The sequence below is a fragment of the Bradyrhizobium sp. USDA 4341 genome (genome assembly GCF_054063755.1).
Genome location: NZ_JBSSGO010000002.1, coordinates 2,128,616 through 2,240,111, shown reverse-complemented (window position 1 = coordinate 2,240,111; position 111,496 = coordinate 2,128,616). Strand labels below are relative to the sequence as shown.

Genomic DNA, 111,496 nt, shown 5'->3' with positions numbered 1-111,496 from the left:
CGAATTTCTCAACGCCGGGAAAACCTCGCTGGTATTGCCGGACGATCCGGGCGCGGCGCGCGCGTCGATCGAAATGCTTCTGAGCAAGCGGATCGACGCCGTCCTGCTGGAGGATGGCGATGATGCGCGTGCAGCCGTCGTTGAACGCGGCATCGCCGTGGTCGAGGTCGCGCGATGGCCGGATACCATGCCTGTCCCCGGTCCACGGCTGTCGGAATTCACTGCTCTCGCGCTCGGCGGTCTCCTGGATATGGTGGGTGATCCCGATCGCGAACCGCTGCGGCTCGGTGGCCATCAGGCGTCCTATTCCGCTGGCCTGTCCGCGTTCACCGCATTGATGGCGCTGTTCGCGGAGCGCGATGCCGGCCGCCCGCTGCTACCCGCCCGCATCTCCCTAATCGAGAGCGTGATGTGGGTGAACTGGAAGGCCGTTGCCGGTGTCGATGGCGACGGCAACGCGCCGACCCGCCAGGGCGCCAGTTCGGAATTTCAGGTGGTGCGCTGCCTCGACGGTTGGATCGCGGTGGTCTTTACGGTGACGCAATTTGAGAATCTGCGCGACCTTGTCGATAACCCGGCCCTGCATGACGCGAAATTCTCCACGCGCCAGGGTCGCCTTCGACACATTCGTGAGCTCTATGAGCATTTGTCGCCCTGGTTCGCAGCACGGACACGGACGCAGGTCTATGCCGAGGCGCAAGCGCGGAGTGTCCCGCTCGGACCGGTGTGCCGACCGGTCGACCTGCTCGACGATCCGCAATGCGGGGCGCGCGACTTCATCGTTGCCACGGGCGATCCTTCGTTTGGTGCGTTGCGTTCGCCGCGGCTGCCGGTGCTGTGGAACGGCCGCAGTTTTGCACCGTCCGAAGCCGCTGAGCCGTCAACGCTGGAGGCGGTGCTCCGATGAAACCGCTCGCCGGCGTTCGCGTCGTTGATTTCGGTCAGCTCACCGCAGGCGCCAACACCTCGGCGATGCTGGCCGACCTCGGGGCCGATGTTATCAAGGTTGAATCGGCGAGCTTCCTGGATCTGTTCCGTTCCATCGGCAGCAGCCACGAGACGGCGCCGGGATGGTGGAACCGGTCGCCGCAGTTTCGCTTCACCAATCGTAACAAGCGCGGGGTGGCGCTCGACGCCAAAATTCCGGAAGGCCGGCGCGTGGTGCAGGATCTGATCGCCAAGGCGGATGTGGTCGTGGAAAATTTCCGCCGTGGCGTCCTCGAACGGCTGGGGCTCGACTATGCGACCCTCGCAAGTCGCAATCCGCGCATCGTCTTTGCCTCGATATCGAGCCAGGGCGAGACCGGGCCGTATCGACTGCACGGCTCGTTCGGCTCGACGCTCGATGCGATGGGCGGCATTGCGGCGCTGACCGGCTATGACGGCGACAAGCCCGTGATCAGCGGGCCGCACGTCAACTATCCGGATCAGGTGGTGTCGCTGTTTGTCACCGGGATGATCATTGCGGCGCTGCGCGAAGCACGGCGCACCGGCAAGGGCGCGCTGCTCGACATCTCGCAACGCGAGGTGACGAGCTTTCTGATTGGGGAAGAGATTCTCGCCAGTTCAGTCGACCCTGGACGCGCGGAGCCGCGCCGGCGCGGCAACGCGGAGGAGGGCGTTGTCCTGCAAGATTGTTTCCTGGCATCGGACCGCCGTTGGGTTGCCGTGACACTGGAGGATGATACCGACGTCGCACGCTGCCGCGCGATTGTCGGCGACGCACTGAACATGCGAACGGCGTTGGTTGGATGGTGCGCGGCGCGCCCGGCGGCCGATGCGGCTGCGGCGCTTGCTGCGGCCGCGTTGGCTGCTGCGCCGGTGCATGATGGCGCCGCTCTGAAGCGCGAGCGACGACTCGCCGGTCACACGCTGGTCTGGCACCGCAACGGCGAAGTGGTCAAGGGCATGCCCTATTGCTTTGGCGGCAACGGACTCACCGTTACACGCGACGCGCCCGATCTCGGCGAACACACCGAAGACGTTTTGCGAAGCATTGTCGGGCTTGATGAGGGAGCGATCCGGCGCCTTGCAGAACTCGGCGTCACGCGTGCCGAGCCCGGCGCGTGAAAACGAACACTGGAGATGGCAATGAACGTCCAAGAGATCGCCGGCAAGCTCGAAATCCCCGTCATCCTGGCGCCGATGTTCCTGGTCTCGACCCCGGCGATGACGCTCGCGGCCTGCTCAGAGGGCTTGATGGGCAGCTTCCCTGCCCATGGCACCCGGACACGCGAGATGTTTGAGGAATGGCTGATCGAAACCACCAACGGCCTGAAACGCCTGCATGACCAGCCCGCCGGCAACACGATTGCGCCGTTCGCGGTCAACCTCGTGGTGCATCCGTCGAACACCCGGATGGAAGGCGATCTGGAACTGTGCATCAAGTATCGGGTGCCTGTGGTGCTGACCTCCAAAGGCGCGCCTACCGATGTAATCGCCCGCATTCACGACTATGGCGGCGTGGTGCTGCACGACATCGCCAACCGCCGTCATGCTGAGAAGGCGCTGGAGGCGGGAGTCGACGGCGTGATCGCGGTGGCGGGCGGCGCCGGTGGGCATACCGGGACGATCAATCCGTTCGCGCTGATGAATGAGGTGCGCCGCATCCATGACGGTCCCGTGGTGCTGGCCGGCGGTATGACCACCGGCCGCGACGTGCTGGCGGCGCAGGCGATGGGCGCGGATTTCGCCTACATCGGCACCCGCTTCATCGCCACCATGGAGTCGTCGGCGCCAGCGGGCCAAAAGCACATGATTGTCGAGTCCAATGCAACTGACGTGTTCTTCAGTGCGTCGATCGACGGCGCCCCCGCAAACTGGCTGACCAAGAGTTTGCTTACGGCGGGCATTGATCTGGACGTGCTGCGCACCACGCTGCCGGGCAAGGTGGTCGCGGCGGCCGAAACGCGCAAGCGCTGGAAGGACATCTGGACCGCGGGCCATGGCGTCGGCAACATCGACGACATCCCCTCTACCGCGGAATTGTGCCGGCGGCTGAAGGCCGAGTATCGGGCCGCCGCGGCGGCGTTGCGCCCGGTTCTTGCGACTATACCTAGCGAGAATTCGGTGAAGGTGGGGCGCGACGCGCGGGCGACCGCCTGATCGAACTGCTGATGGTTCGCCGAGTTTAGAACGAGCATTCAAGGATCGACCGATGACGCACCTGCTCCGCAGCGTTCTGTTTATGCCGGGCTCGAATGCGTGCGCCCTCGGACAGCCTCATTCTCGATCTCGACGATACACTGGCGCCAGATGCCAACGCCGTTGCGTGCGCAAATCGCACAAGCCGTGACGGCGGTCGGCTTCTGGCGGGGGCACTGAGTGCATGCTTTCACCATACGACCCCCGTCTGCGATTAGGGAAAACACGAGAATGAAAATGACAGACCTGACGTTGAAGCTGGCGCGTCATAGTGTCGGTTATCGGGACGCCGATCTCGATGCGCGCGCGGTTACGGTCGCCAAGCAGTGCATGCTGGACTGGTTCGGCGTCACCCTTGCCGGATTGAATGAGGCTGTCGCCCGGATTTTGCGCGATGAAGTCGCGGAGAATTCGCGTGGACGATCGTCGATTGTCGGATCGACATTCGCATGCGCGCCTGCCGATGCAGCGCTGGTCAATGGCACAACCTCGCATGCTCTCGACTATGACGACGTTCATCCTCTGGTCGGGCACCCGACCGCTGCTATTCTGCCGGCCGCTTTGGCCGTCGGAGAATCGGAAGGCCGCAGCGGGATGGACGTCCTTCGGGCGTTTATCGCTGGCTACGAGGCGGCGGCTTTCGTGGGGGCGCTGGTGATGCCCTCACATTACGCGCGCGGCTTTCATTCCACGGCGACGCTGGGGTCGTTCGGTGCCGCGGCTGCAGCCGGCATTCTGATGAACCTTGACGATGCGCAGATGGCGATCGCGTTTGGTCTTGCTGGAACCCAGGCAGCGGGATTGAAATCGATGTTCGGAACCATGGCGAAGCCATTTCACGCCGGCCGGGCTGCAGCCAACGGTGTTCTTGCGGCCCGGCTTGCTGCGCGCGGATTAACCGCCAACCCGGGGGTGCTCGAGGTCGAGCAAGGGTTCGTCGCTACGCAAAGCGATGGCCTTGCGGCGGATGAACCGCGGTTGCCACGTCCCGGAAGCACGATTGTCAAGACGCTCTTCAAGTATCACGCCGCATGCTATCTCACTCATTCAACTATCGAAGCTGTCAGCGCTTTGCGTCACCAACTCTCCCTGAACGGGGAGGACGTTGCCGCGATCGACGTGCATGTCCCGTCCGGGCATCTATCGGTTTGCAATATTCCCGCACCGAGGACCGGACTGGAAAGCAAGTTCAGTCTGCGCCACGCGGCCGCCCTTGCCGCATGCGGCAAGGACACGGCCGCGACCGAAACATATTCGGATGAAAATGCTACCGATTCAGTGCTGACGGACCTCAGAGACCGCGTCACCGTCCGCGGCGACCGGCCGCCGGGCCACGATGCGCGTGTCGTCATCAAAAGCCGTGCTGGCCAGGTTGCCGAAACCCACCTTGATGTAGGTATTCCCGACACGGATATGAACCGTCAGAGTAAACGTCTCGCGGCAAAGTTTCGCAGCCTTGCGGCTCCTGTGATCGGTGTCGAGCCGGCAGACAAGCTTCAGTGCAACATCGCCACTTTGGATACATTGCATGATATCCGCGCTTTGATGGACTGATACGTGAAGCTTCATGTAGAAGTCGAGGCAGGGGGCAGGGGTCCCCACCTGCTTCTCGTTCACGGCTTTCTGTCGAGCCGCGTGCAGTGGCGGCCGAATCTTGCGGCTCTGAAGGAATACGTCCGGCCGGTGATCATCGAGTTGTGGGGGCATGGTCGCTCGCCTGTGCCGGAAGATCCAGCAGAGTATGGTGTGACCAGCTACATCGACGCCTTCGAGGCGATCCGGCGCGACCTCGGCGTCGATCGCTGGCTAGTGTGCGGACAATCCTTCGGAGCCGGTCTGACGATCCGATATGCGCACAGCCACCCGACGCACGTGTTCGGCCAGATATTCACCAATTCGATGTCTGCGTTGTCCGCACCTGGCGAGCGGGCTGGCGGCGCGGAATTGATGGCGCGGGCCGATGCCCTGGAGAGAGGCGGCCGCGCTGCCATAGAAGCGCTGCGCTTTCACCCCCGCTTTTCGACCCGCTTTCCGAGCGAAGTGAAGCAGGAGATGTTGGAGGATGCAGCGCTAATTCAGCCGGGCGCCATCGCCAATGCCATTCGCTACACCACCCCGCTGCTCTCTGTGGTCGATTGCCTCGGTGAACTGAAGGCTCCAAGCTTGCTGGTTAACGGTGTTTGGGAGCGGCTATTCCAGCCGCTGCGCGACCGCGCCGCAAGACTGCTGCCGTCGCTTGCTATCGTGGACCTCGAGGGCGGGCATTCCATCAATGTCGAGGCACCTGCTTCGTTCAACGACGCGGTCGCGGGTTTTGCAGCCAAGTGTACGCCAGCTGCGTGAGCTCGTTGTGCCACCTCATCGCAGGCAATCTAGCAATCACATATATGATTATGCGCGTGGCGCGGCTCATTGAGGTGGACGAACAGTAACGAGGTTGCCACTGTCGGCCTACAGCAACGCTGCACGTTTCCGATGTCTTGGAATCGCAAACGCGAAAGAGATCAAGCTGAGGAGAGACCGAGATGGCCACCGACCCTGTCGCGGAGCTGAAAGCAAAAGCGAAGCCGTGGCCGCGCGGCAACCGGTTCGAGGACTTCACCGTGGGGCGTGTTTTCCGGCATCACTGGGGCCGCACGCTGACTGCAGGCGACAACACGCTGTTTACGACCCTGACGCTGCATTACAACCCGCTTTACACCAACGCCGACTATGCGCGGGCACACGGCTACGCAGATCTGGTCGTGTGCCCGCTGCTTCTGTTCAACACAGTGTTCGGACTGACGGTTGAAGATCTTAGCGAAGGCGGCGGTCCGTTCCTGGGTGTCGATAAGCTCACCTATCATCGGCCGGTCATCGTCGGCGAGACCGTCTACGCGGAAAGCGTGGTCTTGGCTTGCCGTCAGACCGAGAGCCGCCCGAACTATGGGATCGTTACTTGGCATACCAAAGGCTTCGATGCGCAGGGTGTCCTGTTGGTTGACTATCAGCGCAGCAATCTTGTGAGGAAGCGCCCATGACGACATCATCCGACGATGCTACCGCCGCAGGCGACGGCAAGGGTTATTTGACCGATGAGCGCAAGTTGATCCGCAACGCTGCGCGTGAATTTACTATGAAAGAGGTTTTGCCGGTCGCAAACCGGCTGGACCCGCAGCAGGGCATGATCCCCATGGAGTTGCGCCAGAAGATGGCGGACATGGGCTATTTCGGAATCAGGATACCGGAAGAGTACGGCGGTCTCGGCCTCGGTACATTCGAATACTGCCTGGTTACCGAGCAATTGGCGCGCGGATGGATGTCGGTCGCCTCGATCATGGCGCGGGGCCAGGCGGGTTGGCTGCGGCTCGGCGGCGCGTTGTCGCCGAAGAATGCAGACCGGATGCGGCGCGCGGCGCGGGGTGAGTTTCTGCAGGCTGCGGCATTGTCAGAGCCCGGTACCGGCTCGGATCTGGCGTCCATTTCGTGCCGGGCAGTTCGTGACGGCGACGAGTGGGTGATCACTGGGAATAAGTACTGGTGCACTTTTGCCGATGGTGCCGACTACATCACGGTGTTCGCTCGGACCTCGCCGTCACCTTCGGCTGACAAGCGTCACCTCGGAATATCCGCTTTCTTGATCGAGAAGCCGCGTGGCACATTGCCGCCGAACTGCGAAGGAAATCCGATCCCGAAGATCGGCTACTTCGGCTGGAACACCTACGAGCTGTCGTTTCAGGGCACCCGGGTGCCGGCCGACTCGCTGATCGGTGAAGAAGGCAAGGCGTTCTATCTGATGGCCTACGGCCTCGAGGCGGCGCGGGCCCACACCGCGGCACGTTCGATCGGGCTGGCGCAAGGGGCGCTCGAAGATTCCATCGCCTACGCTCAGGAACGAAAGCAGTTCGGCATGCCGATCAGCGAATTCCAGGCAATCCGCTTCAAGATAGCGACCATGGCAACTAAGATCGAGGCGGCCCGCCAGTTGCTTTACTACGTCTGCAATGAGATCGACCAAAAACGGCGCTGCGACTCGGAGGCGTCGATGGTGAAATACTTCGCCTCCGAGATGGCGGAGGAAGTGACCTCGGAGGCCCTCCAGATTCACGGCGGCGCCGGATATACCAAGCTGCATGCCGTCGAACGCTATTGGCGCGATGCGCGGCTCACCAAGATCTTCGAAGGCACCTCGGAAATACAGCAGCGCATCATCTCCGACAACCTGCTCGGCCGTTCGGCGATGGACCGCCGCATGATCGAGCAGGCCTTTGCCGCGCATTTGGCGTGAGAAGACAATGAGCAATATCAGCAGCCGAACATCGTCGAGCAACTACTTCGAGAATTTTGAAGTCGGCCAGACCATTGCCCATGCCCGCGGCAAGACCGTCACTGAGATGGATAATGTTCTGCTCACAAACATGGTGATGAATACCGCGCAAGGTCACTTTAACGAGCACTTGATGCAGCAATCATCGGACGTTCCCGGTTTCGACACCCGTGTCGTCTATGGCGGCATCAACTTTTCCATGGTGATTGGGCTCGCCGCGCAGGACACCGGTGAGCAGGTGCTCCAGGAAGTCGGGATGGACAAGATCCGCCTGAAAGCGCCGGTCCACCATGGCGATACGCTCTACGCCTTTACCGAGGTGCTCGAGAAGACGGATGCCGATCGCGCGGACGCAGGCATCGTTCGGTTCAAGCACTTCGGAATCAACCAGCACGACAAGCTTGTTTACGAGGGCGAGCGCACGGTGCTGATGAAGCGGCGCAGTGCCTGGGCGAATCGGTAGAGGCGCCGCATTTTCGTCCCCACATCGACGCGCCGGCTCAGACAACTCAGTTCAGCACCTGGAGATCATATCCATGACCAAGCATATCCGGCCTAAGCGCCTGCGCCGCTGCCAGCTCTCGGTGCCGGGCAGTTCGGAAAAGATGATGGCAAAGGCGGCTGCACTGGATCTCGACTACGTGTTCTTTGACCTCGAGGACGCCGTCGCGCCCGACCACAAGAAGGCGGCGCGCAGCAACATCGTCAAGGCCCTCAACACGCTGGAATTTGGCCGCACCGTCCGCTGTGTCCGCATCAACGATACGGCGACTCGATTCTGCTATGGCGACATTATTGATGTGGTGCAAGGAGCTGGAGAGAAGCTCGATCTTATCATGATCCCGAAGGTGCTCGATGCCGACGATGTCCTGTTCGTCGACAAGCTTCTCACCCAACTGGAAAAGGATCTCGGAATCAAGAACCGGATTGGCCTCGAATGCCTGATCGAGGAGGTCGAGGGCATGATGAACATCGAGCGCATCGCCGCCTCGACGCCGCGGCTTGAAGCGTTGATCTTCGGCATGGGCGATTATTCCGCGAGCCAGGGCGTAGCGGTGGCGGCGATCGGCGGCTCCGGCGGGTATCCGGGCGACATCTGGCACTACCAGCGGCATCGCCTGGCGATTGCTTGCAAGTCGTTCGGGATCGATCCTGTCGACGGTCCCTATGGCGACATCCGGAATCCGGAAGGTTACCGGGAAGAATGCCGGCGGGCGATGACCCTGGGGTTGGTCGGAAAATGGGCGATCCATCCCTCACAGGTCGATATCTCCCAGGAGGTATTCTCCCCGACGCGAAATGAAGTCGATCGTGCCCGTGCCATGAAAGCTGCGTTCGACGACGCGCTTTCGAAAGGATTGGGAGCGGTGATGTATGAGGGCAAGATGATCGACATCGCATCGGTCCGGATCGTCAACAATGTGGTCGAGCGCGCAAATCTGATTGGGATGTGAAGATCGCCAGCATGTTTCCTGATGAAGGCTGCTCTTACCGGGTGAAACAATGATCGGCACTGCACCGACCGGCGCGCTGGAGGGCGTCCGCATCATCGACCTGACCCAGATGCTGGCCGGACCGTACTGCACGATGATGCTCGCCGACCAGGGGGCTGAGGTAATTAAGGTCGAGCCGCTCGAAGGCGATGGCACCCGGGCGGCGGGCCCTTTCCGGGTCGATGACACACAGCAATCGTTCGGCGGGTATTTTGCGAGCGTCAATCGCAACAAGAAAAGCATCGCACTTGACCTGAAGAGCGCGGAAGGTAAGGCAATCCTCATTCGTCTGTGCAAGAGCGCCGACGCGGTCGTAGAGAATTTTCGAGCCGGCGTGATGGAGCGGCTTGGCTTGTCTTACGAAAGCCTGCTTCGCGAAAATCCGCGGCTGGTCTACGCTTCGATCCGGGGCTTCGGCGATCCACGGACCGGACGCAGCCCTTATGCCGACTGGCCGGCCTATGACCCGGTAGCTCAGGCCATGGGCGGCATCATCGGGATCACCGGCGCAGATGCGGATACGCCGATCAAGGTGGGACCGGGGGTAGGCGATTTGGTGCCGGCCACTATGGCGGCCTTTGGAGTGGTTTGCGCCATTCTGCGCGCGGGAAAGACCGGTGCGGGGCAATATGTCGATGTGTCGATGGTCGATGTCGTGCTGTCGCTCTGCGAGCGGATCGTGCATCAGCGTGCCTTCCAGGGCCTCAATCCTCATCCGGAAGGCAACCGGCATCCGCTGCTGGCGCCGTTCGGCATGTTAAAGGCGCGCGATGGCTGGGTAACCGTCGCCGCGCACACCGACGAATTCTGGAAGAAGCTCTGTGGACTGATGGGACGCGAGGAACTGATCGACGATCCGCGCACGGCGACTGGTAAGGCCCGGATCGCTAACAAGGATCTGGTCTATGGGGCGGTCCAACAGTACGTCGGCGATCACACCAAGGAGCAGCTCATCGAGCGCCTGGGTGGCAGGATTCCGTTCGGGCCGGTCTATCACATCGACGAAATCGTCAAAGATCCGCATTTCGCCATCCGCGAGATGATCGTCGAGGTCGAACAACCCGGTTGTGACACGCCGGTGACCATCGCGGGGATCCCCATTCGCCTGACCGAAACGCCCGGATCGATCCGTCGCCGCGCGCCGATGCTGGGTGAAGACACTGAAGAGATACTCCGGACGATCGGCTGCGTGCCCGGCGAGATAGTGAGCTGGCGACAAGCAAACATCCTGAGATAGAGGCTCTATTTTCCGCGTAGATGCCGCCTCATCACCTTGATGATTTCGTCGCGCCGTTCTTCGATGCGCATCATAGGGCCACCGACGCCGATTGCCAGTGTCGTGGTGTCGGGCTGCTCCGGAACCAGCATTGCGATAACGTTGGCCCCCGGTGTCATTTTGCCTCTGCTCTCGGCAAAACCCTGACTTCGGATCGATTCGATTTCCGCCATGAATTGCTGCTCTTGAACGCGGTGGGCGCTGTCCTCAGCGTCGGCGTTGTTGCGACGGACGATCGCCCTGATTTCATCATTGGTCTTTCGGATCAGCAGCATGCGGCCAAGCGCCGAGCAGGTCATTGGCCGAAGTATGCCGACTTGCGTCGCGAGCAAGACGCCCTGGCTCGGAACGACGATATGGACGTACTGCATGTGCGGGCCGTTCTGGAGGCCCAGTAGCACGGTTTCGCCGATCGCATTTCCTATCGCATCCATGGTGTCGGTGAGCGGGCCACTCTCGAACAGGCTGTGCTGGATCCAGCTTCCAAGTACGGCAACGCGATAGGTCGGCCGAAACTTCCTGGTTTCAGGCGTGTAATCCAGATAACCGAGCTTCAGCAGGCTTTTGAGCAGCATTGTGGTACTGGACTGCGGGAGAATGAGTGCGCCAGCGATCTCGCCGACTGTCGCAGCGCGCTTAGTCTCCCGGAAGTATTCCAGAATCGCCAGAACGCGTTCTGCGGATTTAACCGCTGCGCCCGCCGCTAGTTTCGATTTTGCCGACATGCCTAAATCGCGTAGATTTCTCGCGCTGATCATGCTCGTCTGCGGTCCGGAAGTCTACGACCGGCGAGGGCGATTTCTTACGACCGCCTAGGTCGCGAGGTCTCTACTGCGATTGTCCGCTCCCGATCTCGCCTACAATCACCGATCCAAACGGGTGCCAGCTCTCGCCTTCAAAGCGCATCGTCTGCATCTGCTCGATCGGAAAGAAATCGGTGGCGGTGGTGTTGATTCGGATGCCCGGCAGCAGCATCTCCAGTTCGACTTCCTTCAAATTTGCTGCCTGCTTCATGATGTTCGCGTGTGTGAGATCATCGCCACACTGCGTCAGGACCTGCACGAGAGTCTGGGCGGCGAGGTAACCGTAGACGCTCAAGCTGTTGGTTTTGTCGCCATCCGGATAGTACTTGTCCATAAAGGCGAGCCAAACCTTTGTGGCGGGATCGTCCTTCCAGGCCAAGTCGGTCGGATCTTTCGTGTAGGTGCTGGAGATGATGCCCTGCGCGTGCTCGAAGCCGGCAGGTCTTACGACCGAGCCCACGGAGCTGGAGATGCTTGCGAGGAAGTGGACCGGGGTCCAGCCGATCTCGGCGATTTTTTTGATGGCCTGGGAAGCGGCCTTCGGCGTCGCGAAGGTCATCATGATGTCGGCGCCAGAAGCCTTCAACGCGACGACCTGTGAATCGATCGTCGGGTCGGTCGCCTCGTAGGTCTTCTCGGCAACAATCATGGACTGGGCCTTTTCACCAAGACCGTCCTTGAGCCCCTTCACATAGTCTTTGCCGAAATCCTCGTTCTGCCAAAGAATGGCAATCTTGCCGTTCGGATGGTGTTCAAGAATGTATTTGGCGAAGATGCGTCCTTCGCTCTGGTAGGTAGGCTGCCAGCCGATCGTCCAGGGGAAGCCCTTGGGGTTTCCCCATTTGGTCGCTCCGGTTCCGACGAAGAGCTGCGGCACCTGCTTTGCGTTCAGATACTTCTGGACAGCGGTATTCGGGCCGGTGCCGACGGCATTGAAGACGAACAGCACCTCATCATTTTCCACCAGCTTACGTGTTTGCTCGACGGTTTTTGGGGGGCTGTTGGCATCGTCGTAAGAAATGAAGTTGATCTTGCGGCCGTTGATGCCTCCCTCATCATTGATCTTCTTGAAATAGGCGGCCTCAGATTTGGCAATCGCTCCATAAGATGATGCCGGGCCACTGTAAGCTACTGTGTTTCCGATCCTGATCTCGGTGTCGCTGGCGCCGACATCATATTTCTTCTGCGCGAGGCTTGGGGTGCTGAAGCAGGCGGCGGCAAGGCACACAATCGCGAGACATGCTAGGTGGAAAGATCTCGATGCCATGGTTTCTCCCTGACGTCCGGACACGGGCTCACCGCTGAGAGGAGGTGGCTTGCCCGCGACACTGACGCGGCAAGACTTGCGTCGGTCAGAGGGAGGGTCAAGCCGCTTTGGCGCGCAATTCTCGAAGCATCATGGATGTGATGAATGAGACTCGCCCTCGAGATACTCGGGGCTTTGCGTACGCAACGACCCACTATCACGTCCGTGATTTACGATGGCGGGAGACGCGCCTAGACTGGACAAAGAGCTCGCCGCTCTCAGATCGGTGAATGTCCTTTCATCGGCGTCCAACGGGCAGAGATGTTATTTGGCATGGGGGTCCGACGCCGATCGGTATCATAAGTCGCTGATTGATCTTCCAAGTGTGGGGTCAATGTTGGGAGCCCATTCACACGCTGGCCACTCTTGCGTCAGTGCAATCGCAGCCGAATCGCCGTGCTCGTGATTGTTTCGTGCGGTGTTGCGATAGCCATGTCGACAACATCCAGTGATCCCGTGCACGCGTAGATGTACTTCAGGCGCCACAGCGATCCGAGCTCAGGCGTGAAAATGAAATCGCCAGATGCAAGCGCCCTCGCGACTAATTTGACAGCATCGCTATTTTTGATCCGCGAAACCAGCACGGAATCGATAAGGGCGGCGAGTGTCATGCCATCTGTGAGCATCACACGTGCGACGTCATCACCGCGCGTGCTGCGCAGGGCTGCTGCGATTGCCGCGACTGCTTGTGGGTCTCGGAGTGGCTGAATCATCTGGCCTATCTTACGCCCCAAGGGGGAGCCCGTCTGTGGCTGGCCCTTTTTTACCTATTCTGAATGAACTTCGCGGTTGAGATCGGCCGGCGGGGCGCTGCTCTCGGCACGCAACGCGGCGCCCGGCACCTGGCGCGCCCATTTGCTGGTCGTCGGCCTGGTCGGCGCCGCCCTGCTCTATGGCGACGGCGCGATCACGCCGGCCAGTTCCGCGCTGTCGGCGATCGAAGGCCTGAAGGTCGGCGCGCCCTCGCTGTCGTCGGCGGTGGTGCCGCTCACCCTCGACCTCCTTCATCTCGAGTGCGATTTCGGTCGGCGTGAGGATCTCTTTTCTGAGCAAGATACAGGCGAACGCCACGATCCAGCGCTCGTAGTAGGTCAGCTTCGCCACCATCCATTTCGGCCCGCTCCACCGTATTGACGACGCTGCTCCTATTTGTCGTGCCGATATGCCCGGAGACAGGCTACCCGCATCCAGTCGTACTGTTCAGCCAACATCAGTACGAACGCACGCTGGCCATGGCGTATGATCTCGACGGGCTCGCAACGAGCGTAACGAGACGCCTATTGCGGATTCCATTTGCCGCGAAACTCTCTCGGCGTAACTCCGGAAAAGCGTCGGAAGGCGCGAGTGAAGTGCGCAGGGTCGGAGTAGCCGGAAGAAAATGCGACATCGATAATCTTGGCATCCGTATCGCGCAGAAGTTTAGCGGCATTTTCAAAGCGCACTCCGTCAAGGAGGTCAGAATATGAAACGCCGGCGCTTGAGAGCTTACGTTGAAAGCTTCTGATGCTGATGCCGGCCATCTCTGCCATTTCTGCGATCGTTGGAATTCGATCGTCCAGGTAGGATGGCAGCATCAATTTGACTGCAGAGACGATTTCGTGGCCGGACGGCCCAACGTCGTCGTTATGTGAAGGTGCCAACGTCTCGCTTGCGAGATTGGGGAAATCCAGGAATGAAATGGGAATATCGATCCATGAGGAATTCGGATCCGATATGAAGCGGGTATTTTGCCAGGACGACCGGGTCTCGAGGCTCGGCTCATAGCGGGCTTCGAAGGCCATCGTCGCCGGAATCCAGTGGGGGCCGGAAAATTGTCGTACGATATGCATCGACATGACATTCTGAAGCCACTGCGAATGCTCAAGATGCGGCACCCCGGCCGTGTCCGCAAGCTTGCTGCAAATTCTCACGTGACTGTCGTCGCGCTCCAGCCACATACTCAAGTTCGTGTCTTCAAGCGCTGCCCATTTGCACAATTGCTGCAAGGCAATGAACAGCGTCGGCGAGAAGCGGATGATGGCGCGCATCTTTTCGCTCAGGTGGCAGAATTGCAGCCGGCGCGCAGCCTGGAATCCAATGTCTGTGATGCCTTGCGACCGCTGTGCGGCTTCCGCGAAACGTACGGCTAGCAGGATTGGGATGTAGTGCTCTGGCTTTTCTTCCAAAGAAGCTGGAAGGCGAAACTTGGTCAGCAACGCCTCCGTTGGGGCACCGATCTCATTACAAATGTGAGCGAAAGGGATAATGAATTGGCAACGAGTTAACGGAAGTACGGTCATTTTTGGGCTCTCGCGCAGAAATTGAGTTCGGCGACTTTCCAGCTTCGGTGTGCAGCGCGGCTGAGTTGCCGAAAGCTTAGAGCATAATGGCTCCCGGTTGGCGTGTATTGCAAAATATCTACCCGCTGCATTGGGGCGACGAGACTGGGCCGGCTCAGTGGCCCGCGCGCCCTTCGGCCTTAAACTTGGCGGCTTATGGCAAGACCTCCGACGTTTCTCCCATCATGCTCCAGCAAAAGCGAAGGCTAGACGAGGCGTCTCGGCTCTTCACCACATGTCTTCGGTCCCATGAAGCCTGTTCACATCCCATCCCGATACTCGGTGCGGGCGGCGATTGCTGCCTCACTGCGTCACGGTGACGCAGCGCTTCAACGCACCGCATTCCAACTCGGGATGAGTCCGCGCTCGTTGCAGCGGCATCTCGCCGGAATGGGCACCAGCTACAGCGACATGGTTGCGGAAGTGCGCCTCGATACGGCCTGCTACCTGCTTCTAGAATCCAACCAGCGCATATCCGAGATCGCCCAGCGCCTCGGCTATGCGGGAACGAGCAGCTTCAGCCGTGTCTTCATGCGTCTGACAGAAATACAGCCCGTCATCTATCGGCGTCAGCGGGTTGTTCAAGGAAATGACGGGCCCCGACCCGGGAAGGAGCCGCATACGGGCAATCAGCAGAAACCATCGCGATTGGCGCGAAATGGCAAGACATCTTCGCCGCCAGGCGGGAGTTACGTCGCATCCCCTCGACAAGGGAAAAGACAGCGTTCTGACGGCACTGACTGAAGAACGTTGGCGTCAGCCTGGCACCTGCTACGACAGGACAAACGATGTTTATCATTCTCGTTAGCTACCTTGTCCTGATTTGGCTGGCATTTTCAAAGTTCAAGCTGATACGCCTGACCTGGCCGTCCGGAATCGTCGCTGCCCTCGCAGGCATTGGAATTCTCGCCGTCTTCATGGCGATGCTCAATTATCTCACCCCCAAACGGGCGGATCGTGGTCGTATCACGCGTCGTAGAAGTGACGCCGAACGTCAGTGGTGAGGTGATCGCAATCCCCGTCAAACCAAACGTGCCGGTGAAGGCCGACGCGGTCCTGTTCGAAATCGACCCGACGCCGTTTCGATACAAGGTTCGGCAGCTTGAAGCCGCACTAATCGCCGCTCAGCATCAGGCCGAGGTGCTCAAGGCGAACTACGATCAGGCCAACGCCAATGTGGCGGGTCTTGAAAGACAGGTCTCTTTTCATGAAAAGAGGCTGAACGATATCGCTTCCTTGACAAACAGCGGAGCCGCCACGTCGTTTCGTGAGCAGGACACGCGCGAACAGCTCGATATTGCGATTGCCCAGTTGCAGTCTGCAAAGGCGCAACAGCAGGGCGCGAGGGCCTCGTTCGAATCGTCGATCGGCGGCGTCAACACGACCGTGCTGCAGACCCGCGCGCAACTCGATGATGCAAAATGGGAGCTTGAGCAGACGACGGTCAAGGCGCCGTCGGACGGCTACGCCAGCGTCGTAGCGCTGGCGGTTGGTGCTCGCGCCTTGCAGGCACGCGCGGCGATGTCCTTCATCATAGAGTCGGACGTTTCCATTGTCGGTGTGTTTTCACAGAATGGCTTTCGCACTATCAGGCCCGGTGCGCGGGTCAAACTCGTTTTCGACAATGACCCGGGACGCATCTACGAGGCTAGGATCACGGAGATTCCGGAAGGGGTCGGGCAGGGGCAAATTGCGGTTTCAGGGACGCTCGCTCGTGTCGGATCAATTGGCGGTACGAGCGCGTACCCCGCGGTGATTTCGATTCCAGCGAATGCCGACCGCTCTACTTTGCGCCTCGGTACGTCGGGCACGGTGACGGTGTTCGCCGAGAATGCGGGACCCATCGGGCTCATCGCCTGCATCGTGCTCTGGGTCCAGTCCTACACGGCTTATCTGTAGGGAATCGATCTGATACCCGCATGCAGGAGTGGGTGTGTCCGGCAAACGGAGATGCATCGTCGGGCATGGCCGCCGCCCGTCAAACCCGGCCAGCGGACAGCCGTACTCCAGCGATCCAAAAGCCTACAGCCCGCGTGACTCTATCGAGCGCATGTTTTGCCGACTCGACGATTTAACGGGCTCCGCGATCCGGCAGCAAGAATTAGCGAAGGCCGCGACCATTGGCGCGAAATGGCAAGACATCCTCCCCGGTTGCCGCGAAATAGCGGGACGAAAACCATTTCCCGATGCTCATTGGATGCCAGCAGCGATGGTCCGAGTTGGGGGCGGAGAGCATGACACGGGACACGGTGATCTGGCAGTCGAGGTGTCCCGTTCGAGGACACGACGTCGGTTTGCCGCCGTGCGGACAGGATACAGAAAGGTAAACCAATGACAATACTGCGTGCCGCTCTTCTCGCCATTGCCGCCGCTGGCATGGCGTGTATGCCGACGATCCTTTCCGCTCAATCGGCAGCCGAGCCGAAGCCGCACATGCCGCTGGAGAAATCCATCGGACAGTCGAAGCCCGAGGTCGTTCCGTCGTTGTTCGTTCTTAACTCTAGGGGCGCCAGCCTGAAGGACGGAAAGCTCGTTCTGGCCGGAGTTTCGCCGAATGCCATCGTGTTTGCGGATCGCCCGGTGCGGGCCGCCGGACATGATCTGACGGCGCGGATCGTCGAGGACTGGGGCAACGGCAGCGACAATTTCGCAAAGGATCCGCCGAACGCTACGGTGTCCGGATTCAAGAAGGACGGATCGGCTGTCTTCGACGCGGTGGTTGTACTGAAGTCGCCGAAGCTCGAAGGCGACAAGCTGACTTTCGACGTCGATCTGCTCGAAGGTGACCTGGCGGGAGTCGATGGGCCAGCGTCGGTCTTCATCGACATCATTGGCCGGCCGCTGACGCCGCTGTCGTTTGCTGGTGTCGCCCGCAGAACGGCCTGGCGCGGCGCCTACTATCGCGGCGCTGCTGTTGCCGGGGCCGCGGCTGTTGGAGCGGCTGCTGTGGCCGCCTATCCCTATTACTACCCGCCGCGCTGTGGCTATTACCCCTATCCGCCTTGCTACTAAGCGTCCGCGCGAAAGTTCGAACGACCTCATGAGCATATGGCAATCTTGCGCGCTCCTTGCCGTCGGGTCGACCGCGAGCGCGGATCTGTCGTCTGGTCATGAGCACGCCCGCCGACCCCACGCAGGATCGGGCGCGGAGGCCGCGGTCAATGTGTCGGTGGCACATCCCAATAAACTGCAATGGATTCCCTGACTTCCAAATGCGGATCGATTCGATAACTCAATCGAACAACAAGGAGTACGGCAAATGTTGACGAAGCGAGATCTACTTCGCTCCACCGCGGCGATCGCCGCCGGCGCCGCGATTGCGAGGCCGAGCCTCCTGATGGCGCAGAACTACCCTGGCATTATCGAGGCCAAGGACATCGCTGAGGCCGGCTTCATCTACGGCCTGCCGATCGTGATGAACTACGGCATCATGTACGAATACGCCATCGATCGCAACTCGGGGCAGTTCAAGGCGCCGTTCAATCAGATCAAGAACGAATCCCACGTCTTTACTTATAAAGATACCGCCGTCATTTCGCCGAACAGCGACACGCCCTATTCAGTTGTGTGGATGGACCTGAGGACGGAGCCGATGGTGCTTTCGGTCCCGCCGGTGGACCCAAAGCGCTACTACTCAGTACAGCTTATCGACGGGAACACATTCAATTACGGCTATATCGGCAGCCGCGCCACTGGAAAGGATGCTGGCGACTACATGGTCGTCGGACCGGAGTGGAAGGGGACAACTCCCGCCGGGGTCAAGAAGGTGTTCCAGTCGGGCACGCAGTTCTCGCTCGCCCTCTACCGTACCCAGCTTCTTGATCCGGGCGACATTGACAACGTGACGAAGGTGCAAGCCGGTTACAAGGCGCAGCCGCTTTCGGCCTATCTGAAGCAGTCGGCGCCGCCAGCTTCGCCGGCCGTGAATTTTCCGAAGATCGACAAGGAGCTCGTGAAGACGAACTTCTTCGAGTATCTCGATTTCTGTTTGCAGTTCGCGCCGGTGCTCGAGAGCGAGAAGGATATCCGGGCAAAGCTTGCGCGCATTGGTGTCGGGGCAGGGAAGACCTTCAGCTTCAAGGATCTCTCGCTTGAGCACAAGGCCGAGATTCTCATCGGAATGAAGCAAGGAGAACGAAAGATCGATGAAGCCATCGACAAGGCCGGCGTGTCGGTCAACGAATGGCGGCTCAGTTCCCTCTTTGGCGACGCCGCCTTCTTCAATGGCGACTGGCTGAAACGCGCCGCGGGCGCCAAGGCGGGCATCTATGGGAACGATGCGGTGGAAGCGACCTACCCGCTCGGCAAGTTCGATTCGGAAGGCAAGCCGCTCGACGGCAGCACGCACAACTACACGCTGACTTTCCCGGCAGGTCAATTGCCGCCGGTCAACGCCTTCTGGTCGGTGACAATGTACGATGGCAAGACCCAGCTACTGATCGAAAATCCGATCAACCGCTATCTGATCAATTCGCCGATGCTGCCCACCATGAAGAAGAACGCGGACGGGTCGCTGACGGTCTATATTCAGCACAAGTCGCCGGGGGCGGACAAGGAATCGAACTGGCTGCCGGCGCCGAACGGCCCAATCTATATGGCCATGCGGCTCTACTGGCCGAAAGCGGAGACGCCCTCGATTCTCCCGGTCGGCAAGGGGACGTGGCAACCGCCCGGCATCATGCGGGCTTGATGGGCACCTGGATCAACCATGCTGCCCGGAAAGTTACTCGAGCGCTCGAACTCGTGCCGGTCTCTTTTGGCCGGCGCGAATTCGGACCTGACTCGCGGGTTCAGATGGTGAGCAGTTGCCCACAGCGCGCTGATGCTCGCAGCCGGGATTATATCTACGTTCAGGCGCTGACCTGCGCTCAACTTGCGGGCGCCTGGCAGGAAGACGCGGGATGCTCATCAAGCGGTTGGTACAACGGTCTCGCACGTAACCATCGTCTCAACGTCGAGGGAGCGGAAGAAGCGGGCACGAAGTCATCCAGTACTGCAAGGCCGATACGAGCAAGCTGGTCGTCGAAGCGATTGCTATCGTGTTCAAGGCTATGCGCGCGAAGCTGTGTATCGAGATGAATCCGTAGGCGAGCTTGTAGGAAACCGGGTGGGAGGACTTTTCCGTTGGCGGCCGCTAGCGACGTAGCATCATACAGCCTTAGCTTTGACGAATATTCCGACATGGTTATTGGAGCGATGGGGAGTTTCCTGCTGACTGGTCCCAGTCAAGCTCCTTGGTCGGTCGATCACTGTAATTTGGGTTCGATCGTCTTGCAGTTTGGCCTGGAGGGAGGCTCCAAGATATTGCACGGCATTTCGTGTCCAGATGCCTTGAGCTTCTTCTTTCAGGATGATCAAATTGCTGATCGCCTGATTTTTGACGGTCAAGTCCTTCAGCCTCACGACTTCGTGGTGCTTCCGCCTGGTAGCGATTTTACGTTCGCGTCGCGCGGCATCCATCGTTGGACGTCGATTTCGATGCCCGCTGGACTCTTTGAAACATTTGTTATCAGGAGCGGCAGAAACCATCTTGCATGGCTCAAGAAGGAAAAATGCGTCATTTCATCCCCGAAACAACTTCTCAATCGTTTGACTGCGGCAATCGCGAGCACGGCCGCGCTCGCTCGCAGAGAGCAAACGTCGACGCTCCACGGACTTGGTATTGCCCGGCTGCTCAACGCATTGATCGGCGCAATTGCGGGCTTGGACAACGAAACGTACCTGCCGCCGGAAAGGTCGCGATTGTCCAGTGACATCGTGACAAAAGCGCTGGAGCACGCCGATGGTCAGAAATGGGGAGGGCTTCAGGTTGCTGACCTAGCCGTTGCGGCTGACGTAACAAGCCGGACGCTCCTGAGGACGTTTCGGCAACAGCTCGGCGTTGGACCGGCAAGCTATCTTAAGCTACGTCAGCTCAACATGGTTCGACGTGCACTCCGCGGAAAATGCGGGTCGTCAGGCAAAGTCACCGACACCATGAGTGAACACGGGGTTACTGAATTCGGTCGTTTTGCCTCGGAATACAAATCCCTTTTTGGAGAGCGCCCGTCGGAGACGGTGGCGAGGTCGCGGGTGCAAAGAGCGCGATGAAACGACTTGTTTTCAGCCATCGTCAGCCCGCAATGCGCAAAGTTGCAGAGTGCAAGTCACGTCTCCGGGCGCGCCGGGAAGAGTGGGCGCGATCGCCTGAGCAATGGCATACGACAGTTAACTGTTGGTGTGTCGAACAGCTTTGGTTTGGTCAGAAACAGAACCGTCACGCTGCAGTGTACCGAATTTGCAACGGCCAACTTCTTTCAATTGGTTGTCCGATTTTACATAGCGACCGGGAGTTGACCTAAATACTTTTCGGTACAGGCCTTCAACTTGCGGCCGATGTGTTTCCAGAGGATTTTGAAATGAGAAAGATCGTACTCACAGCTGCTGCATTCACTGCATTCGCTGCCCCCGCACTCGCTGCCGACCTGCCGCAGCGGCCTTACGCCCCGGTCAAGGCCCCGTTGATGGCTGCCATCTACGACTGGACCGGATTCTACATCGGCGGTAACGGCGGCTATGGCTCGGGCCGCAATTGCTGGGGTGTCGTACCGGCAGGTGGCTTGGTCATTCCGGATGGTTGCCACAGTCAGTCTGGCGGCGTCATCGGTGGACAGCTGGGCTACCGTTGGCAGGCCGGTCAGTTTGTGTTCGGTTTGGAAGGCCAGGGCGACTGGGCAAATATGCGCAGTTCGCACGTGAGCATTGTCAATCCGCTTCTTACCGATTCTTCCAAGGTTACCAGTCTGGGCCTTTTCACCGGCCAGATCGGCTACGCCTGGAATGCAGCGCTGCTGTATTTGAAAGGCGGCGCGGCAGTGACGGACAACAATCTTCTTCAAGCGACCACGTTTGGAGGCGTTGGCCTGAACTATGCGACCTCGACCCGTTGGGGCGGTGCCGTCGGCGTCGGGTTTGAGTACGGCTTCACCCCCGAACTGGTCGGCCGCCATTGAATACGATCGTTTGATCATGGGTAACGCCAACAATTCATTCTCGGTACCCGCAGGCGCCGCTGCTGTCGTCAATCAGATCAGCCAAGACGTGGATCTGATCACCGTGCGCGTAAACTACAAATTCGGTGGACCCGTCGCTACGGCTTACTGATCTTTGCCGGCGAAGGCCGGCTTGGCAGCCGGCCCTTGTTGGCCTCTACAGCAATTTGGGGTGAAATTTTCGTGATGGACGACATGAAGAAACTTATCATTGGAGCAGCATTTGCTGCCGTCAGTTCTACCTGCGCCTTTGCGGCAGACCTTCCCGTGCAGAGCTACAAGAGCGCGCCGGTGGCGGCCCAAGTCTATAATTGGACCGGCCTTTATGTCGGTGTGAACGGCGGGTACGGTTGGGGCACGCAAGACCCGCTGACGCTCGTCTCTGGCAGGTTTGACCGCGCAAGCTTCGATACCAGTGGCGGAATGTTCGGCGGCACCATGGGTGCCCAAATCCAGCAGGGATATGTGGTCATCGGCCTTGAGGGCGATCTTGATTGGGCGAACGTGAAGGGCAGCGGCATCATAAGTCCGGCTATCGCTGGCATCGGGCAGGGTATCACACTCAATATCGCGTCGAACATCAGCGCCGTTGGAACGGCTCGGGCGCGAGTCGGCGTCGCCGTCAGCAATCTGCTTTTGTATGTCACCGGTGGTGCTGCTTTCGTGAAATCGAGCGCGAATGGCACCTCAATTGCCGGCGTCCCATGTGGTACGCTCGGCGTATTTCCAAATTGCGCAGCCTCGGCCTGGCGTCCTGGCATCGTTGCCGGCTTGGGTATCGAATATGGCTTCACGCCGAACTGGTCGCTGAAGGGTGAATATCTCTACACCCAGGTGGTCGGCACCGGTGCAAGCACTGACAAGCTCAATACCTTCCGCGGCGGCATCAACTATCGATTTTGAAACAGAAGATGCGGGGTAGGACGTTATCATGAATCCTAAAGCGTTGGCTCTTTGTGCAACGTTGGTTGCACTTGCCGCTCCTGCTTCGGCCCAGACGCCGACATGGACCCAGACGGGTATGCTCAGTTGCAAGCTTAACCCGAGCATTGGATTCATTATCGCCGGCCACCAGTCGATGGAGTGCCGCTTCGTGCCGTCGATGCCCGGTCCCCCGCAGTTCTACGAAGGCGCGCTCAACACGGTGGGAATTGATATTGGGATAATCGGTGGCGGCGCCTTGGCGTGGGGCGTTCTGGCGCCCACCGCCGGCGTTCCCGCCGGCGCTCTGGCCGGCACCTATGTCGGTGCAAGCGGTGACGTGGCGTTGGGACTTGGCGTTGGAGCAAATGTTCTGGTCGGTGGATCCAACAGAAGCTTCGCGTTGCAACCGGTATCAGTCGAGGGCTCGGTCGCGCTGGATGTCACGCTTGGTCTGTCCGCACTTCAATTGAGATAGATCCCTTGAGCCAGTGCACCTGGCCACGCGGAACACAGTTCGAGTTATGCAAGGGACAAGAAACCAGAGGGTTTAGAATGCGGCTTTACTTCGTTCTCGCTACGGCTGCGACAATTGCCTGCTCCAGCGCCTCGGCCCAGACGCCGCTTTCGGCCTATGTTGACAGCAACGGCTTCATCGATGTGCAAAAACTGACATGCGCCCAACTCGCGGGTACCTACCAGGAAGACGCGGACGCCCTGACGTCCTGGTACAGCGGTTGGTACAACGGCCTGGCCAAGAAGCACTACCTGGATCTCAGGAAGGGAAAGGTCGTGGAGCACGAGGTGATCGAGTACTGCAAGGCAAATCAAGACAAGCTCATTATCGAAGCCATCGCTGTGGTATTCAAGGATGAGCGGGCGAAACTGGGAATCCGGATGAAGGCTGATTGAGACAACAGCGCCATTCGCTAGGCCCGGTGCTCGATGATGGGAGACCCGAGGATGTTGTCCTTTGCGAAGCACCGGGGGACGCGGACGGGCGTGCTTGCGGGCGAGTATGTCGGTGCTAGCGGCGGCGTCTCCCTCGGTGTGGGCGTTGGCGCCAACCCTAGGGGTATCCGAGCTGATGCCTCCGCTCGTACCGTGATGCCATGAGCACCCTCGCAATCAATCTGTGGCCGCGATGGCTTAGGATATTGATTGTCGGAGCGGCCACGGCCGCGGCGATCGGCGGCGGATGGTTCGGGTATCGCTACTTCGCAAAGCCTGTTGTGCTCACCGTGGCCGCCGGGTCGGCCGATGGCGAGTCGCTGGCGCTGATCTCGGCGATAGCTGCGCGCCTGTCGGCGTCGAACTCGCATGTTCGGTTGAAGGTCAGCGATGCCGGAAGTTCAGCGAAGGCCGCCGAACTGCTGGCAGCGGGGAAGGCTGATCTTGCTATCGTTCGAGGCGATACCAAAGGTCTGGCTGATGCGCGGAGCGTTCTGCTCCTGACCCATGGGGTGGTCCTGATCGTGACGCCCGCAGCCGTCGGCGCCGACAGCCTCGGTGATCTGCACGACATGACCATTGGCGTCGTCGACGGCGCCATCAACGCTCCGACAGTTGAGGCCCTCAAGCAGGTGTATCAATTCGACCGCGCCAAGGTCACCTTTCAGAATGTTGCCATCAACGATGCCGCGGCGTCGCTCGCGTCAGGAAAAGTTCACGCCTTGCTGGTCGTGGTTCCCTTGACCGAAAATACCTCGCCAAAGTCAGGCAATTCTTGCACCAGGAACGGGGCAAAGGGGCGGCGCCAAAACTGATCGAAATCGAGTCGGCCGGCGCAGTCGCCAACGTCGCGCAGCAATACGAGAGCTATGATATCCCGAAGGGCACCTTGCGGGGCGCTCCGCCGGTTCCCTCCGATGACTTGACATCGCTGCGCTTGTCGTACTTTCTCGTCGCCAACAAGTCAGTCGATGCCGATGCCATTACCGATCTGGCGCAGTCGCTGGTCGATGTAAAACGGGATCTGCTGTCTCAGTTTCCGATATTGGCCCAGGCCGCCGCACCGAGCACGGATGCGGACGCGTTGATCCCGATCCATCCGGGAGCTGCGACCTACTACAATGGCAACCAGCAGAGCTTCTTCGACAAATACGACGACAAGCTTTACTACGGGTCGCTGTTGCTGGGCTCGCTGATCTCCATCCTCGTGGCAGCCTGGCGTTTCGCCCGCTCAGGCAGTGGACCGCAAAGTATGCTGGAGCCGCTTTACGAGCTTGGCAACGAGATCAGGACGGCGAAGAGCGAGACCGAACTGGACCAGATCGAACGGAGAATTGACGGCATCCTCAAGGCTGAACTCGCCAGGAATGCAGGCGGTGAGGGCGCCGACGGCGCCGAGATGGCTGCGCTAGGCCTTGCCGCCCACCGGCTCCAATACTTGATGAGCCATTGCCGGACCCGGCTTGCCCACACATCGGTTCGCCCGGCAAGCAATTAGCGCGTGCACGAACACTCACTCCGCTGGGAAAAAACTCCGCATCCTAGATCTGGATCAGTACGGGCCGCGACAGTCCGGCCGCCCTTGTCGCTCTACTCGCCTCGTCGCACGAGCCGTGCCAGCCATACTTCCCCGATGGTGTAATAGGGATCGCCTTCGCCGGCCATTAAGCGTGGGACCGGTCCCCTCCACAGGACGGCAATAGCCAGCGTCGCCGTCCCAGCGAATAGCGCTACACCGAGCGTGTGGTGTCCGAAGCCATAATTGTGAGCCCAGGCCAGCCATTCGGGCAGCCTGTGATTTCCAAGCGCGTCGTCGAGGACAAGCTTGATGGCCATGGAGCTGCCAGGCTCGTGGCGATCTCGATCAGCATCGCGACAAGCACAATAACAAGTCAGCCGCGGTAGGGACGAGGGAGGCCAAGCACCAATCGCGTCATTAACGTACCTCATTATGGTTGGTGCGTTACTCCAAAAGCGAAAAGCCGCCATCGCCGCAAGCGGTCGCACGCCGGTTACATGCCAGATGTTACTTTCACAATTTTGCGGGTGGCGTCGCATCGCGCTGTGCAAAAACAGACCGCGCCGTAATTTGAAGGCTTGACGTGGCCGCTACCGTAGGACGGGCGAGCGAACTCGGCAGGTACCATCGGAGCGCGCTGGGCCGCGGATTCCCGCCGTTGATCCCGTCGGCATCGCGCTCCTGCGCGTTGGCGACGCACGGTTTGTTGCCATCCCGCACGATTGACAGCCGACGCGCGAGAACGTCTGTCAATTGCAGTAGACAACCCACTAATTCCTCTTGGGAACTCACATTAGGTGCTCCGGCTTCTGGGCGGGTACGGCGACCGCGCGCCGTAGAGAACAGCGCCCAAGGGTTTGATCACATGGACCAGCGCCGCCTCTACCACTTCGCGAGGGGAGCTTGGAGGCGTAACACGCGGCCGTGTCTCGCTTGATAGGTAACCTCGAGCGTGCGCCCGTCAGTATCGACGCACTCCAACGGCTCCTCTGCGGTATCCGTACCGGCCAACTCCAACCGCCGCACATCCCCGTGGCCCGCAGCGAGCTGCAGCGCAACCTCTTGGTCCACATCCCGCAGCACCTGCTCTATAGTACGCTTCACTCCGACCGCCACCAAAGGTGACGAGACCGAGAATTACGGTGAGACTTAAAGTCATGACACGAATAATCGGTGACATTTTCTTCTCCGGCGCTATCCATGTTGTCGCCCTACATTGTACTGATCAGGCTTGACGTGATTATCAGAAGCCTCGCGGCATGGACTATGCAAAAGCGGACAGTGAGCTAAAAAGTCTCGGCGCGCCATTGCCGTAGCAAAAGCGGCTCATTGCGCCAAGCTGGCGCTGGATGGACCGTGCACGGACGGTGGCTTTTGGCAGACTATCAAGACGCAACGTTCGAGTTGGGCTGCTCTCCGGTAGGAAGACAGTGCCTCCGAAATGGTGGGTCTCGCGATGAAGCGGACCAACGGGCTCGAACCCACGAAAAGCGAATGGATCAGCGCTAACTACTGCATGGCTATATGACGTCGGCCATGTAGTTGAATTTGATTCCGCTCGCATATGGGTTCGAGTTCGGCCGCATTCGCGCGATCCGCGCTAGGCCGGCGGATTCCCATGCGACCGATGCTTGCGCGGCGATCTCATGCGTGCCGCCATCGAGACCCGCGGCGTTGTGAGGCAGCACCAGGTCGAGATCGATCGATCAGCGCGCCCCGATCTGCGGTCATGCGGAAGTTGCGCGGGTTGGGGCCGCCATGGACGACGCAGGTCTGACGGCCGTTCTTTTGTTGCCGGCGATATTCACTTGGGGAGCAAGGAGCCGCGGGGCCCAACTGCGTGGAAGTGCCCTCCGCCTGTCAGGCCTTTTCCGTTGGCGAGAAAGCCGACGATCGTACTGTCGGATTCACTCACCAGCACGCAAGTTTGCCCGACGCCTTCGCGAATTTGCGCACGAACGAAAAGAGCACGTATCTGGTGCGGTTTCTGATGCGGTCGTCGCGCTGGGGGCAACCAGGATCCAGTAAGATAATATTGATCTTCTTGGTGGGCCCGGCAGGACTCGAACCTGCAACCAGACCGTTATGAGTGGCCGGATGCGAAAACTGGGGCGGACAAGATAAAGGCCATGCTCACAGTCGATGGCCCATTGAGTCCATATGCCGAGAAACTTACGAAAGCGATGGACGACGTGTTGGCATACGAGGAGCTTCGGAACTATGCGGCTCGTGGCTTGGTGGCCCGGCCCGATTCTAGCGATTATTCGTTGGGTTCGATGATCCATCTGCGACGGTTCAAGATGTTCAAGGGAGGGAAGCTCGATGACGCAAGCCGGACCCTCACACTCAAGGAGTACACTGATGAGCAGGTGGCTCTAACAACCGCAGAGTTTCTTTTCGATCGTGCAAAAGATCTGGCAGACCTTGGTTTAAAGAATCTGGATGAATAGTCGGGAACGTCATTTTGAGGATACGTCTCCTGACTGTGAGAATTGCGTCCTCTTGGGGGCGCCGCGGGTCAAAAGATAGCGCGATTGCGTTCCCCGACATCATTCGACGCGCTCGGCCAAAGCGGGCGGGCGTGCGCCACGAACCGGGTCGTGCCTTTGTAGGCCTACAGCCCAGGCAACGCCGAATATTGCCCTGAAATGACGGCCCCGAGCAAAGGGCGGTGGTGTAGGAGTGGAAGGGAAGCCGCGCTAGATTTGGTGCCAGCTTGGGTGTTGCTTCCGAAAGAAACTTATCGGCGGGAAACGCACCAAAAGTCTTCACCCATTCTCGTAAGCCATTAAAATCGCAGCAAATACGAACGCCCTCTGAGCGCACCATAAACCCAAAACGGAAATACGTCGTCGTAATGGGGTTCACACTGGGCGAGCATCCGGCTCGGGAATTTGGTGAGGAGGTCGCGCGAGGTCATTTGCTACCACAGCGCCCGAGACGCGCCCGCTTGATACGGCTGAGCGATAGCAGAAACTCACCATAGTCGCTCAGATCGTTCGCACCTTCGATGATTTCGCGGTCTTTGCACGTTTCACTGCGGCGTGATTATCGTGCGCCGCGTGACGGCTGCGCGTCTTCGCGTCCAGCGCCGCGTGCCGCGTTTTGGCGCCACCGCGGTGAGCGGCATTTTCCTGGCCATCGATCGGCGCCAGATGGGCCGGGTCAAAATCGAGATAGGGGCGCGTGACGCCAAACTCCTTGCCGTGCGCGTCGACCCATTTCCATAGCTTTTCCGACGATCTCCAACGGTCGTCGCGCGTCGCGCCGTCGATGCTGACGATGTCGGCCGCGAGCCCATGGCCGTAGCCGCCACGGAGGCTGCCGCCGTGATACGACCTGTTGCTGGCCGCCTTCAGCCCGCTTGCAATCGACTGGCGGTAGTCATCGCGGAACGCGCTGGTGATGCCGGGCGACAGGCCGGCCTGTTCCGCCGCGAGAAGTGCATGAAAGAGCTTCAGCTTGAAGCTCCGATCGACGCCGCGCATGACGTAGTCCATCATGGGCATGTCGACTCTTTCGGCCGCCCTGATGTCCCTCCAGGCGAAATCCTCATCGACAAGCCTGGTGAAGGTTCTGGTGACCGTCACTATCTTCTTCCTTCTCTTGACCGTTACCTCCCTCCGCTCCGGCACCTTGATGGTATCTTCCTTAGGCGTCCTTTGGTAGAGCGCCCACAGATAGCGGTCGATGCAGGCGTTGACGTCCCAACACTCGTCGAGGACTTCGACGGAGTCCACTGCCGCCTTGACCACGCCAGGCTCCGGATCCGGCGTGTTCGCTGCCGGCGCCTGCACCGGTTGAGTGTCCGGCGGAAGCGCCGGATCGGTCAACGCGGCCGCGACAACAGGTTCCGTCTCGTGCCCGGTCGGCCCAGCATTGGTGGTCGCCACCGCAGCCTGTTCGCTCATGGTCACAGCATAAGGACCGTCGACGGCAGCGTTCGACGTGGCAGTTGCTGGCGATGTCGCCGATAGGGCATCGGCGACGATAGCGGGTACGCGGGAGCCATCAACTGATGCACCGGTGACTGACGCACCGATCTTCTCGATGCCAGCCGAACCGAACGCCGCAAACCAGGAGACAATACAGCCCGACAGAACGACCGTCCCGCCCAACGCCGCCGCCCGCACCCGCCGCGAGTTCATTATCCCAGCCTCCGCAAGCTCCTCGGGAGCCAGATTGCAGCATGTGACGAGGCCGATTGTCCGCTCAGGGCGTGGTCGCGCAATGCCGAAGGAAGGTTAACGAGCCATCTTTCCGAACGATGTTGCCCGAATGCAACTCGCGCCCTAGTGGGACTTTTCCGAGACCGTCGAATTGGAACGGCGCCGAAGGTTCACCTCTCCCGGCGAGAGAGGTGAGACGAAACCGCGATAAGCCGATTCAACCAAACTCCTCCCTTGCCAGGACGTGTACTCGTCAACGTCGACTTCCGAGGGCGAAGCGGAAATCGCGAGGCTCCGCGTTCATCGACGGTTTTCGCCGCATAGCGGTCGTCGAGCCGCTGCCGCTGCTCAGACCGCTCGAACGTGGCAAGCCGCTTGATTGCGTACGCGTGGTCCCAGCAGACGGCGAATTCCTATACGCCGATGGCTTGCGCGGCGATCTCTGCGCGCCGCCATCGAGACCGGCGGCGTTGTGAGGCAGCGCTAGGTCGAGATCGGGGACGTCAACATGCGACTCGCCCCAGTCGATCAGCGCGCCCCGATCTGCGGTCATGCGGATGTTGCGCGGGTTGGGGTCGTCATGGACGACGCAGGTCTGACGGCTGTTCTTTTGCTGCCGGCGATATTCACTTAGCGAGCAAGGAGCGTCGGGCCCGACTGTGTTGAAGCGCCCGCCGCCTGTCAGGCCTTCTCCGTTGGCGGGAAAGCCGACGATCGGTGGACGTACTGCCGGATTCGCTCACCAGCACGCGAGTTGCCCACACCGAGCGGTTCATTGAAATGCCCCATCAAGAAAAGGGTCACCGTATCGCAACCTAGACGGGCGGGAAAGCGGTGCTAAGGCTCAGGTCGGGTCCGTGATTTTACGGTGGAGAACATCGGACGAGCGTCACCGTTGCTGCTCAGACATTCCGATGGGCACGGTCTCTCTCGCAACGTCGCCGCGGGCCGTGCGCGCGGTCGCTGGTCCATCGCCGTCGCCACCCCATGCGCTCGTTCGGTGATCCGCTGTTCAAGAGCGGCAATGGTCATCTTGATATTGTTTCGCCGCTCGATCAGCGATCACGCCAGCATCGGATACTTAGGGTCGGATCGGTCTGAAATACTGGCGCGTTCTTCTTCAGCCGCGATGTCGGATTCGAGAAGCTCAAGGGTGCGGACAAGATCAGTCAGGATCTTACTGACTACCGCGACCTCTCGTATTGAGTTCGCGCGAGCTGTCTCAAAACGAGGATGCATGTTCATTTGCGTGCTCCGAATGTCTGTGTTCGGCACACAGAGAATAGCTGGCGCCGAACTATTCGCGCAGGCATCGCAAGTTGCCTGCCAATGTCGGCCCGTAGGAACACGGTTCGGGGCCGACGGGATCAGTTAGAGGGGTTTCGCGTCAATCTGATGCAAACTAGGGCGCGCGAAAGCTTCCCCGGAGGGGGTAATTTTTTCGCAAATGGTGGGGACGCCCTGCGGAACTTAGAAACAGCCGCTCTAGCGCGGTTGGTTCGGATTTTCTTGCCGCGTCGTCGAGTGCTCAGAAATCCACTTGGTCGCGTCGTGCTCCGTAACAAAGCCCTTGATGACTTCCGTTTCGCCATCGGGCCACAGAATATCGATCCTCCAACCGGTGCCGGGATTTTTGCAAGCCATGAAAGCTGGTCGCTGCTCGATCATCGGGTGACTATGCGCCGACGGTGGCCAGCTACAAGCCAGTGATCCTGCCACACTTCGCTTTTTTGGCCTGCAATCCTATTGGCGCTCAAATCCCGGTCTCACGCCGATCCTATGATCGGTCGGGAGTCTCCGGTAGTCATCCCTCGATAATGAGGCGACGCAGGAACGCGTTGCAGGCCTGCTCGGCCTCAGCGAACGTGCTGAAGGGCGATCCGGACACTTGAGCCGCGGGCATATTCAGAAAGTCTGGGCGATATGACGCAACAAAACCGGGCGCTCCATGTAAGCCAGGTCCACTTCGGCTCTCGCTGCTGATAACGAATGAATAGTCGTCGCTGCTTGCGATCCAAATTTCCAGATCCTTAGCAGTATCCACGCTGCGAAAGTGTAGGGCCATTTCACCCTCCACCAGGCAGAGGTCCAAGCTTGGTCCTCCGCGGTCATCCAGACGGACGCTTAACCTGTTTTTGTGCGATTGGCCGCTTCAGCCTCCGGCGCCAGCCGTTCGGCCTTTAGGCGCTCTCGATTGTCGTGGAGTGCATTTTGCGCTTTCGCGTATTCGGTCATAGTTTCGCCCTGACCGCTTTAAATATCTTATGGGCTTCGCGTTCTAAAGCTGTCGGCGCCCGTCGGTTTCGGTCGTTAATCATCGTTGACCTCCTATTTGGGCTCAACAAGTCAACGCATAGATCTGGCTTTCGATCCCGTCGGCTATCCGAGCAACTGGTGACTGCCTTCCTCGCCGTCGACGACGAGGAGAAGAAGTCGGCTCCCGTGATCGCTTTGATTGGGGGCAACGACTGCGCCTGATCGGGCTGTTGCTCATGCGACCGGCTGCGGTTGGCTTCAAAAGCCAAACGTACATCAAGGGCGCGGAGCCTCCGGGCTTCGCGCTTTCATCGGTACAGCAGCGGCTTTGATGGATTTTGGTTTCAGGGCTCTCCGCTTCATGGTCGCGGTTTGCTTTTTCGACTTAAGCGCCTGTGGTCGCTTGTTTGTTTCGCTCACGAATTGCCCCCCTCGAAATTATTCTGGCCACGGACTTGAGCCGGATTTGCGTGACGTGACGAGTCGTAACTGCATCTTGACGGACGAACCTCCTCGTTTGTTGCGGAATTGAGACAGAACCCCCGCGCCTTCCGACAACGCCGCTGCCTCCTCCAGCGCCCCCGATCGTGCGATTGCATGGGCGCGCCCTAGTCTCTACGGGTAGAGGGCGTCTCGATTGAGATCCTCTATCGTCTGCGAACAAATTGCAAAACGTCCGGAGCGGCTCTGACGATCGCCGGAAGTGGCCTTTCCGGCGTTTTCAGCCCGAGCAGCAAATTGGGCATGCCGCGCTGGTCTTGAGAAAAGAAGGGCCGGCCGCGAAGTCACCGGTGATTGCCGGCGTGGAGCACACTGCCGAAGCCTTGATCCGTCACATGGGGCTTCTATTCGTGCCGGCCGGCGTTGGTCTCATTGCGGAGACTGGAGTACCGCGGGCGGAATGGCTGCCGATCGCTGCGGGCCTGATCGGATCGACATTGCTGAGCTTCGCCGTCACCGGGTTGGTGATGCATTGGAGCATTCGCCGCTGCGCCGCGAGACGGTCGCCGGACACCGTGCAGGGCGTGGAGATGCGTTGACTGACGTCAGGCTGTTGGCATGGTTGCAATCGATCGTCTCTGGATTTCGCTTGGTGCGACGCCCGTGCTCTGGCTCGTGGTAACGCTGGCGGCTTACGCCCTCGGCAACGCGCTGCAGCGGGCCTGCGGTGGTTCGAGCTTCGCAAGCCCGATGCTCAAGGCCATCATTCTCGCGGGTTCCACCGTCGTGATGACCGGGACCGATTACAGGGTCTATTTTGCGGCAACCCAGCCCATCAATTTCCTGCTCGGGCCGGCAACTGACGCCTTGGCCGTTCCGCTGGCGCGAAGCGCGCGGCTTCTCAAAGAGAATCTTCTGGGCGTAGGACTTGCACTGATGGCGGGCTCCGTCACGTCGGTCCTCAGCGGGATTGGCCTGGTGTGGCTCCTTGGAGGCTCACGCGCGGTTGCGTTCTCGATGGCGCCGAAAGCGGCTACCACGCCGATTGCGGTAGCGGTCTCCAGCCAGGTCGGTGGCATTCTGGCCCTGACGGCAGCGCTCGCGATCCTTGGCGGTATTGTAGCGGCGGTCGCCGGTCGGAAAATGTTGACCGCGCTGAACATCCACGATTGGCGAGCCTATGGTCTTGCGGCCGGAATTGCCGGGAGCGGCGTCGCGGCCGCGCAGGTGGCGGCACGCAACGAGCTTGGCGCCGCATTCGCGGCAGTTGGCATCGGGTTAAATGGCATCCTGATCGGACTCGTTGTTCCGCTTGTCGCCCAATACTGGAAATAGCGGGCGCAGATTGTTGTTCTGAGCTCTTGTGCGTGCGCTGGTTCGACTCGTTGCGGCCTCGAAGGGCGATCGCTGACGCCGCGAGGGACGATGCCAGCAATGTGATATTTCGTGCAGCCCGTGCCGATTGGGATCACGAACGACGCGCATCACTTCCGGGAGGCGAACAACTGGAGAAAGTTCGATGCGTACTCTTTTAGCCGTAGGCTTCTTGATCTCACTGACCGCATGTGCGAGCGCGGCGCCCTTGCATGGTACCCACACCCGACATCGGGCCATGACGCATCATGGGCAAACCGTATCGCTGGGGGACTTCGCCGTCCCGAGGGAGTCCTATGCGGCCGCTCGACCGCAGACCTACTACGACGACACGCCCAGCTACGACGATCCATCCAAGCTCGGTGGCCAGCCTCCCGCGATGTGATCCGCAGGATCTGGTCGCACGCCCCGTACGCCGCATCGATCGTGCAAACGATCTCGGGTGATCTCAATGCGTTGTCTTCTGGCGTTTGGTCTTCTGTTGAATTCGTGCGCCGCTTCCGCGGCAACGCACGGTCCGGCCGCCCCCGCGGCACGTGCGCACGGCTATCGACAACAATTGGCAGCTCCGGGTGCGGCGTTGTCCGTCCGTCCTCGCTTCGCCGTTCCCGGTTGGACGGATGAAGACACCGAGCGCTGGCTGGACAACGCCGCTCGGGCTGGTCGCAGGCCTGACGCTAGTTCGTCCCCTTGGTGCTGACGAGATAGTCGACGATCGCGGGTACATCGCTCTCGTCGATGGGCGCTCTGTAGACCTTGATCATCTTGCGGACCTCGGAGTCCCAGACGGACCTGGAGAGGGCAGGCTGGTTCAACACCATGTCTGCAGAGTGACAGGCCAGGCAGTTGTTGTTGATGGCATCCGCACTGGATCCACCCGGAAACAGCGCATCGCCCGCAGGAAGCTCCACGGATGTCGATGTGATTGCCGGAGCGGGCTGGACTCGGGCGGAGGTCGGCGTCAGCATGGCAGCGAACGAGGCGCCGAGGGCAATGATGGCGTGGCGCATGAAATTGCTCCTAAATGGCGGTGATATGGGCCGTCTCGACGGCATTGAGCATGAAACCGCTATTGTTCCAGTTGGGCATTGCGGGCTGAACGTCGCCGCTCAGATTCGTGCAGCGGACCATGAGCGAATGATGGCCCTTCTCCAACTGGGGGACGCTCATCTGCCAGCGGCGGAAGCTGTACTTTCCGAAGTCATCGCCAAGTGTCGCGAGTTGCCAGGTCCGGCCGTCATCCATCGAAAGCTCGACCTTGGCGACGGCCGTGTCGCCCCCGAAGGCAATCCCGCGGATTGTTGCGCTGGCGGCGGCTGGAAGTGACGCATTTTCCGCAACATTCGTGAAGAAGGACCGCGGCACCATGCGGCTGATCGGAACCATCTTTACCCCGGTCTGGCCCGGCGCGATGTTGGCGTGCGGCGTATCCGGAATGGTGTAAGCGGTCGCCATCCAGTAATTGTCGTCCGCGCGATCAAGGACTTCGATGTCGCTGAGCATCTTGACCCAATAGGTCGAGTACCATCCGGGCACGATCAGACGTAGCGGAAAGCCGTTCAGCAACGGCAGCTGCTCGCCGTTCATCGCGAAGGCGATCATGACTTCGCCGTCGCGCGCGTGATCGATGTCGAGCGACTTTCGGAAATCGGGCGCTTCGGGTACCACAGGCTCATCCAGTCCGTTGAAGCGGACCTGAATCGCGCCTGGCTTGACGCCCGCGCGGTCGAGCACATCCTTGAGCAGCACTCCCGTCCATCGCGCATTGCCCATCGCGCCGTGCGCCCACTGCGCACCGGGGACACGAGGTGAAAAGAAGCCTCGGGAATTGCCGGAGCACTGATTGACGGCGGCAAGCTCCACGCGAGGCAGCTTGAGCAGATCGCCGATCGACAACGACAGCACCTGATTGACGTGACCGCTTACGGAAAGCCGGAAGGCCGCCGCATCCACCGATGTCGGGATCACGGCCCAGTGCCAGCGCACGTAAAACTGGTCGTTCGGTGTGAATACACCGCGATCGAACACTTCCATCGGAGTTTCCAGCAGCGGTGGCCGGGTGCGCTGCAGGATCATGGGTCCCTTCTGCGGGAAGTCGTGCGTCAGCGGCCGCTGTCGCGGACCGCCGGCAATCGGCAGCTCCACCGATTGATCTGCCCAGGCCGATGAGGACGCAAGTGCCATGCCCGCCACTCCGATGGTGCGAAGCATGGCACGGCGAGTCAGGGCTTGAGAGCTTGCTTGGTTGCGATGTTGCTGCATCGAGAGCTCCTGTCGAGGTGACGCATGCACTTTCATGCAGGTTCGCTCATCCGAGGATCATGTCCGCGAACGGATCTGCGACCTGCTGCTGCGGTGTCGCCTGATGGCTGCACGGCTGATGCAGATGCCGGTTGCTAAGGCACAACCGCCCCTGCGAGTGAATGATACTCCCGTTGCTCGAAAAATGCATCTCGTTGTGGGCCTGTGCGAGCGGCGCACCGAGTACCGAAGCTGTGGTGGCCAGCAAGACAATCGCGAGGAAAGCGCGGTACGAACCGATCATTGTGAATCTCCATCTCGATGTTTCCGGCAGGCGGTGTTCGATGTGCCTGTCGCTTCTCAAGGACGTAAGCCGCGGTGCGGCAGCAATCCAACGAGATGATGAGATCGTTCTGATCGCCGGACACGATCGAATGCGCAAGGAAGCTCGCGCGCCGACGACGCCCCCGGCATTGCCGGCGAGGCATCAGTTCAATCGTCGCAGAAGTGTCGCCCGCGGTCGCAGGTCGTCCTACGCGGCAGCGCCCGCAGCGATGCTGGACATCAGCGCGGCCTCGGCCTTGCTAATATGCCGCTCCTTGTGGCGCAAAGCGTAGAACGAGCGCTTCGCCAGTTCGCCTTCCAGCTGGAACAGCCGCTTTGCCGCAATCGCCTTTTCAACCACCAGATCGGAGATGGCCGCGGCACAGCGGCCGGTCTCGACTGCCGTTCGAATTGCCTCGTTGGAAGCCAGCTCGAGCTGCACCGTCAAGCTGGAGAGGCGTACCCCGCGTTTCTTCAGGGCCCGTTCGAACATGGCGCGCGTGCCGGAGCCCGGCTCGCGAAGGATCCATGGTGTTCTGATCATCCAGTCGGGAGGAAGCGACTTCTGGGTCGCCAACGGGTGTTGTGCACCCACCACAGCGACCAGCGTATCGGTGTCGACGCGGCGGGCGGACAATGCAGGATCGTCGATGTCGCCCTCGATGAAGCCGACATCCGCCATGCCTTCGCGAACGTCGGTCGCGACCTGTTCGGTGTTGGCGATCCTGACTTCGATTTCGATGCCGGGATAGGTCGCCTGAAATGCCAGCAGTCTCGCGGGCAGCCAGTAGCTGCCGACCGTTTGGCTGGCGGCAATCACAAGCTTTCCGGCCGTGAGCCCGGCAAAATCCCGCAGCACCTGCTCGGCTGCATGGGCACACGCCAGCACCGCACGCGCTTCGCTGAGAAAGCAGCGGCCCATATGCGTGAGAACGATGCCGCGGCCCACCCGATCGAACAGCTTGACGCCATAACGCCCTTCGAGCGCGGCGATTGCCGCGCTCGTGGCCGATTGTGTCAGATTCAGTTCGTGCGCGGCTTGTGTGACGTGCTGCTTTTCGGCGACCGCGGCAAAGATCCGGAGTTGTTCGAGCGTCATGGTCACCCCATGAGTTTGATGAGCGTCAGGCTGAAAGCTGCGATGAATAGGAAGGCGAACCCGCCCAATATAGCTGGCCGCAAACCCTTCGCGTAGAGTCTTGAGACGTCGGTCTCGAGGCCCATGGCGGCGAGTGCGATCGTGAGCAGGAACGTCGACAGAGTGACGGTTGCGCTTCTAGCGTCTGCCGGGATGGTCACGAAACTGTTGATGGCGGCCACCGCGACAAAGCCGATAGCAAACCAGGGGAGGGGCGGCCTTTTGGACCCGCGCCTGGCTCCCGCCCGGGGCGCGACGCCCAGGGCCAGGACCACGGGCGCAAGCAACATAACACGGGCAAGCTTGGCGACCGTCGCGATTTCGCCGGCCCGCTGGCCGTTCTGAAAGGAAGCGGCGGCCACCTGAGCAATCTCATGGATGGATGCCCCGCTCCAGAGCCCGTAGGCCGTGCCGTCGAGATGCAGAAGATGCGGCAGCACGGGATAGACGAACATTGCGATCGAACCAAAGATCGTGACGCAGGCGATCGCATAGGCGACGTCCTCGTCGGACGCCTCGGTGACGCTGTCGGTCGCGACCACGGCCGAAGCACCGCAGATCGAGGTGCCCGCAGCGATCAGTTGGGTGAGCTTCCGATCGACGCCGAGCAGGCGGCCGGCTGCGAGAGTGAACGCGAAGGTGGCAACGAGCGTGGTCGTCACGACGAACAGACCCATTGCGCCGACGGCCGCAAGCCGGGCCAGCGTGATCTGAAAGCCGAGCAGAACGATCGCGGACCGGAGCAGACGGCGCATGCTGAAAGCGATTCCCGGGCCGGCGAAGGATGGCGTTCCGACAAGATTGCGTACCGCGATCCCGATCGTGATCGCGAGAATCATCGGACTGAACGTGGCGGCCCCCGGAACCCTGTGAAGCAGGTTTGCGGCGAGCGCGACGGCTCCGGCCAGCGCGACGCCAGGAATGACCGAGCGCGCCTGTTCCATACGCGACACGATGGCATCGCGGATGACGGGTTTGATTGAAGAACGGCGGAAATCGATCGCATCGGTCATTGGCGTCTCTCCAGGGGCTACGCCAATTGTGGTTCTCGGCATCGAATTTATCTAATAGATTGATTTTGCCGTTCCGATCGATGGAATCGATCGTTTAGTCGAGGCGAGCGCTGTGCCGGTCACGCTGCTGAAATCCGGAAACCGACGTCGCCGCCGGCGGCGCCGGTGAATGAACGCTATTTAATCGATATCCCTGCGCGACCCACTACCTCCTCATGGCCGGTGACGTTTCACGCGATCCGGGCGGCCGTTCGCGGTCGATCGTTGTCGCGTGCTCGCGCAGCAGTCCCACATCTTGCCGCAGGCAGCCCAGGAGTTCGACAATGTGCGCTTTTCATCAATTCAGCGCTTTCGCGGCATCGCGCGGCGAAGGGCTTCATCCGAAGCTGCATGCACTGCTCGAACGGGCGGCGACGTCACCGGTTTCGGAGCTCTCGATGCGCCATGATGGCCTGGTTCAGGCCGGACCGGATCCGGACCCGGAAATCGGATCGTCGCGCAGCAACGTGGTTCTGCCCTCGCGATGACCGGCCAATCGACAGGCGCGCCTGAACAGAATTTTAGTGGTGACGGAGTGGCCGCTTCCTACTTCCAGATCGTCCGTACAATGTAAGGAGACGATCATGACCTCGACCACATCGGCAACTGCATTCGCGACCGACCACGACGAGTGGATCAGTTGTTCTCACTGGGGCATGTTTCCGGTGCGCCGCAAGGCGCGCTGACCTGGTGATCAGACCAGTTCGAGTTCGGTTCTGGCGTGCAGATCATCAGCATGTCTCGACCCAGGTTCAGTAGGTGCAGCGCGATGGAGATCGTATGATGCCTGCAGCCCCGACCCGTCTTCTTGGCCTGCCGGGCAGCCTTCGCAAGGGGGCTTTTTCGCGAGCAACCCTGGCCGGTTTGCGCGATGTCCTTCCAGGCAAGACGAGCCTCGAGATATTGAGTCCGGAGCTTCCCCTCTACAACGAGGATGAGGATGGAAACCATGCTCCGGACGAGGTGCGGGAGTTTCGGAATGCGATAGCATACAGCGACGGCTTGATCATCGTCACACCGGAATACAATCACGGCATGCCGGGAGTCCTGAAGAATGCACTGGACTGGGCGTCCCGCCCGTATGGGAAGTCCGTTCTGATCGACAAGCCAGTCCTGGTGATATCGGTTTCCCCGGCCTTCACCGGTGGCGTTCGAGCCCACGCGCAGGTCAATGAGACGCTGCTTTCGATCCCCGCTCGTCTCGTTGGAGGAGCGCAGGTCGTCATCGGGAACGTCTCGGAGAAGCTGTCGCAGGGGAGGCTGGATCAATCGTTCCTCGGCTTTGCAATGCAGTCCGTCGAGCGGCTGGTCGAACGTACGCGGAACGCCGACCGCAATCGAGGCGGCTCAGCAAGTATCGGACACTGAATCGCCAAGGGTATCCGGAAGAACAATGGGTTGAAGCAACGGTTATGCCTTGACTGCCCCGGCCGTCATGCCATCGATGAAGCGGCGTTGCAGCAGGACAAAGACCAGCACGACCGGCAACGCGATAATCACCGCCGCCGCCAACATCTCACCCCAATCCGTCGAATACTGTCCGGTCAAACTGTAGGCGGACGCGGACCATCTCGGGAGAGGCACGGTTATTGTTTACGCCGGACCGGTTGATGCTCGAAACCCGCGATCGCAGGCCCCTCCAGTCTCGAGACAATCCCCGTGCAGCGTTCATAGGGCACGGCGCGGACAGGCCGTGGGACCGGCTACACGCGGGCTATTTCTGCAGCTACGTACTTTGGACCTACTTGAGCTCGCCGTTCCTGTACACCGAGGAGGGATTCGAAACGGAAGAAATCGATCCTTGGACGGAGGACGGGGAAACCTGGCGCCGTTTGAAGATTACGTTTCCGCCTTCCATCGCAAGTCACTCACGTGTGCAGATAACTCATTTTGGCCCTGACGGCCTGATGCGGCGGCACGACTACGCGGTCAACGTCATGGGCGGCGCAACCGGCGCGAACTATGCGTCCGACTATCGTGAATTTCAGGGGATCAAGGTGCCCACAAGGCGGAAAGTATATGCATACGACCAGAATTTCCGAAAGATACCGGAGCCGCTGTTGGTCGCTATCGACATATATGACGTCGTCTTGCGATAAGAAAAGACAGGTTCGCTCGCGAAGAACGTCATCGATACTATCTGCGGCTGATGTTGCGGTTCTGGCAGCAGATGCAGGTCGCAGCCTCGGGCGAGGGTTAGTTCCGTCGAGCGGTCCAGTATCCCGAACAGCGCGACTGCCCTGAATGGCCGCTCCAAGCGCCGCGACCGGAATTCCCCGTGAGCTTGCCTGAGCCTGAGGCAAATTTGTCCTGAACGGTCACGGAGGCTCGAACCGCACCTGAGCGCGTCACATAACCGCGGAATTTGACGAGGTTTGGATGTGTGACGATACCGTTGGTGATGTTGACGGGGAAACTATAGGTCGGGTCGCACTCGCCTCTCTGTGTTATGAAAACGAGGTCCCAGGACCCATCGTAAGCCGAGCGCGCTTCCGCAGCCGAAGTCAGAACAAGGGAGCCTGCGAGCGTCGCAAAGCGCAAGAGCTTCTTCATCACCATTTCTCCGAGGCGTTGTCAGCGTTGCTCTGGCCATTTGGTCAAGGGCAACGCGGTGCTGATTCAAGACTGCTTCACTTATTCTGAAATGTCACAGCTGCTGGTGTTGAAACTGTTCAGACACGCGCCTCGCGAATGGGGCAACGAGCATGACGCCGTTTGGACGAGCCAGTCCGCAGTCTTCGGAAGAAGGGTGCGTTTCCCTTGCCTCGCACCTTGCTAGAGTTCGACGCTCGACTTTCGTTCGCTGGGCTGCCCGTCAATCGACAGCAGCCAATGAGGTGAACGCGAGCGCTGGACGTAGATTTGTTGGACTATGATCGGTGGTTGTGATGCGAGGGTGCAATCGAAACTTTCCAGGGGCAGCTCCGGAAGTAAGCGATCAATTTGCATCGGATGTAGCTGCTGACGAAAAAGCAATCGTGGATGCGATCGCGGCCTTGCGTGGAGAGGCCGTCGAGTCTTGAAGCTATCGGATATTTGTTGGGGACGGATCCAGCCCAAATATCGCGACATCTGAGAGGCGTCAGCAGCACGACCCTGACAAACTACATCAGGATAGCCCGGGCTCTGGGATATCGATCCAAGATCGTGCTGGAACGGGCCAAAACCGATGCCTTGGCCGACTTAAAGATCGGGTCGCACAAGGTGCACAGGACGGCTTCAAGGCGCAGTGCAATTTGATTGGCTTCCGGACATACACGGGATCTTCGCGGCCACGCGTACTGGTCGTAAGGGAGCTTGCTCGTAGCGCGGGCCAGTGGCGGTGGGCGTGAGGACTAGATGGTCGCCAGCGGATGTGCTGCGTTGCGAAGGGCTTGGGGCGTGGCACCGAAGGTACGAAGGAAACTGCGCCGCATTCGCTCGCGATCGCCGAATCCCGTTTCGCGAGAAATTTCCTCGATCGGCAGCCGGCCTTGCTCGAGCATGAACTTAGCGGCCTCCAGGCGCAGGTTTTCAATTGCCTTTGCGGGCGAAAGGCCGGTCTCTGCCCGGAACACTCGACTAAATTGTCGAGGGCTTAGTCGGCAGCGTCGGCCAACAGCTCAACCGTCAGCGGTTCGCGAAGGTTCTGCTTTGCGAAGGCCAGTGCAATTTGAACGCGATCGGATTTGGCATCGAGCTGCAGCATTGCGGAATGCTGCGATTGGCCGCCAGCGCGGCGATGATGGACGACAAGCACTCTCGCCGTACGTTGCGCGACTTGCTGGCCCAAGTCGCGTTCGATGAGACCGAGCGCGAGGTCAATCCCGGCCGTCATTGAGGCGGTCTTACTTTTTAGGTCGATGATTGAAGCTTTGGAGAGCGGAGCCATTGGCTGATGCTGGCGCCGGCCTCAGCTTGGCGTGGCAGCTTCATCAGCGTCTCTCTCGATACCTGGGACGAGTGCTGCGGCCTGATCTCGCAGTTCTCTTGCTCGCTCTGTGGGCCTCGCTTCAAGCAGATCGGTGTGGATGAACCCGGCGTCGAATAACGCCGTAGGCAGATAGTGGCGGAGACAGAAGAACCCAAAGAGTGCCACATCGTTAGCCTCCATGGCGGGGGTGCTAAAGGATGCTATACATTGGGAGTCCTGAAGGGCATCGGGGGGATGGTCGGTCCCCTGCACCAGCGGTTCGATCTGATCTACTGCACCAGCACGGGCATCATCGCGGCTTCAATTGCGCTCGGGCATCCGGTCGATGAGATTCTAGAACTCTATAAGTCGCATGTCGTGGAGGTCATGAAGTATTTGATGCCGGGCAAAAGACGGCAGCGCTCGAAGCTCTGGCCGCGGATGTGTTCAAACACCAAGACTTCACGACGGCAAAGACCAGCGTCGGCATCGTGTCAACTCGATGGGCTTCGAGACGCCGAGCGAAGTCTCTGGCGGCTTGCCGAGCGCGTATCCTGACTAGGCCGACACGAGGCGGGGATTTCGTAATATAATGACGAGCGTGGAGGGCTGGGCTCTAATGGCTCATCCCGCGAAAACGATCACCATGACCGATCCCCAGGTCGTCAGCAGAATGTTCGAGATCGGATAGGCCGGCGTATAGCCGAGCACCACCACGGAGCTGCCCGAGCGCTCCTGGATGGCAGCCATCGCCGCCGTAACCGTCTGTGCTCCGGTCAATGCGCCGAGCAGGAGGATGGGATTCATGCGCAGCACGAAATGGCCGAAGCAGAAGCCGACAATTTGCGGCAACAGGGTTACGATCATGCCGCCGAGAAGCAGGCCGATACCCGATTCCCGTATGGCGGAAAGGAAGATCGGCCCGGCATGAATCCCGGTCAGGCCGACAAAGGCTGCCAGCCCGAGCGACGTCATCAGGCTGATCGCGCCGTCGGGGATACGGCCGAAATAGGGCAGACGGGTGCGGAGATAGCCGACCAGAAGTCCGGCGAGCAGGGTACCGACGCTGGTGCTCAGCGAGATCGTGATGCCACCAACAGAAAAGCTCACGAGAACACCAACGAGGCCGCCAAGGAAAATCGCGAGTCCCAGGACCACGAAATCAATCGTGGTGCTCGGCGCGACAATGACGCCGATGCTCTTGGCCGCATTCTCCACCACCGTTTCGGGACCGACGATGCGAAGCAGATCGCCGCGCTGCAGGATCACCCCGGCGGCGATGGGGAGTGCTTCACCACCCCGGCTCAACGAGCGCAAATAGAGGCCGCGTGTCCAGTCCTGTTCCGACGCCTGCTGGAGACTGCTGCCCGCGAGTTTCGGGCTGATCAGGAACACGTCGGCCGAGACCAGGGGGATATCCAGCAGCTCGCGGTCCTCCACCTCCTCGCCGCGCGGATCGACCAGTTCCACGATGATCTGGCGCGGTGCGGACAGCGCGACGACGTCGCCTGCCGCGAGCATCGTTCCAGGCTCCGCCTCGAGGATGCGCTCTCCGCGGCGAATGCGGTGGATGAAAACGCGCTGCCCGGGCACCCGAGCTTCGGCGGCGGCCACCGTCAGTCCGGCGATTGCCGCGTGTTGATCCAGCCGGTAGGCGCGCAGCTCGAACTTGCGCCAGGCGGACGCCAGGCCGGGCTTGGCGCGCGTGATGCCCAGGACCTGTTCGAGCTTGAGCGCTTCCGTCTTCAGATCGATCTTCAGCAGCGCTGGAACGACGATCGTGCAGAATGTGATGACGCCGGCATAGCCGAAAATGTAGCAGACCGCATCGGCCACCGCGATGTGCGAGACGAACAACGCGCGCTGTGCTTCGGATACGGGTAGCCCATTGATTGCGTCGGTCGCCGTTCCCATTGCAGCGCTCTGGCTCAGGGCTCCCGACATGAGCCCGGCCGCGAAGCCGGGGTCAAGTCGCAGCACGCGTGCCACGATGATCGCCGCCGCAAGACCGGTGAGGCTGACGACAACGGCCATCAGCACCGGCTTCAGCCCGTCACGCTTCATCGCCAACACGAATTGCGGACCGACCGAATAACCTACCCCGAACAGGAACAGCAAGAACAGGAACGATTTGGTCATGCTGGACACGGGAACGTGCGCGAAATCGCCGACCGCGAGGCCGGCGAAGAGCGCGCCCGTCACCGGGCCAAGGCTGAAAGCGCCGATCCTGAAACTGCCGATCCAGTAGCCCGCCGCGATCACCAGGAACAGCGCGAGTTCCGGATAACGGACGAGAAACTGCTGCAGCCAGGTCAACATCGTCGCTCGCCGCGGCTATGTCATCATCATCACCAGCACCATGCCCCAGATCGTCAGCAGCGTGTTTCCGACCGCGTAGGTGACGGTATAGCCAAGGCCGGGAATCTGGCTCTTCGCGCGATCATTGATCATGCCCAGCGAGGCGGTGGTCGTACGCGCGCCAGAGCAGCATCCGAGCAGGATCGCGTCGTGGAAACGGAACAGGTATTTGCCGACGAACATCGCCAGGATCAGCGGCACGGTGGTCACGACCACGCCCCACAGGAACAGGCTGAAGCCGAGCTTTTGCAATCCGGCGACAAATCCCGGTCCCGACGAGATGCCGACTACGGCAATGAAGACGTTCAGACCGACCGAGTTCATGAACCACACCGTGGGTGACGGGATGCGGCCGAAGGTCGGATGCACGGATCGGAGCCAGCCGAAAAACAGACCGGAGATCAGCGCGCCGCCGGAGGTGGACAAAGTGAGCGGCACGCTTCCGATCTTGTAGACGAAGGCGCCAACAAGCGCGCCGATCGCAATGGCTGCGCCGATGAACGCGACGTCGGCAACATCGGTCGCACGATCCGGCCGGCCGAGCATTGTCGTGGCGGCGGCGACGTCGGGCGTGCGGCCGACCAGGGTGACGATGTCGCCCCGGTTTATCTTCGTGTTCGGCAGGATCGGAATCTCGGTCGCGATCGCGCCCCGGGTGATCTTGCGCAGGAATATGCCGCGAGCGCCCGGTGCTTTCGCCAGTTCCTCCAGCGTCTTGCCATCGACGTCCTTGCTGGTCACGTAGACATCGACGCCTTCGATCGGCACCGCCAGCAGCTCACGATCGTCAACTTCTTCCGCCTGCTCGCCGATCAACTGCACGAGCACGTCGCGGCGGCCAGCCACGGCGACGACATCGCCGGCATGAATCACCGTGTCGGAGGTTGCCTCCACGATCTGCCCGGCTTGCCGAAGCCGGAGGATGAAGACGCGTTGATCGGGAATCAGCGACTCAGCCTGCTCGACCGTCTTGCCGACGACAGGCCCACGCTCGCGAACGCGGTAGGCGCGTAAGTCGAACTGGTGCCAGGCCGTCCCAGGGCCGCCCAGCTGCTTCTTGCCGCCATGCTCTTCCTCGTACTTCTTGCATGCCGTCTCGAGATCGATGCCGAGCAGTGCAGGGCCTAGCAGGGCCAAGACGATCGCCGACCCGACCGTGCCGAAAATATAGGTCACGGCATAGGCGACCGGCATGGCATCGAGCAGCTTCTTGGCTTCGTCCGCGGGCAGACCGGCGCGATTGATGGCGTCGGTCGCAAGTCCCATCGACGCGGAGATCGTCTGTGAGCCGGCATAGAGCCCGACCGCCGATCCGACGTCGTAGCCGGCGATCTTCGCACCGAGATATGCAGAGAGAAGACAGAACACACAGACCACGGCCGCGAAAATGGCTTGCGGAACACCGTCCTGCGCAATGCCGCGCACGAATTGCGGTCCGACGCCATAACCGATTGCGAACAGGAACATCAGAAAGAAGAACGGCTTCAGCGGACCCGAAATGGTGATTCCGATCTGGCCGATGATGACTGCGGCGACCAGCGTCGCGGTGACCGCGCCGAGACCGAGGCCCTTGTACGTGAAGGATCCGAAATAATAGCCCAGGGCCAAAGAGAGGAAGATCGCGATTTCGGGATAAGTGCGGAGCGTCTGGAAGAACCAATCGATCATGATGTCACCCGTTCATGTTGCCCCGGGGCCGAAGAAGGGCGAAGCGACTGTGTCGATCGACATCAAGGGGCCGCTGGCGAGGAGAATGTTGATCTATGTCAATCGCAACCACGGGAGCCCCGCGGTTTCATCGTCTTGTCTACGGCGCGGTTCGCACATTCCATCGTGACGCGGCCGTCCGTCGCTGCGGCTGCTTCGCCTGCACAGGACCGTTGACATAGATCAAGCTTCGTCACCGGCATGTCGACCATGCTGAATGCGACGACGCAGGCGAACAGCCTGTCCGCCTCCATTCCAACAGCTTGTATCGTCCCCGGGAGTGTCAAATGGCCGATCTTCTGACCTTAAAGAAATTCGAGGCATTGAGCCCCTTCGAGATCAAGGATGAGCTGATCAACCTCGCGAAGAGCGCTTCGAAGCGGAGTCAGATGGCCTTTCTGAACGCCGGGCGGGGCAACCCCAACTGGGTGGCCACGACGCCGCGCGAGGGCTTCTTCCTGCTCGGACAATTCGCCATCACCGAGAGCAAGCGGGTGATGGAGCACCCGGCGGGCATCGGCGGCATGCCGCAGGCAAAAGGCATCGCCGGGCGGTTCGAAGCCTGGCTCACGCAGCACAAGGACATGCCGGGCGCGAGCTTCCTGACCGAGATGCTGCCCTTTGCGGTCAAGAAATTCGGTTTCGAGCCCGACGCCTTCGTCCACGAACTCGTCGATTCGATCATCGGCGACAATTACCCGGTGCCGGACCGCATGTTGGTGCATAACGAAAAGATCGTGCACGAATATCTGATGTGGGCGGTCTGCGGCGAGCCCCGGCCGGCAGGCAAATTCGACATCTATGCGGTCGAGGGCGGCACAGCGGCGATGTGCTACCTCTTCAAGTCACTGAAGGCCAATCGGCTGCTGGTGCCCGGTGATACGATTGCGCTGGCGACGCCGATTTTCACGCCCTACATCGAGATGACGCACCTGGAGGACTACGATCTGAAGGTAGTTCAGATCAGGGCTCCGCAGGAAAACAAGTTCCAGTTCACCGACGAGGAAATCAAGAAGCTGGAGGATCCGAAGGTCAAGGCCTTCTTCGTCGTCAATCCGTCCAATCCTCCGGGGATGGCGTTGAGCAAGGAGACGATCGCCAAGCTGGCCAATTTGGTCAAGACCAAGCGCCCCGACCTCATGCTGCTGACCGACGACGTCTATGGCACCTTCGTGCACGGCTTCCGCTCGCTGCTCGGCGAACTCCCGCACAACACCATCGGCGTGTACTCCTATTCGAAGTATTTCGGCTGCACGGGATGGCGGCTCGGCGCCATCGCCATCCACGAAGACAACATCTTCGACAAGATGATTGCCAAGCTTCCGGACGCCGCCGTGAAGGCGCTCGACAAGCGCTACGGGCCGCTGACGCTGGAGCCGCGCAAGCTCAAGCTGATCGATCGCATTGTGGCCGACAGCCGCGACGTGGCGCTCAATCACACCGCTGGACTATCGTTGCCGCAGCAGGTGATGATGAGCCTGTTCTCGCTGGCGGAGATGTTGGACGAGAAGAAGGCCTATCAGGCCGCCTGCATGGAAATCGTCAACAAGCGCTTGTGGTCGCTGCTCGACGGGCTCGGGCTTGCCGACAAGCTCAAGCCGAATCCGAGCTACGATGCCTACTACGCCCTGATCGATTTCGAGTTCTGGGCGCGAAAGAACATCGGGGATGATGCCGTTGAACACCTGAAGAAGAATGTCCACCCGCTGGATCTCGCATTCAGGCTGGCCGAAGCCCACGGGATCGTGCTGCTGAACGGCGGCGGATTCGATGCACCCGAATGGTCGCTTCGCGTATCGCTCGCGAACCTCCCTGACGACGTCTACGACGACATCGGACGAGGTGTCCGGGCGATCGCAAGGGGCTATCGCGATGCCTACGAAGCGGCGACGGGGAACAAGGGAGGTGCAAGGCGCTGACGAACCGAGCTCTCCGCATGGTTGTTGATCTCTGGCGCGAGGGCTATCGTCAATAACGCTGCCACGTCATTCGCCATTCAGAGCGTCGCGGTCAACCGGACCGTTATAGTCCAATTGGGTAAGCCAGCTTGTCGCAAGCATTTCCGATTGTCTGGCACAAGCTGCACTGGTCACTCGGTTTTCTCCGTGATCTACCATGGCGATCATGGGAAACGGCAGCGACATATTTCGGCGAGCGTTTCGAGCAAGAAAGTCGGCCGGCGCTCGCAATTGGCTGCGTCGCCGGCTCGAAGCGATCGACGGAGATTTTGCCTTCAGGTTGATGGTTATGACGGCCGGGATGCTGTCGACTGTCGCGTTTGCCTTTGGATTGCTGTCGCTCTGAGCGAGCCTCTTCATCTGAACCTGAGCGAACCGATGTCAGCGATGAGTTCGGCACCTGCGACCGGAGACACCAGTCCGGGGCAATGAATGCGCTTCAAAATAGCTGCAAATTCGACCGGACGGCGAGATCATCTGGCCGCAAGGCCAGGAATCGGGCTCTCGGCCACGATTGCCTTGTTCTGCTGTGCACAACAAACGATCGCGCTGCCGCTAACGCCCTTCCGTTATGAGGCACAGGCCCAGCGGCATTGTCCCGGCGATACCGTGGTCTGGCTCGATTTTCGCCGTCGACGCTATTATCTCGAGGGGCAGAGCCGCTATGCTAGGGGTTTCAACGGCAGTTTCGTGTGCAGGAGCGAAGCTCGCGATAGCGGCTATCGGCGTTCGTTGCTCGGCCGGCGGTGACACCACTGAAGGCCGGCCTGGCGCCGAACAACCGACCTACCATCCATAATGATAGCGCGGCTCCTCGGCGGGGCAGGCGATCCATCCTGCACCTTGGGACAATTGCCGACGACGGCAGTCCGTCGCTTAAGTCGGGGCGCGATCGCGTTCGTGATCCCGGCCGTGATCGCAACTCGACCTACGGCGGCCCCGATTCTTACCCCCGAACCGGGGCCGTTTGCTTTCCGAAGGGGCGGACATGTGACGCTTGATCTGGATCAAGCCAAGCGTGGCACGGCGATGGCACCGCTTCCTGCGTGCCTACTGACGCTCAATCGAAAGCACGTTCTTGAAAACGCTTCGCCAGCTCGTGGCCGGAGACGAATTCGTCCAGCTCGCAATTCGCCTCGGATTGCTGGCGCTGCTGATCTACTGGTCGTTCGTCCTGGTCCGTCCGTTCGTGCCGATTCTGGCCTGGAGCGTCGTGCTTGCGGTCGCGCTCTATCCGGTCTTCAACTGGCTCACAGGGATGTTCGGGGGCCACGCAGGCATCGCGGCCCTGGTCCTGACCCTGATCGCATTGGGGATCGTCATCGGACCGGCGACCTGGCTCGGGATCGGGGCGGTGGAGGGGGTGAGGGAGCTCGCCGGACAATTGAGCGCCGGTAACGTTGTCGTGCCATCGCCGATGCCGGAGATCAAGGATTGGCCGCTGATCGGCGGCCCGCTCTATGACCTCTGGGATCGGGCGTCGACCAATCTGCGCGCCGTGCTGCGCGAGGTCGTGCCGCATCTGAAGCCGCTGGCCGGGATACTGTTTGCGTTCGCCGGCAATGCCGGCGTCGGGATGCTGAAGTTTCTGCTGGCGGTCGTGCTCGCGGGGTTCCTGTTTCCTCACGGTCGGCAGCTTGCCGCGGCATGCAGGAGCTTCCTGTCTCGTATCGTGCCGGAGCAGAGCGAGCACTTCCTCGACCTTGCTGGCGCAACAATCCGGGCCGTCTCCCAGGGCGTCATCGGCGTTGCCGTCCTGCAATCACTGCTGGCCGGCGTCGGCTTCAAGATGGCCGGGATTCCGAGCGCGGGCCTGCTGGCGTTTGTGGTCATGCTGTTGGCGATCGTGCAGATCGGCGCTGCGATCGTGCTGTTTCCCGTCGTCATCTGGCTCTGGTCGACCAAAGACTTCACGACGGCGCTTGCCCTGACGTTGTTCTTCCTGGTCGTCGGTGTCCTCGACAATGTGCTGAAGCCGCTGGTCATGGGGCGCGGCCTGACCACGCCGGCGCTCGTCATCTTCGTCGGCGTGATCGGAGGCACGCTTGCGCACGGCATCGTGGGCCTGTTCATCGGTCCAATCATTCTCGCGGTCGCCTGGGAGTTGATCACGGCTTGGATCCGGGACGACCGCACCCGGCTGGTGGGACAGCGATGATATTGCTTCAGCTCCTCGTGGGATTGGCGGTCAGCGCGATCAATATCGCACTCCATTCGTTGTTCACCGTCGTGGTGATCGGATTGCTGCGTAATGTCGCCCTGAGCGCCGCCGGCCGGTTTGAGCTGCAGCTCAGCGGTGTGATGGTGGCGACCGCGCTGATTTTGATGGTGGCGCACACGTTGGAGATCGTCGTGTGGTCATTGGCCTATCTTGCGATCGGTGCCGCGCCCGCCGGTAGCAATCTGCTTTATTTCGCCTTTGTGAACTACACCACGCTCGGCTATGGCGACGTCGTTCCGGTCAAGCAGTGGCTGCTGGTCGGCCCGATGGCCGCCATGAACGGCATTCTGATGTTCGGCTGGTCGACTGCGGTCCTGTTCGAGGTGCTGCAAAAGACCATTGAGCGTCAGACGGCGGCCGCGGAATCCTCGTCGACGTCGGGTTAGTTGTCCAAATTGGCCAACTGTTCGCGGTCAACCAGCATGATCTCGCGCTGATTGGAGCCGAGGAAGTTGAGTGCTCCGTGAGCGTGCAGCTTGGATAGCGCACGCGATACGGTCTCGAGGGTCAGCCCGAGATAGTCGGCGATATCGCGCCGGCACATCGGCAGGGCGACGACGTCGGCGCCGGTCAGCCGGCGGTCCATTTCGAGCAGAAACGCGGCGACCCGCTCCAACGCGGTCTTGCGGCCGAGCAGCAGCATATGGTCCTCGGCATGCTGCAGGTTGCTGGTGGTCATGATCAGCAGGTTGCGAGCCAGGACGGAATCAGAATGGGCACCCCGTTCGAGGCTCATCCGCTTGATCAGGCGCACGTTGGTGTCGACGACAGCTTCGGCTGTGAAGCGATGGGTTTCGGCATTCTCAAGGCCGAAAATGTCCCCGACGAGGTGAAAAGCACCGATCTGACGTCGTCCGTCGGAGAGAAGCTTGTAGCTGCGAACGGCCCCTGAAACGACTTGGTAGACGTACTCCGCAGGCTCTTTCTCGCCGTAGATCTCGGTGCCCCTCCTGTAATGAAATTCACTGGTGATGAAGTTGGCGTGTTGGGCGGTCAGCCCACCGAGGATGCTCGGTACATTGGCCGGTCTGATATTGACGCGAGCGAACATGGACCAACTCTCTTCACTATGACTTTGCGGCGTCCGTAGCGGCTCGAAAATGCTTGTCCGCGTGCAATGACTACGACACGGCCCGACCAGCCTCTATTGGTCTTGAGGTCATTGTCCCAAAGGACAGGGTGCACGAAATGCGGCAATTTGTTCGTAATTGGTACGCAAGTCCTGGATTACTTTTCAGCATTTACGACGATAACCGTGCTAGACTTCTTGAACCCGTTGGTCTCCGGCTCCGAGCGCTATGGGCAAGGCAATTCGGCTCTCTGGACTGATCATCCTGCTGGCGAACTTGCTGTCGCCGGCTGGTCTCTGGGCGCAAGAGATGCGTTCACATTCCATGCTGGTGCTGGACCAGTCCGATCGACGTGGCCCCTTCTACTATCAGGTCTTCGTTGGATTGAGGGATGCCGTGAGCGCGCACGGTCACGCCCCGACGACTATCTACACGGAAAGCCTCGATCTCAATCGCTTCGGTGGCGAGGGCTATCAGGAGGGTTTCCGGCGGTTTCTCGAGGCCAAATATCGCGATCGACCGATCGGTGTCGTCGTCACCGTTGGAGCGGCTGCGCTCGAGCTCGCGCTCCGCTGGCGCCCGCAGCTTTGGCCCAATACGCCGATCGTCTTCGCCTTGGTCGAAGAGGCCGACTTCAAGCGATTGCAGCCGCCTGCCTATGTCACGGGCGGCATCGTGACTTCGAAGCTCAAGGATGCCGTCACTGCCGCTCGGGCCGTCGTGCCAGACCTCAAGACCGTGGTGCTCGTTGGCGCGGAATGGGACCGGCAGGTTCTGTTTCGCAATTGGAAAGACCAGGCAGCAGCCGGCATTCCGGGCATCGACATTATCGAGATTATCGGACGTCCGATGCCTGACGTCATCGAGCGGGTCACCGCGCTTCCCGAGCACAGCGCGATCATCTACACGGGCCTCTATAGTGACGGTAAGGGCAACTACTATCCGCCCTCGGATGCCCTCGCATTTGTCGCGGCGAAGGCAAATCGTCCCATCGTCGTCGCGGCGGAGACTTTCCTTGAGCCTGGTGGCATAGGCGGATTCACCATCGTCCCGTCCCTGATCGGTGCCGAGGCAGCGCAACGGGCGCTGCGGATCCTGGATGGAGAAGCGCCGGAACACCTGTCGCCGTCGGTCATCAATGCCGTGAAGCCTATCTTCAATTGGCAGCAGATGGAGCGCTGGAATGTCAGCGAAGCCAGTCTGCCGCAAGGCAGCGAAATCCGCTTCCGGGAGCCGACCTTTCTGGAAAAATATCGCTGGCGGGCGGTTGCGCTCGCTGCGGCGTTGCTGGTCCAGACCTTGCTGATTGCGTTCCTGCTGCACGAACGGTACATGCGCCGAAAGGCCGAGGTCGAGGCGCGCAATCGCTTGTCCCAGCTGGCTCACAGCAATCGGCAGGCGACCGCTGGAGAGCTGTCGTCCTCGATCGCCCATGAGCTCAACCAGCCGCTTGGGTCGATCCTGACCAATGCGGAGACGGCGGAGTTGATCCTCGGTTCGCCGACACCCGACCTTCAGGAGGTGCGGGAAATCATTTCCGACATTAAGCGTGATGATCTACGCGCGAGCGAGGTGATCCGCAGGCTGCGCAGCTTGCTGAAGCGTGCACCATTTGAAAGGAAGGAGATCGACCTCAACCAGACCATGCGGGAAGCATTCGATTTCCTCAAGCTGCAGGCCTCGGCTCGCAACGTCGCGGTCTACCTGCAGACGTCGCCGCAGATCCTGCGGGTGAAAGGTGACCCGGTCCAGTTGCAGCAGGTCATTCTCAACCTCGTGGTCAATAGCATGGACGCGATGGCCAAAATGCCCTACGGACGCACGATCATCGGTCGTACTGAAGTCAACGGAGGGGCCGCGGCCGTGATTTCGATCTGCGATTCCGGTCCGGGAATTCCTCAGGACAGGCTGAACGAGATTTTCGATCCATTCTTCACCACGAAGGAGCAGGGAATGGGCATCGGCCTGTCAATCGCGCGGACGATCGTTCTGGCGCATAGTGGTCAGATCTGGGCTGAGAACCAGTCTGGGGGCGGAGCGGTCTTCCACCTTTCACTACCGCTTGCGGCATAGCGCGTTTGGGCTCTTACTTTGGCAGGAGGCAGTGCTAATTTAACGATCGCAGTATTTGCTGTCGGTCGCGTAGGAGAGAGGGTAATGCACGCTTACGTGCATATCGTCGATGACGACGCCTCGTTTCGTAGAGCACTCGAGCGCAGGCTCAAGCTCGCGGGCTACCGTGTGGCGACTTATGCATCGGCCCGGCAACTGCTCGATCAGTTGCCCGACGACGAAGAGGCTGGTTGTATCGTGCTGGACGTACGCATTCCCGGAATGAGTGGTCCGGAGCTGCAGAGCCGTCTAAGCGAACTGGAGTCGACGCTTCCGATCGTATTCCTTACCGGACATGCCGACACGGCGACGACCGTCCAGGCGATCAAGGCGGGAGCCGAGGATTTCCTGACCAAGCCGATCGCGTCAGAGCAACTGATCGAGGCAATCAATCGCGCCATCGCGCGGCACGAGTTGGCCCGCAGCCAGCGAACCAGACTCGACTCGCTCCGCGCGCTGCTGGCAAGGTTGACCCCCCGCGAGCGGCAGGTGTTCGATCTGATTGTACGAGGTCGGATCAACAAGCAGATCGGCTATGAGCTCGGCACGACGGAACGAACGGTCAAGGCGCATCGTCACCAGGTCATGGATAAGATGCAGGTGCAGTCACTTGCCGAGCTCGTCTCGATCGCGGAGCGGCTCGGGACGCGCGAGCTTGGTAGCAAAGTTAAGGGATAATCCGCCGCGCCAGCTCGCGCCTCCTGTCCCATGGTACAATATGAAAGCTCTGTGACGAGGCATATCTCCAATATTGACCGCGACGATGTCGCGCGCCCGGCGAGATTTCAATGTGTCCTTCGTCCAGGCACGGACGTTGGGCAGGAAGTCGAGATTCTGCTCCAACGATAGCGCAGAGGCTACAGGATTTGCCGACCGCGAAGCTAGTTTTCGTCGTGGATGATGACCCCTCCATGCTCCGTGGAATCGGACGGCTGCTGCGGGAATATGGATTCGCATCCAGATTGTTCGAGACGGGAAATGCCTTGCTGATGGATGGCAGCTTCGATTGCGCGTTGTGTTTGATCCTGGACATCAATCTCAGCGATGGTTCAGGGATCGAGTTGCGGCACCGCTTGGCGGATCAGGGCATCGAAATCCCCGTCATCTACATCACCGGAAATGACAACCCGGCGACACGCATGGCCGCAATGGCATCGGGATGCGTGGCCTATCTCACCAAACCGTTCACGGCAAAATCGCTGATTCAGCCGATCGAACAATTGTTGGCTGGCGCGGTCTAGCGATCGCGGGTCTCAATCATTCGTCAATGGCTTGTTCGAGCGTCAGTGCGGGTGCTCCCTTGCGGACCGTCGCAAAGCGGTCGAGCGGCACCGATGTCGTCACCGTGAGAATGCTGGTATCGACGGCGTCGATCGAGAGCGCCTTTCCGTTATCCATTTCCTCGAGCAGCTTTGGATCGGCAACATCGGCCGCAATGCACATGTTGGTCACGCACCAGGTATAGGGCAGGCGATGGACCTGCTGCTGGTCGACCGACAGCTTGACTCCCGCCTGCAGGTACATCCCGACCGGCAGGAATAGCTGGAGACGGGTGGTCCCGTCTTCACGCTCGACCAGATCGATGCGAACGGCCGTCTGGCCGGTCCCCAAGGTACCGGTGATCGTGGTCCGGCATAATGTCTTGGCGCCGGCCGCATTGAAACAAAGCTTGCGCCAATCGCCATATTTGACGTCTCGCGCCACGTGCGATCCCCGAGAGGCCACCTCGCCACCGTCCTTCACCGCGGGCGGCGGCGCGGAGGTCTGTTGACTGTGGGCAGCACTGATGCTGGCCGCTAACAGCACGAACGTCGCCAAGGCACTATACAAGGCATCATATCGGACCATGGATACTCCTCCAGCGAGATTGCGCCTAACGCATCTTGTCCAGAAATCGTTCGACCAATGGCGACCAGGTGGGAATGGCATCGGGAGAGCCGATCAGGAAATGCCCTTCGTCACCGAACGGCGGCAATAGATGGTACTCAGCCCGGCCGCCCGCGCGCGTGAAGGCCTCGTACATTCGCTTCGACAGGGCCGGGCCGAAAAATGTGTCGTTTTCGATGTAGAGCCACAGCATGGGTACCCGCGACGTGTGGCCGAACACGCCGGTCGCTTCGACCAGTTTGTCGGGGCCACAATTGTTGTTGGGCTTGCCATCGACGCGGCCGCCGCGGCCCGCCGCGAAGGTGATGATGGCCTTGACCTGCGGTGGGTTGAGGCTCGACAACGCGATCGCAGCCCAGCCGCCGGCCGACTGCCCGACGACGATGACGCCTTCCGGCAGGGTGCGTTTTTCGGCGGCCATGTAATCAATGATCCAGAGATCGACCTGCGCAACCGCGAGACCCGGGTCGAGGAAATTGGGATTGGCGCATTTCCCGATCTTGGAGAAGAACGGGCCATAAAGTCCGCGTTCGGGAATATCGATGGCTGCCGCGCCATAGCCGGTACCGACAGGCGCCACCACGAGATAGCCACGCCGTGCAAACCACATTGCGGCATCGCGAAATTCGACCAGCGGGAAGAAGCTGCGGTCCCTGGCGTTCAGCGACACACCGTGGTTCATGATGACCAGCGGGAAAGGGCCATCGCCGAGCGGTCGAACCAGATAGGCGAACATCGGGAGCGGTAGCGGCAATGCCCAGATCTCTTCCTGGATGCCTTGGGATGCTCTCTTGTCGTCGGCGCGTGCCGGGGTCGTCAGACCAAGCAGGAGAAGTGTTACGGTCGCGAGGGCTCGTAAGCCGTGCTGACGCATGTCATGCCCTCCGACGGTTCACCCGCAAATGTGCAGGTCACGACAATCGTAGTGTTGATCCGCGAGCGCGACGCTTGATCTGAATCAACGTGGATGGGTCCGGCTCGGCGCAACCAGATGCGTCCAACGCGGCTTGATATGGCGGAGTTGATGTCAATCCAGAGCGAGGCAGGTCGGATCCGACGGTTTCCGCCGGCGAGCTGGCTTGCCGACTATCGCGCATCCTGGCTTGGTGCGGACGCCATCGCCGGGGTCACGCTGGCGGCCTACGCGATCCCGGTATCGTTGGCCTATGCGGGCCTCGCCGGGCTGCCGCCGCAGGTCGGCGTCTACGGCTACCTGCTTGGCGGCGTTGGGTACGCGTTGTTGGGCTCATCCCGGCAACTCGCGGTTGGACCGACCTCGGCAATCTCGCTGATGATCGCCGGCGCCGTCGGCATACTCGCCGGCGGCGATGCCACGCGTTACGGACAGATCGTCAGCCTCGTTGCCTTCAGCGTCGCAGTGCTCTGCCTGATTGCCTGGTTGTTCAAGCTCAGCCTGCTGGTGCGGTTGATCAGCGACAGCATTCTGGTGGGCTTCAAGGCCGGGGCAGGGCTCACCATCATCATGAGCCAGCTGCCGAGCCTGTTCGGCGTGGCAGGCGGCGGCCACAATTTTTTCGACCGCGCGATCAAGCTTGCCGGCCAGTTGGGCGATACCCGCCCGCTGGTGCTCGGCCTTGGTGTGGCTGCGACCGTGCTGCTCCTGCTCGGCGAACGCTGGTTGCCCGGAAGGCCTGTTGGGCTCGCCGTGGTCGCGCTCTCGATCGTCACGGTCTCCGTCCTTGGGCTTGCAGAAATGGGACTGCCGGTGACCGGAACGATCCCGACGGGGTTGCCGACCCTTGCGCTGCCGACGTTCGGCTTGCTCGAATTTGACGATCTGTTTCCCATCGCCGCCGGATGCCTTGTGCTGGCTTACGTGGAAGGCGTGTCCGCCGCGCGAAGCTTCGCGGCAAAGCACGGTTATGCACTGGATGTCCGGCAGGAGTTTCTGGGGCTCGGCGCGGCCAATCTCGCTGCAGCTTTGGGACATGGCTATCCGGTCGCCGGCGGGCTGTCGCAGTCGGCCGTGAATGACGCAGCCGGCGCGCGAACGCCGCTGGCTCTCGTATTCTGTTCAGCAACCCTTGCCCTCTGCCTGCTGTTTTTCACGGGTCTCTTGACCAATCTGCCGAAGACTGTGCTTGCCGCGATCGTCTTTTCGGCGATCTACAAATTGGTCGATGTTCCGGCGCTTGCCCGAATGTGGCGGATCAGCCGGATCGATTTCTATGCGGCGGTCATCGCGCTCGTATCCGTGCTGTTCCTCGGTATCCTGCAGGGCGTATTGCTGGCGGCCGTCGCCTCGATCTTCCTGCTGCTGTTGCGTGCGTCCCAGCCCAATGTCGCATTTCTTGGCCGCCTCCCTGGCAGCGGCCGCTATTCCGACCGGGCGCGCCATGACGACGTGGAACCGTTGACCGGGATCATCGCGTTCCGTCCGGAAACCTCGCTGCTTTATGTCAATGCCGAGACGATCTTCGAAACGGTGCTGGCCGCACTGCAGACGTCCCCCAACGTCAAGCTGGTGGCCTGCGACCTGTCGGCCTCACCGTTCATCGACCTGGCGGGGTCGCGCATGCTGCACGATCTCCACCAGGAGCTCGTATCGCGCGGCATCGCGTTCTGCATCGTCGGCGCGCACGCGCAGTTGCGCGATCTGCTTCAGGCGGATGGTCTTGCCGACAAGACCGACAGCGGAGACTGGGTGCGTACGCTTGACAGCGTATTGAGCAACCGCAAGCCGCAGGCCAGCGACTAGCCTGCGCTGCCCCGCGGATCGCTCCCTAACATTCGAGCCTTGTTGCATCGCAAGACATGTGATCACCCGGTGGCGACTAGGTTTGTCTCAACCGCTGTGGATTGACTTGGATCAAAGGGAGCGGTGTGCGCGGTTCGTACGCTTGGACGGGAACACCGCCAAGGTCGACAAGATCGGGAGACATTCATGGCCAACGACGCGAAGCCGGCACCGCAGCGCATCGACCAATTCTTCTCCGGACCCGGCGGCCGCGCCGACAATTGGCGCGATTTGGTCGAGGCGGCCAAGGCGTGGAGCCGGGGCGGTGACCGTGCGCCGTACGACAAGGCGCTTTCGGCGCTTGCGGTCACAGAGGAGTTTCACGGCTATCCGGGCCTTCGCTTGATGGCGGCGCTGAAGGAAGCCGCGGCGGCGGGCGATGCCGCCACCTCGCATATGCTTTCGACCCGGATCGCGCAGGCACTTCAGACAAAATCCTTCCGCCAGCATGCCGGTGACTGGAGCACGCAGGACGAGGGCAATGGCGACGTTCCCGATCTGCTCCCCCCAACTCTTGGACAGTCGGCGGCGCGCCGTCCTTACTTCGAGACCCTGATCGTGACCGGGGTGCCAGCCAGCAACTGGCCGGGACTCCTGGCGGAATGGCGCAGGCTGCGGCGTCCGGTCGACGCCTTCATCTATGAGCCCGTGGTGGTGGGCAGTCTCGAGGACGCCTTCTGTGCGGCAATGCTAAATCCCAACATTGCGGCGGTGGTGATAAATGAAGGCTTTGGGTTGCGCTCGCGCCACGATGCGCCTGTGCTCCGTGCCATGACTGGCGCCATGGGGCTCAACGAAGAGTCCGATGCTTCCGCGCTACGGCTGGCCCATATCCTGAAGCGGATCCGTCCCGAGCTTGATCTCTACCTCATGTCCAATCGCGACGTCGAGGAGTTGGCCGGCAATCCTGAGGCCGACGTGGCGCGCCGGGTGTTCTACTCGGTCGAGGATATCCTCGAACTGCATCTTTCAATTCTCGAAGGCGTGCAGGATCGCTTCGACACGCCGTTCTTCGACAATCTGAAGAAATACGCGCAACGGCCTATCGGGACCTTCCACGCGCTGCCGATCGCGCGGGGCAAGTCCGTGTTCAAATCGGACTGGATCCGCGACATGGGCGAATTCTACGGGCTGAACCTGTTTCTTGCCGAGAGCAGCGCCACCACCGGCGGCCTCGACAGCATGCTGGAGCCGACCGGCAACATCAAGAAGGCGCAGGAGAAGGCCGCGCGCGCGCTCGGCGCCGACCGTGTCTACTTCGTGACCAACGGCACCTCGACCTCCAACAAGATGGCGGTGCAGGCGCTGCTGGGTCCCGGCGACATCGCTATCGTCGATCGCAACTGCCACAAGTCGCACCACTACGGCATGGTGCTGGCGGGCGCGCAGCCGCTCTACGTCGAGGCATTCCCAATGACGGAATACTCGATGTACGGCGCGGTGCCTCTGAAGACGATCAAGCAGGCGCTTCTGAACGCGAAAGCCGATGGCCGACTAGACCGGGTCAAGATGATCGACCTGACCAATTGTACCTTTGATGGTCACATCTACAACACCCGGCGGGTGATGGAGGAATGCCTCGCGATCAAGCCTGACCTGATCTTCCTCTGGGACGAGGCCTGGTTCGGCTTCGCGCGGTTCTCGCCATTCCTGAGGCGGCGAACTGCGATGGGCGCGGCGAACGAGATCGAGGCCTGGATGCGCGATCCCAAATCTGTTACGGCCTACGAGAAGCAGCAGGCCGAACTCGGCAAGAGCCCCTCGGACGAGCTGCTGCTAAAGACCAGGCTCATCCCCGATCCGCGTCAGATCCGGTTGCGGGTCTACCAGACCAACTCGACGCACAAGTCGATGTCGGCGATCCGGCAGGGCTCGATGCTGGCCGTCAAGGACATCGAATTTCACACGGTCGAAGCGCAGTTCAAGGAGGCCGTATTCACGCACGCTTCGACCAGTCCGAACCAGCAGCTGATTGCGAGCCTCGACGTCTCGCGCCGCCAGATGGAGCTCGAGGGTTATGGACTGGTGGCCAATGCAATGGAGATCGCGTTCGCCATCCGCAATGCGGTCAACTCTAATCCGCTGATTTCCCGGTATTTCCACGTTCTGGGTGCGGATGCGATGGTCCCCAAGGAATATCGCCAGAGCGGGTTCACCGACTATCTGGCGGCCGGCAACAACTGGGCGAGCGCCCTGAAGAGCCTGAACGACGACGAGTTCTGCCTCGATCCGACCCGCATGACGCTGGTCTGCGGCACGGCCGGGTACGACGGAACGCAGTTCAAGGGCCTGCTCGCCAGCCGCTATAACATCCAGGTCAACAAGACCTCGCGCAACTCGGTCCTGATCCAGTCCAACATCAACAATACGCGGAGCGATGTCGCGCATCTTGTCCGGGTGTTGGCCGAAATCTCCGGTGAAATCGATCGGGGCCTGGCCAAAGGCGGAGCGAACGTCAGGGTCGATTTCGACATGCGGGTCAACAGCCTGATGAAGGACGTGCCCGAGCTGCCGAACTTCTCGCATTTCCACGAGACATATCGCGGCGATGCCGGCACCAGGACGAACGAGGGCGACATCCGAAGCGGCTTCTATTCAGCATATGATGCCGCCGGATGCGAATACATTCGCCTGAACGATCCCGAGATCGACAGGCGCCTGAAGAACGGGCCCGCTCTCGTCTCCGCGAGCTTCGTGATCCCCTATCCGCCGGGCTTCCCGATCATGGTCCCTGGCCAGGTCATCACGCAGGAGACCATCGATTTCATGCGCAAGCTCGATGTGAAGGAAATCCATGGCTACGACGCGGCCGAGGGCCTGAAGCTCGTGACGACCGACGCTCTTGCCAGGATGGGCAAGCCGAAGGCGTCAGCGCCGAAGCTCAAGGCTGCATCATAGATCCGTTAGCGCAACCGATCCCTGGAGGGAAATCATGAGGAAATTGGATTTGCTTGGAGCTCTCGCCGCGCTGGCAATCGGATCGGCTGGCTTCGGCACGCCGTCATTGGCCGAAACCGGCGCGGTCGCCGTCATCTTCACCAAGGGCGGTTTCATCGTTGGTGTCGGAGGCGGCGAGGGCGTATTGACCCTGCGAGGCAAGCATTATCCCTTCACCGTGTCGGGCATGAGCGTCGGCTTCACGATCGGCGCCTCGACCTCCAAGCTTGTCGGGCGCGCCATCAACCTGAGGGGGCCCGGCTCGATCGAAGGCTCGTACAGCGCCGCAGGCGCCGGTGGTGCGATCGCCGCGGGCGCGGGAGGGGTGCAACTGCAGAACGCCAATGGCGTGATCCTGCAGCTCAGCGGCCCGAAGGTCGGCGCCGAAGTCTCGGCCGCTGTGGGCGGAGTCACGATCCGCCTGAAATAGGTGGCAAGGACCCGGGCCGCGCATCCCGCGTGGCCTGGATTTTTCAGTACCGTTCCTCGACGAACTTCATCCCCCGCAGACCGGCCTGATCGTTGAAGCGCCCTTTGCCGGAGCGCCTAGGCAGTTTCACTTTGTCACGCTTGACCCGTCCGTAGGGGATCGTCTTCAGGAGGTGCGCAATGCAGTTCAGACGTGCTCGCCGCTTGTCGTCGGAGCGGATGATGAACCAGGGCGCATGCTTCGAGCTCGTCGCCTTGAACATCAGGTCACGTGCCCGGGAATAGTCGTACCAGCGCCGGTAGGATTCCGTGTCCATCGGGCTCAGTTTCCACTGCCTCAGCGGATCGTCGATCCGGGCCCTGAAGCGCCGCTCCTGCTCATCCATCCCGACCTCGAGCCAAAGCTTGATCAGGATGATGCCGCCCTCGATGATGTATTGTTCCATTTGCGGACAAAGCGAGAGGAACCGCTTGTGCTCGGCCGCCGTGCAGAATCCCATCACATACTCGACGCCGGCGCGATTGTACCAGCTGCGATCGAAGATCACGATTTCGCCGGCGGCCGGAAACTGTTGCATGTAGCGCTGGATGAAGAGCTGGGACTTCTCACGATCGGATGGCGCGGGCAGCGCAACCACGCGGAACACGCGCGGGCTGACCTTCTCGGTCAGGGCCTTGATGGTTCCGCCCTTGCCGGCCGCATCGCGCCCCTCGAACAGGATGATGACCCTGAGCTTGTTCGCCTTCACCCATTCCTGGAGATGGCAGAGCTGGATCTGCAGCTTATGCAGCTCTTCCTCATAATCTTTGCGCTTCATCTTCCCAGCGGACTTGTCATTCGCCATCGATGCCCGTCCATCGTTTGAACTAGTCGCCCCAGGCAATGACAATGCCGATGTCACCAGGCATGCCACCGGGATAATCCACGATCTGGTAGCGGATGCGATAGCCGCGCGGCTGCAGGTAGTCAGCCCAGAGCTGGTATATTTCCTTGGGTATACCTGTCAGCGTCTTTTCCCAGCCCACCTCCATCTGATTGATGGCCCGTCCCTTGTCGGTGCAAAGCGTGTTCGGGAAGCGATAGACCTGCACTTCGGTCAAGCCGTTGCGCACCGCGCGCTGAATTACCGTCGACGCCAGCTTGACTTTCTCGTCCTCGCTGAGCCCAGAGGGCTTGCTCAGGCGTTCGATCAAGGCGCGCTTCTCTGCCTCTGCAGCAGCCGCACGCTTGGCGTGCTCCTCAGCTTTCTCCGCTTCCTGGAGCGCCGCCTGCTTCTGGATCTCATGCGCCTTTGGGATCAGGTCATCGATTTTGTCTCGCATGGCTGGGGACTCCTAAGTCGAGCTTCGACCGTGCCCTCAAACGGTATGAGCGGGCCGACCGGCTTCCTTGATCCAGATCAAGCAAGCCGCAAGGCGGAAAGGCACGGTGCGGGGCACGGCTGCGAAGCGCCAGGCGCCCGGAAAGGGAATGAAATTTGAGCGAACAGATGCATCCGGCAGCCCCCCATCATCTGCCCTTTTTCATTCCAGGCGCCGACGGGTCGGACACCCTGATGGTGGTGATGGGCTTTTTCCTTGTAGCTACTGTCTTGTGGGTTGGCACCCTTTACTGGAAGCTGCACAGCCTGCCGGAGCGCATGGCCCACAAGTCCCAGAAGCTCCAGTTTGAGATCGTCGCCGTCCTCGGCCTGATATCGCTTTTCACCCACATGCATATCTTCTGGGTCGCCGGCCTGCTGCTGGCCCTCATCGACCTGCCGGATTTCGGCACTCCGATGCGCAGCATTGCCGATTCCGTCGAGCGCATTGCCGACGCCACGCCGAGCGCGCCGGCTGCCGAAGCCGAATCGGTGCCCGACGGCGGTCCCGACGTCCCGACGCCCGCGAAGCAAGGGGTACACGACCATGCTTGAGCTCATGATTTGCTCGCTGGTGACGATCTTGCCGGATTACCTCTACCGCCGCTATCGGCAAGGCAAGCGGTTCGGCAAGGAGATCACGTTCTTCTCGGTCTGGTACGAATTAAGGTGGGGCATCACCGGCTGCCTGATGCTCACGATCTCACTGATCACGATGATCTTCTACTTTCACCCCTCGACAACGTCCGCGGCGATCTACTTCAGGACCGTGCCGATCCTGCCCGAAGGCTCCGGCCGCGTCGCTGAGGTCAATGTCGGCTTCACCGAATCGGTGAAGAAGGGTGACGTCCTGTTCCGGCTCGATAGTTCGAAGCAAGAGGCTGCGCTGGAGACTGCCAAGCGAAAGGTCTCCGAGGTGGATGCGTCGCTGATCTCGGCACAGGCCGATGTCGTCAAGGCGGACGCTCAGACAGGGGAGGCGAGAGCCTCCTTGCAGCAGGCCAAGGACGAACTGGAAGTGAAGAGCGAATTGCAGCGCCGCAATCCCGGCATCGTGCCACAACGCGACATCGAGAAGCTGCAGGTTCTGGTTGATCAGCGGCAGTCCGGCGTCGATGCCGCTAACGCCGTCAAGGAATCGGCGACGTTGCGCGTCTCCACGCTCCTGCCGGCCGAGAAGGCGAGCGCCGAGGCCGCGCTCGCACAGGCGCAAGTGGATCTCGACAAGACCTTCGTCCGTGCCGGCGTCGATGGCCGTGTCGAGCAATTCCTCGTTCGCCCCGGGGACCTTGTCGCCCAGATCATGCGGCCGGCCGGAGTCCTGATACCAGACGAAGCGGGCCGGAATAGATTGCAGGCGGGATTCGGGCAGATCGAGGCCCAGGTGATGAAGCCGGGCATGGTTGCGGAAGCCACGTGCATCTCGAAACCCTGGGTGATCATTCCGCTGGTCGTCACCAGCGTGCAGGATTTCATCGCCGCCGGCCAGTTCCGGGCCAGCGAGCTGTTGATCGACCCGCAGAATCTGCAAAAACCAGGTTCGATTCTCGTGTTCCTTGAGCCGCTTTACAAGGGCGGTCTTGAAGGTGTGACACCGGGCAGCAGTTGCATCGTCAATGCCTACACGAGCAACCATGACGTGATTGCCGATCCGAAAACCGGCGCATTGAAGGGATTTTTCCTACACGCGGTCGACGCGACCGGGCTCGTTCATGCATTGCTGCTTCGGATCCAGGCCCTGCTGCTGCCGATCCAGACGCTGGTGTTCAGCGGTCACTGACGGGCGCAAACAAGGAGACCGCAGATGAAACCGGACAGCAAGCTTCGCGCAATCGTGGTGGCGGGCATAATCCTCGCATTGCCGGACTGCGCACACGCGTTCGATCTCGCCGGCGCCTGGGCCACGAGCGCGGGCCAATGCGGCAAGGTGTTCGCGCGCAAGGGCAGGGCGAACCAGGTCACGTTCACCAATTTCTCCGGGGTCTATGGCGGCGGCTTCATCGCGGAGGCCGATCGTCTGAGGGGCAAGTTCGAGAACTGCAAGATCAAATCGCGCAAGGATGATGGCAAGGACCTCAATATCATCGTGAGTTGCGCGTCGGGGATCATGGTGTCCAACGTGCAGTTCTTCCTCAAGGTTGTCGACGACGACACCATCACGCGCGAGTTTCCGGGTATCGAGGGGATGCAGGTCTCCTATCATCGCTGCAAACTGTAGCGGAATGCAGCCTTGGACCAATTTCTGCAGCCCGATATATTGAGTGTTGTGACGCAGAATCCGGTCAATGCCGGATTGACCGAGTAGCGCGCCGTGGATCCCAGCAGTTTGCCAAGGTCGTTACGCGTCGCCCTGGTGGTCGGGCTCGTTCTGATGCTCGGGGGGCCACTTTGTTGGCCTATCGCTGGTATTTTCGGCCGACCACTCTCACTGTCGCCGTCGGTTCGCTGGATGGGGAGGCGAACAAGCTCATTTCGGCGATCGCCGGCAAGCTCACCGAGTCGAAAACGACGGTCAGGCTTCGCCTGGTCCAGACCACGGGACCGCTCGAATTTGCCGCTGCGTTCGCGTCCGGAAAGGTCGATCTTGCGGTGGTGCGTGGCGATGTCGGCGACCTGTCTCAGGCCCAGGCCGTGATCGTGCTGGCTCATGCCGCCGTTCTGATCGTTGCTCCGCCTGGGGCTTCGATATCTGACGTGACGGAGCTGAAGCGCCATGCTCGGCGTGATCGGGTTCGACACCAATCAGAAACTGATCAAGGTGTTATCAGACGAGTACGATCTTGCGCGCGCAGGCGTGACGTTCAAGCCGCTTCTGCCCTCGGACGCGCGTCAGGCGTTGGAAACCAAGCAAGTCCGCGCCATCCTGCTCGTGATTCCTCTGACCGAGAAATATCTTTCCCTTCTGCGAGGCGTTCTCCCGCACACTTCGCGAACCGGCCCCGTGATGATCGCCATCGAGTCCGCGGGCGCGATTGCTGAAAAGGAGCGAGCCTACGAAAGCTTTGATGTACCCAAGGGAACCTTGCGGGGCTCGCCGCCAATTCCCCCCGATGACCTGACGACGCTGCGGACCTCATTCTACCTGGTGGCGCAGAAGAAGCTTGGCAACGACCTGATAGGCGACTTGACCCAGTCGATCATGACCGCACGGCACGATCTGCTTGCTGAATTGCCGGGGCTGGCGCAGATCGCGACGCCCGACACCGATGCAGATGCCTACATCCCCGTGCATCCGGGCGCGGCCGCGTTCTACGAGGGGACCCGGGAGAGCTTTCTCGATCAATGGGGAAATGCGATTTTCCTGGCGCCGATGATCGCAGGCGGCCTTGCATCGGTGCTTGCCGCGGCCTGGAAGTTTCTCCGGCCGGTCGAGACACCGAGCCGCCAGGAGGCACTCGACATGCTTTATGCGCTGGGGCCCCGGATCCGGGCGGCCGAGCATGTGCCGGAGCTGGAAGAGATCGAGCGCGAAATCGACCAGCTGCTGCGGACGCAGCGCAAGCAGCCGGTCGCGGACGACCAGGCCGAGCGTGCCGTCACCGCGGTGAACGTCGCAGCCCATCGGCTCGAGAACCTGATCCATGATCGCCGTGCCTATCTTGCATCGCAGCAGCCGGCCTGGCCGGAAGCTGAGCGACGCTTTCCTTGATCTCGATCAAAGGACAGGCGCGGCCGTCGCCGATGCTGTCGACCGTCGGTGTCGATGGAGGTCGCGATGTTCCGTTGGGGCAAGACTCTGCTTGCGATTGCGCTGGTATCGGCCATCCCCGTCGCCGCGGTTGGGCAAACCGCCGACAAACCGCCTGCGCAGAGTAGTCAGCCACAGGCAGCTGCGCCGACGGCACAGCCGGCTGACAAGTTGTTGAAGCCCGAGCAGCTCGAAGCGTTGGTCGCGCCGATTGCGCTCTATCCCGACGAGCTGCTGGCCAACGTGCTGGCGGCGTCGACATACCCGCTGGAAGTTGTGCAGGCGGATCGCTGGCTGAAGGAGCGCAAGAATCTAAAAGGCGATGCGTTGAAGACGGAGGTCGACAAGCAGGCCTGGGACGACAGTGTGAAGGCGCTTGCGAGCACGCCCGACGTCATTTCGATGATGAGCGAAAAGATCGACTGGACCAAAAATCTGGGCGATGCGGTGCTCGCGCAACAACCGGATGTGATGGATGCGATTCAGCGGTTGCGGTCGAAGGCCTATGACAACAAGAAACTGGTGACGACCAAGCAGCAGAAAGTCAGCGTTCAAACACAAGAGAACAAGCAGGTGGTCGTGATCGAGTCGGCAGATCCAAATACGATGTACGTGCCCTATTATGAACCGGCCACGGTCTACGGCACCTGGCCATACGCGGAATATCCGCCTTACTACTTCGGGTATCCGTCCTATATCGGCGCGGGCGTCATCGCGACCGGCCTGGCGTTCGGCGCGGGATGGGCAATCGGCCGCTGGGGCAACTACTGGGGCGGCGGGTGCAACTGGGGCAATCGCAACGTCTACGTCAATCACTACAACCGGGTGAACAACATCGGCAACAGCTGGCAGCACAACCCGGCGCATCGCCAGGGCGTCCGCTATAGCAACACCAACGTCCAGCAGCGGTTCGGCGGCAATAATGTGAAGGCCGGCGTCTCGGACCGAATGGATTTCCGCGGCCGTGACGGACAGCAAGTGCTGCGTCCGAACCAGGGAGCCGGAGATCGGGCGGGTGACCGAGCCGGAGATCGAGCGGCGGATCGTGCGGGTGACCGTGGTGGTGACCGCGGCGGAGATCGTGCCGGCACGCGTGATCGGCCCGGTGGCGGTGATCGTGCAGGTGCTTCAGATCGCGCAAAGGGCGGCGGCGATCGAGCCGGAGCAAAGGGGGGCGGCGATCGCGCAAAGGCCGCCAACCGCGGCAATGCCGGTAGCCGCCCAGCTGCGGCTAATCGCGGTGGCGGCGGCAGCCGCGGCGGCGCCATGAACGTGTCGTCTGGACGGGCTGCTGCAGCAGCATCGGCGCGCGGGCGATCGAGCATGGCCAGCATGCCGCGCGGCGGCGGCGGAGCAAGCTTCGCCGGTCGTGGTGGCGGCGGATTCCAGGGCGGCGGCGGAGGCGGCTTCCGTGGTGGCGGAGGCGGCGGCGGCTTTCGCGGCGGTGGTGGCGGCGGACGGCGGTCCGACATCGCGCTCAAGCACGATATCGAACTGCTTGGATACCTCTCCAACGGCCTCGGCTATTACCGCTTCAGCTATCTCGGCAGCAGCAAATCCTATGTCGGCGTGATGGCGCAGGAAGTCGAGCACGTCATGCCAGCGGCGGTGACGCGCGGTGCCGACGGCTATCTCAGGGTCTATTACGACAAGCTCGGTCTCAAGCTTCGCAGCTACGACGAATGGCGTGCCACCGGTGCGAAGATTCCATCCCCGTCGGAGGCATCACGATGACAGGCTTTTCGTTCTTGCGATTGAATCGCATTGCTTCCATCAGCATCACTGCGGCAGCAGTGCTCGCTCTGCTGTCGTCGCCAGCTCGCGCCCAGCAGGGCTTCCCCAATCCCGAAGACGCAGCGTCCGCCTTGGCGACCGCCGTCAAGACCGGCACCAGCCGGGCCATGCTGAAGGTGCTGGGCCGCGATGCCGCCGATATCATTGAGTCGGGCGACGATGTCGCCGACGCCAATGCGCGACAGCGCTTCCTTTCGGCTTACGACGCCAAGCATTCGATCAAGGCCGATGACAATAAGAAGGCCACCCTGATTCTGGGACCCGACGACTTCCCGTTCCCGATTCCTCTCGTCAACGACCGTGACGGCTGGAGTTTTGACGCGGCTGCGGGACGTCGCGAAATCCTCTACCGCAGGATCGGCAGTAACGAGCTTGCTGCGATCCAGACCTGTCTCGCCTATGTCGACGCCCAGAATGAATATGCCGAGAAAGATCGCGGCGAGGGTGTGGGTGCCTATGCCCAGCGCATCGTCAGCAGGCCGGGCAAGACCGACGGATTGTTCTGGCGCGACGACAAGGACCCGAGTCCGCTCGGCGAACTGGCGGCCCAGGCTGCGGCGGAGGGCTACAAGGTCGGCGAACAGAGCGCGCCGTACCACGGATACTACTATCGGATTCTGAAAGCGCAGGGCTCCGATGCTCCGGGCGGCGCGCTTAACTATGTCGTGAAGGGCAAGATGATCGGTGGATTTGCACTGGTCGCCTATCCCGCCGAATACGGCAATTCCGGCGTCATGACGTTCCTGGTCAACCACGCAGGCACTGTCTATCAAAAGGATCTCGGCTCGCGCACCGATTTCCTGGCCAAGCGCATGATCGTTTTCGATCCAGATCACACCTGGAAGAAAGTCGACCTCACAAATCCCTGAGCTAGGAGAGGGTTGCAGCGATGCGATTCATGGTCCGTCCCGTCACACTGGCGCTTGTGGCGATGATCCTGTCGGTCACGCCATGCTCCGCACAGGCGACCGGCCATGTCCAGGTCAAGTTCGTGAAGGCGGCTCTCGTCGTGGGTGGTGGCGGCGGGAACGGCACGCTCACCTACCGTGGGCGGCACTATCGGTTCATCGTGTCCGGCTTCAGCCTCGGCATAAGCGCGGGCGCGTCAGTGACCTGGCTGGAAGGCACCGCCTCAGGCATCAGGGAAGTCAACGATTTCGCCGGCAGCTATACGTTGGTCGGAGGAGGCGGTGCGTGGGCCGCCGGCGTAGGCGGTGTGAGTATGCGAAATGAACGCGGTGTTCTGCTTACGCTCAAAGGGCCGAAAGCAGGACTGGAATTTGCCGCAAACCTCGGCGGGCTCACAATCTCGCTGCGGTGAACTTGAGCTGTATTCGGCCTACTCTAACGATAGGCTTGGAAAAGTGGTAACGCTCCCGAGGCCACGCTTCTAACTTGGGCGAGCCACGACGAATCCCCATCTTCGGTCGGATAAGCCCTGCGGTGCGACCTGCAAGTCATTGAAATACTGGACCCGTAGCTGACTCTTAATCAGCGGGTCCCAGGTTGCGCCCACCAAAGGAAAATCCTTATTTTCCAGGACCTTCGCGGAGTGGTCGCCGAGAACAAATGGGTCTCGTGCGACGGTTCTTGTTGAAGGACTGGTGCGGCCAGATTGCTGCGCGACTTTTTCTTTGCCTATCTTCCAACCGTGTCGATCAAAGCAATGCCGACCCCTTGCGGTTGTGCCGCCCAGAAGTTTGGCTGGCAGCGTTCAGAACAGCCGCTGATCGCAGGGCCCGTCGTCGACTTACCTGATGCCGCGCTCTTGTCCGGCAGGGCACGGGCGGCGGCCGGGTCCGCATCCGCTTCGGGGCATGTCGGCCATCCGACCCTGACATGAGATTGTTACACAGCCTGCCTATCGTCCCCGCCGGACCATGACAGGCTTGTAAACGCGAGGAGCCGAGTTGACCCCCGATGCGCGAGCGTCGAGCGCTCGGCTGTGCCGTGCTCTGATGTTCGGCGTCTGTCTTGTCCTGGCGCCGCAGAAAGTGTCGGCACAGGAGGCGCAGATCGACTTTGATATCACAGCCCAGCCGTTGGCGGCCGCGCTCGAGCAGTATGGTGCCGTGGCTGGCCGGAACGTCCTCTACAACAGCAACCTGACGGCCGGACTGCATTCCAGCGCCGTGCGCGGGCCCATGAGCGCGGACACAGCGCTTGCGCGTCTGCTTGCGGGCAGCGGTCTGTCGGCGCGTGTGGTCGGAGAGACGTCTTTCGTACTTTATCCCGCACCGGCCACGGCGCAGGCGGCGCTGCCGGTTCCGGTGAATCATTATTATGCGCGGCTGCAGACCGGCCTTCGGGCCGCACTGTGTGCGGAGGCCGATGCACGGCCGGGCCGTTATCGGATCGCGCTGCAGTTCTGGATCGATCCGGCCGGCAACGTGGAGCGGTTCGCGCGGCTGGGCTCGGCGGGCAGCGCCGCGGTCGATGCGGGCATCGATCACGCGCTGCGGCGGATGCAGGTCGACGCGCCGCCGCCGGCGGGCCTTGCCCAGCCGGTTACCCTGGTGGTCGTCCCGCAGGGATCTGGCACGACGATGGGCTGTACTGGTTCTCCGGCGCGTCGCGCCAGCGCGGCACCATGACCGAGGCGTCCCTGACGCTGATAAGACGCCTGCTGGTCGAGCGCTATGATGAACTCAAGCGACGGCTGGCAAGACGGCTCGGATCGGCCGAGCTGGCTGGCGAGGCGCTGCAGGACGCCTGGCTCCGCATCGCCCGGGTGGATTCGACGCGGCCTTGGCATTCGTCTCACGTTCTCCCTATCTGCTGATGCTCACGCAAGATCCCGCCGGCAAGACGGAGCTCTCGCCGCGCGGCGATCCGGACGGCTTTGTTCTGGCACTCGACCCCGGCACGCTTCTGATCCCCGAGCGGCCCGGCAACAAGGTCGCGTGCACGCTCACCAACATACTCGCGCATGAGGCGGTGACGGTCGCTTTTCTGATCCCGGGCTCGCCCATCGTACTGATAGTTGACGGTCGCTGCTGGCTGACGACTGAGCCGAGCCTGCTGGAGTCAGTCGCTGTACAGGGCAAGGCGCCTAAACTCGGCATGGTTCTGCATGTCGATGAATACCGCTTCCAGCATAGTCCCGCGCTGGTCGAAGCGGGGCTATGGTCTAACGAGACCCACCTGCGTGAAAGCGACATTCCATCTTTCTCCAAGATGCTGGCCGAGCATATGAATGGCAGGGGAATGCTCGGCAAGGCGACGACGCTGGTCGTTGATGCGGTCGTCAAGCACGATCTGAAGCATCTTTACTGGAGAGCATGCCGTCGTGACCCTCAGCGTGCCTGAATATCTCCAGTCGGACGCAACAGAACTCGCCCGTCTGGTGAGGGCCGGTGAGGTCTCGGTCACGGAGCTTCTGGAGATCGCCGAGGCCCAACTCGCGCGCTTGAACCCAAAGCTCAACGCCGTCAATCTGACGATGGCGGCTGAGGCGCGGGCGCGCGCCAAACAGTTTCTTGTCGGGCCTCTTGCCGGTGTTCCTCTGCTCATCAAGGACGCGATCCAGGATTATGCCGGTCTCCCGACTTCCAATGGCAGCCGCGCGTTCCGCCACATCATACCCAAGCAGCATTCCACGTTCGTGCAGCGCCTCATCGACGCCGGCACCGTCATTATCGGCAAATCGAACACGCCGGAGTTGGCGCTCAAGGGGGTTACCGATCCAAAGGCGTTCGGCGTGACGCGAAATCCCTGGGATCTTTCGCGCACGTCCGGCGGCTCCAGCGGCGGCTCAGCTGCTGCTGTCGCCGCGGGGATCGTGCCAATGGCTGGAGCCAACGATGGCGGCGGTTCAATCCGCATCCGGCCGCTTGTTGCGGCTTGTTCGGGCTGCGGCCCTCGCGCGGCCGCGTTCCGCCCGGGCCGGGTGTCAGCGAAATCTGGGAGGGCGCTTCGAGCGATCACGTGCTGACGCGCAGCGTACGTGACTCAGCTTTGGCGCTCGACGTGCTTTCCGGACCCGCGGACGGCGATCCGTTCGTCGTTGCACCGCCCGCGGCCCCCTTTGTCGAGATGGCCGCGCGCGAGCCGCGGCGGCTGCGCGTGGCGTTTAGCGCGATGTCTCCGCTGGACACCGACGTGCATCCAGAGGCCGTAGCGGCCGTTACCGAAGCGGCGAAACTCCTCACCTCACTTGGACACGAGGTGGTCGAGGATCGTCCGAGCTACGACGGACTGGCCCTCGCGCGCTGTTATCTCGAGATGTATTTCGGCCAGGTTGCGGCAACCCTCGCCGATGCCCGCGAAGCCGGTGCCAAGACCGAAGATTTCGAGTTGGCGACCCTTCTCCTCGAAGCATTGGGCAAAGCCGCCAGTGCAGGAGCGTATGTGCGCAGTCATCGGCGCTGGAACGACTTTGGGCGCGCTCTCGGCCAGTTTCACCGGCGTTACGACCTCTTCCTGACACCAACGATCGCCTTTCCGCCGGTCGACCACGCCATGACAGTGATGCCTGCCGCGCAGCGGACCGTCTTGTCGTTTCTGCTGAAGAGCGGACTGTTGGGTGTCATGGCTCGCATCGGCCTGATGGAGGGAGCGCTTGCCAACCTGGCGCGCCAGAACCTGACGCTCGTGCCCTTTACACAACTCGCCAATTTGACAGGGACGCCGGCCATGAGCGTGCCGCTGCATTGGACGGCCGAGGGCCTACCGCTCGGCGTCCAGTTCATCGCAGCGTTCGGCAACGAGGCGCTTCTACTGCAGCTTGCCAGTCAGTTGGAACGCGTGCAGCCCTGGATGCAGCGGCTGCCGCCGCTGGCGTTCCCACCATGAGCGGGGCAACTCTTTCATCCACACGGGACCGTCGCCATCGCAGGCTGAGATGGCCCGGTCGCGGTCGAGCGCTAAACGCGTCTCGTCGCCGATTTTCTCCGATTTGCTCCACTTGAGAAACGTCGGGCGATCACGCGATCGCTTGAATGCAGCTGGAGAAGACGCTCGGCGGCCGGTGCAGGCCATAATGGTCGCGCAGTGTCGCGCCGGCGTAGTCGTCGCGGAACAGGCCGCGCTTGCGCAGGATCGGGACGACTTGCTCGGCAAAGACGTCGAATCCGCCGGGGAGCCAGGGCGGCATCACGTTGAAGCCGTCGGCGGCGCCGTTCTCGAACCAGGTCTGGATGTTGTCGGCGATTTTCTCCGGCGGGCCTGCAATCACCCAGTGGCCGCGGGCGCCGGCCAGACGCTGGACGAGCTGGCGGATCGTCGGCTTCTCGCGATCGACGATGTCGACCACCAGCTTGAAGCGGCTGGCCACGCCGCGCGCACCGTTGGTGTCGATCAGATGGCGCGGGAACGGGCCGTCAAGGTCCAAGCCGGCGAGATCGAGCCCGATCATCTGGCGTAGCTGGGTCAGTGAATATTCCGGCTGGATCAGTTCGTTGAACTCGTCCTGCAGCCGATCCGCTTCGGCTTGCGTACTGGCGATGAAGGGACTGATGCCCGGCAGGACCTTGATCTGATCGGGACTGCGATCGAAGGCACGGGCTTGCCGCTTGATATCGGCGTAGAATTCCTGGGCGCTCGTCAGGGTCTGGTGTGCCGTGAAAATGGCTTCGGCAAACCGTGCGGCAAAGGCGCGGCCGTCGTCGGACGAGCCGGCCTGCACATAGACCGGCCGTCCCTGCGGCGTCCGCGAGATATTGAGGGGACCGCGGACGCGAAAGTGCTTTCCGACGTGATTGACGGCGTGGATCTTGTCGGTGTCGGCGAAAACGCCCGAGACGGGATCGTTGATCAGTGCGTCGTCTTCCCAGCTGTCCCACAGCCTGGTGATGACATCGAGATACTCGCGCGCCCGTTCGTATCGTTCATGATGCGGAGGATGCTCGGGCAGGCCGAAGTTCTGTGCCGCCTGCGCCGTGCTCGTCGTCACGATGTTCCAGCCGGCCCGGCCGCCGCTGAGATGGTCGAGCGAGGCGAACAGACGCGCAAGATTGTAAGGCTCGGTGTAGGTCGTCGACGCGGTTGCGATCAGGCCGATGCGCCTGGTGGCGACCGCGATGGCGGCAAGCCAGGTGATCGGCTCGAAGCGGAAGCGCTGCGCATAGCGGACATTGTCGGCGAGAGCCGGCCCATCGGCAAAGAAGATCGCGTCGAACTTGTGCGCCTCGGCCTTCTGCGCCAGCTCCTGGTAGTAGGTGACGTCGAGGATCCGCTCCGCAGCGGAGCCCTTGTAGCGCCAGGCCGCCTCGTGATGGCCGCCCGGATAGATGAAGAGATTGAGAGACAGCTGTCGATCGCTCATGCCTGCGGCTCGCGGAATGTTGGGGTGGTCAATTGCCGGTTGACGGCTTGTGTGCAAACGCGAAACGCAGGTAACGCTCCAGCGGCAGCCCTTCCGGTGTTCGTTTCGTTTCGACGAGGCGGGCAAGCGCGCCGCGGATCTGTTCGCGTTCGGATGGTGAGAACGCCTCGAGGAAGTTGCCGAAGGCGCTGGCTTCCGACCATCGCAGCAGCGAATTGACGTCCTCGTGCACGTCGGTCAGCGTGCGCGGCTCGCTGCGGTAGGCGGCGAAGCCGCCGGCTGCGAACAGTGATCTGAGTTCTTCATCGGTCAGGCCGAGCACCGGATTGGAATCCTGGCGATGATCGGCGAGTCCAGTCTCAGCGATGGCCCGGCGCAGCAGCGCGCGGGACTGATGCGGACGGGTCGGGTCCTGCACGTTGAGCCCGAGGCGGCCGCCGGGCTTGAGCACACGATGGATTTCCCGCAAGGCGCCGCGCTTGTCGGCAACCCAATGGAAGACGCTGTTGAGATAGACCGCATCGAATTGGCCGTCGCCGAAGCCTGATAAGTCCTCGGCCCGGCCGGTGTGGAATTGAAGATGATCCGACTGACGAAGTCGCGCGATCTCGATGCGGCCCGGGAGCGGATCGATGCCGATCACCCGGCCATTCGGTCCGACCAGGCCGGCGACGAATTCGGCGAGCCGGCCGGTGCCCGTCCCGATATCGAGCACACGCTCGCCGGTCTTGATCGCCAATGGCCCGATCAGGAACTTGCCGTGACGGAACTGAACCAGCCCCGCTTCATCATAGGAGCGAGCCAGCTCGGGCGTATCGTGTTCGAGGCTAATGACACCACTCATTTGCGGCGTGTCCTATAGTCCAAGATTGCGGCGCTATGTGCACTTCGGCGTGCAAGCCATGCTTTGACTCTACGTCGGTGATCGCAAGCCTGTCGATGAAATGAACTTGCATTGTTGCCTCGGAAGCCAGCATGAAGCTTGTGAGTTGATCGGCGATGATAGGCGAGTGCAGCCGTCGCGAAGAAATCAGCAGGTCGCTCGTGCCGTTCTTGCGTGTCAGACGCTTCAGTCGTTCTGATCTCGCACGCCGAAACGGCGAGGAAAGCGACGGCCGTCGCAAATATTTCAACGCCTGCGTCGGCGACGAAGCGATCATTGCGTGCCGTGAAAAACAAAGCTGGTTTCGTTTCATTGACTGGCGATCGATCGCTTTTACGATTTGCAACGTCAAAGCGAGGCCGATCATCATGCCGCAATCCGACCCCGACAGTGTTGCCCGTGAGGCGTTGCGCCTGATCGGACCCGATCCGCAAAACTGGGTGCCCGATCTGGACGGGATCGATCACAATGTGGTCGTCGTCGGCGGTGGACAATCCGGCTCGGCGTTTGCGTTCGCGCTTCGGCGGGCAGGGATCGGGAAGGTCTCGGTGATCGATGCTGCGGCTGGCGGCACCGAGTCCGGCGTGTGGTTGACGAGTGCGCGCATGCACAAGCTTCGCACGCCGAAGACCCTGCCGGGCCCGGAGCTTGGTCTGGCCGGTCTCGGGTTCCAGGCGTGGTACGAGGCGCGCTACGGTGCCGCCGCCTACGATGCGCTCGATCGTATTCTGCGGCTCGACTGGGCGGCCTATCTCGATTGGTACCGCAAGGTCACCGGTGTAGCGGTCCGTTACGCGACGCGGCTGGTTCGGATCGAGCCGGCGGGCGAGCATCTGCGGTTGCATCTGGAGCAAGGCGGCCGCGTGACGGTCGAGACTGCGCGAAAACTTGTGCTTGCGACCGGTTTTGCCGGAAGCGGGGGCGCCATCATTCCGGACGCGCTGCGCAATCTGCCGAAACAAATTCATGCGCATACGTCCGAGAGGATCGACTTCAGGACGCTACGAGGCCGATCGGTGGCGGTGATTGGAAGCGCTGCGTCGGCGTTCGATGCCGCTGCCGTCGCGCTGGAAGCCGGAGCGCGCGACGTCCACCTCTATGCGCGGCGCGAGACGCTGGCCTCGCTTCCGGTGATCCGGATCCGCGGGTATCCGGGGGCCTACGACAATTACGGGGCTCTGCCGGATGCCGTGCGCTGGCAGCAGGCGATCCGCTTCCGCGGGGCAGGTTCGACCCCGCCGCCGGACGCAATCTCGCGCGCCGTCGCGTTTCCCAATTTCCATCTCCATCTGGGCGCGCCGTGGACCGCGGTGAGGCTCGAGGGCGGGCGTCCCGTCGCGGTGACGCCGCAGGGCGAATTCGGGTTCGAGTTTGCCATCGCCGGTACCGGATATGCCGTGGACCTCGGCGCGCAGACCGAGCTTCGCGACTTCGCCGATGAGATCCTGCTGTGGCGCGACCGCTTCACGCCGCGTGACCAGGAGAGCGATGAGACTCTCGCGGCGTATCCCTATCTGGGATCGGGGCATGAATATCTGGAGAGGGAGCCTGGCCGCGCGCCGTTCCTGAAGAATATCCATGTCTTCAACCCGGCAGCCTTCGTCAGCTTCGGCCTGCCGGTCGGCGATGTCCCGAGCTTCAAGCGCGACATTCCCGCTGTTGTGGCGCGGATCAGCCGCGATCTGTTCCTGGCCGATCTGGCGGCGCATGAGGCGCGCATCAATGGACCGATCGCCGACGATTTTGGTGCCGAGCTTTATGCGCCGGCGGTCTGGCGCCCACCGGAGCACGTCGCGGCCGAGTAGAGTCTGCACCATCAAGCCGGTTTGTTTGTCTCCGCCGTCGTTCCCGCGACCGGCGCATGGCGGAGCCTTGTCTGGGAGATCGCGGTGAGAACACGATCATGAGCAACACGACTGTCATCGATAACGTCATTCCGCGCGCCGATATCGTCAAGCGTGCGGCGAGGCTTGGAGCGGAGATCAGGAACGTCGAGCTGTCGGGTGATCTGTCCGACGAGGTGATCCGCGCCATCAACCAGGTGCTGCTCGAGCACAAGGTGATTTTCTTCCGCGACTAGGAGCATCTCGACGATTCCGAGCAGGAACGCTTTGCGGTGCGGCTCGGCAAGCTGGTGCCGCATCCGACGGTCGGCGCGATCAAGGGGACATCCTCGATCCTGGAGCTGGATTCGGGACGCGGCGGCGGCCGGGCCGACCAATGGCACACCGACGTGACGTTCGTCGATGCCTATCCGAAGATCTCGGTGCTGCGCGGGGTGGTGATTCCGCCCTATGGCGGCGATACCATCTGGTCGAATACGGCCGCGGCCTATCTCGACCTGCCGGCGCCGCTGCAGCGGCTCGCGGACGAGCTTTGGGCCGTTCACAGCAACGCCTATGACCATGCCGTCAAGGCGCGCGCAAGCGAGGCCGACCGCAAGCATTTCGATGAAGTGTTCACCGGCACGATCTACGAGACCGAGCATCCCGTGGTGCGCGTTCACCCCGAGACCGGCGAGCGGACGCTGGTGCTCGGCAATTTCGTGCAGCGCTTTGTCGGCCTGCCGAAATATGACGGCCAGAAGCTGTTCGACCTGTTCCAGTCGCATGTCACGGCACCGGAGAACACCGTGCGCTGGAACTGGAAGGCCGGCGACGTCGCGATCTGGGATAACCGGGCAACCCAGCACTATGCGGTCAATGACTATGGTGATCAGCACCGCGTGGTGCGCCGCGCCACGATCGACGGCGAAGTTCCGGTATCGATCGACGGTCGCCACAGCGTGACGCGTATCAAGGCACCGAAGCAGCAGGCCGCGAAGGCGGCATGATCCGGTCGGATCGAGGGGAGTTGCGAAACATGAATGCATTGATCCGAATCCTGCGCGCCCGACGTTTCGCCGCGCGCGCGGCGGCGCGGTTCACGCTGGCCGGCGCCGTGGCACTCGGGCTGGCGGCTCCGGCCTTTGCCGAGCCGCCGCTCGAGAAGACCGAGATTCGCTACCAGGGCTGGGCCGGCCAGGTGACGTTCACGGAACTGGCCGATGACCTCGGCTATCTCGCGCCGCTGAAGCTCAAATGGGTCGGCAACACGATCAGCGGGCCGCAAGACATCCAGACTGTCGTCACCGGCGATACCGACATCGGCGGTGCGTTCTATGGCGCAATTCTCAAGCTGATCGCGGCGAAAGCGCCGATCAAGGCGGTGATCGGCTACTACGGCTCCGATGCCAACACCTATCAGGGCTACTTCGTCAAGGACGACAGTCCGATCAAGACGGCGCGCGACCTGATCGGCAAGAAGGTTGCGGTCAATACGCTTGGCGCCCATCTCGAATTCGTGCTCCGCGAATATCTGGCACGGAATGGCCTCAGTGCCAGCGAGGCGAGGCAGGTGACGCTGGTGGCGATACCGCCGGTGACCGGTGAGCAGGTGTTGCGCCAAGGCCAGGTTGAAGTGAGTACGCTCAGCGGCGTGCTGCGCGACAAGGCGCTGGAGCGGGGCGGCATCCATTCGCTGTTCAACGATACCGATCTGTTCGGCCAGTTCACCGGCGGCGCCTATGTGCTGCGGGACAAATTCATCAAGGACAATCCCAATGCGTCGCGCAAACTGGTCGAGGGCATCTCGCGCGCGATCCAATGGGCGCAGACCACGCCGCCGGAGGAGGTGCGGGCCCGGTTCGAGAAGATCGTCGCGGAACGCAAGCGCAATGAGGATGCCTCCCCGATCAAATACTGGAAGAGCACCGGCGTCGCGTCGAAGGGCGGCCTGATCTCCGACGGTGAAATCCAGATCTGGATCGACTGGCTCGTCAAGGACGGCTTGTTCAAGCCGGGGCAGCTCAAGGCGTCAGATACCTATACCAACGAGTTCAACTATTTCCGTCCCGGCAAGACGGCGGAGGCGCGATGACGAGCTCGGTCAAGATCCGCTTCGAGCAGGTTCGCAAGGAATTCGTGACAAGGGGCGAGGGCGGCCGGCCGGCGGGCCGCTTCACGGCGCTGGAAGATATCACGCTGGACGTTCGCTCTGGCGAATTCCTGGCGCTGGTCGGCCCGAGCGGTTGCGGAAAATCCACCTTGCTTGACCTCCTGGGCGGGCTCACCACGCCGACCAGCGGCCGCATTCTGCTCGACGGCCAGCCGATCACCGGGCCGGGACGCGACCGCGGCATCGTGTTCCAGCAATACGCGCTGTTTCCGTGGCGGACCGCGGCGCAGAATGTCGAGTTTGGGCTCGATATCGCCGGCCTCAAGGCCGGGCAGCGACGTGAGGTCGCGCGGCAATTTCTTGATCTGGTCGGCCTGTCCGGTTTTGCCGATCGCTATCCGCATGAGCTCTCCGGAGGCATGAAACAGCGCGTCGCGATCGCGCGAAGCCTCGCCTACGACCCAGAGGTGCTGCTGATGGACGAGCCGTTCGCCGCGCTCGATGCGCAGACGCGCGAAACGCTGCAAGGCGAGCTGCTGCGGATCTGGCGCGCCACGGGCAAGACGATCGTCTTCATCACCCATGGCATCGACGAGGCCGTGGTGCTCGGTCAGCGCGTCGCGGTGATGACGTCGCGCCCGGGCCGGATCAAGGAGATCATCGACATTCCCGAGCGCTTGCGCAGCGAATCCGAAGACGTTCGCGCGCTGCCGGAGTTCGGTCAGGTGAGGCATGAGGTCTGGAGCCTGCTCCGCGACGAGGTGCAAAGGGCCCAGCAGGGCCAGTTGGCTGACGCCGCTGGTGTGCGTCGTCCGGGTCACGAAGTGGCGGAGATTGCCCATGTCTAGTCTCGAAATGCTGACATTGCTCGAGCTCGCGCAGGGGCGCCGCGAGCAGTTCCAGGCTCGCCGGCCGCCATTCACCGATCGGTTGCGCATGGCGCTTCGCGGCCTGGCTACACTCGGGCATCGCTCGTTGCTGGTGATCATCCTGTTGGCCGCCTGGGAGGCGGTGCCGCGGCTCGGGCTGATCGATGCGGTGTTCCTGCCGCCATTCTCGGAGGTGATCGCGGCCGGCTGGCAGCTTGCGCAAACCGGCGAACTCTACGACGACGTCTCCGCCAGCCTGCTGCGCGCGCTGAGCGGATTTCTGATCTCGGTCGTCTTGATTGTCCCGCTCGGGCTCGTCGTCGGCTGGTACAGCCGGCTTGGCGATCTCCTGAACCAGTTCATCGAGATCTGCCGTAACACGGCTCCGCTGGCACTGCTGCCCGTGTTCATTCTGCTGCTCGGGATCGGCGAATTGTCAAAGATCATGATGGTGATCTATAGCTGCGCCTGGCCACTGCTGCTGAACACTGTTGCTGCGGTGAAGCAGGTCGATCCGCTGCTGATCAAGTCGGCGCGGACCATGGGCGCGACGCCGCAGCAACTGTTCCGCAAGGTGATCTTGCCGGCCGCGCTTCCGACCATCTTCGTCGGCATTCGCCTCGCCAGCGCATCGGCCATGCTGGTGCTGGTGGCGTCCGAGATGGTCGGCGCCAAGGCCGGCCTTGGCTATCTCATCATCAACAGCCAGTACAGCTTCCTGATCCCGCAGATGTACTTCGGCATTCTCGGGATCACGGTGATCGGTCTGTCATTCAATGCCGTTCTCGAGGCGATCGAACGGCACTTCACGCGCTGGAAGGCGCCGGTGGCTGGCTAGAGCATTTTTCGGTTCTGATGGAATCAGAATCGAAGCTCTAGTTTGTTGTTTAGACGCGTTTTCTTCACGCGAACCGGTGTCCACTTCGCTCGAAAACGCTCTAGGCGGAAGCGTTGCCGCCGCCCGGCGTGTTGCGCGCGGTGGCCTGGGTCACCACGCTGTTCGGCGGGACGTCCCGGGTCAGCCAGACATTGCCGCCGATAGTCGAGCCGCGGCCGATCGTGATGCGGCCCAGGATGGTGGCGCCGGCATAGATGACGACGTCGTCCGCGACGATCGGATGACGCGCGTCACCCTTGATCAGGCTGCCTTCGTCGTCGGTCGGGAAATGCCGTGCGCCGAGCGTAACGGCCTGGTAGATGCGGACATTGTCGCCGATGATCGCGGTTTCCCCGATCACGACGCCGGTGCCCTGATCGATGAAGAAGCCTGAGCCGATGCTGGCGCCGGGATGAATATCGATGCCGGTCGAGGCATGCGCGATCTCCGCCATCAGGCGTGCCACCAGCCGCGCGCCGAGCCGGTACAGGAGATGAGCAAGGCGGTGGTGGATGATCGCGGTCATGCCGGGATAGCCGATCAGGATCTCCGGAAAGTTTCGCGCCGCCGGATCGCCGACAAAGGCCGCGCGCAGATCGTTGACAAGAAGCCCGCGCACTTGCGGCAATTGCGCGGCGAATGCGCGCGTCAGTTCGACGGCGTCATGGCGCTGGAAACCCGGTTCAAGTTCGTCGTCGACGAACAGCGCGGCGCGGTGGATTTGCGCGTTGAGCGAATCCAGCGCGATGCTCAAGGTGTTGCCGACAAAATAGTCGATGTTCTCGCCGTCGAGATCCGATTGGCCGTAGTGCCGCGGGAACAGCGCCTCGGTGAGGCCGTCGAGGATCGCTTCCAGCGCATCGCGCGATGGGGCGCGCCGCGGATCGCCGTCGCGCCGAATGCTGTGGGTCTCCTCTCTGGAGACGCGCAGCTCGGCGACGATCCGGTCGAGCTGCCAGCGGCCTGGCGGGCTGCCGGCAACGCCGGCCGATGATGGTGGTGACTGTGGCGGCATTTCGCGCTTCACGGCATGCCTCTCCTTGTCCTAGCGGACGTGGGCCAGCGGAATACTGACTTCGGCGAGCAGATCGAGGTCAGCCTCGTGATCGATCTGAACATACTGTCCGTTCCAGTAGGTGAGGCCGGACAGGCGGTGCGACACGTCCATGCTGGAAAGGCGACCCACGATGATGCCGTGAGAGTGCCGTTCGATGATCTCCTCCACCTGGCATTCAACCGTGGCAAGCGAATGTTCCAGCAGCGGGACGCCGGAAGCACCGGGGGTCCAGGCCGTTCCGTCGAAACGCTGCCTGCCTTTCAGGTGGATGTCGCTGAACCGTTCCGCCAGCGCCTGCTGGTCCGAGCCGAGGATGTTGACACCGAATACCCGATGGCGGGCGATCGGCTCAAAAGAGGAGGCCTGCCGGTTGATGCTGACCAGGAGCCGAGGCGGCGAGGCGCTCAGCGACGTCAGCGAGGTGACGGTCATCCCGGTGATGTCATCGCCGCGTCCCGCGGTGATGACGCAGACGCCGCCGGCGAGGCGGCGCATCACCAGCCGAAACTGCAGCTCGATCTCGTGATCCGCGTCGACCAAATGGATGTCCGGCTTGCTCATCGGGTCTCTCCCTCTCGTCGCCGCCGGATCTGCTTCCGATCAGAAGAAGCCCTTGGCGGGTAGCGGCGTGCCGCTGATCTCATATTGGCCGATCGACCGGGCCTTGGAGGTGTTCGGGTTGTGCGAGGCCAGGGTCCGCGCGTTGCGCCAGTGGCGGTCGAAATTGGTCGCCTTCTTGGTGGCGGACGCTCCGCCGACATCGAACAGCAGGCTGCCGCTGCGGATCGCCAGCTCATCGGCGACAATCTTGGCTTTTGCCGAGAGCAGCGCGGCTTTGTGCGCGGCGTCGATCGCAATGGGATCGCCGGCGTCGAATGCATCGGTGGCGGCGTCGAGGGCCTCCGCCGCCGCGAGCACCACGGTCTCGGCCGCAAACGCGCCGCTGGCGATCTGGCCGACGGTCTGCTGCAGCAACGGGTCGTCCGCCGGTATCTCGCTCGGTGCATAGTAGAATGTGCGCTTGCGCGATCGCACCAGTTCGGCCGCGTCCTGCAGCACCGCGCGCGCGATGCCGGCGTTGATCGCGGTCAGGAATAGCTGCGCGAATGTGTTGGAGTAGGCAATGCCGTAGCCGGCGTCGGGGGCGTCGAACACTGCCTCCTGGCGCTTGACGCGCACGTTGCGGAAGTGCGTGGTCCCGGTTGCGGTCAGCCGCTGGCCAAGCCCGTCCCAATCGTCGATCAGCTCGATACCCTCGCGGTTGACCGGGATCAGCACCGCCGCATTGGCGCCTGTCGTATCGGCAGTGCGCACCAGCACATAGTCGGAATAGAGCGTGCCGGTGCTGTAGTATTTGGTGCCGTTAAGTAGATAATCGTCGCCGTCGGCGGTCAGTGTGGTGTTCGGCGTGACATTGCCGACCTTCGGGGTATCGAGTTCGGTGGCCGCGAGCCCGATGATCGCGCCGTCGGCGACGGCCTTCTGCCATTGCCGCGTGCTGCTCGTCCCTCGGACGGCGCACCAGCCGTTCGACCACGCTGAAATGGTTGCGCAGGATATGCGCGACGTTGGCGTCCGCGGCGCCGAGCCGGATCACGAGTTCGAACAGCGTGCGGATCGACGCGCCCGCGCCGCCGACATCCGCCGGAAGCCGCAGTGCCCCCAGACGCGCCTTGCGAATGAGATCGACCTCGGCGAAGGGCAGAATGCGTTCACGCTCGCGATGAGCTGCCCCCTCGGCGATACGGCTCAGCAGCGCATCGATGTCAGGGGACTGGCTATCCAGGCGATCGGACGGCTGCAGGGAGGTGGCTGATATGGGCTTGTTCATGGATGTCGGCCTGGAGTGATGATCGTTGCTCAGTTGCGCATTCGACTGCGGTCGAACTGGGATCGTTCAGATGACGCAAACTGTCCCACGATTTTTCGCCAACAGAAATAGAGCGGTTTTTCAATTGTCGGGAGATTTGGAGTTTTCTGATTTGTCCGCGCGCGCGGCGCGGCAAGGAAAATCTTTTGATGTGACGTTGCTTGATCTCCAGCCGCGTCTTCCTGAAAAAGCGGAGCGACAAGGTGCAATTCGGAGATCGCCAATGACGATACGACCGCTTCGCTTCGGGGTCTGGGCGCTGGTGCACGGTTCGCGCGCTGCCTATCAGGATCCCCAGGAGCCCTATGATGCATCATGGGAACGCAATCGCGACCTCGTGATCGCGGCCGAGGCGCTCGGCTACGACTCCACGCTCATCGCGCAGCACACGATCAATCCGCATCAGGAGGATCTTGATCAGCTCGAAGCCTGGAGCGCGGCTGCCGCACTTGCCGCGCTGACCAGCCGGATCGAGATCATCGCCGCCATCAAGCCCTATCTCTATCATCCGGTCGTGCTGGCGAAGCTCGCGCTCGGGATCGAGAACATCAGTCGCGGCCGCTTCGCGATCAATCTGGTCAATGCCTGGAACCGGCCCGAGCTCGACAAGGCCGGTATCGGCTTTGCGGAGCATGACGCCCGCTATGCCTACGGCCGCGAGTGGATCACCGTGGTGTCGCGCCTGATGCAGGGCGGACGGCTGACCTACAAGGGTGAGCACTTCGATGTCAGGGACTATGTGTTGCGGCCCGGCAGCCTCTACCGGCGGCGGCCGTTGATCTATGTCGGGGGCGAATCCGAGCCGGCGCGCGCATTGGTCGCCGATCACGGCGATTTCTGGTTCATCAATGGACAGCCGCTCGACGACGTCGCTGGCCTGATCGCCGACGTGACCGCCCGGCCGCGAGCCACGGTTCCGCTTCGCTTCGGGCTGTCCGCCTTCGTGATTGCGCGCCAGACCCGGGCTGAGGCCGAGGCCGCCTACGAGCGGCTGCTCGAGCTCTCCAGAAAGGATACGCCCATGAAGGCGATCCAGAAGCAAAACACCGATCCCAAGGTGGTGATGATGCAGACGATGCAGAAATCGGCGCGGGTTGGCAGCAATGGCGGGACGGCTGCGGGATTGGTCGGGAGCTACGACGAGGTGGCGGCCCGCATCCAGGGCTTCCATGCCGCCGGCATTGAACTCTTCATGTTGCAGTTCCAGCCGTTCGAGGCCGAGATGGAGCGCTTTGCGAAAGAGGTCATCCCGCGCGTTCGTGCGCAGTCACCCGCCGATGACAATCCGGCACATCTGGCCGGCTCGCGCTGATGCGTCAGGCGCTGGTGGCGGTCGCCGGTTGTCGCGCAAAGCGGCTGACCGGTCGCGGCAATCCAAAATGCTCGCGCAGGGTGGTGCCCGCGTAATCGCGCCGGAACAGCCCCCGTTGCTGCAGGATCGGCACCACGGTGTCGACGAACACGTCGAGCCCGGTCGGCAACACGTCCGGCATCAGGTTGAAGCCGTCGGCCGCGCCTGCCTTGAACCAAGCCTCGATGTCGTCGGCGATCTGCTCGGGCGTGCCGACGATGATCCGGTGGCCGACGCCGCCACCGAGCGCGCGCAGCAATTGACGGACGGTGAGATTGCCACGGCGCGCGATGTTGACCGTTCCCTGAAACATGGTGTGGTTGGCGTTGGCCGGCAGCGGCAGAGGATCGGGCAGGGGCTTGTCGAGATCAAGAATAGCTGGATCGACCTGCAATGTGCCGGCCAGTCGCGCGAGGCTGTATTCGATCGGAACCAGCTCCCAGAGCTCGTCTTGGCGCCGCTTGGCTTCCGCTTCCGTGCTGCCGATGACGGTCGCGAGTCCAGGCAGAATCACGATGGAGCCTCCGGCGCGGCCGTAGGCGGCGGCCCTGGCACGCAGGTCGCGCGCATAGGCGACGCCTTCGTCGATGGTTTGCGCCAGCGTGAACACCGCTTCGGCCTGCGCGGCGGCGAGGTCGCGGCCGTCGCTCGATCCGCCGGCCTGAACGGTGACGGGACGTCCCTGCGGCGAACGCGGGACGTTGAGCGGGCCGGCCACGCTGTAGTGGCTGCCGCGATGTCCGATCGGGTGGACTTTGGTCGTGTCGACGAATCGCGCCGCCTCCTTGTCGCCGACAAAGGCATCGTCTTCCCAGCTGTCCCACAATGCATGGATGACTTCGGCGAACTCCTTGGCACGGTCGTAGCGCGCCTTGTGCTCAAGCACGGTGGGAAGGCCGAAGTTGCGGCTGGCTGAGGCATCGGCCGTGGTCACGGCGTTCCAGCCGGCGCGGCCGCCGCTCGCCAGATCCAGTGTCGCGAAGCGGCGCGCGATGTTGTAGGGCTCGTTGTAGGTCGTCGACGCCGTCGCGATCAGCCCGATATGGCTGGTCGCGGCGGCAACGGTTGCCAGCACGATGGTCGGCTCCAGCGACATGAACGAGCGGTAATCGATGCGGTCGGTGATGGCGGGCGTGTCGGCCAGGAAGATTGCATCGAGCTTGCCGCGCTCCGCGATCTGGGCGACGCGCACGTAGTGGCTGACGTCGAAACAGGCGCGCGGGTCGCTGTCGGGCAATCGCCAGGCCGACGCGTAGACGCCGGAATGCAGAAGGTTGACGTTGAGGTGAAGCTGACGATGAGACATGGCGGCCGTATCTGCGGTGGTGCTTGTCGCTAGATATCCGCACGATGCGCGCGGGAAAATGCATCGCGGCCCGGAGCGCGCAAAAAGAAATATCCGTCCCCGCCGGCGAGCCTTGTGCGCAAGCTCGTATCGCGTTGTCCGCCGATGACGCAACATCCGGCATGCGGCGACACGAATTTTCTTTGCGCAGCAGGGCAGGTGAAAGCTTCGTCCAACTCACCGCAAATATCTGAAATTGCCAGCCGGGCTCGCGCGCGCAACGATGTGTCGTGGGCGCGCGCCTTGCGCCGTGACCGATCCGCCTGGAGCTTTCCATCATGCCGAATCCAACCCATCGCGCCGAACGCGTGTCCGCGCCTGAAGGCTCGGTCGCGTTCGAGGCCGACGTTCTGGTGATCGGTGGTGGCCCCGCGGGGACCTGGGCCGCGGTCAGCGCCGCCGAGCGCGGCGCGCGGGTGGTGCTCGCCGACAAGGGATTTTGCGGCACCTCGGGCGCCACCGCCGCGGCGGGAACGGGCGTCTGGTACGTTGATCCGGATTCGGCCCTGCGCGAGGCCGCGATGGCCAATCGCGAGAGGATGGGCGGCTATCTCCAGGATCGCCGCTGGATGGCGCGCGTGCTCGACAGCACCTATCAGCACAGCAATCGCCTGGCCGATTGGGGATATCCCTATCCGGTTGACGACCGCGGCACGTCGCAACGCAATTCGCTGCAGGGCCCCGAATACATGCGCTTGATGCGCAAGCGCACCAAGCAGGCCGGCGTCACCATTCTCGACCACAGCCCGGCGCTTGAACTGCTCGTCGACGACGACGGGGCCGTCGCCGGCGCCAGCGGCGTGCGCCGGCAGAAGCAGGATCGCTGGACGGTGCGGGCCAAGGCGGTCGTAATCGCCACCGGCGGCTGTGCATTCCTCAGCAAGACGCTCGGATCGAATGTGCTGACCGGCGATGGCTATCTGATGGCCGCGGAGGTCGGTGCCGAATTCACTAGCATGGAGTTCTCCAACCCTTACGCGATCTCACCGGCGTTCGGCTCGGTGACCAAGACATTGTTCTACGGCTGGGCCAGTTTCACCTATGACGACGGCAGCGTAGTGCCCGGCACGGCGTCGAAGGGCGGGCGATCGGCGATTGCGCGCGCCCTGCTCGAGGGCCCGGTCTATGCCAGGCTGGATAAGGCGGATGACGATGTGCGGCATCATATGCGCGTATCGCAGCCGAATTTCTTCCTGCCGTTCGACCGCACCGGGATCGATCCATTCACGGACCGCTTTCCCGTGACGTTGCGGCTGGAGGGCACCGTCAGGGGGACCGGCGGGCTTCGTATCGTTGACGACAGTTGCGCCACCAGCGTGCCAGGGCTCTATGCCGCCGGCGACGCGGCGACGCGCGAATTGATCTGCGGTGGCTTCACCGGTGGCGGCAGCCACAATGCCGCCTGGGCGATGTCGTCGGGAGCCTGGGCCGGGCAGGGCGCCGCTGACTATGCCGCTCAGGTCGGACCAGCTGCCAAGCGTAAATTGTCGTCCGCGGGCGCCGTGGCATTTCGAAGCCGGCAGCGCCGTGCATTCGCGCCGGCCGCTCTGGCGCGGGCCGTTCAGGCTGAGGTCTTCCCGTACGAGCTGAACTACTTCCGCGAGGCATCGCGCTTGCAGGGTGCGCTCAGGCGTCTCGACGCGGCGTGGCGCGATGTTTCGGAAGCGGACGCCGCCGATAGATCCGAGATCATGCGGGCGCGCGAGGCCGCCGCGATGCTGGCGACCGCGCGGTGGATGTACCGCAGCGCGCTCGCCCGTCAGGAAAGCCGCGGCATGCATCGCCGCGACGACTTCCCCGATCAGGACAGCCGGCAGCGGCATTATGTGACGACCGGCGGCCTCGACGAGATCTGGACCTCGGCCCGGCCTCATGCCGAGGCCGGCTATGCGGAGGCTGCGGAGTGATCGAGGTTATCGACGGCGAGCGCTGTACGTCCTGCGATATCTGTGTCAACGTCTGCCCCACCAACGTGTTTGACAAGACGGACGGAATTCCGGTAATCGCCCGGCAAGGCGATTGCCAGACCTGCTTCCTCTGCGAGCTCTATTGTCCCGAGGATGCGCTCTATGTTTCGCCCTTTGCGGATCAGGCGCAGCCGATCGACCTCGTTGCGCTCAAGCAAACGGACAGCATGGGCAGCTATCGCCGGGCCGTGGGCTGGACCGATGAGACCAGCGAGCGCCGCGGCGTCGACCGCAGCTATTTGCTCTTTGGTCATTGAGGCGCGACTGCGCGCGTGGCGACCAAAGCGACCTTATGGACTGACTGAATGAACGTGCATCAATCCCTGACGGCAGCGGAACCTGTCGAGACGCTGTCGCCATTGGCGCATCCGCGGGCCACGGCGGATGCCATGGTCCGGTTCGAGCGGGTCTCGAAAGCCTACCCAGCTTACCGCGACAAGCCGAGCGTGCAGGCGCTGAAAGACATCGACTTCGCGATTCCGCGCGGCTCGATCACCGGTGTGATCGGGCGTTCCGGTGCCGGGAAGTCCAGCCTGGTGCGGCTGATCAACGGGCTGGAGAAACCATCGAGCGGCCGTGTCGTCGTCGATGGCCGCGATATTTCCGGACTTTCGGGCCGTGATCTGCGCCTGGCGCAGCGCTCGATCGGCATGATCTTCCAGCATTTCAATCTGCTCTCGTCGCGCACGGCCGCCGACAATGTCGCGCTGCCGCTCGAGATCGCGGGCTGGTCGAGGCGCGACATTGCGGTCCGCGTCGCCGAGCTGCTCGAGCTCGTCGGCATCGCGGACAAATATGATCGCTACCCGTCCGAGCTGTCGGGCGGCCAGAAGCAGCGCATCGGCATCGCCCGCGCGCTGGCGACGCGGCCGAACGTCCTGCTGTCGGACGAGGCGACGTCGGCGCTCGATCCGCAAACAACCCGTTCGATCCTTGATCTCCTGGCCAATATCAATCGCGAGCTTGGCGTCACCATCGTCCTGATCACCCACGAAATGTCGGTGGTGCGTCAGCTCGCCAAGGAAGTCGTGGTGATCGACGGCGGTCATATCGTCGAGCGTGGTCACGTCGCCGACATCTTCACGCATCCCGCGCATCCGGTCACGCAGGCATTCCTCTCCGAGGTGATCGGCGACAGCGTTCCGGTGTCGCTTGCAAGCCGCTTGCAGCCACAGCCGGTTGCCGGTGGTCGCGCCGTCATTCGCATCCAGGTTCGCGGAGCGGATGCCGGCGACACTATCGTCGCCCGCCTTGCACGCGACCTCTCGATCGACATCGCGCTGCTGTCGGCGCGGATCGATGAGATCGGCGGTCAACACGTCGGCTCGCTGTCGCTGGGCATTCCCGGCGGCGAGGCCGCCGCCGACAAGGCCGCGTCATATCTCTCCCAGAACAACCTCCCGGTGGAACGTCTCGGCTATGTCGCGTGAACTCATCAACCTGATCGTTCAGGCCACCGGCGAAAGCCTGTTCATGGTGTCGATCGCTGCATTGATCGCCACCGCGTTCGGGCTTCCGATCGGCGTCTTCCTGGCCACCAGCCGCAAAGGAGAGTTGTTCGCAGCGCCGGCGGTCAACAGCGTGCTGGGCATCATCGTCAATGCGACACGCTCGACGCCGTTCATCATCCTCGTGGTTGCCATCATTCCGTTCACGCGCCTGATCGCGGGTACCTCCATCGGCTCGGGCGCGGCGATCGTGCCGTTGACCATCGCCGCGATGCCGTTCATCGCGCGATTGGTCGAGGCGGCGATCCGCGAGGTCGATGCCGGCTTGATCGAGACCGCGTCGTCGTTTGGCGCCAGCCCTCTGCAAATCGTGCTCAAGGTCCTTATTCCGGAAGCGCTGCCCGGCCTGGTGCTTGCGCTGACACTCGCGGTCGTCAGCCTGCTCGGCTATTCGGCGATGGTCGGAGCGGTCGGCGGCGGCGGGCTGGGCGACCTCGGCATCCGGTACGGCTACCAGCGTTTCATGCCCGAGATGATGCTCGCGGTCGTCGTCGTCCTAATCGCGCTGGTGCAGACGGTGCAGACGGCCGGCGACTATCTCGCCCGCCGCGTCAACCGCCGCCTGCGCCATCGCTGAGACCGGCCACGATCTCTTCGGCGCCCTTTTTTCGCAATACTGACAATTCCTGTGGAGACCCAAATGTCCTTTCGTTCCATTGTTGCGTTTGCCAGCGTGCTCACGCTCTGGTCGGCGTCTGTCGCGGCGGAAACCATCAAGATCGGCGTGACGCCGGGGCCGCATGCGCAAATCCTCGAGGCCGTGAAGCCGATCGCGGCAAAGAATGGGCTCGATATCCAGCTGGTCGAGTTCTCCGACTATGTGGTGCCGAACGCAGCGCTCGACGCCGGCGATATCCAGGCCAATTCGTTCCAGAACCAGCCTTATCTCGACAACCAGAAGGCCGATCGCGGTTACAAGATCGAGGCCGCAGGGCTGACGGTGAACTTCCCGATCGGCGTCTATTCCAAGAAGCACAAGAGCTGGGCGGAGATTCCGGACGGGGGCAAGATCTCGATCCCGAATGATCCCACCAATGGCGGCCGCGCCCTGCTGCTGCTGCGCGACAAGGGTGCGATCAAGTTGAAGGACGGCGTCGGGTTCAAGCCGACAGTCCTGGACGTCACCGACAATCCGAAGAAGCTCAAATTCGTCGAGGTCGATGCGGCCCAGGCGCCTCGTGCGCTCGACGATGTTGATGCCGCAGTGATCAACACGAACTATGCGACCCAGGCCGGCCTCGATCCGGTCAAGGACCCGATTCTGCGCGAGGATCCGAAGGGGCCTTACGTCAACCTGATCGCGGTTCGCGCCGTGGACAAGGACAAGTCGTGGGTCAAGATCCTCGTGGAGAGCTATCACACGGCTGAGGTGAAGGAGTTTGTCCTGACGAAGTTCAAGGGCGCCGTGCTGCCGAGCTGGTAACCGCGGCTGGCGGCAACCCGCGGGTCGGAGTCAGGCCACGGCCCTATTCGGCGGCATCGGAGCGGACTGCGTTCGAGAGCAAGTGCCGGTAGCCCGCGCCGGGATGAGTGGCATGAAGGCGCGGTCCGCGCTCCGGGAACAGCTTTTCCCGCAGCGTGCCTTCGCGATAGGCCGTCTTGTACACGCCGCGTGATTGCAGTTCCGGCACCACGAGGTCGACAAAGGCGTCGAGCGATTCGGGCGCGACGAGGCGGAACAGGTTGAAACCGTCGACGTCGGTGTCTTCCGCCCAGGCGATCAGCTCGTCCGCGACATCCTGGGGCGAGCCGACCACGAAGGGGGATCGTGCGCCGACGCGGCTCAGTGTCGCAAGGTCGCCGACCTTGACCGGGCGGTCGCTCCGCAGGGTGAAGTTCTCCACCATCGACTGGATCGCGTTGCTCTCGACATATTGCACCGCCTGGTCGGGACGATAGGTCGAGAAATCGATGCCGGTCCAACCCGAGAGCAGAGCGAGCTGCCCGGTCTGGTCGACATGTGCGGCATAGTCCGCGAGCAGATCTTCGGCTTCCGCCCGGGTCGGCGCGACGATCACGGTCGCGCCGGCGAAAAGGCGGATATCATAGGGATCGCGCCCGAACTCCTTGGCGGCGCTCCTGATGTCGCGGACGGCATGGGCGAGAATTGGCCTGGTCTGCCCGTTGAGGAAGATTGCCTCGGCGTGCCGTGCCGCGAAAGCGCGGCCGCGCTTCGAGGTGCCCGCCTGATAGAGCAGCGGCGTGCGTTGCGGGGAGGGCTCCGCGAGATGGATGCCGTCAACCTTATAGTGGGGCCCTTCATGACGGACGGGATGGATTTTGGAGGGGTCGGTGAAGATGCGAGCCGCGCGGTCCCGGCGCACCGCGTCATCCTCCCAGCTGCCTTCCCATAGTTTATAGCTCGCAGCGAGGAATTCTTCCGCCGCCTCGTAGCGTTCGTCATGGGCGCGGTTCGCGTCGAGGCCCATGCCGCGGGCGCCGCTGTCGAGATAGCCGGTCACGATGTTCCAGCCGATCCGCCCGTTGGTGAGATGATCGAGCGTCGAGAAGCGTCGCGCGAGCTGGTAAGGGTGTTCGTAGGTAAGGTTGGACGTGATACCGAAGCCGAGATGCCTCGTGACGAGCGCCATGGCCGAGACCAGCAAGGTCGGCTCTGCATTCGGCAATTGAACGGCGTGACGGAGCGCTGTGTCCGGATTGTTGCCATAGACGTCATAGATGCCGAACACGTCGGCCAGGAAGATGCCGTCGAGCAGTCCTCGCTCGGCAGTCTTCGCATAATTGACCCAGTAATCGAGCGAGTTGTAGTCGAGCGAGGTATCGCGCGGATGTGACCACAGGCCGGCCCAGTTGTGGCTAGGCGCCATCATGTTGAACGCGTTGAAGCGAAGCTCTCTCGATTTTGCCATCGACCTGTTCCGATCGTGATCGTGTCGGGACAACGTAGCAGTTTGCCTGCGCGACTTTGTTTTCTATTCGAGCGGTCTGCGCAAGAATCCTGCTGCAGCGGAATTCCCTGACAGCAAGTTACGCTTATTGATGCTCGCGGGCGGGTTGGACGCGTTCACGCAGCTCGGGCCGCGAGCCATCGCCGCACCGTGTGATGCGCGATCTCACGCGCCGGCACTCGCCGCCGACACGAGAAACAAATGCGTCGTGCCGGATGTTCCTTCTGAAAAATTCAGGATGCCGTTCCGCGAGACGTCAGCACGTCCATCGCTATTTTCCTGGACATCTCGACAGCAGCAATGTCGCTGCGCATCATTTCGCGACTTGCAACGCGTGGTTCACCGATCCCAGGAGAGTTCGAAATGCCGGTCGAAACGAAGAATCTCGAGACGCTCGCCCTGCATGGCGGGTCCTACCGGTCCGATCCCGCGACCGGTGCGGTGGCGGTTCCGATCTATCAGACCACCTCGTTCCAGTTCGAGAACACCGACCATGCCTCGCGGCTGTTCGCGCTGGAAGCGATCGGGCAGATCTACACAAGGATCAAGAACCCGACGGCGGACGCCTTCGAGGAACGGCTGGCGGCGCTGGAAGGCGGCGTCGGCGCGCTCGCGGTGGCCTCGGGCCAGACCGCCTCGGCCTTTGCCATCTTCAACCTCGCTCAGGCCGGCGACAACATCGTCTCCTCGACGGATCTCTATGGTGGCACCTGGACGCTGCTGTCGCAAACCTTGAAGCAGTTCGGCATCGAGGTGCGGTTCGTCGATCCAGCCGATCCGGAGAATTTCCGTCGTGCCACCGATGCGAAGACCCGGGCCTATTTTGCCGAAACTCTGCCCAATCCCAAGCTCAACGTGTTCCCGATCAGGGAAGTGGCCGATATTGGCCGCGCGCTCGGCGTGCCGCTGATCCTCGACAACACGGCGGTGCCGTTGATCGCACGTCCGTTCGAGCATGGTGCCGCGATCGTGGTCTATTCGACGACGAAGTATATCGGCGGCCACGGCACGTCGATCGGTGGCGCGATCGTCGACGGCGGCAATTTCGACTGGGCGGCGCATGCCGAGCGCTTTCCGCTGCTGACGCAGCCGGACGCCGCCTATCACGGCGCGATCTGGACGGAGGCGGCCAAGCCGCTCGGTCCGATCGCCTACATCCTGCGGGCGCGTGTCAAGCTGTTGCGCGATCTCGGCGCTGCGATCGCGCCGCAAAATGCCTTCCAGTTCATCCAGGGGCTCGAGACACTGCCGCTGCGGCTGCGCCAGCACAATGAGAATGCCATCAAGGTGGCGGAGTTCCTGGCCAGGCACCCCGCCGTCTCCCATGTGATCTTCCCGGGATTGCAGGAGGGGGAGAACCGCCGCCGCGCCGACACCTATTTGAAAGGGGGGTATGGCGCGCTGGTCGGCTTCGAGCTGAAGGGGGGTGTCGAGGCCGGTCGCCGCTTCATCGATGCGCTGAGGCTGTTCTATCATGTCGCCAATATCGGCGATGCGCGGTCGCTCGCGATCCATCCGGCCTCGACCACCCACCAGCAGCTTACCGGCGAGGAGCAAATCGCGGCCGGCGTCACGCCCGGCTATGTGCGGCTCTCGGTCGGGATCGAGCACCCTGACGACATCATCGCCGACCTCGTTCAGGCATTGGCCCAGGCCGAGGCAGGCAGCAGCGCCCGCAAGGCGGCGTGATCGCACTTGGTAAAATCAACACAGGATTGAGATGATGAAGACATTGTTGCGCCTGGCGCAAGCGGCAGGCGTTGTCCTTGCCCTGACGGCGAGCGCCGTCGCCGACGAACCCCTCAAGATCGCGACCAGCGCCGGTCCGGTCGGTCAACTCGCGGCGTTCGCCGCCAAACTGGCCAAGGACAAAGGGCAGGACGTCAAGGTCATCGAGCTGTCCGATTGGGTCGCCTTGAACGAGGTGGTCAACAGCGGCGACGTCGACGCCAACCTGTTCCAGCACGGCACTTACCTTGCGATCCAGAACAAGCAGCGCGGCTTCAATCTGGTCCAGGTCGACAAGGTCGGCGTGATCGCACCGGTCGGGCTGTTCTCGAAGAAGATCAAGTCACTCGACGAGATCAAACCCGGCGACAGTGTCGCGATCCCGAACGAGCCGCTCAACGGCGCACGTGGCTTGATCCTGCTCGAGCGGGCCGGCCTGATCAAGCTGACGCCGGGCAAGGGCTTCGCGGTGAGCCGGTTCGACATCATCGAGAACCCCAAGAATCTGAAGATCGTCGAGCTCGATCCGGCGCAGACCTATCGCTCGCTCGACGACGTCACGCTCGCACTCGTCAACATCACCTATCTGATCCCGGCAGGCGGCGATCCGAAATCGGCGCTGCTGATCGATCGCACGGTGGATGATGGGCTGGTGCTGCGCTTCACGGCGCGGCCGGACAAGAAGGACGATCCGCGCCTCAAGGCCTTCATCCAGGTCTTCAACTCGCCCGAGGTGAAGAAATTCATCGAGGACAAGTTGCCGGCGTTCATTCCGGCCGGCTTCAGCAGCTAAACGCGCGTCAGCTCACGGCGGAGCGGGTGCTGCCCTGTTTCTTCAGTGCGGGAGAGCAGGGCAGCGAGTTCAGCGCACTGATTGCGGATGTCGGGAATCGCGATGATCTCCCAGAACGCCGCGCGGGTCAGCGGGCCCACCGCGAACAGGCGGCGCGACGGGACGCCATCACGATCGACGATCGCGCAATCGGGATCGGTCTCGATGCCGATGCAGAGCGGATCGACGCAGGCGAGGCCCCGCTGAAACAGGCTGCGCACGGCCGGATTGGGCGTCGCACGCGGATCCTTCACGATGCCGGTGCAGTCGACGACGGTGCCGACTTGCAGCTGCCTGGTTTCGGCGTCCCCGCGCAGGCGATATGCGACCGCAGCGCCGGCATCGTTCGGTTCGATTCGAACCATCTTTGCCGCAATCAGGCTGAGCTGTCCGTCATAGAGTGCCCCGGTGATGCGGGCCTCGACTTCCGGCGCCATCCGGTGCCGATGCACATCCCACCAGGCTCGCGCATGCTCGAGAAAGCGGCGCTTCGACGTCAACGGGAGCTCACGCCATAGCCGTTGAGTGTAGGGCCGAAGCCCGTCGATCACACCACGCCAGTCGCCGCCCTCGGCGGCATGCCGCTCGACACGCGCGCGGAGCCAACGCGTCAATTGACTGACGCTGGCACCGAACGGAACGTCGGTCTCGGCGATACGAACGGGATCGACCCGGTGATGTGGCTTGGCGAGCAGGCCGCGTCGCGACATCGCAATGATCGGCCCGCGATGTCCATCACGCAGCAACGAGAGGACGTAATCGACCATCGTGAGTCCGGTGCCGAGGATCAGGACAGTCGCATCGGCATCGATGGGAGCGGCCGACGGCGGCGTCCAGGGATCCGCGTGCCCCGGGTTGCTTGCGCGCATGTCGTGCCCGGTGGCAAGCACGATGGTATCACCTGCAAGGCAGCGGCCGTCGTCCAGCGTAGCGATAGCCTCGTCCGAGCCCTCGCTGACGTCGACGCAAGTGCCGCGCACGATCGTGAGACGTTGCCCGTCTGCGCGATCGGACGCACCTCGCTCAAGTAGGCTGGCGATGTAATCGCCGTAGACCCGCCGGGGAACAAAGCAATAGGGATCAGGACAGAGCGGCACCTCGTCCTGGCGTGACACCAGCCAACGCCAGAAATGATCCGGCTGGTCCGGTAGTGCGCTCATATTCGCAGCGCGCACGTTGAGCAGATGATCGGGATTTCCGGTGTGGTAAGCGATGCCGCGGCCGATATCCGGACGCTGCTCGATCAACGTGACGCCGAGATCGCAAGATGACTGATGCAGCAATTGATACGCCAGCAAGACGCCGCTGGCACCTCCGCCAACGATGATGACATGCCGTCCAGCGCTATCAGTCATGCTGTCCTCCACCGACCAGTCGTTGCACGAGACGTGCCCAGCCAAGGATCAATGTTCGGAAACGTGGACAGGCGGCCACGCGAGAATCCTGGCCGCATGTAGCTTCGGCAAGTGTCTCGGGCCGAGTGTCTTGGGTCAGCCGAAACCGCAGCGCGCTCTGTGCGCGGCCAGCTCAACTAGCCGTGCGGCCCGAACAGGAAGATCTCGTGTAAATCGCTCTGTCCATCGGGATTTGCGGTGCGGGCGAGCTTCCTGCACCACCGCTGGAACTGTCGGGTCATGCGACCGAGGGTGTGAAGCCAAGAGGATGCGAGACGCATAAAAACCTCCGTCGAATAGTCGTCGCTGTAAAATAGCACGTCTTTGCCCAGCTCGAACGCGGACCATGAGCAACCCGTCCAGTTTGCAATCAATGACTCGAACCATGCCGGTTCTATGGAACGGTCGCTTCGCTCGTCTAACTGACAAAGGAAATTCATTCTCGGAGCGATCGTCGATCGGCGACGGCATTTCGAGATCTGGGCGGTGCTTGCGGAGCAAGAGCCGCGTGAGCGCGCGCCATACCGAACGACGAAGGCTGATGTGCAACTTAGAAATCGCATGCCCCGTCGCTGCGTCTCGGCGCTTGCGGGTGGGCTCTCGTGTCGCGCATTTCGTTCGATCACCGTCCAGCATCGGTCTGACGGTCGTCACGACGGATCGGCAGCTACGGCCCGACAAGCCGGCCCCGGGCGGCTTGAGCGATGCGTGAGGTGCGACCCGGGCGCGGGGCGCCCTGCGGCGAGGACGGTTGACAGGGGGGAGCGCCCACTTTAATCACCTGACTAATTAATCAATTAATTAAGGCCTGAAACCCTAGGGAAAGAATCCGCCTGATGCTGGCCGGCCGTCGCTATCCGAAGCTGCTTGCCCCGCGCGGTCGCGGTTTCGAGGGTCTGGACGGCCAGGCGGCCATCGGCGTCATGCAGACCGGCCTCGAACAGGCGGGGAATGGCCTTGTCCGGCATGCCGAATTCGTTGCCGCGCGGCCATGGCACAGCGCCGGCTCGATCATCATGGTCGCCGACACGGCGTGCGCCGATCGCTGCCGTCAGATCCTGCATGCAGGTCCGTTCACGCGTGCGCCGCTCGGCGTTGCGCGCTCGACAGCGATGTCGCGGACCGGCGCGTCCTGCCCGAACCAGGGTGGGTTTCATTCACCCGTATGACAATGAGGAGTGAGGCGTAAACGATGGGACGTCGATCTGAGGTACTGATGGCGCAAGACACCGCCGGCACGGACAACCGGCGCGTGATACAGGTGGTATCGCGCGCATTCGACATCGTGCGTTGCTTCGAAGGTCGAAGCATACGCCTGGGCAATCGCGAGATCGCCGATCGCTGCGGTCTTCCCCGATCGACGGTCTCCCGTCTCACCTTGACCCTCACCCAGATCGGCCAGTTGATCTACCTGCCGCAAGAGCAGAAATATGCTCTCGGTCCGCACGCGGCCGCGCCCAGCGTCCCACTGTTTGTGGAGGGGGGCGACAAGCCCGTCTGCGCCGACGAGCGGGAGCGCGCAACGGCGCAACCGTCGATGCTGATCAACTCGCGCTTCGAGTACTTCGAAGATCAGCGCACCGCGGTTGCCGCGCCGCTTGCGGTCACGCCACACCGCTGACGCCTCGGCTAGTTCCGGGGTAGAAGACGCAGCGGAAACGGTCGGGACCATTCGGCGCGAGCTCACAGTCAAGAAACATCCAAAGTAGAGGGAAACGCATGTCTGAAGCATATATCATTGACGCGGTCCGCACGCCGCGCGGCATCGGCAAGCCGGGCAAGGGTGCGCTGTCGCACCTGCATCCGCAGCAACTGGCGGCAACGGTGCTCGGCGCGCTCAAGGAGCGCAACAAGCTCGATACATCGACCGTCGATGACATCATCTGGTCGACCTCGACCCAGGAAGGCAAGCAAGGCGGCGACCTCGGCCGCATGTCGGCGCTCGCGGCCGGCTACGACATCAACGCCAGCGGCACGACGCTGGATCGCTTCTGCGGCGGCGGCATCACCTCGGTGAACCTCGCGGCAGCTTCGGTGATGTCGGGGATGGAGGATTGCGTCATCGCCGGCGGTACCGAGATGATGAGCTATCAGCAGACCCTCGCAGCCGAACGCTCCAAGGCGGGACAGCCGGCGCGGATGATGGGTTCGGGCAACCCGGCGCTTGACGAGATTCACCCGCAGTCGCACCAGGGCGTGTGCGGCGACGCCATCGCCACGCGCGAGGGGATCAGCCGGGAAGCCTGCGATGCCCTGGCGCTGGTCAGCCAGCAGCGCGCCAAGCGGGCGATCGATGAAGGCCGCTTCGCCAAGTCGGTGATCCCCGTCCTCAACGACGACGGCAGCGTCGCCCTCGGTCGTGAGGAATTCCCGCGCCCCGAGACCACGGCCGAAGGCCTTGCTTCGCTGAAGCCGAGCTTCGAGCAGCTTGCCGATTTCGACCTCGGCAACGGCGTGACGTTCAAGAAGCAGATCCAGCGCCGTTACCCGGACCTCGAGTGGAAGGGCATGCATCATGCCGGCAACAGCTCGGGCGTGGTGGACGGCGCCGCAGCGGTGCTGATCACGTCGAAGGAATATGCCGAGAAGCACGGCCTCAAGCCGCGCGGTCGGATCGTGGCCTACGCCAATCAGGGTGATGATCCGACGCTGATGCTCAACGCGCCGGTTCCGGCGGCCAAGAAGGTTCTCGCCAAGGCCGGCCTGACCAAGGACGACATCGATGTGTGGGAGATCAACGAGGCCTTTGCGGTCGTCGCCGAGAAGTTCATCCGCGACCTCGAGCTGGATCGCGAGAAGGTCAACATCAATGGCGGCTCGATCGCGCTCGGCCACCCGATCGGCGCGACCGGATCGATCCTGATCGGCACGGCGCTCGACGAACTCGAGCGCAGCGGCGGACGTTATGGTCTCGTCACCATGTGTGCCGCCGGCGGAATGGCACCGGCCATCATCATCGAACGCATCTGATCGCGAAAGGATATTGCCATGAAACTCGATTCATCGGTCGCCGCCGTCGTTACCGGCGGCGCTTCCGGCCTCGGCGCGGCCACCTCGCGGGCGCTCGCAGCACAAGGCGTCAAGGTCGCGATCTTCGACTTCAACGAAGAGAAGGGTGAAGCCATCGCCAAGGAAATCGGTGGTGTGTTCTGCAAGGTCGACGTCACCTCCGACGAGCAGGTCGATGCGGGCTTCGCCAAGGCCCGCGCGGCGCACGGCCAGGAGCGCATCCTGGTGAACTGCGCAGGCACCGGCAACGCGGTGAAGACCGCCGGCCGGGACAAGAAGACCGGCGAGCCGACGCACTTCCCGATCGACGCCTTCAACCGCATCATCCAGATCAACCTGGTCGGCACCTTCCGCTGTATCGCCAAGTCGGCGCAGGGCATGCTGTCACTGTCCCCGCTGGAGCACGGTGAGCGCGGCGCGGTCGTGAACACGGCGTCGGTCGCGGCCGAGGACGGCCAGATGGGGCAGGCGGCTTACTCCGCCTCGAAGGCCGGCGTCGTCGGCATGACCCTGCCGATCGCGCGCGACCTGATGGCCGAGGGTATCCGCGTCAACACCATCCTGCCGGGCATCTTCAACACGCCGTTGCTGCAAGGCGCCCCGGAGAACGTCAAGGCCGCGCTCAGCGCGTCGGTGCCGTTCCCGAAGCGTCTCGGCATGCCGGAGGAGTATGCGCATCTCGCGCTGACCATGATCACCAACGGCTACTTCAACGGCGAAGACGTTCGCCTCGACGGCGCCATCCGCATGGCTCCGCGCTAAGCACGGCAACAGGAGACGAAAGCGATGTCCGAAGAAAATCCGGTCCTCACTGAAGTCCGCGGACCTATACTGATCATCACGTTGAACCGGCCGGAAGCCAAGAACGCGGCCAACCTCGCCCTCTCCAAGGGCGTGGCCGCAGCGATCGACCGACTCGACGCCGACGATGCCCTCAGCGTCGGCATCATCACCGGCGCCGGCGGCACGTTCTGCTCGGGTATGGACCTCAAGGGGTTCCTGAAGGGCGAGCGGCCGTCGATCCCCGGCCGCGGCTTCGCCGGCCTAACCGAGGCGCCGCCGAAGAAGCCGTTGATTGCGGCCGTCGACGGCTACGCGCTCGCCGGCGGGATGGAGATCGCGCTGTCCTGCGACATGATTGTCGCCAACCGCAACGCCAAGTTCGGCATCCCCGAGGTGAAGCGCGGGTTGGCTGCTGCGGCCGGTGGGCTGATCCGCATGCCGCGCCAGATGCCGTTCCGCGTGGCGATGGAGTTCGCATTGACAGGCGAGTTCTTCGGCGCACAGCGCGCTTACGAGCTCGGCATCATCAATCGCGTGACCGATGGCCCCGCCCTCGACGCCGCGCTCGAGCTTGCAGCCGCGATCGGCGCCAATGGCCCGCTCGCCGTCAAGGCATCCAAGCAGGTGATCGTCGAATCTCGGCTCTGGCCGGAAGACCAGATGTGGAAGAAGCAGCAGGAGATCGTCGCTCCTGTCTTCGTGTCCGAGGATGCCCGCGAGGGCGCGGCTGCCTTCGCAGAAAAACGCGCGCCGAACTGGAAGGGCAAGTAAGGCGTCGCTTGTTTCAATGACGGAGTGCCGGTTTTAATTGAAGCAGAACCGGTGCTCCGAATTTTTTTGTGCGTGCCGCGCCGCGCGCCGGCCGGTTTCCGCGCCGCTTGAGAGCGCGATTGGGTGAATGATGCGCAGCTTTACCGAAGACCAGGTCATCTTCCGCGACTCCTACCGCAAGTTCCTCGCGAGCGAGATCGCGCCCCATATGGAGGCGTGGCGGGAGGCCGGCATCGTCGACCGCAGCGCGTTCAAGAAGGCCGGCGATCTCGGCTTCCTGATGATCTGGCCCGAGGAAAAGTATGGCGGGATGGGCGACGAGGACTTTCGCTATGAGCAGATCATCATCGAGGAGACCGCGCGCTCCGGCTGCAAGGGCTGGTTCAACACGCTGCACAGCCGCCTGGTCGGCTCCTATTTCAAGCGCTTCGGCACCGAAGAACAGCGCGACCGGTTCCTGCCGAAATGCGTCAGCGGCGAGACCATCCTGGCCATCGCGATGACCGAGCCCGGCGCGGGCTCGGACCTCGCGGGCATGCGGACAACGGCGGAAGACAAGGGCGATCATTTCCTGCTCAATGGCTCGAAGACCTACATCTCCAACGGCATCAATTCCGACGTGGTGATCGTGGCCGCCAGGCTCGCAGGCGCCGAGAAGAAGCACGCCATGGTGCTGCTGATCGTCGAGCGCGGCATGGAGGGCTTCGAGCGCGGCCGCAATCTCAAGAAGATGGGCATGCCGGCGCAGGACACCGCCGAGCTGTTCTTCCACAATGTGAAGGTGCCCAAGGCCAACGTGCTCGGGGAACCGGGCAGGGGCTTCTACTATCTGATGGAAGGCCTTGCCGAGGAGCGGTTGATCTCCGCGGTCGGATCGATCGCTAACGGCCGTAAGGCGTTCGACATCACACGCGCCTACGTGATGGATCGCAAGCTGTTCGGCAGGCCGCTCGCCGAACAGCAGAACACCCAGTTCCGCATGGCGGAGATGGATGCCGAAATCGACCTCGTGCAGGTCTATGTCGATCACTGCGTGGCCGAGCACAATGCGGGACGCCTGACCAGCAATATGGGCGCCAAGGCCAAGATGATGTCGTCGGAAGTCGAGTGGAAGATGCTCGACCTCGGCGTACAGCTGCACGGCGGCGCTGGCTATATGGATGAATATCCGATCAGCCGCATGTTCACCGACGCGCGCGTCAATCGGATCCTGGCCGGAAGCTCCGAGGTGATGCGGCTGATCATCGGCCGCGATGTGTTCTCGGAGCACTACAAGAGCATTCTGGATTAGAGCGTTTTCGAGCGAAGTGGACACCGGTTCGTGTGAAGAAAACGCGTCAAACAAGAATCGAGAGCTTCGGTTCTGATTCAATCAGAACCGAAGCTCTAGCCGATCGCCGCGACCGGCCGTCTACGTCGCTCCCCGCGTTACCCGCGCGCCTGCCGCAGCGGCTCGCGCGCATATTCCTTCGAGCGCATCAAGGCATCGACGAAGATCGGCTCCCAGGAGCGGATATGGCTGCGTAGCAAGGTCGGCAGCGCCTCGGTCTCGCCGGCGAGCGCGAGCTCGATCAGCCGGTAGTGCTCGGGCACCGAGGCCTGCTGCCGCTCGAGGCCGGCGCGTGAGCTGATGCCGTAGAGCCGCATCTTGTCGCGTAGTCCCATCACCATGTCGGTCAGCAGTTCATTGCCGGCGGCTGCGATGAACTCGCGATGATAGTTGCGGTCGGCCTCCAGATAGAGCTGGACGTCGTCGGTCTCGACGGCCTTGGCGATCTGGTCGGCCCAGCCGCGCACGACGGGTAGATCCTTTGGAGGATTGGCGGCGACCAGCACGGCGGCGTGCAGCTCCAGCACCTCGCGCATGTCGAACAAATTGCGCAGCTCGGTCAGCGACGGCTCCACCACCTTGAAGCCGCGGTTGCGCATCGGCTCGACCAGGCCGCCGCGGCTGAGCTCGAGCAACGCTTCGCGCACCGGGGTCGAGGAGACGCCGAGGCTCGCGGCGAGTGACGGCACCGAATACATCGTTCCGGGAAGGCTCTGCCCGGAAATGATCTCGGCGCGCACCCGCTGCAGCACCTGTTCGCGCAAATTCTGGTCCATGGGTGCCTCTCGCCGGGAGCTCCGATTCGTCCCTGATTATTACTTAGCCTTGACGCGGCTGGTAGCGTATGACGTAAATGTGTAACGCATTACAAGAATGCGTCACTAGGGCTGACTTGATGATGAGACGGCGGTGAAACAGCGTCTACCCGGCTATTGCACGCTTTGTCGCTCGCGCTGCGGGGCTGTCACCGTGGTCGAGGACGGGCGGGTTGTCGGCGTGGAGGTATTGAATAACCACCCGACCGGCGGCGCGCTTTGCGCCAAGGGCCGGGCCGCCCCCGAAATCGTCGCCAGCCCGCGCCGTCTGACCGTGCCGCTGAAGCGGACCCGTCCGCGTGATGCCGCCGGTCCGGGCTGGGTCGAGGTGTCGTGGGACGAGGCTTTGACCGAGATCGCCAACCGGCTCGGCAGGATCCGCGCCGAGAGCGGCGCCGAGGCGGTTGCGTTCGGCGTCACCACGCCAAGCGGCACGCCGATGGTCGACAGCTTTGAGTGGGTCGAGCGCTTCATCCGCGGCTTCGGCAGTCCCAACCTGATCTACGCGGTCGAGATCTGCGGCTGGCACAAGGACTATGCGCACGCGCTGACCTTCGGTCGCGGCATCGGCTTTCCTGATTACGACAATGCCGATGCGATCATCCTGTGGGGCCACAATCCCGCCCGCACCTGGCTCGCCCAGGCGACGCGGATCGCCGATGCGCGGCGGCGCGGTGCCAAGGTCATCGTCGTTGATCCCAAGCCGAACGGCTCGGGTCAACAGGCCGATCTCTGGCTGCGGATTCGCCCCGGCGCAGATGGCGCGCTTGCGATGGGGGCGATCCGTCATCTCATCGCGAGCGGCAGCTTCGATGCGGATTTCGTCGACGCCTGGACCAATGGATCGCTGCTGGTCGATCGCGCGACCGGGCGCTTCCTGCGCGCCGACGCGTTGTGGCCGGATGGCGCGCCTGAGGCCTTCGTTCGTCTCGATGCGTCGGGCGTGCCGGTGGCTTGCGACACCCGTTACGCGCCGGAGCGCGGCGGCCGGCTTCGCGGAGCGCTGTCGATCCGTGCTTGCGACGGCCGGATGATCTCCGCGGCAACCGCGTTCGAATTGCTGGCCGAGCGCGCTGCGCCCTATACGCCGGCACGCGTCGCAGAATTGACCTGGCTGCGCGTCGAGGACATCGACGCATTCAACGCGCTGCTCGCGGCCCGGCAGCGGCTCGCCTATCATTCCTGGACCGGCGTCGGCCAGCACACCAACGCCACCGCGATCGAGCGCGCGATCGCGTCGCTCTACGCGCTGACCGGCGCGTGCGATCGGCCCGGCGGCAATCGCTGGCCGGTGCCGCCGCCGACGCGTGCGCTGAACGACTACAACATCCTGCCGGCGGAGCAGCAGGCCAAGGCGCTGGGCCTTGCCGAACTGCCGCTCGGCCCGCCCGCGAAGGGCTGGATCACGGCGCGCGATTTCAGCCGGGCCGTGCTCGAGGGCGAGCCTTACCGGGTGCGCGCGCTGGTCGCCTTCGGCACCAACTTCGTCGTTTCGCAGGGCCATTCGGAGCGCAACCGCGCGGCGCTGAACGCGCTGGAATTCCAAGTTCATATCGACATGTTCATGAACCCGACTGCGGAGAGCGCCGATTTTGTGCTGCCGGCCAGCACGCCGTGGGAGCGCGACGCGCTCAAGATCGGGTTCGAGATCACGCAGGAAGCCGTCGAGACCGTGCAGTTTCGCCCGCGCATGCTCGAGCCGATCGGTGAAGTGAAGGCCGATTACGAGATCGCCGCCGCACTCGCGCTCAAGCTCGGCATGGGGAATTTGTTCTTCGGTGGCGACATCAAGGCCGGCTGGAATTATCAGCTGGCACCGCTCGGCATTGGTGTCGAGGATCTGCGCGAACATCCGGAAGGACGTCGCTTCCCGCAGGTCTTTCGAGATGAAAAATACGCCATCACGCGCGAGGACGGAACGGCGGCGGGCTTTGCGACGCCGACACGCCGTGTCGAGATCTATTCGGAGCTGATGCTGGGACACGGGCATGACCCGTTGCCCGATCATGTCGAACCGGTCGGCAGCCCGCTCACGACAGCGGCAGACGAACGCTTTCCGCTCGTGCTCTCCACCGCCAAGAGCGGCTGGTTCGTTCACTCCTCCTGGCGGCATGTCGCCTCGCTGCGGCGAAAGTCGCCCGATCCGGCTATCGAGATCAGCCCGCAACTCGCCGAGCGGCGCGGACTTGTGGAAGGCGACTGGGCCGTGGTGGAAACACCCGGCGGTGCCGTGCGCCTGAAGGTGCGCCTCAATGCGGCGCTCGACGCGCGGGTCGTCGTCGCCGAATTCGGCTGGTGGGAAGATTGTCCGCCGCTGGGCCGCGATCGCTCGGCTGCGGCAGGCCCCCTCACGCACAACATCAACGCGGTGCTGCACGACGATGCGCGCGATCCGGTCAGCGGCTCCGTTCCGCTGCGCGCGATCGTCTGCGATATCAGGCGGGACGACGTGGCCAGCCGCGGCGTCTGGAACGGCTGGCGGCGGTTCGTAGTTGGCGAGCGCAGGGCCGAGGCCGATAACGTCATCGCCCTCAGCCTGCTACCGCTTGACGGAGGTCCGCTGCCGGACTTCCTGCCGGGGCAACACGTGATGATCGCGTTGCCTGACGCAACCGAGGCGCGCGCCTATTCGCTGACCGGATCGGGCAACCTGCCGCAAGCGTTATCGATTGCGGTGAAGGGACGTTTCCTCGGTGAAGCGCGGAGCAGCGATGCGCCGTTCTTCATGCCGGATCGTCTGCATGGTCTTGCCGTTGGAGACCAGGTTCTGCTGGAGCCGCCGAGCGGCATCTTCACGCCGCCGTTGAAGGGGCCGCGGCCCCTGGTCTTCCTCGCTGCCGGCATCGGCATCACGCCGTTCATCAGCCATCTCGAGACGCTGCAACACACGGCGCAACCAGATCGCGTTGCCGAGGTCCTGCTGCTCCACGGCTGCCGCAGCAGCCGCGAGCATCCATTCGCGCAGCGGCTCGCGGAGCTCGAAGCCTGCACGCCGGGGCTGACGCGGGTGACGTTCTATTCGGCGCCGCTCGCTCAGGACCCGGTCGTTTCGCCGTCGCTGCGCAAGGGGCGTCTCGATCACGAACAGGTCAAGCCGTTGTTGGCGCGCCGGCCGCTCGTCTACATCTGCGGCTCACCGGATTTCGTCACGGCGCAGATCGAGGACGCAGTGGCGCTCGGTATCCCGCGGTTCGACATCTTTGCCGAACGTTTCGTGTCTCCGCAGTCGGTGCCGAGCGACCTTGCGCCGCGAACCATCCGGCTTGCCAACAGCAAGCAGAGTTTCTCGTGGGGACCGGAGCAGGGGACGCTGCTCGACGCCGCAAGTGCGGCAGGCGTTGCGCTGCCGAGCGGCTGCCGTGTCGGGCAATGCGAAAGCTGCGCGGTCGAGGTGGTCGATGGGGAATTCACCCATCTCGGCCCTGTCGATGGGAGCGAGGGGCAGTGCTTCGCCTGCCAGGCCGTGCCGCTCACCGATCTCACGCTCGCACTTTGATGACCAAACACGATTGAAGGCCAACCGCATCACCGGAAGGGGATCAGATTGATGACGAATGCAACGCACGACCAAACCGTGAGCCTGCGAAAACCTGTCGCTGATAACATCATGGCGCGATTTTCGCAGGCCCTGGTGGCGTTCGCCGAACGCTGGTTTCCGGATGCGTATGTCTTTGTCCTGATCGCCGTGATCGCGGTTGCCGCTGGCGCGATCCTGCATGGCGGCTCGCCGCTCGCTGTCAGCCGCGCGTTTGGTGACGGGTTCTGGAATCTGATTCCCTTCACGATGCAGATGGCGCTGGTTGCGATCGGCGGTTACGTCGTGGCGATGTCGCCGCCGGTCGCAGCCGTGCTGGCGCGGCTCGCGAGCGTGCCGAAGACCGGGCGCGGCGCGGTGGTTTTCGTCGGGATGCTCAGCATCTTCCTCTCGCTGCTGAACTGGGGCCTGAGCCTGATCTTCTCCGGCCTGCTGGTGCGGGAGATCGCGCGGCGCACGGATATCCGGCTCGATTATCGCGCGGCCGGCGCGGCCGGTTATCTCGGGCTCGGCTGCGGCTTCACCCTCGGCATCACGTCTTCGGCCGCACAGCTCCAGGCCAATGCCGGCAGCATTCCGGCATCGCTTCTGCCGATTACCGGCGTGATCGGCTTCTCGGAGACCATCCTGACCTGGCAGAACATGGTCACCGTCGCGATGGTGAGCGTCGTGTCGGCGACGATCTGCTATTTCACGACGCCGGCTCCCGAGCAGGCGAAGACCGCGGAAGACCTCGGCGTTGCGCTCGGCGATGACCGCATCGAGGCCAGGAAGCCGGCCCGTCCGGGCGACTGGCTGGAGTTCAGTCCGCTGCTGACGATCCTGATCGCCCTGCTTGCCGCCGGCTGGCTGTGGCAGACGTTCCAGTCGGGCAATCCGCTGATCACGCTGTCGGGGCTCAACACCTACAATTTCGTCTTCCTCATTCTCGGCATCGTGCTGCACTGGCGGCCGCGCAGCCTGATCGAGTCCTTTTCCAAGGCGATGCCGAGCGTCTCCGGCGTGCTGCTGCAGTTTCCGTTCTACGCCGGCATCGCGCAGATCTTGACCAAGGTGCCGAGCAGCAACGGCACGACGCTGTCGGACACGATCGCGCACTGGTTCGTCGGCGCTTCCAGCAATTCCACCGTGTTTTCATTCCTGGTCGGAATTTATTCGGCACTGCTCGGCTTCTTCGTGCCGTCGGCCGGCGGAAAGTGGATCATCGAGGCGCCCTACATCATGAAGGCGGCCAACGACATCGGCGCGCATCTCGGCTGGACGGTGATGGTCTACAACATCGCCGAGACGCTACCGAACTTCATCAACCCGTTCTGGATGCTGCCGCTGCTTGGCATCCTCGGCCTGAAGTCGAAGGACCTGATTGGCTACACATCGGTGCAGTTCTTCATCCACTTCCCGATCGTGATGCTGCTGGCCGCGATCCTGATGGCGACCTTCGCCTATCACCCGCCGATCCTGCCCTGAGCGAGCGCAGCCGGGCACCAGGACACGGGGTGCCCGGCCGGCGCCCAACCAATTCAGCGGACCGCAACTGTGATCGCCAAAACTGTGCTGTTTTGCAGGCCGGCGCGAATGAGGCATCGCGTCGGGCGATCATCTTTGGTCGGTCATTTCATTGACCGCGGTGCGATTCGGCCGGATATTGATCCACACTAGCCCGCGCTGTTCAAGGTCATTGCCATGAGACATCACCACCGCAGCTTGATGTGCGACATGCGAAGCCGCATGCAGCATCGCTGCGTCTCAGCGGCGACCGGCGTCTGTTGTTGATCGCTTAAGAAAAATCCCAAGCACCCGACAATCAGACAGGAGCGCCGTCATTCGGCGATTGAGCACGCATGTCTCATGCCCAAATGTCCCAAGCCTACGTCATCGAAGTATCGGATCGAACCGCGGGTATCGTCGTCAGCGACAACCGTGGCTTCTGCTTCTTCTCCTCGGACCGCGCCTTTGATGGCCTCGACGGCGGCTATTTCGGCTCCGCTCGCGCCGCGGAGCGTGCGGTGAGGGCACTGTTGCAGCAGCGCCGCCCGGCGTCATAGATCACCCCATGGCATCGTCGGCGCGCCAAGGTTGATGCGGCTGCCACCAGGCAGCCGCGCGGGGTGCAATACCGTCGTGCGGAAAGTGCGGCCTGCGATTGGGGATCAGGCCGGGCAGACCATCGTCAGCAGGAGAAGCGTTGGCGGCTGATCGTCGCCGTTGGCGTGTTCCCAGGTCAGCAGAATGTCATGCCGATCGGCGTTCGGTGCGTTCTTGTCTTGCTCCTTCACATCGATCTTCATCGGGATCGGCGGTTCGGAGTTGAAGCATTTGCGGACGGCAGCATCCAGCAGCGTGCATTTCGTCAGCGGTACGACGCCGGCCTCGTCCTTGGAGAGGGCTGCGGTGCTTGCTTGAGTGGCGAGGTCCAGGCGCGCCTTGCCCATCTCCTTCTGCCACAGCTTGCCGCTTCCGCCCGGCCACTGGTGCCTGGGCGACAGGATCGGCTGGTATTGGCCATATTCCAGCGTCTCGATATGGATGAGATCGGACGCCTTAAGTATAGCGACGCTCTTGATCATGTTCTCCAAAGGATAGTAATGCGCGTTGATATGATCTTTGAATTGCTGGTTATTGTATACTCGTCCGCTCATCGTATCTTTCTCCTGGGTATGACTTAGTTTGCCCTGTTAAGGTAACGCTTCTGCAAAGCTCGGCGGTCTAGAAAATTTGATCTCACGAGACCCGAAAAAGCAGGTCCGTTTTCGCGCGGATTCGCCCTACCACTAGAGCCTGTGGTTCGTCCAGAGAAACAACCTCACGGAGAGGACGCGCCGTAGGCCGACAGGCGGTCCCGATTGATAAGCAGCTCCGGATGGGTAAACATGCCCCGGGGCCGGTCACGAATGCTGAGCCGACGGGAAACGCTGGGGCATTGAGAACGAGGGGATGCATTGCTTCGCGTGCCAATCGACGATCGAAGAGGGCGATAGTTGGTGCTCCACATGCGGAGCTGCCACGCAGCAACGCCCAGATCCGGATAGCGAACGAAGATTCGTAACAATTCTGCGCGCCGACGTGGTCGATTCCACGGGGCTCGTAGCCGAGCTGGAGCCGGAGGAGGCGGTTTCCCGCCTGGAGCCGGCCCTGGTCGCCATGCGCGGCGCGGTGCGTCGGTTTGGCGGCATCGTCAGCAAGGAGCTGGGTGACGGGATCGCCGCGGTATTTGGCGCCCCGATCGCCGACGACAACCACGCACCCCTTGCCTGCCACGCGGCGATCGAGCTCGTTCGACGCGTTGCGGGTTTGGGCGATCCGGGGCTCCAGGTTCGGGTCGGGCTCCATTCGGGGCGTGTCGTGGCCTACATGGTCGCCAGTGAATATTCCAAGGTTTATGAAATCGGGGGCGCTGCGCAACATCTGGCGGCGCGGCTCGAAGCGGCTGCTGAACCGAACCAGGTCTACGCATCCGAAGCCTGTCAGAAGCTTGCTGAAGGCAACGTTCAGTTCGAGTTTCTCGGTCGCAGGCAGCTCAAGGGGTTTAGTGAGGCGTTGCCGATCTACCGCGTGACGGGTGCAACCGATGTCTCCAGTTGGCGGGTACGCAGGGCACGAAGCGTTGCGCGGTTCGTCAACCGGTCGAAGGAGACGGCGCTGCTCAGGCAGTTGGCGCAGGACGCCGACCCGAACCGGAAAACGGCGCTCTTGATTGGCGATCCCGGTATCGGGAAGTCGCGGCTGGTGCATGAGTTCGTTGACGAACTCACCCGAGAGGGCTGGCTTCCGTTCCACGCCGAGTGCAGCCCGAATCTTCAAGGAGCGCCGTTCAGCACGCTAAAGGCCCTGATGCTCTCGATCCTGGAGGGAGCCGCGGCGGATACGGACGGCCTGACGAGCCTGACAGGGATTCAGCGCTCGGCCATCGACGCGGTGCTGGACCGTCCGATATCGGATCCGGAATGGAGCGAGCTGGAGCCGCACGCGCGCGGCCGCGCGATCAGCGAAGCATGCTGCGCGATTCTCGAAGGCCTGGTTGTTCGCCGGCGCGCGGTGATCCTCATCGAGGATCTGCACTGGATCGATCGCGCCAGCGAGACCGTCATGGCTGCAATCGCTTCGCTGCAGGCACCCGGGCTTCTGGTGCTTCTGACCAGCAGGCCGAACGGAATTCCGGATTGGGTTGCGCGCAGCAACGCTGAAATCGCGGCGTTGCGTTCGCTCGACGAGGATGCCGGACGGGAG

General features: G+C 62.1%; 102 protein-coding genes and 9 pseudogenes (2 of these 111 cut by a window edge). 75 read left to right on the top strand and 36 right to left on the bottom strand.

Annotation, left to right across the window (positions count from 1 at the left end; all coding sequences use genetic code 11):
- The 10 genes from ACVIGB_RS16690 to ACVIGB_RS16645 form a co-directional block, all read left to right on the top strand.
- On the top strand, positions 1-907 hold the 3' portion of the coding sequence (locus ACVIGB_RS16690) for a CoA transferase (RefSeq protein WP_456721795.1). The gene continues 248 nt to the left of window position 1, outside the view; 907 of the gene's 1,155 nt are visible here — the last part of the coding sequence; its start codon lies beyond the left edge, outside the window; it ends in the stop codon at positions 905-907.
- Positions 904-2,070 (top strand): CaiB/BaiF CoA transferase family protein, encoded by a 1,167-nt coding sequence (locus ACVIGB_RS16685; protein WP_456721796.1) that lies wholly within the window; start codon positions 904-906, stop codon positions 2,068-2,070. Before ACVIGB_RS16690 ends, ACVIGB_RS16685 begins: the two co-directional genes overlap by 4 nt.
- Before the next feature lie 21 nt (positions 2,071-2,091).
- Positions 2,092-3,105 (top strand): NAD(P)H-dependent flavin oxidoreductase, encoded by a 1,014-nt coding sequence (locus ACVIGB_RS16680; protein WP_456721797.1) that lies wholly within the window; start codon positions 2,092-2,094, stop codon positions 3,103-3,105.
- A gap of 276 nt (positions 3,106-3,381) precedes the next feature.
- Positions 3,382-4,698: an MmgE/PrpD family protein gene (locus ACVIGB_RS16675; protein ID WP_456749167.1), complete on the top strand. Its 1,317-nt coding sequence runs from the start codon at positions 3,382-3,384 to the stop codon at positions 4,696-4,698.
- A gap of 3 nt (positions 4,699-4,701) precedes the next feature.
- A complete protein-coding gene (locus ACVIGB_RS16670; RefSeq protein ID WP_456721799.1) occupies positions 4,702-5,487 on the top strand; it encodes an alpha/beta fold hydrolase in 786 nt (261 codons plus the stop codon).
- A gap of 182 nt (positions 5,488-5,669) precedes the next feature.
- Entirely contained in the window at positions 5,670-6,164 is a 495-nt protein-coding gene (locus ACVIGB_RS16665; protein ID WP_456721800.1) for a MaoC family dehydratase, read from the top strand.
- Positions 6,161-7,411, top strand: a complete 1,251-nt coding sequence (locus tag ACVIGB_RS16660; RefSeq protein WP_456721801.1) for an acyl-CoA dehydrogenase family protein — start codon at positions 6,161-6,163, stop codon at positions 7,409-7,411. The genes ACVIGB_RS16665 and ACVIGB_RS16660 overlap by 4 nt, the downstream gene beginning before the upstream one ends.
- Before the next feature lie 7 nt (positions 7,412-7,418).
- Positions 7,419-7,913 (top strand): MaoC family dehydratase, encoded by a 495-nt coding sequence (locus ACVIGB_RS16655; RefSeq protein ID WP_456721802.1) that lies wholly within the window; start codon positions 7,419-7,421, stop codon positions 7,911-7,913.
- A 73-nt stretch (positions 7,914-7,986) separates the two neighbouring features.
- Complete coding sequence (locus ACVIGB_RS16650) at positions 7,987-8,904, top strand: HpcH/HpaI aldolase/citrate lyase family protein (protein ID WP_456721803.1); 918 nt, start codon at positions 7,987-7,989, stop codon at positions 8,902-8,904.
- 49 nt (positions 8,905-8,953) lie between these two features.
- Positions 8,954-10,180, top strand: coding sequence for a CaiB/BaiF CoA transferase family protein (locus tag ACVIGB_RS16645; RefSeq protein ID WP_456721804.1), 1,227 nt, complete (start codon positions 8,954-8,956; stop codon positions 10,178-10,180).
- A gap of 5 nt (positions 10,181-10,185) precedes the next feature.
- Here ACVIGB_RS16645 and ACVIGB_RS16640 read toward each other — a convergent pair whose 3' ends face one another.
- The 3 genes from ACVIGB_RS16640 to ACVIGB_RS16630 all read right to left on the bottom strand — a co-directional run bounded on the left by ACVIGB_RS16640 (position 10,186) and on the right by ACVIGB_RS16630 (position 13,041).
- Entirely contained in the window at positions 10,186-10,977 is a 792-nt protein-coding gene (locus ACVIGB_RS16640; protein WP_456721805.1) for an IclR family transcriptional regulator, read from the bottom strand.
- Positions 10,978-11,047: 70 nt separating this feature from the next.
- The gene (locus ACVIGB_RS16635; RefSeq protein ID WP_456721806.1) at positions 11,048-12,289 is read right to left on the bottom strand and encodes an ABC transporter substrate-binding protein; all 1,242 of its coding nucleotides are present in this window, start codon (positions 12,287-12,289) and stop codon (positions 11,048-11,050) included.
- Between the two features lie 410 nt (positions 12,290-12,699).
- Complete coding sequence (locus ACVIGB_RS16630) at positions 12,700-13,041, bottom strand: hypothetical protein (protein WP_456721807.1); 342 nt, start codon at positions 13,039-13,041, stop codon at positions 12,700-12,702.
- Between the two features lie 94 nt (positions 13,042-13,135).
- Between ACVIGB_RS16630 and ACVIGB_RS16625 the strand changes: the two are divergent.
- Positions 13,136-13,333 (top strand): annotated as a pseudogene (locus ACVIGB_RS16625) (KUP/HAK/KT family potassium transporter); the annotation flags it as partial.
- A gap of 24 nt (positions 13,334-13,357) precedes the next feature.
- Here ACVIGB_RS16625 and ACVIGB_RS16620 read toward each other — a convergent pair.
- Positions 13,358-13,435: pseudogene (locus tag ACVIGB_RS16620) on the bottom strand (nitrile hydratase); the annotation flags it as partial.
- Between the two features lie 170 nt (positions 13,436-13,605).
- Positions 13,606-14,607, bottom strand: a complete 1,002-nt coding sequence (locus tag ACVIGB_RS16615; RefSeq protein WP_456721808.1) for a helix-turn-helix domain-containing protein — start codon at positions 14,605-14,607, stop codon at positions 13,606-13,608.
- Between the two features lie 288 nt (positions 14,608-14,895).
- On the opposite strand from ACVIGB_RS16615, the gene ACVIGB_RS16610 reads away from it, so the two are divergent.
- The 13 genes from ACVIGB_RS16610 (at position 14,896) to ACVIGB_RS16550 (ending at position 25,047) form a co-directional block, all read left to right on the top strand.
- Entirely contained in the window at positions 14,896-15,390 is a 495-nt protein-coding gene (locus ACVIGB_RS16610) for a helix-turn-helix domain-containing protein (protein ID WP_456749166.1), read from the top strand.
- A 44-nt stretch (positions 15,391-15,434) separates the two neighbouring features.
- The gene (locus ACVIGB_RS16605; protein ID WP_456721809.1) at positions 15,435-15,650 is read left to right on the top strand and encodes a hypothetical protein; all 216 of its coding nucleotides are present in this window, start codon (positions 15,435-15,437) and stop codon (positions 15,648-15,650) included.
- A complete protein-coding gene (locus ACVIGB_RS16600; protein WP_456721810.1) occupies positions 15,628-16,545 on the top strand; it encodes an HlyD family secretion protein in 918 nt (305 codons plus the stop codon). The genes ACVIGB_RS16605 and ACVIGB_RS16600 overlap by 23 nt, the downstream gene beginning before the upstream one ends.
- Before the next feature lie 432 nt (positions 16,546-16,977).
- Positions 16,978-17,658 (top strand): hypothetical protein, encoded by a 681-nt coding sequence (locus tag ACVIGB_RS16595; RefSeq protein WP_456721811.1) that lies wholly within the window; start codon positions 16,978-16,980, stop codon positions 17,656-17,658.
- A 247-nt stretch (positions 17,659-17,905) separates the two neighbouring features.
- Complete coding sequence (locus ACVIGB_RS16590) at positions 17,906-19,336, top strand: DUF1254 domain-containing protein (RefSeq protein WP_456721812.1); 1,431 nt, start codon at positions 17,906-17,908, stop codon at positions 19,334-19,336.
- A 434-nt stretch (positions 19,337-19,770) separates the two neighbouring features.
- Positions 19,771-20,736: a helix-turn-helix domain-containing protein gene (locus tag ACVIGB_RS16585; RefSeq protein WP_456721813.1), complete on the top strand. Its 966-nt coding sequence runs from the start codon at positions 19,771-19,773 to the stop codon at positions 20,734-20,736.
- Positions 20,737-21,044: 308 nt separating this feature from the next.
- The gene (locus ACVIGB_RS16580; RefSeq protein ID WP_456749165.1) at positions 21,045-21,638 is read left to right on the top strand and encodes an outer membrane protein; all 594 of its coding nucleotides are present in this window, start codon (positions 21,045-21,047) and stop codon (positions 21,636-21,638) included.
- 225 nt (positions 21,639-21,863) lie between these two features.
- The gene (locus tag ACVIGB_RS16575) at positions 21,864-22,580 is read left to right on the top strand and encodes an outer membrane protein (RefSeq protein ID WP_456721815.1); all 717 of its coding nucleotides are present in this window, start codon (positions 21,864-21,866) and stop codon (positions 22,578-22,580) included.
- A gap of 28 nt (positions 22,581-22,608) precedes the next feature.
- Complete coding sequence (locus ACVIGB_RS16570; protein WP_456721816.1) at positions 22,609-23,076, top strand: DUF992 domain-containing protein; 468 nt, start codon at positions 22,609-22,611, stop codon at positions 23,074-23,076.
- Positions 23,077-23,153: 77 nt separating this feature from the next.
- The gene (locus tag ACVIGB_RS16565) at positions 23,154-23,510 is read left to right on the top strand and encodes an HdeA/HdeB family chaperone (protein ID WP_456721817.1); all 357 of its coding nucleotides are present in this window, start codon (positions 23,154-23,156) and stop codon (positions 23,508-23,510) included.
- A gap of 33 nt (positions 23,511-23,543) precedes the next feature.
- Positions 23,544-23,714, top strand: coding sequence for a DUF992 domain-containing protein (locus ACVIGB_RS16560; protein WP_456749164.1), 171 nt, complete (start codon positions 23,544-23,546; stop codon positions 23,712-23,714).
- A gap of 212 nt (positions 23,715-23,926) precedes the next feature.
- The gene (locus tag ACVIGB_RS16555; RefSeq protein WP_456721819.1) at positions 23,927-24,364 is read left to right on the top strand and encodes an ABC transporter substrate-binding protein; all 438 of its coding nucleotides are present in this window, start codon (positions 23,927-23,929) and stop codon (positions 24,362-24,364) included.
- Positions 24,325-25,047, top strand: a complete 723-nt coding sequence (locus tag ACVIGB_RS16550) for a hypothetical protein (RefSeq protein ID WP_456721820.1) — start codon at positions 24,325-24,327, stop codon at positions 25,045-25,047. Before ACVIGB_RS16555 ends, ACVIGB_RS16550 begins: the two co-directional genes overlap by 40 nt.
- A gap of 92 nt (positions 25,048-25,139) precedes the next feature.
- On the opposite strand, the gene ACVIGB_RS16545 is transcribed toward ACVIGB_RS16550, so the two are convergent.
- Positions 25,140-25,385 (bottom strand): hypothetical protein, encoded by a 246-nt coding sequence (locus ACVIGB_RS16545; RefSeq protein WP_456721821.1) that lies wholly within the window; start codon positions 25,383-25,385, stop codon positions 25,140-25,142.
- Positions 25,386-26,588: 1,203 nt separating this feature from the next.
- Positions 26,589-26,850, bottom strand: a pseudogene (locus tag ACVIGB_RS16540) (hypothetical protein); the annotation flags it as partial.
- Positions 26,851-27,197: 347 nt separating this feature from the next.
- Between ACVIGB_RS16540 and ACVIGB_RS16535 the strand changes: the two are divergent.
- Positions 27,198-27,518, top strand: a complete 321-nt coding sequence (locus ACVIGB_RS16535) for a hypothetical protein (protein ID WP_456721822.1) — start codon at positions 27,198-27,200, stop codon at positions 27,516-27,518.
- Positions 27,519-28,058: 540 nt separating this feature from the next.
- Here the strand turns inward: ACVIGB_RS16535 and ACVIGB_RS16530 are convergent.
- The 4 genes and pseudogenes from ACVIGB_RS16530 to ACVIGB_RS16515 all read right to left on the bottom strand — a co-directional run bounded on the left by ACVIGB_RS16530 (position 28,059) and on the right by ACVIGB_RS16515 (position 30,905).
- Entirely contained in the window at positions 28,059-29,216 is a 1,158-nt protein-coding gene (locus ACVIGB_RS16530; RefSeq protein WP_456721823.1) for a peptidase M15, read from the bottom strand.
- 386 nt (positions 29,217-29,602) lie between these two features.
- Positions 29,603-29,838: pseudogene (locus ACVIGB_RS16525) on the bottom strand (phosphotransferase); the annotation flags it as partial.
- 461 nt (positions 29,839-30,299) lie between these two features.
- A complete protein-coding gene (locus tag ACVIGB_RS16520; protein ID WP_456721824.1) occupies positions 30,300-30,482 on the bottom strand; it encodes a hypothetical protein in 183 nt (60 codons plus the stop codon).
- A 240-nt stretch (positions 30,483-30,722) separates the two neighbouring features.
- Positions 30,723-30,905, bottom strand: a complete 183-nt coding sequence (locus tag ACVIGB_RS16515) for a hypothetical protein (protein ID WP_171947680.1) — start codon at positions 30,903-30,905, stop codon at positions 30,723-30,725.
- Between the two features lie 1,379 nt (positions 30,906-32,284).
- On the opposite strand from ACVIGB_RS16515, the gene ACVIGB_RS16510 reads away from it, so the two are divergent.
- Positions 32,285-32,533: a CidA/LrgA family protein gene (locus ACVIGB_RS16510; RefSeq protein ID WP_456721825.1), complete on the top strand. Its 249-nt coding sequence runs from the start codon at positions 32,285-32,287 to the stop codon at positions 32,531-32,533.
- 19 nt (positions 32,534-32,552) lie between these two features.
- A complete protein-coding gene (locus ACVIGB_RS16505) occupies positions 32,553-33,269 on the top strand; it encodes an LrgB family protein (protein ID WP_456721826.1) in 717 nt (238 codons plus the stop codon).
- Between the two features lie 716 nt (positions 33,270-33,985).
- Here the strand turns inward: ACVIGB_RS16505 and ACVIGB_RS16500 are convergent.
- From ACVIGB_RS16500 to ACVIGB_RS16480, 5 genes are all read right to left on the bottom strand, one after another.
- Positions 33,986-34,318 carry a cytochrome c gene (locus tag ACVIGB_RS16500; protein ID WP_456721827.1) on the bottom strand — a complete coding sequence of 111 codons (333 nt, stop codon included), beginning with the start codon at positions 34,316-34,318 and terminating at the stop codon, positions 33,986-33,988.
- Positions 34,319-34,328: 10 nt separating this feature from the next.
- Positions 34,329-35,492: a molybdopterin-dependent oxidoreductase gene (locus tag ACVIGB_RS16495; protein WP_456721828.1), complete on the bottom strand. Its 1,164-nt coding sequence runs from the start codon at positions 35,490-35,492 to the stop codon at positions 34,329-34,331.
- A gap of 124 nt (positions 35,493-35,616) precedes the next feature.
- Positions 35,617-35,853, bottom strand: a complete 237-nt coding sequence (locus ACVIGB_RS16490) for a hypothetical protein (protein ID WP_456721829.1) — start codon at positions 35,851-35,853, stop codon at positions 35,617-35,619.
- A gap of 228 nt (positions 35,854-36,081) precedes the next feature.
- Positions 36,082-36,972, bottom strand: a complete 891-nt coding sequence (locus ACVIGB_RS16485) for a LysR family transcriptional regulator (protein ID WP_456721830.1) — start codon at positions 36,970-36,972, stop codon at positions 36,082-36,084.
- 2 nt (positions 36,973-36,974) lie between these two features.
- Positions 36,975-37,934, bottom strand: coding sequence for a YeiH family protein (locus ACVIGB_RS16480; RefSeq protein ID WP_456725156.1), 960 nt, complete (start codon positions 37,932-37,934; stop codon positions 36,975-36,977).
- 912 nt (positions 37,935-38,846) lie between these two features.
- Between ACVIGB_RS16480 and ACVIGB_RS16475 the strand changes: the two genes are divergently transcribed.
- Together ACVIGB_RS16475 and ACVIGB_RS16470 are read left to right on the top strand one after the other, a co-directional pair.
- Entirely contained in the window at positions 38,847-39,431 is a 585-nt protein-coding gene (locus tag ACVIGB_RS16475) for an NADPH-dependent FMN reductase (protein WP_456749163.1), read from the top strand.
- A 242-nt stretch (positions 39,432-39,673) separates the two neighbouring features.
- Entirely contained in the window at positions 39,674-40,162 is a 489-nt protein-coding gene (locus ACVIGB_RS16470; protein ID WP_456721832.1) for a hypothetical protein, read from the top strand.
- A 1,236-nt stretch (positions 40,163-41,398) separates the two neighbouring features.
- Here ACVIGB_RS16470 and ACVIGB_RS16465 read toward each other — a convergent pair.
- A pseudogene (locus ACVIGB_RS16465) lies at positions 41,399-41,889 on the bottom strand (GlxA family transcriptional regulator); the annotation flags it as partial.
- A gap of 294 nt (positions 41,890-42,183) precedes the next feature.
- Between ACVIGB_RS16465 and ACVIGB_RS16460 the strand changes: the two are divergent.
- Positions 42,184-42,513: a hypothetical protein gene (locus ACVIGB_RS16460; RefSeq protein WP_456721833.1), complete on the top strand. Its 330-nt coding sequence runs from the start codon at positions 42,184-42,186 to the stop codon at positions 42,511-42,513.
- A gap of 66 nt (positions 42,514-42,579) precedes the next feature.
- Here ACVIGB_RS16460 and aspT (ACVIGB_RS16455) read toward each other — a convergent pair whose 3' ends face one another.
- Positions 42,580-44,274 carry an aspartate-alanine antiporter gene (aspT, locus tag ACVIGB_RS16455; RefSeq protein ID WP_456721834.1) on the bottom strand — a complete coding sequence of 565 codons (1,695 nt, stop codon included), beginning with the start codon at positions 44,272-44,274 and terminating at the stop codon, positions 42,580-42,582.
- 15 nt (positions 44,275-44,289) lie between these two features.
- Positions 44,290-45,981: an aspartate-alanine antiporter gene (gene aspT / locus ACVIGB_RS16450; RefSeq protein ID WP_456721835.1), complete on the bottom strand. Its 1,692-nt coding sequence runs from the start codon at positions 45,979-45,981 to the stop codon at positions 44,290-44,292.
- A gap of 326 nt (positions 45,982-46,307) precedes the next feature.
- Here aspT (ACVIGB_RS16450) and aspD point away from each other — a divergent pair, with 326 nt between their 5' ends.
- The 5 genes from aspD to ACVIGB_RS16425 all read left to right on the top strand — a co-directional run bounded on the left by aspD (position 46,308) and on the right by ACVIGB_RS16425 (position 50,585).
- Positions 46,308-47,939, top strand: a complete 1,632-nt coding sequence (aspD, locus tag ACVIGB_RS16445; RefSeq protein ID WP_456721836.1) for an aspartate 4-decarboxylase — start codon at positions 46,308-46,310, stop codon at positions 47,937-47,939.
- Positions 47,940-48,135: 196 nt separating this feature from the next.
- Entirely contained in the window at positions 48,136-48,324 is a 189-nt protein-coding gene (locus tag ACVIGB_RS16440) for a hypothetical protein (protein ID WP_456721837.1), read from the top strand.
- An 86-nt stretch (positions 48,325-48,410) separates the two neighbouring features.
- A complete protein-coding gene (locus tag ACVIGB_RS16435; protein ID WP_456721838.1) occupies positions 48,411-48,728 on the top strand; it encodes a hypothetical protein in 318 nt (105 codons plus the stop codon).
- A gap of 328 nt (positions 48,729-49,056) precedes the next feature.
- The gene (locus ACVIGB_RS16430) at positions 49,057-50,136 is read left to right on the top strand and encodes an AI-2E family transporter (RefSeq protein WP_456721839.1); all 1,080 of its coding nucleotides are present in this window, start codon (positions 49,057-49,059) and stop codon (positions 50,134-50,136) included.
- Positions 50,136-50,585, top strand: a complete 450-nt coding sequence (locus ACVIGB_RS16425; RefSeq protein ID WP_456725157.1) for a potassium channel family protein — start codon at positions 50,136-50,138, stop codon at positions 50,583-50,585. Before ACVIGB_RS16430 ends, ACVIGB_RS16425 begins: the two co-directional genes overlap by 1 nt.
- Here the strand turns inward: ACVIGB_RS16425 and ACVIGB_RS16420 are convergent.
- Complete coding sequence (locus tag ACVIGB_RS16420) at positions 50,582-51,250, bottom strand: helix-turn-helix domain-containing protein (protein ID WP_456721840.1); 669 nt, start codon at positions 51,248-51,250, stop codon at positions 50,582-50,584. The two genes, ACVIGB_RS16425 and ACVIGB_RS16420, sit on opposite strands and share 4 nt — an antisense overlap.
- Before the next feature lie 634 nt (positions 51,251-51,884).
- Here ACVIGB_RS16420 and ACVIGB_RS16415 point away from each other — a divergent pair.
- The 3 genes from ACVIGB_RS16415 (at position 51,885) to ACVIGB_RS16405 (ending at position 54,622) form a co-directional block, all read left to right on the top strand.
- Positions 51,885-53,342 carry an ABC transporter substrate binding protein gene (locus ACVIGB_RS16415; protein ID WP_456721841.1) on the top strand — a complete coding sequence of 486 codons (1,458 nt, stop codon included), beginning with the start codon at positions 51,885-51,887 and terminating at the stop codon, positions 53,340-53,342.
- 84 nt (positions 53,343-53,426) lie between these two features.
- The gene (locus ACVIGB_RS16410; RefSeq protein ID WP_456725158.1) at positions 53,427-54,059 is read left to right on the top strand and encodes a response regulator transcription factor; all 633 of its coding nucleotides are present in this window, start codon (positions 53,427-53,429) and stop codon (positions 54,057-54,059) included.
- 188 nt (positions 54,060-54,247) lie between these two features.
- Complete coding sequence (locus ACVIGB_RS16405) at positions 54,248-54,622, top strand: response regulator transcription factor (RefSeq protein WP_456721842.1); 375 nt, start codon at positions 54,248-54,250, stop codon at positions 54,620-54,622.
- A gap of 16 nt (positions 54,623-54,638) precedes the next feature.
- On the opposite strand, the gene ACVIGB_RS16400 is transcribed toward ACVIGB_RS16405, so the two are convergent.
- Entirely contained in the window at positions 54,639-55,199 is a 561-nt protein-coding gene (locus tag ACVIGB_RS16400) for an invasion associated locus B family protein (RefSeq protein ID WP_456721843.1), read from the bottom strand.
- A 55-nt stretch (positions 55,200-55,254) separates the two neighbouring features.
- On the bottom strand, positions 55,255-56,142 hold the full coding sequence (locus tag ACVIGB_RS16395; RefSeq protein ID WP_456721844.1) for an alpha/beta hydrolase family protein: 888 nt from the start codon (positions 56,140-56,142) through the stop codon (positions 55,255-55,257).
- Positions 56,143-56,292: 150 nt separating this feature from the next.
- On the opposite strand from ACVIGB_RS16395, the gene ACVIGB_RS16390 reads away from it, so the two are divergent.
- The 3 genes from ACVIGB_RS16390 (at position 56,293) to ACVIGB_RS16380 (ending at position 61,393) form a co-directional block, all read left to right on the top strand.
- Positions 56,293-57,987 carry a SulP family inorganic anion transporter gene (locus ACVIGB_RS16390; RefSeq protein WP_456721845.1) on the top strand — a complete coding sequence of 565 codons (1,695 nt, stop codon included), beginning with the start codon at positions 56,293-56,295 and terminating at the stop codon, positions 57,985-57,987.
- A gap of 186 nt (positions 57,988-58,173) precedes the next feature.
- A complete protein-coding gene (locus ACVIGB_RS16385) occupies positions 58,174-60,924 on the top strand; it encodes a decarboxylase (RefSeq protein ID WP_456721846.1) in 2,751 nt (916 codons plus the stop codon).
- A gap of 34 nt (positions 60,925-60,958) precedes the next feature.
- Positions 60,959-61,393, top strand: a complete 435-nt coding sequence (locus ACVIGB_RS16380) for a hypothetical protein (RefSeq protein WP_456721847.1) — start codon at positions 60,959-60,961, stop codon at positions 61,391-61,393.
- A 43-nt stretch (positions 61,394-61,436) separates the two neighbouring features.
- Here the strand turns inward: ACVIGB_RS16380 and ppk2 are convergent, their stop codons facing one another.
- Both ppk2 and ACVIGB_RS16370 read right to left on the bottom strand, forming a co-directional pair.
- Positions 61,437-62,237, bottom strand: a complete 801-nt coding sequence (gene ppk2 / locus ACVIGB_RS16375; RefSeq protein ID WP_456721848.1) for a polyphosphate kinase 2 — start codon at positions 62,235-62,237, stop codon at positions 61,437-61,439.
- A gap of 22 nt (positions 62,238-62,259) precedes the next feature.
- A complete protein-coding gene (locus ACVIGB_RS16370) occupies positions 62,260-62,715 on the bottom strand; it encodes a hypothetical protein (RefSeq protein WP_092115708.1) in 456 nt (151 codons plus the stop codon).
- 155 nt (positions 62,716-62,870) lie between these two features.
- Between ACVIGB_RS16370 and ACVIGB_RS16365 the strand changes: the two genes are divergently transcribed.
- The 3 genes from ACVIGB_RS16365 to ACVIGB_RS16355 are packed head-to-tail and all read left to right on the top strand — an operon-like array spanning position 62,871 to position 64,971.
- Complete coding sequence (locus tag ACVIGB_RS16365; RefSeq protein ID WP_456721849.1) at positions 62,871-63,308, top strand: hypothetical protein; 438 nt, start codon at positions 62,871-62,873, stop codon at positions 63,306-63,308.
- Positions 63,301-64,533: an HlyD family secretion protein gene (locus tag ACVIGB_RS16360; protein WP_092115706.1), complete on the top strand. Its 1,233-nt coding sequence runs from the start codon at positions 63,301-63,303 to the stop codon at positions 64,531-64,533. The genes ACVIGB_RS16365 and ACVIGB_RS16360 overlap by 8 nt, the downstream gene beginning before the upstream one ends.
- Positions 64,534-64,557: 24 nt before the next feature.
- Positions 64,558-64,971 carry a hypothetical protein gene (locus tag ACVIGB_RS16355; protein WP_244549547.1) on the top strand — a complete coding sequence of 138 codons (414 nt, stop codon included), beginning with the start codon at positions 64,558-64,560 and terminating at the stop codon, positions 64,969-64,971.
- Here the strand turns inward: ACVIGB_RS16355 and ACVIGB_RS16350 are convergent.
- Positions 64,953-65,402, bottom strand: a complete 450-nt coding sequence (locus ACVIGB_RS16350) for a hypothetical protein (RefSeq protein ID WP_456721850.1) — start codon at positions 65,400-65,402, stop codon at positions 64,953-64,955. The genes ACVIGB_RS16355 and ACVIGB_RS16350 overlap by 19 nt on opposite strands.
- A gap of 64 nt (positions 65,403-65,466) precedes the next feature.
- Here ACVIGB_RS16350 and ACVIGB_RS16345 point away from each other — a divergent pair, with 64 nt between their 5' ends.
- The 8 genes and pseudogenes from ACVIGB_RS16345 to ACVIGB_RS16310 all read left to right on the top strand — a co-directional run bounded on the left by ACVIGB_RS16345 (position 65,467) and on the right by ACVIGB_RS16310 (position 73,029).
- On the top strand, positions 65,467-66,402 hold the full coding sequence (locus ACVIGB_RS16345; protein WP_456721851.1) for a hypothetical protein: 936 nt from the start codon (positions 65,467-65,469) through the stop codon (positions 66,400-66,402).
- 66 nt (positions 66,403-66,468) lie between these two features.
- On the top strand, positions 66,469-68,175 hold the full coding sequence (locus ACVIGB_RS16340; RefSeq protein WP_456721852.1) for a DUF3300 domain-containing protein: 1,707 nt from the start codon (positions 66,469-66,471) through the stop codon (positions 68,173-68,175).
- Positions 68,172-69,104 (top strand): DUF2950 domain-containing protein, encoded by a 933-nt coding sequence (locus ACVIGB_RS16335; RefSeq protein WP_456721853.1) that lies wholly within the window; start codon positions 68,172-68,174, stop codon positions 69,102-69,104. The genes ACVIGB_RS16340 and ACVIGB_RS16335 overlap by 4 nt, the downstream gene beginning before the upstream one ends.
- A gap of 20 nt (positions 69,105-69,124) precedes the next feature.
- Positions 69,125-69,556: a hypothetical protein gene (locus tag ACVIGB_RS16330; protein ID WP_456721854.1), complete on the top strand. Its 432-nt coding sequence runs from the start codon at positions 69,125-69,127 to the stop codon at positions 69,554-69,556.
- Positions 69,557-70,145: 589 nt separating this feature from the next.
- Positions 70,146-70,829, top strand: coding sequence for a TonB family protein (locus tag ACVIGB_RS16325; protein WP_456721855.1), 684 nt, complete (start codon positions 70,146-70,148; stop codon positions 70,827-70,829).
- Positions 70,826-71,017, top strand: coding sequence for a hypothetical protein (locus ACVIGB_RS16320; RefSeq protein ID WP_456721856.1), 192 nt, complete (start codon positions 70,826-70,828; stop codon positions 71,015-71,017). Before ACVIGB_RS16325 ends, ACVIGB_RS16320 begins: the two co-directional genes overlap by 4 nt.
- Complete coding sequence (locus ACVIGB_RS16315) at positions 70,984-71,544, top strand: pyridoxamine 5'-phosphate oxidase family protein (protein ID WP_456721857.1); 561 nt, start codon at positions 70,984-70,986, stop codon at positions 71,542-71,544. The genes ACVIGB_RS16320 and ACVIGB_RS16315 overlap by 34 nt, the downstream gene beginning before the upstream one ends.
- Positions 71,525-73,029 (top strand): annotated as a pseudogene (locus tag ACVIGB_RS16310) (amidase). Before ACVIGB_RS16315 ends, ACVIGB_RS16310 begins: the two are co-directional and overlap by 20 nt.
- Before the next feature lie 130 nt (positions 73,030-73,159).
- Here ACVIGB_RS16310 and ACVIGB_RS16305 read toward each other — a convergent pair.
- Genes ACVIGB_RS16305 through ACVIGB_RS16295 form a run of 3 tightly spaced genes read right to left on the bottom strand, consistent with a single transcriptional unit; the run spans position 73,160 to position 75,753 of the window.
- Positions 73,160-74,500, bottom strand: coding sequence for an LLM class flavin-dependent oxidoreductase (locus ACVIGB_RS16305; protein WP_456721858.1), 1,341 nt, complete (start codon positions 74,498-74,500; stop codon positions 73,160-73,162).
- A 28-nt stretch (positions 74,501-74,528) separates the two neighbouring features.
- Positions 74,529-75,344: a class I SAM-dependent methyltransferase gene (locus ACVIGB_RS16300; RefSeq protein WP_456721859.1), complete on the bottom strand. Its 816-nt coding sequence runs from the start codon at positions 75,342-75,344 to the stop codon at positions 74,529-74,531.
- Complete coding sequence (locus ACVIGB_RS16295) at positions 75,328-75,753, bottom strand: hypothetical protein (protein ID WP_456721860.1); 426 nt, start codon at positions 75,751-75,753, stop codon at positions 75,328-75,330. The genes ACVIGB_RS16300 and ACVIGB_RS16295 overlap by 17 nt, the downstream gene beginning before the upstream one ends.
- On the opposite strand from ACVIGB_RS16295, the gene ACVIGB_RS16290 reads away from it, so the two are divergent.
- The 5 genes and pseudogenes from ACVIGB_RS16290 (at position 75,752) to ACVIGB_RS16270 (ending at position 81,026) form a co-directional block, all read left to right on the top strand.
- Positions 75,752-77,188 carry an FAD-dependent oxidoreductase gene (locus ACVIGB_RS16290; protein ID WP_456721861.1) on the top strand — a complete coding sequence of 479 codons (1,437 nt, stop codon included), beginning with the start codon at positions 75,752-75,754 and terminating at the stop codon, positions 77,186-77,188. The genes ACVIGB_RS16295 and ACVIGB_RS16290 overlap by 2 nt on opposite strands.
- 98 nt (positions 77,189-77,286) lie before the next feature.
- Positions 77,287-78,216 (top strand): annotated as a pseudogene (locus ACVIGB_RS16285) (TauD/TfdA dioxygenase family protein).
- A gap of 29 nt (positions 78,217-78,245) precedes the next feature.
- Positions 78,246-79,301: an ABC transporter substrate-binding protein gene (locus ACVIGB_RS16280; RefSeq protein ID WP_456721862.1), complete on the top strand. Its 1,056-nt coding sequence runs from the start codon at positions 78,246-78,248 to the stop codon at positions 79,299-79,301.
- Positions 79,298-80,167 (top strand): ABC transporter ATP-binding protein, encoded by an 870-nt coding sequence (locus ACVIGB_RS16275; RefSeq protein ID WP_456721863.1) that lies wholly within the window; start codon positions 79,298-79,300, stop codon positions 80,165-80,167. Before ACVIGB_RS16280 ends, ACVIGB_RS16275 begins: the two co-directional genes overlap by 4 nt.
- Positions 80,160-81,026, top strand: a complete 867-nt coding sequence (locus tag ACVIGB_RS16270; protein WP_456721864.1) for an ABC transporter permease — start codon at positions 80,160-80,162, stop codon at positions 81,024-81,026. Before ACVIGB_RS16275 ends, ACVIGB_RS16270 begins: the two co-directional genes overlap by 8 nt.
- A gap of 100 nt (positions 81,027-81,126) precedes the next feature.
- Here ACVIGB_RS16270 and epsC read toward each other — a convergent pair whose 3' ends face one another.
- From epsC to ACVIGB_RS16255, 3 genes and pseudogenes are all read right to left on the bottom strand, one after another.
- The gene (gene epsC, locus ACVIGB_RS16265; RefSeq protein WP_456725159.1) at positions 81,127-82,080 is read right to left on the bottom strand and encodes a serine O-acetyltransferase EpsC; all 954 of its coding nucleotides are present in this window, start codon (positions 82,078-82,080) and stop codon (positions 81,127-81,129) included.
- A gap of 30 nt (positions 82,081-82,110) precedes the next feature.
- Positions 82,111-82,683 carry a flavin reductase family protein gene (locus ACVIGB_RS16260; protein ID WP_456721865.1) on the bottom strand — a complete coding sequence of 191 codons (573 nt, stop codon included), beginning with the start codon at positions 82,681-82,683 and terminating at the stop codon, positions 82,111-82,113.
- A gap of 39 nt (positions 82,684-82,722) precedes the next feature.
- Positions 82,723-83,953: pseudogene (locus ACVIGB_RS16255) on the bottom strand (acyl-CoA dehydrogenase family protein).
- Positions 83,954-84,215: 262 nt separating this feature from the next.
- Between ACVIGB_RS16255 and ACVIGB_RS16250 the strand changes: the two are divergent.
- Positions 84,216-85,304, top strand: a complete 1,089-nt coding sequence (locus ACVIGB_RS16250; protein ID WP_456721867.1) for an LLM class flavin-dependent oxidoreductase — start codon at positions 84,216-84,218, stop codon at positions 85,302-85,304.
- A gap of 4 nt (positions 85,305-85,308) precedes the next feature.
- On the opposite strand, the gene ACVIGB_RS16245 is transcribed toward ACVIGB_RS16250, so the two are convergent.
- Positions 85,309-86,649 carry an LLM class flavin-dependent oxidoreductase gene (locus ACVIGB_RS16245; protein ID WP_456721868.1) on the bottom strand — a complete coding sequence of 447 codons (1,341 nt, stop codon included), beginning with the start codon at positions 86,647-86,649 and terminating at the stop codon, positions 85,309-85,311.
- A gap of 317 nt (positions 86,650-86,966) precedes the next feature.
- On the opposite strand from ACVIGB_RS16245, the gene ACVIGB_RS16240 reads away from it, so the two are divergent.
- Genes ACVIGB_RS16240 through ACVIGB_RS16220 form a run of 5 tightly spaced genes read left to right on the top strand, consistent with a single transcriptional unit; the run spans position 86,967 to position 91,586 of the window.
- Positions 86,967-88,595, top strand: a complete 1,629-nt coding sequence (locus ACVIGB_RS16240) for an FAD-dependent oxidoreductase (protein WP_456721869.1) — start codon at positions 86,967-86,969, stop codon at positions 88,593-88,595.
- Positions 88,592-88,912 (top strand): ferredoxin family protein, encoded by a 321-nt coding sequence (locus ACVIGB_RS16235; protein WP_342712280.1) that lies wholly within the window; start codon positions 88,592-88,594, stop codon positions 88,910-88,912. The genes ACVIGB_RS16240 and ACVIGB_RS16235 overlap by 4 nt, the downstream gene beginning before the upstream one ends.
- Before the next feature lie 48 nt (positions 88,913-88,960).
- Complete coding sequence (locus tag ACVIGB_RS16230; protein WP_456721870.1) at positions 88,961-90,085, top strand: methionine ABC transporter ATP-binding protein; 1,125 nt, start codon at positions 88,961-88,963, stop codon at positions 90,083-90,085.
- Complete coding sequence (locus ACVIGB_RS16225) at positions 90,075-90,740, top strand: methionine ABC transporter permease (RefSeq protein WP_092115686.1); 666 nt, start codon at positions 90,075-90,077, stop codon at positions 90,738-90,740. Before ACVIGB_RS16230 ends, ACVIGB_RS16225 begins: the two co-directional genes overlap by 11 nt.
- Before the next feature lie 51 nt (positions 90,741-90,791).
- The gene (locus ACVIGB_RS16220; protein WP_456721871.1) at positions 90,792-91,586 is read left to right on the top strand and encodes a MetQ/NlpA family ABC transporter substrate-binding protein; all 795 of its coding nucleotides are present in this window, start codon (positions 90,792-90,794) and stop codon (positions 91,584-91,586) included.
- A gap of 43 nt (positions 91,587-91,629) precedes the next feature.
- On the opposite strand, the gene ACVIGB_RS16215 is transcribed toward ACVIGB_RS16220, so the two are convergent.
- On the bottom strand, positions 91,630-93,033 hold the full coding sequence (locus ACVIGB_RS16215; protein WP_092115685.1) for an LLM class flavin-dependent oxidoreductase: 1,404 nt from the start codon (positions 93,031-93,033) through the stop codon (positions 91,630-91,632).
- Positions 93,034-93,435: 402 nt separating this feature from the next.
- Here ACVIGB_RS16215 and ACVIGB_RS16210 point away from each other — a divergent pair, with 402 nt between their 5' ends.
- Both ACVIGB_RS16210 and ACVIGB_RS16205 read left to right on the top strand, forming a co-directional pair.
- A complete protein-coding gene (locus tag ACVIGB_RS16210; RefSeq protein ID WP_456721872.1) occupies positions 93,436-94,761 on the top strand; it encodes an O-acetylhomoserine aminocarboxypropyltransferase/cysteine synthase family protein in 1,326 nt (441 codons plus the stop codon).
- A gap of 34 nt (positions 94,762-94,795) precedes the next feature.
- The gene (locus tag ACVIGB_RS16205; protein WP_456721873.1) at positions 94,796-95,593 is read left to right on the top strand and encodes a MetQ/NlpA family ABC transporter substrate-binding protein; all 798 of its coding nucleotides are present in this window, start codon (positions 94,796-94,798) and stop codon (positions 95,591-95,593) included.
- Here the strand turns inward: ACVIGB_RS16205 and ACVIGB_RS16200 are convergent.
- A complete protein-coding gene (locus ACVIGB_RS16200) occupies positions 95,590-96,987 on the bottom strand; it encodes an FAD/NAD(P)-binding protein (protein WP_456721874.1) in 1,398 nt (465 codons plus the stop codon). The genes ACVIGB_RS16205 and ACVIGB_RS16200 overlap by 4 nt on opposite strands.
- Before the next feature lie 875 nt (positions 96,988-97,862).
- On the opposite strand from ACVIGB_RS16200, the gene ACVIGB_RS16195 reads away from it, so the two are divergent.
- The 6 genes and pseudogenes from ACVIGB_RS16195 (at position 97,863) to ACVIGB_RS16170 (ending at position 102,880) form a co-directional block, all read left to right on the top strand.
- Positions 97,863-98,195 (top strand): hypothetical protein, encoded by a 333-nt coding sequence (locus ACVIGB_RS16195; protein WP_456721875.1) that lies wholly within the window; start codon positions 97,863-97,865, stop codon positions 98,193-98,195.
- 23 nt (positions 98,196-98,218) lie between these two features.
- Positions 98,219-98,497: pseudogene (locus tag ACVIGB_RS16190) on the top strand (helix-turn-helix domain-containing protein); the annotation flags it as partial.
- A gap of 248 nt (positions 98,498-98,745) precedes the next feature.
- On the top strand, positions 98,746-99,996 hold the full coding sequence (locus tag ACVIGB_RS16185) for an acetyl-CoA C-acetyltransferase (protein ID WP_456721876.1): 1,251 nt from the start codon (positions 98,746-98,748) through the stop codon (positions 99,994-99,996).
- A gap of 18 nt (positions 99,997-100,014) precedes the next feature.
- Entirely contained in the window at positions 100,015-100,797 is a 783-nt protein-coding gene (locus ACVIGB_RS16180; RefSeq protein ID WP_092083031.1) for an SDR family NAD(P)-dependent oxidoreductase, read from the top strand.
- 24 nt (positions 100,798-100,821) lie between these two features.
- Complete coding sequence (locus ACVIGB_RS16175; protein WP_092115680.1) at positions 100,822-101,589, top strand: crotonase/enoyl-CoA hydratase family protein; 768 nt, start codon at positions 100,822-100,824, stop codon at positions 101,587-101,589.
- 127 nt (positions 101,590-101,716) lie between these two features.
- On the top strand, positions 101,717-102,880 hold the full coding sequence (locus ACVIGB_RS16170) for an acyl-CoA dehydrogenase family protein (RefSeq protein WP_456721877.1): 1,164 nt from the start codon (positions 101,717-101,719) through the stop codon (positions 102,878-102,880).
- 137 nt (positions 102,881-103,017) lie between these two features.
- Here ACVIGB_RS16170 and ACVIGB_RS16165 read toward each other — a convergent pair whose 3' ends face one another.
- Entirely contained in the window at positions 103,018-103,695 is a 678-nt protein-coding gene (locus tag ACVIGB_RS16165) for a GntR family transcriptional regulator (protein WP_456721878.1), read from the bottom strand.
- 133 nt (positions 103,696-103,828) lie between these two features.
- Between ACVIGB_RS16165 and ACVIGB_RS16160 the strand changes: the two genes are divergently transcribed.
- From ACVIGB_RS16160 to ACVIGB_RS16150, 3 genes are all read left to right on the top strand, one after another.
- The gene (locus ACVIGB_RS16160; protein ID WP_456721879.1) at positions 103,829-107,230 is read left to right on the top strand and encodes a molybdopterin-dependent oxidoreductase; all 3,402 of its coding nucleotides are present in this window, start codon (positions 103,829-103,831) and stop codon (positions 107,228-107,230) included.
- Between the two features lie 111 nt (positions 107,231-107,341).
- The gene (locus tag ACVIGB_RS16155) at positions 107,342-108,736 is read left to right on the top strand and encodes a short-chain fatty acid transporter (RefSeq protein WP_456749162.1); all 1,395 of its coding nucleotides are present in this window, start codon (positions 107,342-107,344) and stop codon (positions 108,734-108,736) included.
- 389 nt (positions 108,737-109,125) lie between these two features.
- On the top strand, positions 109,126-109,314 hold the full coding sequence (locus ACVIGB_RS16150; protein WP_171948180.1) for a hypothetical protein: 189 nt from the start codon (positions 109,126-109,128) through the stop codon (positions 109,312-109,314).
- Between the two features lie 105 nt (positions 109,315-109,419).
- Here ACVIGB_RS16150 and ACVIGB_RS16145 read toward each other — a convergent pair whose 3' ends face one another.
- Entirely contained in the window at positions 109,420-109,908 is a 489-nt protein-coding gene (locus ACVIGB_RS16145) for a hypothetical protein (RefSeq protein WP_092115676.1), read from the bottom strand.
- Positions 109,909-110,203: 295 nt separating this feature from the next.
- Between ACVIGB_RS16145 and ACVIGB_RS16140 the strand changes: the two genes are divergently transcribed.
- Positions 110,204-111,496 carry the 5' end (the start) of an ATP-binding protein gene (locus tag ACVIGB_RS16140; protein WP_456721880.1) on the top strand. The gene runs 1,761 nt beyond the window's last position, so the window shows 1,293 of its 3,054 coding nt (coding positions 1-1,293); its start codon is at positions 110,204-110,206; its stop codon lies off the right edge, out of view.

What these genes read in the sequence shown, in the direction of transcription:
- ACVIGB_RS16685 (WP_456721796.1), top strand. Translation starts at nt 904, where the DNA reads ATGAAACCGCTCGCCGGCGTTCGCGTCGTTGATTTCGGTCAGCTCACC.
- ACVIGB_RS16680 (WP_456721797.1), top strand. Translation starts at nt 2,092, where the DNA reads ATGAACGTCCAAGAGATCGCCGGCAAGCTCGAAATCCCCGTCATCCTG.
- ACVIGB_RS16675 (WP_456749167.1), top strand. Translation starts at nt 3,382, where the DNA reads ATGACAGACCTGACGTTGAAGCTGGCGCGTCATAGTGTCGGTTATCGG.
- ACVIGB_RS16665 (WP_456721800.1), top strand. Translation starts at nt 5,670, where the DNA reads ATGGCCACCGACCCTGTCGCGGAGCTGAAAGCAAAAGCGAAGCCGTGG.
- ACVIGB_RS16660 (WP_456721801.1), top strand. Translation starts at nt 6,161, where the DNA reads ATGACGACATCATCCGACGATGCTACCGCCGCAGGCGACGGCAAGGGT.
- ACVIGB_RS16655 (WP_456721802.1), top strand. Translation starts at nt 7,419, where the DNA reads ATGAGCAATATCAGCAGCCGAACATCGTCGAGCAACTACTTCGAGAAT.
- ACVIGB_RS16650 (WP_456721803.1), top strand. Translation starts at nt 7,987, where the DNA reads ATGACCAAGCATATCCGGCCTAAGCGCCTGCGCCGCTGCCAGCTCTCG.
- ACVIGB_RS16645 (WP_456721804.1), top strand. Translation starts at nt 8,954, where the DNA reads ATGATCGGCACTGCACCGACCGGCGCGCTGGAGGGCGTCCGCATCATC.
- ACVIGB_RS16640 (WP_456721805.1), bottom strand. Translation starts at nt 10,977, where the DNA reads ATGATCAGCGCGAGAAATCTACGCGATTTAGGCATGTCGGCAAAATCG.
- ACVIGB_RS16635 (WP_456721806.1), bottom strand. Translation starts at nt 12,289, where the DNA reads ATGGCATCGAGATCTTTCCACCTAGCATGTCTCGCGATTGTGTGCCTT.
- ACVIGB_RS16630 (WP_456721807.1), bottom strand. Translation starts at nt 13,041, where the DNA reads ATGATTCAGCCACTCCGAGACCCACAAGCAGTCGCGGCAATCGCAGCA.
- ACVIGB_RS16615 (WP_456721808.1), bottom strand. Translation starts at nt 14,607, where the DNA reads ATGACCGTACTTCCGTTAACTCGTTGCCAATTCATTATCCCTTTCGCT.
- ACVIGB_RS16610 (WP_456749166.1), top strand. Translation starts at nt 14,896, where the DNA reads ATGAAGCCTGTTCACATCCCATCCCGATACTCGGTGCGGGCGGCGATT.
- ACVIGB_RS16605 (WP_456721809.1), top strand. Translation starts at nt 15,435, where the DNA reads ATGTTTATCATTCTCGTTAGCTACCTTGTCCTGATTTGGCTGGCATTT.
- ACVIGB_RS16595 (WP_456721811.1), top strand. Translation starts at nt 16,978, where the DNA reads ATGACAATACTGCGTGCCGCTCTTCTCGCCATTGCCGCCGCTGGCATG.
- ACVIGB_RS16590 (WP_456721812.1), top strand. Translation starts at nt 17,906, where the DNA reads ATGTTGACGAAGCGAGATCTACTTCGCTCCACCGCGGCGATCGCCGCC.
- ACVIGB_RS16580 (WP_456749165.1), top strand. Translation starts at nt 21,045, where the DNA reads ATGAGAAAGATCGTACTCACAGCTGCTGCATTCACTGCATTCGCTGCC.
- ACVIGB_RS16575 (WP_456721815.1), top strand. Translation starts at nt 21,864, where the DNA reads ATGGACGACATGAAGAAACTTATCATTGGAGCAGCATTTGCTGCCGTC.
- ACVIGB_RS16570 (WP_456721816.1), top strand. Translation starts at nt 22,609, where the DNA reads ATGAATCCTAAAGCGTTGGCTCTTTGTGCAACGTTGGTTGCACTTGCC.
- ACVIGB_RS16565 (WP_456721817.1), top strand. Translation starts at nt 23,154, where the DNA reads ATGCGGCTTTACTTCGTTCTCGCTACGGCTGCGACAATTGCCTGCTCC.
- ACVIGB_RS16560 (WP_456749164.1), top strand. Translation starts at nt 23,544, where the DNA reads ATGATGGGAGACCCGAGGATGTTGTCCTTTGCGAAGCACCGGGGGACG.
- ACVIGB_RS16545 (WP_456721821.1), bottom strand. Translation starts at nt 25,385, where the DNA reads ATGGCCATCAAGCTTGTCCTCGACGACGCGCTTGGAAATCACAGGCTG.
- ACVIGB_RS16535 (WP_456721822.1), top strand. Translation starts at nt 27,198, where the DNA reads ATGCTCACAGTCGATGGCCCATTGAGTCCATATGCCGAGAAACTTACG.
- ACVIGB_RS16530 (WP_456721823.1), bottom strand. Translation starts at nt 29,216, where the DNA reads ATGAACTCGCGGCGGGTGCGGGCGGCGGCGTTGGGCGGGACGGTCGTT.
- ACVIGB_RS16520 (WP_456721824.1), bottom strand. Translation starts at nt 30,482, where the DNA reads ATGAACATGCATCCTCGTTTTGAGACAGCTCGCGCGAACTCAATACGA.
- ACVIGB_RS16515 (WP_171947680.1), bottom strand. Translation starts at nt 30,905, where the DNA reads ATGATCGAGCAGCGACCAGCTTTCATGGCTTGCAAAAATCCCGGCACC.
- ACVIGB_RS16505 (WP_456721826.1), top strand. Translation starts at nt 32,553, where the DNA reads ATGGTTGCAATCGATCGTCTCTGGATTTCGCTTGGTGCGACGCCCGTG.
- ACVIGB_RS16500 (WP_456721827.1), bottom strand. Translation starts at nt 34,318, where the DNA reads ATGCGCCACGCCATCATTGCCCTCGGCGCCTCGTTCGCTGCCATGCTG.
- ACVIGB_RS16495 (WP_456721828.1), bottom strand. Translation starts at nt 35,492, where the DNA reads ATGGCACTTGCGTCCTCATCGGCCTGGGCAGATCAATCGGTGGAGCTG.
- ACVIGB_RS16490 (WP_456721829.1), bottom strand. Translation starts at nt 35,853, where the DNA reads ATGATCGGTTCGTACCGCGCTTTCCTCGCGATTGTCTTGCTGGCCACC.
- ACVIGB_RS16485 (WP_456721830.1), bottom strand. Translation starts at nt 36,972, where the DNA reads ATGACGCTCGAACAACTCCGGATCTTTGCCGCGGTCGCCGAAAAGCAG.
- ACVIGB_RS16475 (WP_456749163.1), top strand. Translation starts at nt 38,847, where the DNA reads ATGCCTGCAGCCCCGACCCGTCTTCTTGGCCTGCCGGGCAGCCTTCGC.
- ACVIGB_RS16470 (WP_456721832.1), top strand. Translation starts at nt 39,674, where the DNA reads ATGCTCGAAACCCGCGATCGCAGGCCCCTCCAGTCTCGAGACAATCCC.
- aspT (WP_456721834.1), bottom strand. Translation starts at nt 44,274, where the DNA reads ATGTTGACCTGGCTGCAGCAGTTTCTCGTCCGTTATCCGGAACTCGCG.
- aspT (WP_456721835.1), bottom strand. Translation starts at nt 45,981, where the DNA reads ATGATCGATTGGTTCTTCCAGACGCTCCGCACTTATCCCGAAATCGCG.
- aspD (WP_456721836.1), top strand. Translation starts at nt 46,308, where the DNA reads ATGGCCGATCTTCTGACCTTAAAGAAATTCGAGGCATTGAGCCCCTTC.
- ACVIGB_RS16440 (WP_456721837.1), top strand. Translation starts at nt 48,136, where the DNA reads ATGGCGATCATGGGAAACGGCAGCGACATATTTCGGCGAGCGTTTCGA.
- ACVIGB_RS16435 (WP_456721838.1), top strand. Translation starts at nt 48,411, where the DNA reads ATGCGCTTCAAAATAGCTGCAAATTCGACCGGACGGCGAGATCATCTG.
- ACVIGB_RS16420 (WP_456721840.1), bottom strand. Translation starts at nt 51,250, where the DNA reads ATGTTCGCTCGCGTCAATATCAGACCGGCCAATGTACCGAGCATCCTC.
- ACVIGB_RS16410 (WP_456725158.1), top strand. Translation starts at nt 53,427, where the DNA reads ATGCACGCTTACGTGCATATCGTCGATGACGACGCCTCGTTTCGTAGA.
- ACVIGB_RS16395 (WP_456721844.1), bottom strand. Translation starts at nt 56,142, where the DNA reads ATGCGTCAGCACGGCTTACGAGCCCTCGCGACCGTAACACTTCTCCTG.
- ACVIGB_RS16390 (WP_456721845.1), top strand. Translation starts at nt 56,293, where the DNA reads ATGTCAATCCAGAGCGAGGCAGGTCGGATCCGACGGTTTCCGCCGGCG.
- ACVIGB_RS16385 (WP_456721846.1), top strand. Translation starts at nt 58,174, where the DNA reads ATGGCCAACGACGCGAAGCCGGCACCGCAGCGCATCGACCAATTCTTC.
- ACVIGB_RS16380 (WP_456721847.1), top strand. Translation starts at nt 60,959, where the DNA reads ATGAGGAAATTGGATTTGCTTGGAGCTCTCGCCGCGCTGGCAATCGGA.
- ppk2 (WP_456721848.1), bottom strand. Translation starts at nt 62,237, where the DNA reads ATGGCGAATGACAAGTCCGCTGGGAAGATGAAGCGCAAAGATTATGAG.
- ACVIGB_RS16370 (WP_092115708.1), bottom strand. Translation starts at nt 62,715, where the DNA reads ATGCGAGACAAAATCGATGACCTGATCCCAAAGGCGCATGAGATCCAG.
- ACVIGB_RS16360 (WP_092115706.1), top strand. Translation starts at nt 63,301, where the DNA reads ATGCTTGAGCTCATGATTTGCTCGCTGGTGACGATCTTGCCGGATTAC.
- ACVIGB_RS16355 (WP_244549547.1), top strand. Translation starts at nt 64,558, where the DNA reads ATGAAACCGGACAGCAAGCTTCGCGCAATCGTGGTGGCGGGCATAATC.
- ACVIGB_RS16350 (WP_456721850.1), bottom strand. Translation starts at nt 65,402, where the DNA reads ATGAGCCAGCACGATCACGGCCTGGGCCTGAGACAGGTCGCCGACATC.
- ACVIGB_RS16345 (WP_456721851.1), top strand. Translation starts at nt 65,467, where the DNA reads ATGCTCGGCGTGATCGGGTTCGACACCAATCAGAAACTGATCAAGGTG.
- ACVIGB_RS16340 (WP_456721852.1), top strand. Translation starts at nt 66,469, where the DNA reads ATGTTCCGTTGGGGCAAGACTCTGCTTGCGATTGCGCTGGTATCGGCC.
- ACVIGB_RS16335 (WP_456721853.1), top strand. Translation starts at nt 68,172, where the DNA reads ATGACAGGCTTTTCGTTCTTGCGATTGAATCGCATTGCTTCCATCAGC.
- ACVIGB_RS16330 (WP_456721854.1), top strand. Translation starts at nt 69,125, where the DNA reads ATGCGATTCATGGTCCGTCCCGTCACACTGGCGCTTGTGGCGATGATC.
- ACVIGB_RS16320 (WP_456721856.1), top strand. Translation starts at nt 70,826, where the DNA reads ATGACCGAGGCGTCCCTGACGCTGATAAGACGCCTGCTGGTCGAGCGC.
- ACVIGB_RS16305 (WP_456721858.1), bottom strand. Translation starts at nt 74,500, where the DNA reads ATGAGCGATCGACAGCTGTCTCTCAATCTCTTCATCTATCCGGGCGGC.
- ACVIGB_RS16300 (WP_456721859.1), bottom strand. Translation starts at nt 75,344, where the DNA reads ATGAGTGGTGTCATTAGCCTCGAACACGATACGCCCGAGCTGGCTCGC.
- ACVIGB_RS16290 (WP_456721861.1), top strand. Translation starts at nt 75,752, where the DNA reads ATGCCGCAATCCGACCCCGACAGTGTTGCCCGTGAGGCGTTGCGCCTG.
- ACVIGB_RS16295 (WP_456721860.1), bottom strand. Translation starts at nt 75,753, where the DNA reads ATGATGATCGGCCTCGCTTTGACGTTGCAAATCGTAAAAGCGATCGAT.
- ACVIGB_RS16280 (WP_456721862.1), top strand. Translation starts at nt 78,246, where the DNA reads ATGAATGCATTGATCCGAATCCTGCGCGCCCGACGTTTCGCCGCGCGC.
- ACVIGB_RS16275 (WP_456721863.1), top strand. Translation starts at nt 79,298, where the DNA reads ATGACGAGCTCGGTCAAGATCCGCTTCGAGCAGGTTCGCAAGGAATTC.
- ACVIGB_RS16270 (WP_456721864.1), top strand. Translation starts at nt 80,160, where the DNA reads ATGTCTAGTCTCGAAATGCTGACATTGCTCGAGCTCGCGCAGGGGCGC.
- epsC (WP_456725159.1), bottom strand. Translation starts at nt 82,080, where the DNA reads ATGCCGCCACAGTCACCACCATCATCGGCCGGCGTTGCCGGCAGCCCG.
- ACVIGB_RS16260 (WP_456721865.1), bottom strand. Translation starts at nt 82,683, where the DNA reads ATGAGCAAGCCGGACATCCATTTGGTCGACGCGGATCACGAGATCGAG.
- ACVIGB_RS16250 (WP_456721867.1), top strand. Translation starts at nt 84,216, where the DNA reads ATGACGATACGACCGCTTCGCTTCGGGGTCTGGGCGCTGGTGCACGGT.
- ACVIGB_RS16245 (WP_456721868.1), bottom strand. Translation starts at nt 86,649, where the DNA reads ATGTCTCATCGTCAGCTTCACCTCAACGTCAACCTTCTGCATTCCGGC.
- ACVIGB_RS16240 (WP_456721869.1), top strand. Translation starts at nt 86,967, where the DNA reads ATGCCGAATCCAACCCATCGCGCCGAACGCGTGTCCGCGCCTGAAGGC.
- ACVIGB_RS16230 (WP_456721870.1), top strand. Translation starts at nt 88,961, where the DNA reads ATGAACGTGCATCAATCCCTGACGGCAGCGGAACCTGTCGAGACGCTG.
- ACVIGB_RS16225 (WP_092115686.1), top strand. Translation starts at nt 90,075, where the DNA reads ATGTCGCGTGAACTCATCAACCTGATCGTTCAGGCCACCGGCGAAAGC.
- ACVIGB_RS16215 (WP_092115685.1), bottom strand. Translation starts at nt 93,033, where the DNA reads ATGGCAAAATCGAGAGAGCTTCGCTTCAACGCGTTCAACATGATGGCG.
- ACVIGB_RS16210 (WP_456721872.1), top strand. Translation starts at nt 93,436, where the DNA reads ATGCCGGTCGAAACGAAGAATCTCGAGACGCTCGCCCTGCATGGCGGG.
- ACVIGB_RS16205 (WP_456721873.1), top strand. Translation starts at nt 94,796, where the DNA reads ATGAAGACATTGTTGCGCCTGGCGCAAGCGGCAGGCGTTGTCCTTGCC.
- ACVIGB_RS16200 (WP_456721874.1), bottom strand. Translation starts at nt 96,987, where the DNA reads ATGACTGATAGCGCTGGACGGCATGTCATCATCGTTGGCGGAGGTGCC.
- ACVIGB_RS16195 (WP_456721875.1), top strand. Translation starts at nt 97,863, where the DNA reads ATGCTGGCCGGCCGTCGCTATCCGAAGCTGCTTGCCCCGCGCGGTCGC.
- ACVIGB_RS16185 (WP_456721876.1), top strand. Translation starts at nt 98,746, where the DNA reads ATGTCTGAAGCATATATCATTGACGCGGTCCGCACGCCGCGCGGCATC.
- ACVIGB_RS16180 (WP_092083031.1), top strand. Translation starts at nt 100,015, where the DNA reads ATGAAACTCGATTCATCGGTCGCCGCCGTCGTTACCGGCGGCGCTTCC.
- ACVIGB_RS16175 (WP_092115680.1), top strand. Translation starts at nt 100,822, where the DNA reads ATGTCCGAAGAAAATCCGGTCCTCACTGAAGTCCGCGGACCTATACTG.
- ACVIGB_RS16170 (WP_456721877.1), top strand. Translation starts at nt 101,717, where the DNA reads ATGATGCGCAGCTTTACCGAAGACCAGGTCATCTTCCGCGACTCCTAC.
- ACVIGB_RS16165 (WP_456721878.1), bottom strand. Translation starts at nt 103,695, where the DNA reads ATGGACCAGAATTTGCGCGAACAGGTGCTGCAGCGGGTGCGCGCCGAG.
- ACVIGB_RS16155 (WP_456749162.1), top strand. Translation starts at nt 107,342, where the DNA reads ATGGCGCGATTTTCGCAGGCCCTGGTGGCGTTCGCCGAACGCTGGTTT.
- ACVIGB_RS16150 (WP_171948180.1), top strand. Translation starts at nt 109,126, where the DNA reads ATGTCCCAAGCCTACGTCATCGAAGTATCGGATCGAACCGCGGGTATC.
- ACVIGB_RS16145 (WP_092115676.1), bottom strand. Translation starts at nt 109,908, where the DNA reads ATGAGCGGACGAGTATACAATAACCAGCAATTCAAAGATCATATCAAC.